Source organism: Mucilaginibacter kameinonensis, from assembly GCF_003675385.1.
Classification (GTDB): Bacteria; Bacteroidota; Bacteroidia; order Sphingobacteriales; family Sphingobacteriaceae; genus Mucilaginibacter; species Mucilaginibacter kameinonensis.
In genome coordinates this window covers 519044-634386 of sequence record NZ_RCWZ01000002.1, presented here as the reverse complement: position 1 = coordinate 634386, position 115343 = coordinate 519044, and the positions used below count along the sequence as shown (strand labels likewise).

Annotated in this window: 94 protein-coding genes (2 of these 94 running past the window's edge); 44 read left to right on the top strand and 50 right to left on the bottom strand. The window is 42.6% G+C overall.

Features of this window, described 5'->3' with window-relative positions; translation table 11 throughout:
* On the top strand, window positions 1-271 hold the 3' end of the coding sequence (locus tag EAH55_RS09685; protein WP_121809438.1) for an FGGY-family carbohydrate kinase. Its footprint begins 1115 nt before the window's first position; only the last 271 of its 1386 coding nucleotides appear in the window; the start codon falls outside the window, past its left edge; its stop codon occupies window positions 269-271.
* A 64-nt stretch (window positions 272-335) separates the two neighbouring features.
* Window positions 336-1118 (top strand): polysaccharide deacetylase family protein, encoded by a 783-nt coding sequence (locus EAH55_RS09680; RefSeq protein ID WP_121809437.1) that lies wholly within the window; start codon window positions 336-338, stop codon window positions 1116-1118.
* Here EAH55_RS09680 and EAH55_RS09675 read toward each other — a convergent pair.
* From EAH55_RS09675 to EAH55_RS09660, 4 genes are all read right to left on the bottom strand, one after another.
* Window positions 1111-1962, bottom strand: a complete 852-nt coding sequence (locus tag EAH55_RS09675) for an alpha/beta fold hydrolase (RefSeq protein WP_121809436.1) — start codon at window positions 1960-1962, stop codon at window positions 1111-1113. The genes EAH55_RS09680 and EAH55_RS09675 overlap by 8 nt on opposite strands.
* A 265-nt stretch (window positions 1963-2227) precedes the next feature.
* A complete protein-coding gene (locus tag EAH55_RS09670) occupies window positions 2228-3070 on the bottom strand; it encodes a ThuA domain-containing protein (protein WP_208644821.1) in 843 nt (280 codons plus the stop codon).
* 282 nt (window positions 3071-3352) lie between these two features.
* The gene (locus EAH55_RS09665; RefSeq protein WP_114936820.1) at window positions 3353-3727 is read right to left on the bottom strand and encodes a DUF3037 domain-containing protein; all 375 of its coding nucleotides are present in this window, start codon (window positions 3725-3727) and stop codon (window positions 3353-3355) included.
* Window positions 3714-4511, bottom strand: coding sequence for a HipA family kinase (locus EAH55_RS09660; RefSeq protein ID WP_121809435.1), 798 nt, complete (start codon window positions 4509-4511; stop codon window positions 3714-3716). The genes EAH55_RS09665 and EAH55_RS09660 overlap by 14 nt, the downstream gene beginning before the upstream one ends.
* A gap of 575 nt (window positions 4512-5086) precedes the next feature.
* On the opposite strand from EAH55_RS09660, the gene EAH55_RS09655 reads away from it, so the two are divergent.
* Window positions 5087-5584 (top strand): DinB family protein, encoded by a 498-nt coding sequence (locus EAH55_RS09655; RefSeq protein ID WP_114936818.1) that lies wholly within the window; start codon window positions 5087-5089, stop codon window positions 5582-5584.
* Between the two features lie 88 nt (window positions 5585-5672).
* On the opposite strand, the gene EAH55_RS09650 is transcribed toward EAH55_RS09655, so the two are convergent.
* From EAH55_RS09650 to EAH55_RS09605, 10 genes are all read right to left on the bottom strand, one after another.
* On the bottom strand, window positions 5673-5879 hold the full coding sequence (locus EAH55_RS09650; protein WP_090528232.1) for a hypothetical protein: 207 nt from the start codon (window positions 5877-5879) through the stop codon (window positions 5673-5675).
* Window positions 5880-6282: 403 nt separating this feature from the next.
* Window positions 6283-7113: an amidohydrolase family protein gene (locus EAH55_RS09645; RefSeq protein WP_121809434.1), complete on the bottom strand. Its 831-nt coding sequence runs from the start codon at window positions 7111-7113 to the stop codon at window positions 6283-6285.
* The gene (locus EAH55_RS09640; protein WP_121809433.1) at window positions 7100-7951 is read right to left on the bottom strand and encodes a fumarylacetoacetate hydrolase family protein; all 852 of its coding nucleotides are present in this window, start codon (window positions 7949-7951) and stop codon (window positions 7100-7102) included. Before EAH55_RS09640 ends, EAH55_RS09645 begins: the two co-directional genes overlap by 14 nt.
* Window positions 7952-7963: 12 nt before the next feature.
* Window positions 7964-9253, bottom strand: coding sequence for an alpha-L-fucosidase (locus EAH55_RS09635; RefSeq protein WP_121809432.1), 1290 nt, complete (start codon window positions 9251-9253; stop codon window positions 7964-7966).
* Between the two features lie 13 nt (window positions 9254-9266).
* Window positions 9267-10031: an SDR family NAD(P)-dependent oxidoreductase gene (locus EAH55_RS09630; protein WP_112567999.1), complete on the bottom strand. Its 765-nt coding sequence runs from the start codon at window positions 10029-10031 to the stop codon at window positions 9267-9269.
* A 246-nt stretch (window positions 10032-10277) separates the two neighbouring features.
* Complete coding sequence (locus EAH55_RS09625) at window positions 10278-11939, bottom strand: UxaA family hydrolase (protein ID WP_121809431.1); 1662 nt, start codon at window positions 11937-11939, stop codon at window positions 10278-10280.
* Window positions 11940-11987: 48 nt separating this feature from the next.
* Window positions 11988-13340 carry an alpha-L-fucosidase gene (locus tag EAH55_RS09620; protein ID WP_121809430.1) on the bottom strand — a complete coding sequence of 451 codons (1353 nt, stop codon included), beginning with the start codon at window positions 13338-13340 and terminating at the stop codon, window positions 11988-11990.
* 12 nt (window positions 13341-13352) lie between these two features.
* Window positions 13353-13685 carry an L-rhamnose mutarotase gene (locus tag EAH55_RS09615; protein WP_121809429.1) on the bottom strand — a complete coding sequence of 111 codons (333 nt, stop codon included), beginning with the start codon at window positions 13683-13685 and terminating at the stop codon, window positions 13353-13355.
* 322 nt (window positions 13686-14007) lie between these two features.
* The gene (locus EAH55_RS09610) at window positions 14008-16428 is read right to left on the bottom strand and encodes an ABC transporter permease (protein ID WP_121809428.1); all 2421 of its coding nucleotides are present in this window, start codon (window positions 16426-16428) and stop codon (window positions 14008-14010) included.
* A gap of 346 nt (window positions 16429-16774) precedes the next feature.
* Window positions 16775-17656: an AraC family transcriptional regulator gene (locus EAH55_RS09605; RefSeq protein ID WP_121809427.1), complete on the bottom strand. Its 882-nt coding sequence runs from the start codon at window positions 17654-17656 to the stop codon at window positions 16775-16777.
* Between the two features lie 133 nt (window positions 17657-17789).
* Here EAH55_RS09605 and EAH55_RS09600 point away from each other — a divergent pair, with 133 nt between their 5' ends.
* Window positions 17790-19058, top strand: coding sequence for a hypothetical protein (locus EAH55_RS09600; protein ID WP_121809426.1), 1269 nt, complete (start codon window positions 17790-17792; stop codon window positions 19056-19058).
* A gap of 308 nt (window positions 19059-19366) precedes the next feature.
* Here EAH55_RS09600 and EAH55_RS09595 read toward each other — a convergent pair whose 3' ends face one another.
* Entirely contained in the window at window positions 19367-22216 is a 2850-nt protein-coding gene (locus EAH55_RS09595) for a TonB-dependent receptor (protein WP_121809425.1), read from the bottom strand.
* 284 nt (window positions 22217-22500) lie between these two features.
* On the opposite strand from EAH55_RS09595, the gene EAH55_RS09590 reads away from it, so the two are divergent.
* The 5 genes from EAH55_RS09590 to EAH55_RS09570 all read left to right on the top strand — a co-directional run bounded on the left by EAH55_RS09590 (window position 22501) and on the right by EAH55_RS09570 (window position 28050).
* Window positions 22501-23574, top strand: a complete 1074-nt coding sequence (locus EAH55_RS09590; protein ID WP_121809424.1) for a sensor histidine kinase — start codon at window positions 22501-22503, stop codon at window positions 23572-23574.
* Window positions 23571-24317: a LytR/AlgR family response regulator transcription factor gene (locus EAH55_RS09585; RefSeq protein ID WP_121809423.1), complete on the top strand. Its 747-nt coding sequence runs from the start codon at window positions 23571-23573 to the stop codon at window positions 24315-24317. Before EAH55_RS09590 ends, EAH55_RS09585 begins: the two co-directional genes overlap by 4 nt.
* A gap of 309 nt (window positions 24318-24626) precedes the next feature.
* Window positions 24627-26045 (top strand): ATP-binding protein, encoded by a 1419-nt coding sequence (locus EAH55_RS09580; protein WP_121809422.1) that lies wholly within the window; start codon window positions 24627-24629, stop codon window positions 26043-26045.
* A gap of 53 nt (window positions 26046-26098) precedes the next feature.
* Window positions 26099-27760, top strand: coding sequence for an FAD-dependent oxidoreductase (locus EAH55_RS09575; protein WP_112567976.1), 1662 nt, complete (start codon window positions 26099-26101; stop codon window positions 27758-27760).
* Between the two features lie 23 nt (window positions 27761-27783).
* Complete coding sequence (locus EAH55_RS09570; protein ID WP_121809421.1) at window positions 27784-28050, top strand: UBP-type zinc finger domain-containing protein; 267 nt, start codon at window positions 27784-27786, stop codon at window positions 28048-28050.
* Between the two features lie 118 nt (window positions 28051-28168).
* On the opposite strand, the gene EAH55_RS09565 is transcribed toward EAH55_RS09570, so the two are convergent.
* Complete coding sequence (locus EAH55_RS09565; protein WP_121809420.1) at window positions 28169-28606, bottom strand: DoxX family protein; 438 nt, start codon at window positions 28604-28606, stop codon at window positions 28169-28171.
* Window positions 28607-28899: 293 nt separating this feature from the next.
* Window positions 28900-29883 carry a sugar phosphate isomerase/epimerase family protein gene (locus tag EAH55_RS09560; RefSeq protein WP_121809419.1) on the bottom strand — a complete coding sequence of 328 codons (984 nt, stop codon included), beginning with the start codon at window positions 29881-29883 and terminating at the stop codon, window positions 28900-28902.
* Between the two features lie 86 nt (window positions 29884-29969).
* On the opposite strand from EAH55_RS09560, the gene EAH55_RS09555 reads away from it, so the two are divergent.
* Both EAH55_RS09555 and EAH55_RS09550 read left to right on the top strand, forming a co-directional pair.
* Window positions 29970-31103 (top strand): glycosyltransferase, encoded by a 1134-nt coding sequence (locus EAH55_RS09555; protein WP_112567968.1) that lies wholly within the window; start codon window positions 29970-29972, stop codon window positions 31101-31103.
* A gap of 1 nt (window position 31104) precedes the next feature.
* On the top strand, window positions 31105-31428 hold the full coding sequence (locus EAH55_RS09550; RefSeq protein ID WP_121809418.1) for a GIY-YIG nuclease family protein: 324 nt from the start codon (window positions 31105-31107) through the stop codon (window positions 31426-31428).
* Between the two features lie 520 nt (window positions 31429-31948).
* Here the strand turns inward: EAH55_RS09550 and EAH55_RS09545 are convergent.
* The 6 genes from EAH55_RS09545 to EAH55_RS09520 all read right to left on the bottom strand — a co-directional run bounded on the left by EAH55_RS09545 (window position 31949) and on the right by EAH55_RS09520 (window position 39948).
* Window positions 31949-32437 (bottom strand): hypothetical protein, encoded by a 489-nt coding sequence (locus EAH55_RS09545; RefSeq protein ID WP_121809417.1) that lies wholly within the window; start codon window positions 32435-32437, stop codon window positions 31949-31951.
* A 27-nt stretch (window positions 32438-32464) separates the two neighbouring features.
* Window positions 32465-34669 carry a penicillin acylase family protein gene (locus EAH55_RS09540; RefSeq protein ID WP_121810029.1) on the bottom strand — a complete coding sequence of 735 codons (2205 nt, stop codon included), beginning with the start codon at window positions 34667-34669 and terminating at the stop codon, window positions 32465-32467.
* A 514-nt stretch (window positions 34670-35183) separates the two neighbouring features.
* On the bottom strand, window positions 35184-36299 hold the full coding sequence (locus EAH55_RS09535) for a DUF3810 domain-containing protein (RefSeq protein WP_121809416.1): 1116 nt from the start codon (window positions 36297-36299) through the stop codon (window positions 35184-35186).
* A 136-nt stretch (window positions 36300-36435) separates the two neighbouring features.
* Complete coding sequence (locus tag EAH55_RS09530) at window positions 36436-36951, bottom strand: DUF2911 domain-containing protein (protein ID WP_112567960.1); 516 nt, start codon at window positions 36949-36951, stop codon at window positions 36436-36438.
* 273 nt (window positions 36952-37224) lie between these two features.
* Entirely contained in the window at window positions 37225-39624 is a 2400-nt protein-coding gene (locus EAH55_RS09525; RefSeq protein WP_121809415.1) for a TonB-dependent receptor plug domain-containing protein, read from the bottom strand.
* A gap of 117 nt (window positions 39625-39741) precedes the next feature.
* Window positions 39742-39948 carry a hypothetical protein gene (locus EAH55_RS09520; protein ID WP_112567956.1) on the bottom strand — a complete coding sequence of 69 codons (207 nt, stop codon included), beginning with the start codon at window positions 39946-39948 and terminating at the stop codon, window positions 39742-39744.
* A gap of 291 nt (window positions 39949-40239) precedes the next feature.
* On the opposite strand from EAH55_RS09520, the gene EAH55_RS09515 reads away from it, so the two are divergent.
* A complete protein-coding gene (locus EAH55_RS09515; protein ID WP_121809414.1) occupies window positions 40240-40887 on the top strand; it encodes a DUF47 domain-containing protein in 648 nt (215 codons plus the stop codon).
* Window positions 40888-41010: 123 nt separating this feature from the next.
* Here EAH55_RS09515 and EAH55_RS09510 read toward each other — a convergent pair whose 3' ends face one another.
* Together EAH55_RS09510 and EAH55_RS09505 are read right to left on the bottom strand one after the other, a co-directional pair.
* Entirely contained in the window at window positions 41011-43497 is a 2487-nt protein-coding gene (locus tag EAH55_RS09510) for a TonB-dependent receptor domain-containing protein (protein ID WP_121809413.1), read from the bottom strand.
* Between the two features lie 146 nt (window positions 43498-43643).
* Window positions 43644-44057: an EamA family transporter gene (locus EAH55_RS09505; RefSeq protein ID WP_112567950.1), complete on the bottom strand. Its 414-nt coding sequence runs from the start codon at window positions 44055-44057 to the stop codon at window positions 43644-43646.
* A gap of 156 nt (window positions 44058-44213) precedes the next feature.
* Between EAH55_RS09505 and EAH55_RS09500 the strand changes: the two genes are divergently transcribed.
* The 9 genes from EAH55_RS09500 to EAH55_RS09460 all read left to right on the top strand — a co-directional run bounded on the left by EAH55_RS09500 (window position 44214) and on the right by EAH55_RS09460 (window position 55337).
* Entirely contained in the window at window positions 44214-44891 is a 678-nt protein-coding gene (locus EAH55_RS09500; RefSeq protein ID WP_121809412.1) for a response regulator transcription factor, read from the top strand.
* A 2-nt stretch (window positions 44892-44893) separates the two neighbouring features.
* Complete coding sequence (locus tag EAH55_RS09495) at window positions 44894-46141, top strand: sensor histidine kinase (RefSeq protein ID WP_121809411.1); 1248 nt, start codon at window positions 44894-44896, stop codon at window positions 46139-46141.
* Between the two features lie 77 nt (window positions 46142-46218).
* Window positions 46219-47466: a TolC family protein gene (locus tag EAH55_RS09490; RefSeq protein ID WP_121809410.1), complete on the top strand. Its 1248-nt coding sequence runs from the start codon at window positions 46219-46221 to the stop codon at window positions 47464-47466.
* A gap of 1 nt (window position 47467) precedes the next feature.
* The gene (locus EAH55_RS09485) at window positions 47468-48394 is read left to right on the top strand and encodes an efflux RND transporter periplasmic adaptor subunit (protein WP_121809409.1); all 927 of its coding nucleotides are present in this window, start codon (window positions 47468-47470) and stop codon (window positions 48392-48394) included.
* Window positions 48394-51492 carry an efflux RND transporter permease subunit gene (locus EAH55_RS09480; protein WP_121809408.1) on the top strand — a complete coding sequence of 1033 codons (3099 nt, stop codon included), beginning with the start codon at window positions 48394-48396 and terminating at the stop codon, window positions 51490-51492. Before EAH55_RS09485 ends, EAH55_RS09480 begins: the two co-directional genes overlap by 1 nt.
* Window positions 51493-51548: 56 nt before the next feature.
* Window positions 51549-52550 (top strand): YncE family protein, encoded by a 1002-nt coding sequence (locus EAH55_RS09475; RefSeq protein ID WP_121809407.1) that lies wholly within the window; start codon window positions 51549-51551, stop codon window positions 52548-52550.
* A gap of 130 nt (window positions 52551-52680) precedes the next feature.
* Complete coding sequence (locus EAH55_RS09470) at window positions 52681-53718, top strand: fatty acid desaturase (RefSeq protein WP_121809406.1); 1038 nt, start codon at window positions 52681-52683, stop codon at window positions 53716-53718.
* Between the two features lie 129 nt (window positions 53719-53847).
* Window positions 53848-54291 carry a hypothetical protein gene (locus EAH55_RS09465; RefSeq protein WP_121809405.1) on the top strand — a complete coding sequence of 148 codons (444 nt, stop codon included), beginning with the start codon at window positions 53848-53850 and terminating at the stop codon, window positions 54289-54291.
* A gap of 137 nt (window positions 54292-54428) precedes the next feature.
* Window positions 54429-55337, top strand: coding sequence for a hypothetical protein (locus tag EAH55_RS09460; protein WP_121809404.1), 909 nt, complete (start codon window positions 54429-54431; stop codon window positions 55335-55337).
* A 229-nt stretch (window positions 55338-55566) separates the two neighbouring features.
* Here EAH55_RS09460 and EAH55_RS09455 read toward each other — a convergent pair whose 3' ends face one another.
* Window positions 55567-57786: a putative Ig domain-containing protein gene (locus tag EAH55_RS09455; protein ID WP_121809403.1), complete on the bottom strand. Its 2220-nt coding sequence runs from the start codon at window positions 57784-57786 to the stop codon at window positions 55567-55569.
* 133 nt (window positions 57787-57919) lie between these two features.
* Window positions 57920-58471, bottom strand: coding sequence for a hypothetical protein (locus EAH55_RS09450; protein ID WP_162996803.1), 552 nt, complete (start codon window positions 58469-58471; stop codon window positions 57920-57922).
* A gap of 247 nt (window positions 58472-58718) precedes the next feature.
* On the opposite strand from EAH55_RS09450, the gene EAH55_RS09440 reads away from it, so the two are divergent.
* The 8 genes from EAH55_RS09440 (at window position 58719) to EAH55_RS09405 (ending at window position 65545) form a co-directional block, all read left to right on the top strand.
* A complete protein-coding gene (locus tag EAH55_RS09440; protein ID WP_162996802.1) occupies window positions 58719-59075 on the top strand; it encodes a glycoside hydrolase in 357 nt (118 codons plus the stop codon).
* 116 nt (window positions 59076-59191) lie between these two features.
* Window positions 59192-59554, top strand: coding sequence for a glycoside hydrolase (locus EAH55_RS09435; protein ID WP_121809400.1), 363 nt, complete (start codon window positions 59192-59194; stop codon window positions 59552-59554).
* Between the two features lie 235 nt (window positions 59555-59789).
* Window positions 59790-60146, top strand: coding sequence for a hypothetical protein (locus EAH55_RS09430; protein WP_112567926.1), 357 nt, complete (start codon window positions 59790-59792; stop codon window positions 60144-60146).
* Window positions 60147-60276: 130 nt separating this feature from the next.
* Window positions 60277-60648: a hypothetical protein gene (locus EAH55_RS09425; RefSeq protein ID WP_121809399.1), complete on the top strand. Its 372-nt coding sequence runs from the start codon at window positions 60277-60279 to the stop codon at window positions 60646-60648.
* Window positions 60649-60937: 289 nt separating this feature from the next.
* Window positions 60938-63295, top strand: coding sequence for a TonB-dependent receptor (locus EAH55_RS09420; RefSeq protein ID WP_121809398.1), 2358 nt, complete (start codon window positions 60938-60940; stop codon window positions 63293-63295).
* 3 nt (window positions 63296-63298) lie between these two features.
* Window positions 63299-64747 (top strand): PepSY-associated TM helix domain-containing protein, encoded by a 1449-nt coding sequence (locus EAH55_RS09415; protein WP_121809397.1) that lies wholly within the window; start codon window positions 63299-63301, stop codon window positions 64745-64747.
* Window positions 64748-64750: 3 nt separating this feature from the next.
* On the top strand, window positions 64751-64972 hold the full coding sequence (locus tag EAH55_RS09410) for a heavy metal-binding domain-containing protein (RefSeq protein ID WP_121809396.1): 222 nt from the start codon (window positions 64751-64753) through the stop codon (window positions 64970-64972).
* 279 nt (window positions 64973-65251) lie between these two features.
* Complete coding sequence (locus tag EAH55_RS09405) at window positions 65252-65545, top strand: hypothetical protein (RefSeq protein WP_121809395.1); 294 nt, start codon at window positions 65252-65254, stop codon at window positions 65543-65545.
* A gap of 12 nt (window positions 65546-65557) precedes the next feature.
* Here EAH55_RS09405 and EAH55_RS09400 read toward each other — a convergent pair whose 3' ends face one another.
* A complete protein-coding gene (locus tag EAH55_RS09400) occupies window positions 65558-66796 on the bottom strand; it encodes a DUF3179 domain-containing (seleno)protein (protein ID WP_121809394.1) in 1239 nt (412 codons plus the stop codon).
* Between the two features lie 210 nt (window positions 66797-67006).
* Here EAH55_RS09400 and EAH55_RS09395 point away from each other — a divergent pair, with 210 nt between their 5' ends.
* From EAH55_RS09395 to EAH55_RS09385, 3 genes are all read left to right on the top strand, one after another.
* The gene (locus EAH55_RS09395; RefSeq protein WP_244228144.1) at window positions 67007-67717 is read left to right on the top strand and encodes a DsbA family oxidoreductase; all 711 of its coding nucleotides are present in this window, start codon (window positions 67007-67009) and stop codon (window positions 67715-67717) included.
* A 117-nt stretch (window positions 67718-67834) separates the two neighbouring features.
* A complete protein-coding gene (locus tag EAH55_RS31145) occupies window positions 67835-68548 on the top strand; it encodes a hypothetical protein (protein ID WP_208644820.1) in 714 nt (237 codons plus the stop codon).
* A 197-nt stretch (window positions 68549-68745) separates the two neighbouring features.
* Complete coding sequence (locus EAH55_RS09385) at window positions 68746-69984, top strand: MFS transporter (RefSeq protein WP_121809392.1); 1239 nt, start codon at window positions 68746-68748, stop codon at window positions 69982-69984.
* On the opposite strand, the gene EAH55_RS09380 is transcribed toward EAH55_RS09385, so the two are convergent.
* Window positions 69947-70297 carry a hypothetical protein gene (locus EAH55_RS09380; RefSeq protein WP_121809391.1) on the bottom strand — a complete coding sequence of 117 codons (351 nt, stop codon included), beginning with the start codon at window positions 70295-70297 and terminating at the stop codon, window positions 69947-69949. The two genes, EAH55_RS09385 and EAH55_RS09380, sit on opposite strands and share 38 nt — an antisense overlap.
* A gap of 34 nt (window positions 70298-70331) precedes the next feature.
* On the opposite strand from EAH55_RS09380, the gene nhaA reads away from it, so the two are divergent.
* Entirely contained in the window at window positions 70332-71633 is a 1302-nt protein-coding gene (gene nhaA / locus EAH55_RS09375; protein WP_121809390.1) for a Na+/H+ antiporter NhaA, read from the top strand.
* A gap of 54 nt (window positions 71634-71687) precedes the next feature.
* Here nhaA and EAH55_RS09370 read toward each other — a convergent pair whose 3' ends face one another.
* The 11 genes from EAH55_RS09370 to EAH55_RS09320 all read right to left on the bottom strand — a co-directional run bounded on the left by EAH55_RS09370 (window position 71688) and on the right by EAH55_RS09320 (window position 91962).
* A complete protein-coding gene (locus EAH55_RS09370; RefSeq protein ID WP_121809389.1) occupies window positions 71688-72812 on the bottom strand; it encodes a glycoside hydrolase family 26 protein in 1125 nt (374 codons plus the stop codon).
* 75 nt (window positions 72813-72887) lie between these two features.
* On the bottom strand, window positions 72888-74645 hold the full coding sequence (locus EAH55_RS09365) for an alpha-L-arabinofuranosidase (protein WP_121809388.1): 1758 nt from the start codon (window positions 74643-74645) through the stop codon (window positions 72888-72890).
* The gene (locus EAH55_RS09360; protein WP_121809387.1) at window positions 74642-75865 is read right to left on the bottom strand and encodes an AGE family epimerase/isomerase; all 1224 of its coding nucleotides are present in this window, start codon (window positions 75863-75865) and stop codon (window positions 74642-74644) included. The genes EAH55_RS09365 and EAH55_RS09360 overlap by 4 nt, the downstream gene beginning before the upstream one ends.
* Before the next feature lie 209 nt (window positions 75866-76074).
* A complete protein-coding gene (locus EAH55_RS09355; protein ID WP_121809386.1) occupies window positions 76075-77271 on the bottom strand; it encodes a glycoside hydrolase family 130 protein in 1197 nt (398 codons plus the stop codon).
* 11 nt (window positions 77272-77282) lie between these two features.
* Window positions 77283-79115: a sodium:solute symporter family protein gene (locus EAH55_RS09350; RefSeq protein WP_121809385.1), complete on the bottom strand. Its 1833-nt coding sequence runs from the start codon at window positions 79113-79115 to the stop codon at window positions 77283-77285.
* Window positions 79116-79371: 256 nt separating this feature from the next.
* Complete coding sequence (locus tag EAH55_RS09345; RefSeq protein WP_244228142.1) at window positions 79372-80232, bottom strand: AraC family transcriptional regulator; 861 nt, start codon at window positions 80230-80232, stop codon at window positions 79372-79374.
* A 103-nt stretch (window positions 80233-80335) separates the two neighbouring features.
* Window positions 80336-80881 carry a hypothetical protein gene (locus tag EAH55_RS09340; RefSeq protein ID WP_162996801.1) on the bottom strand — a complete coding sequence of 182 codons (546 nt, stop codon included), beginning with the start codon at window positions 80879-80881 and terminating at the stop codon, window positions 80336-80338.
* 59 nt (window positions 80882-80940) lie between these two features.
* The gene (locus EAH55_RS09335; protein ID WP_162996800.1) at window positions 80941-82101 is read right to left on the bottom strand and encodes an IPT/TIG domain-containing protein; all 1161 of its coding nucleotides are present in this window, start codon (window positions 82099-82101) and stop codon (window positions 80941-80943) included.
* Window positions 82102-82108: 7 nt separating this feature from the next.
* Window positions 82109-83773, bottom strand: coding sequence for a RagB/SusD family nutrient uptake outer membrane protein (locus tag EAH55_RS09330; protein ID WP_112567886.1), 1665 nt, complete (start codon window positions 83771-83773; stop codon window positions 82109-82111).
* Between the two features lie 18 nt (window positions 83774-83791).
* Window positions 83792-86953 (bottom strand): SusC/RagA family TonB-linked outer membrane protein, encoded by a 3162-nt coding sequence (locus tag EAH55_RS09325; protein ID WP_121809383.1) that lies wholly within the window; start codon window positions 86951-86953, stop codon window positions 83792-83794.
* Between the two features lie 857 nt (window positions 86954-87810).
* Window positions 87811-91962: a hybrid sensor histidine kinase/response regulator transcription factor gene (locus EAH55_RS09320; protein ID WP_162996799.1), complete on the bottom strand. Its 4152-nt coding sequence runs from the start codon at window positions 91960-91962 to the stop codon at window positions 87811-87813.
* A gap of 472 nt (window positions 91963-92434) precedes the next feature.
* On the opposite strand from EAH55_RS09320, the gene EAH55_RS09315 reads away from it, so the two are divergent.
* From EAH55_RS09315 to EAH55_RS09305, 3 genes are read left to right on the top strand one after another with little or no spacing between them, the layout of a single operon-like run.
* Complete coding sequence (locus EAH55_RS09315; protein WP_112567880.1) at window positions 92435-93244, top strand: MlaE family ABC transporter permease; 810 nt, start codon at window positions 92435-92437, stop codon at window positions 93242-93244.
* An 11-nt stretch (window positions 93245-93255) separates the two neighbouring features.
* Window positions 93256-94029 carry an ABC transporter ATP-binding protein gene (locus tag EAH55_RS09310; protein ID WP_121809381.1) on the top strand — a complete coding sequence of 258 codons (774 nt, stop codon included), beginning with the start codon at window positions 93256-93258 and terminating at the stop codon, window positions 94027-94029.
* A gap of 30 nt (window positions 94030-94059) precedes the next feature.
* On the top strand, window positions 94060-95049 hold the full coding sequence (locus EAH55_RS09305; RefSeq protein ID WP_121809380.1) for an MlaD family protein: 990 nt from the start codon (window positions 94060-94062) through the stop codon (window positions 95047-95049).
* A gap of 451 nt (window positions 95050-95500) precedes the next feature.
* On the opposite strand, the gene EAH55_RS09300 is transcribed toward EAH55_RS09305, so the two are convergent.
* On the bottom strand, window positions 95501-96667 hold the full coding sequence (locus EAH55_RS09300) for an acyltransferase family protein (RefSeq protein ID WP_121809379.1): 1167 nt from the start codon (window positions 96665-96667) through the stop codon (window positions 95501-95503).
* Between the two features lie 256 nt (window positions 96668-96923).
* Between EAH55_RS09300 and EAH55_RS09295 the strand changes: the two genes are divergently transcribed.
* The 3 genes from EAH55_RS09295 (at window position 96924) to EAH55_RS09285 (ending at window position 98517) form a co-directional block, all read left to right on the top strand.
* Window positions 96924-97388 (top strand): sigma-70 family RNA polymerase sigma factor, encoded by a 465-nt coding sequence (locus EAH55_RS09295; RefSeq protein WP_121809378.1) that lies wholly within the window; start codon window positions 96924-96926, stop codon window positions 97386-97388.
* Window positions 97372-97869 (top strand): hypothetical protein, encoded by a 498-nt coding sequence (locus EAH55_RS09290; protein ID WP_121809377.1) that lies wholly within the window; start codon window positions 97372-97374, stop codon window positions 97867-97869. The genes EAH55_RS09295 and EAH55_RS09290 overlap by 17 nt, the downstream gene beginning before the upstream one ends.
* Before the next feature lie 93 nt (window positions 97870-97962).
* Complete coding sequence (locus EAH55_RS09285; protein ID WP_121809376.1) at window positions 97963-98517, top strand: DUF1572 family protein; 555 nt, start codon at window positions 97963-97965, stop codon at window positions 98515-98517.
* A gap of 524 nt (window positions 98518-99041) precedes the next feature.
* On the opposite strand, the gene EAH55_RS09280 is transcribed toward EAH55_RS09285, so the two are convergent.
* Window positions 99042-100931: an SPFH domain-containing protein gene (locus tag EAH55_RS09280; protein ID WP_121810028.1), complete on the bottom strand. Its 1890-nt coding sequence runs from the start codon at window positions 100929-100931 to the stop codon at window positions 99042-99044.
* A 287-nt stretch (window positions 100932-101218) separates the two neighbouring features.
* Here EAH55_RS09280 and EAH55_RS09275 point away from each other — a divergent pair, with 287 nt between their 5' ends.
* The gene (locus EAH55_RS09275) at window positions 101219-101380 is read left to right on the top strand and encodes a hypothetical protein (protein WP_162996798.1); all 162 of its coding nucleotides are present in this window, start codon (window positions 101219-101221) and stop codon (window positions 101378-101380) included.
* Between the two features lie 161 nt (window positions 101381-101541).
* Window positions 101542-101949 carry a hypothetical protein gene (locus tag EAH55_RS09270; RefSeq protein WP_121809374.1) on the top strand — a complete coding sequence of 136 codons (408 nt, stop codon included), beginning with the start codon at window positions 101542-101544 and terminating at the stop codon, window positions 101947-101949.
* Window positions 101950-102075: 126 nt separating this feature from the next.
* On the opposite strand, the gene EAH55_RS09265 is transcribed toward EAH55_RS09270, so the two are convergent.
* The 5 genes from EAH55_RS09265 to EAH55_RS09245 form a co-directional block, all read right to left on the bottom strand.
* The gene (locus tag EAH55_RS09265; protein WP_223817972.1) at window positions 102076-103314 is read right to left on the bottom strand and encodes a multidrug effflux MFS transporter; all 1239 of its coding nucleotides are present in this window, start codon (window positions 103312-103314) and stop codon (window positions 102076-102078) included.
* 129 nt (window positions 103315-103443) lie between these two features.
* A complete protein-coding gene (locus EAH55_RS09260) occupies window positions 103444-104661 on the bottom strand; it encodes a BamA/TamA family outer membrane protein (RefSeq protein WP_121809373.1) in 1218 nt (405 codons plus the stop codon).
* A gap of 144 nt (window positions 104662-104805) precedes the next feature.
* The gene (locus EAH55_RS09255) at window positions 104806-105156 is read right to left on the bottom strand and encodes a hypothetical protein (RefSeq protein WP_114936751.1); all 351 of its coding nucleotides are present in this window, start codon (window positions 105154-105156) and stop codon (window positions 104806-104808) included.
* Between the two features lie 108 nt (window positions 105157-105264).
* Window positions 105265-106077 (bottom strand): alpha/beta fold hydrolase, encoded by an 813-nt coding sequence (locus EAH55_RS09250; protein WP_121809372.1) that lies wholly within the window; start codon window positions 106075-106077, stop codon window positions 105265-105267.
* Window positions 106078-106091: 14 nt separating this feature from the next.
* Window positions 106092-107408 carry a GntT/GntP/DsdX family permease gene (locus EAH55_RS09245; RefSeq protein WP_121809371.1) on the bottom strand — a complete coding sequence of 439 codons (1317 nt, stop codon included), beginning with the start codon at window positions 107406-107408 and terminating at the stop codon, window positions 106092-106094.
* A gap of 350 nt (window positions 107409-107758) precedes the next feature.
* Here EAH55_RS09245 and EAH55_RS09240 point away from each other — a divergent pair, with 350 nt between their 5' ends.
* Both EAH55_RS09240 and EAH55_RS09235 read left to right on the top strand, forming a co-directional pair.
* Entirely contained in the window at window positions 107759-108115 is a 357-nt protein-coding gene (locus EAH55_RS09240; RefSeq protein WP_121809370.1) for a response regulator, read from the top strand.
* Window positions 108116-109126: 1011 nt separating this feature from the next.
* Entirely contained in the window at window positions 109127-109567 is a 441-nt protein-coding gene (locus EAH55_RS09235; RefSeq protein WP_244228140.1) for a response regulator, read from the top strand.
* Between the two features lie 82 nt (window positions 109568-109649).
* On the opposite strand, the gene EAH55_RS09230 is transcribed toward EAH55_RS09235, so the two are convergent.
* The 3 genes from EAH55_RS09230 to EAH55_RS09220 form a co-directional block, all read right to left on the bottom strand.
* Window positions 109650-110021, bottom strand: coding sequence for a hypothetical protein (locus EAH55_RS09230; RefSeq protein ID WP_121809369.1), 372 nt, complete (start codon window positions 110019-110021; stop codon window positions 109650-109652).
* 75 nt (window positions 110022-110096) lie between these two features.
* A complete protein-coding gene (locus EAH55_RS09225; RefSeq protein ID WP_112567846.1) occupies window positions 110097-110603 on the bottom strand; it encodes a GbsR/MarR family transcriptional regulator in 507 nt (168 codons plus the stop codon).
* Window positions 110604-110905: 302 nt separating this feature from the next.
* A complete protein-coding gene (locus EAH55_RS09220) occupies window positions 110906-111955 on the bottom strand; it encodes a DUF922 domain-containing protein (RefSeq protein WP_121809368.1) in 1050 nt (349 codons plus the stop codon).
* Window positions 111956-112277: 322 nt separating this feature from the next.
* Between EAH55_RS09220 and EAH55_RS09215 the strand changes: the two genes are divergently transcribed.
* Window positions 112278-115343, top strand: the 5' portion of a protein-coding gene (locus EAH55_RS09215; RefSeq protein ID WP_112567842.1) for a tetratricopeptide repeat protein. Its footprint extends 27 nt past the window's final position; the window shows 3066 of its 3093 coding nt (coding positions 1-3066); it begins with the start codon at window positions 112278-112280; its stop codon lies off the right edge, out of view.

Genomic DNA, 115343 nt, shown 5'->3' with positions numbered 1-115343 from the left:
TGTTGCTCAGCAAACCATATCAACCAATTATGTTTTAAATGGCTGTAAGGTAAAACGCATTTTTGTTGACGGCGGGTTTAGTAAAAACAGTGTATTTATGCACTTACTGGCGCTGGCATTCCCTCATTTGGAGGTCTACGCCGCGTCAATGGCGCAGGCAACCGCCGTTGGAACCGCACTCGCCATACATCATGCCTGGAATACCAAAACATTACCACATGACCTGATCGAATTGAAATACTACTCGGGAGTGCAGAGCGAAGTATATTAAACTTAAAAATCCGGTTATCAGCCGGATTTTTTTATTTTAGGGCAACCAATCAAAGGCCCCCCTCATGAAAAAATTAGCGCTATTTCTGTTATTGCTCAACTTTGTGTCTGTTGCCAACGCGCAACAAACTAAACGCAAAAAAGCGATTATTGTACTTACTTATGATGATGGCATCAATTCGCAGTTAAACATCGCTATTCCCCAGTTAGATTCGGCACATCTCACTGCCACATTCTTTTTAATGGGCAACATGACCGAAACTACTTTGCCCCGCTGGCGCGAGGTTGGCAAAAAAGGATATGAGCTGGCTAATCACACTTTATATCATCCTTGTCTGCTTACCAACGTAAAGGCCAACCCGGCAAATAACTCGGCTATTTATACACCGTACATGATGCTTCGCGAAATAAACGAGATGAATACCCTGCTTTTTGCTGTCGATGGAAAAACAGGCAGCCGCACCTATGCATATCCATGTACCGAGGTTGAAGTTGGAGGTATAAATTATGTTGATACGCTGCGAAAAGCAGGACTGGCAAAATATGCCCGTATCGGCGGCGGACCGGATGCCGTGATCACCGACTTTAAAAACCTCGATCCGTTAAAAGTACCTTCATGGGGTGTAACAGGTAACCCGGTAACCGGCGATGCCCTGATAGATTTTGTGAAGAAAGTTCAGCAAAGCGGAGGCCTTGGTATTTTCATGTTTCACGGCGTAGGCGGCGACTACCTGATCACCCCTGCTGATGCCCACAGGAAATTATTGGCCTACCTTGCAGCCCACCGAAACGAGATTGAAGTAACCACATTCATGAAGGCGATGGATGAAGTAATGGCTGCTAAATAATCAGTTTAACGATATCAGCTATTACCGCTTCATCTTTAATGATACGTTCATGTCCACGGCCCTCGTAGGCTTTAGTTTCGATGGACGGATACACGGCAAGGAAATCTTTCAAAAACGTGTACGGTGCAGTTTTATCATCCTCATCGTAGGCCAGCCAATGCTTTTTAATAGCGTTCTTCGGGTATAATTTATCCATCGTAAAACCTGAAGCCTTCATAGCAAAAAGGTATTCAAAATCGGCAAAGAATTTATCTTGAACCGCTGGCGCAACATCGGCGGCGTTCAAGCTTGCAACAAAGTTTTCTTTAAGGTTTATAAGCGGCGCGATGCTGATGAGCAGAGCGGGCTTGATAGCGGTTTCCTTTACAGCGATGCCATTGGCCATGGCACCTAACGAATGACCGATAATTGTATCCGGCGTACCAAAAGTATTGATCACAGCTTCCGCTGCTTTGGCAAAGAGCAATAAATTTGACAATTCTCCTTCCGAACTACCATTACCAGGTGCGTCGAAAGCGATGACCTGTGTATCTATAATATTTTTTAAAGCGACGATAAGCTCGGCAAAATCGGCAGCTTTTGAACCCCAGCCATGTGTGATCATGATCTTTCGGTTGCCTTCGCCCCAGACAAAACCATTAAACTTCAACGCTGATTTAGCAAAATGAGGATCATCAACTTCAAGTGTAAAAGGTTTAGCTTCGTCAAGCAAATGTTGCTGCTGCAGGCGTACCGGCATTTTTGGCGAATAACAGATAAGCTGCCACAGCAGGTTTACCATATCTGGCGCTTCGGCTCCGTTCAGGGATTTTACCTGGTTAAATACCGTCTTAAACTTTTTCATAAATAGATACAGGTTTCGCCTGCAAAGTAAACAAATACCTTTTAAAATATACCGAAAGGTATTTTATTTACATTTTCCCGACGAAATCCTATAAATGAGTGGATATGTAAAGGTGATAAGACGCGAAACGGGATTGAGTATAGGTGTACAATAAAACATGTCATTGCGAAGCGCGGCAACTGCACAGGAGTAAAGCCGCTCTGTAGAGCATGCGATTGCTTCGTCGTTCCTCCTCGCAATGACATGGAGTGAATAAAGCCGACGACTATTTCCCTCTCCCCAGCCAAAGCAGCGAATTGATGATCAGCTTATCTACATCATCATTGGCAAAAGTCTGCGATAGTGTTTTATTGGTGCCACCATCATAGTCCATAGCATTGTGACCAATGTTAAAGTAAACCATTTTGTATTTTTTGTTTGTCCAGGCTACAGGGTAATAGCCGCTATGCCAGATTTCGTATTGCTTTGGACCCGTACCTAAAGGAAAGCTTGTTGAGTCAACCGCCAACAGGATGTCTATATCCGGGTTCTTGCGCAGGTCATGCTCCCAGCGGTACCATTCGTTAGGCTGAGTTTTAAAAGTTTTAGGCAAACCCTTGGTAACCGGATGCATTGGATCCTCAACCCTTAATATGGCCGCGGTTGGGTGCCAGGTATTACTCACATATTGGCCTGAGCCTAAAAATTCGTTATGATACCAGTCCCAATTTTGCGGAAAATCCGAGGGCGTAAGTGCGAAAGCCGAGAAGTGGAAACCCATCCAGGCACCGCCTTTTTTCATATACTGTTCAAAAGCCGCGCGTTGTTCAGAATTATCGGCGCGGGTATCTAAAAATATCACCACCTGGTATTTGGCCAAAAACTCAGGGTTCATGTTTGCCCAGTTATTGGTGCTATCGTAAGTGAAATTATACTTCTTCGCCATTTCAGGGAACCAGCGGTTAGCCTCATGCATAAAGCTGATATGCGCCAGATCGTTCCGCCCGGTGTAAAAGGCTATTACTTTAAATTTCTTTCGCTGAGCATTAGCCGTGTTTAAACTAAAAAATGCCATACAAAGCGCAATGGCAAATACCAATGCTTTACTGAAATTGGTTTGGTTAATCATAATATATCCATGTGGTTATAATGGTGATATAAAACTAAAGCATTTAGAGGGATAGCGGTTGGAAAAGTGCGGAATGAGAGGTGATGTAGGGGTTATACATGTTGGTGATAGCGCCAATATCGGCGGAAGTGATGTTTAACTGTACTTCATAAAAAATATGTCATTGCGAAGCGTGGCGATCGCACGGTAGCATAACCGCCCTGTATAGTATGCGATTGCTTCGTGCCTCGCAATGACATGGTTTTTATCCCGCTGCCCGTGTCCCCACGGGCAACACGTACCTTATAACACCATCTGCTCAAACAACCTGTTCAATGTAGCTTCAGCATCAGCTGTCATCCCAGGATGCACTTTTGACGCCTGTACCACTGTACTACGTGTTGCCGTAAGCCAGCGGAAGCGCGATGGCTGATCCAACTGTGCGATAGGGCCAGCATCCTTCTCGCCATTACAAATACGCTCGAGCGAATTGATATTTTCCTTGAGGCAATCCAGGTCCAGGTCACCACAAAAAGCAGCCAGGCGTTCGTCATCAGGCTTGAACAGTACTTTTAAAAACTTTTGCTTAGGACAAAACAGGATCACTCCTATATTGATAAATTCTTCACGCTCCACCCTGGGTACAACGCGGATAACTGCGTACTCAAATACCTGCATATAGGGCTTGTTTTGCGGCGTTAACAAATACTTCTGAAGCGGCCAGCCGGGTTATTAAAAACTCGGCATAAATATTCCGTACTTCATCAGGGGTTTCTTCAAAATCCCGGTAAGTAATCCATTCATCAGGGATCAGCGCAACGATATCACGGATCTTTTCGGGCGTTAGTATCGTCTTAAACTCGGCGTCAACAGTATCTAACTGATTTGCACGGGCAAGCAACACATGATCTTTTACCTGCAAAAACGGACGAGTAGCCATTTCCTGCCAGTTGTTCCAGGAGTGATGAAAATACAGGGCGGCACCGTTATCAATCATCCATAGCTCCTTATGCCATATCAGCATATTGGTATTGCGCGCGGTACGGTCTACATTGGTAAGCAAGCAATCAAACCAAACAATCTGTGAAGCCAGCTTTGAATCAACCACGGTAACCGCCGGATCAAAGGTAATAGCGCCCGACAAATAGTGCAGCGCCAGGTTAAGGCCTACGCTGAATTTCAGCAGGTCCTGGATCTCTTCATCAGCTTCCGAGCGACCGAATGCTTCATCAAGATTAGCGAAAACCAATTCGGGCACTTTAAACCCAAGCAAACGGGCAATCTCGCCGCCAATCAATTCGGCAATGAGGGCTTTTACCCCCTGACCCGCTCCGCGGAATTTCAGTACATATAAAAACTCGTCGTCAGCTTCGGCAATGGCCGGTAGTGACCCGCCCTCACGCAACGGCGTTACGTAACGGATCACGTTAACGGTGCGGAGCTGTGGTGGTGTATAATTCATAGTTTTAGTTAAGCAAAAGCCAGCGTTAGGGATTGCAGCGGATACCGGCCCGAGCGTAATGCCTGCAGGCGTATGAGCGGAAAGCCCGCCCGTTAACTAACGGGAACGCCCACCCTACTAACGAGCTAATTCTAAATTAAGATCATTCGCCGCTCAATTGCCGCGGTGGCTGTTACTTTTGTCTTGATACAAAAGTAACCAAAAAATCAAGTCAGCAGAGAGGTTTCTTTGCCGCACTCGCCTTGCCCTGCAAAGCGGTCAGAACCACGGGCTGCAAAAAGTTGCCCCACTGCGTTCGCTCCATCCCACCCATCTGCAAATATTTGCTATGCCCCTACTGCCGCACCATCCACCATTGTTCTACCCGCTTTCTTCCGAAACTTATCTGCTGACGGAAAAACCCCGTTTTATATAATCATTCGTCTAAAAAAGAGAATCCGATTAATCCTCAAATCCCCAAAATCATGGTTCAGAAAAAAAAATCAGCGAAATCAAAAAAATCAGTGACACCTGCTGACATAGGGCTGTCATTAGCCTGCCGTTACTTTACATCAGAAAACAAAAACACAACACTTATGGACACTTTGAAATCATTATTGCAGGAGATGGAACAGGAAGCTCAAACCACCGAAAAAATGCTGAGCCGCATCCCCGACGATAAATACCAATGGAAACCGCACCCAAAAAGCATGACCATTGAACAACTATCTACCCACATTGCTGAATTACCTACCTGGGTAAGCCTGACCCTACATACCGATGGACTTGACTTTGCTACCGTACCCTATGAACCAAAAAAAGTAAGCGGCACAGCCGAATTGATGAAACTATTCGAAGATTCATTGGCCGATGGCTACTCCAACCTGCAAAAGGCCGATGTCAGCACTTTTGATAAGATCTGGACATTGCGCAACGGAGAACAAATTCTGAATCAACGTTCGAAGGCTGAAGTAATCAGGATGACTTACTGCCAGATAGTGCACCACAGGGCACAGTTGGGCGTTTATTTGCGTTTGCTGGATATTCCTATTCCGGGAAGTTATGGCCCGAGCGCGGATGAGCAGGGCTTTTAAAAAGACGGGAAGAAATAAGATCAGTTAATAGTTAATACAAAAGCAAAGCGGGCACAGGCAAGCTTTGCTTTTGTATTTCTTTTTGCACTCAGCTACGGTGCTTTGAGAGCTTGCCTGTATTAATTTCTTCCAGGAAGCCATTTTCGTTAATAGCATATCGGGCCTCTGAGGTATCGGTATCTATTTTGTAATTAACGGTCTTTACTTTTTTGTTCCTGATCCTTTTGCCAAAAATGAACATAGGCAAAATGAAAACCGCAAGCAGGACTACAACTTGTAACAGGGTTGTGTACATAACGTCTAACATAAAAATTTAAGTCTGATTGGTACCTATATAACGTTATCCGGAGCCAAATGGTTCACCTTTTTAGTTATATTTTGCATCAATCATGTGCAAGTATAGCTAAATGTGTGCCATACTTATATCTGACGTTGTATGTTACCTTAATATTACACTGAAGTTGATATTTAATTGATTTATAACGAAATGAACCAAACGCTACACTATCATATTGATAATAGCGCCTATCGTTTTGAAATAAATAATATACAGTACAGTTTCGTGATTTTAGTACAGTAGCGAAGTATCGTGAAAGCACGAAATTTGATGGTTTGGGAAGCGTCCGTGAGGACACGGACGCGGGGTGGATCAAGCAATTTTATTTCTCCGATCCGTGTCCCCACAGATCGACTGTTCTTTATAACCCATAAAACGCTATCGCGTTCCCGCCAAAAAACAATTCTTTTTCTGTAGCAGAAAGCCTTTCAACATATAGGTTCATCACCTCCATAGTTTTTTCATAGCCGCCAGCCAGTAAACATACCGGCCAATCAGATCCAAACATTACCCTGTTGATTCCGAAAGCGTTGAAAACAATATCGATATATGGAATAAAATCAGCAGCCGGAGTATTGTGCCAGTCGGCTTCTGTAAGTAAGGCCGATACTTTACAAGACACATTCGGATAACTTGCCAGCTTTTCAATATCCTGTTTCCAGCCATCAATTTTACCGGCTTTGATGTACGGTTTGGCCATATGGTCGAGCACAAGCTTTTGATCCGGGAATTCGGCTGCTAACTGTGCGGCATAAGGCAAGTGATTGGGAAAGACCAGGATATCATAAGTATATCCGTATTTACTCAAACTTGCAATCCCTTTTTTAAATGCGGGATTGAGCATATATTGCTCATCGGGTTCCGACTGTAAGATGTGTCTGAAACCTTTGAGCTTTTCATACTTTTTAAAATGATGCAACCTTTCGTCCAGGTCATCGGCCTTCAGATCAATCCAGCCCACTACCCCTTTAATAAAAGGATTAACGGAAGCCAGGTCGAGCAAAAATTCGGTTTCCTTTTCCGACTGATCCGCCTGAACTGCTACACAGCCGTCTATGCCGTGTTTTTGCAATACAGGTAACAGGTCTTCCGGATAAAAATCCCGACCTATTACCTGCATCTCTTCAGTAATCCAGCTGTCCCTTACCGGGTTATATTGCCAGAAATGCTGATGTGCATCAATTTTTAGCATACGCTATTAAGTTTTGCTTTGATTGGCCAAGGCCTTCAATACCCAATTCAACCACGTCGCCCGCTTTTAAATAAATTGGCGGCTTCATCCCTAAACCAACACCTGCAGGTGTACCTGTTGAAATGATATCACCTGGCAACAAGGTCATGAACTGGCTGGTATATGAGATCAGGTGCGGCAGATTAAATATAAAGTTTGATGTAGTACCATCTTGCATGGTTTCGCCGTTTACAGTTAACCAAAGGCGCAGGTTATGCGGGTCGGCAATTTCATCAGGTGTAGCCAAAAACGGACCAAGCGGTGCAAAAGTGTCGCAACCTTTACCTTTATCCCAGGTTCCGTTACGCTCTAACTGAAACTCACGTTCGCTCACGTCGTTATGCAATACGTATCCGGCAACATAGTCCATAGCTTCAGCTTCTTCAACATATGAGGCTTTTTTACCGATAACCACAGCCAATTCCACTTCCCAATCGGTTTTAACCGAATTCTTAGGGATCATGATATCATCAAACGGACCAACAATAGCTGTAGTTGATTTCATGAAGATAACCGGCTCCGGTGGCAGTGGCGCGTTGGTTTCTTTGGCGTGGTCGGCATAATTTAAACCAATACAAACCAGTTTTGAAGGGCGGGCGATAGGGCTTCCTAAGCGTACATCTTCGGCAACTTCAGGCAGCAGGTTATCTTTGATGAAATCAGCAAGGCGGCTAAGTCCATCAGTTTCAAAAAACTGCTCGGTGTAATCTTCGCCAAAGGCAGATACATCATATCTTTTATCGTTTTGTATAATTCCCGGTTTCTCTTTACCTGGCTCGCCAAATCGTATAAGTTTCATATTATCGTTGTATTAGTTAGTTGTCAGTTTAATAATAGTATCGTTAGGGTCAGTTGCAACACCACTTAGGTATACAAACACGCCCTCTGTTTGTTGTTTAAATTTCACCGCGCTGCCATCTGCCAGTAAAGCGGCTTTAGTTACCTTACCTTTTAATTGCGGAATGAAAACATATGGCTGTTGTGGCGGTGTCATCACGTGCACATAAAGGTTTTTATCTTTTTGTGTGATAACTCCCCAGGGCTGCGCAGGGATGCCGCTGCCACGGGTACCGTAAATAGCTTCACCGTTTTTTTGTACCCAGGCGCCTACAATGGCCAATGTATCGGTAAACTCAGGCTGAATTTTACCATTTGGCATTGGGCCTATGTTTAATAAAAAGTTGGCGTTTAAACCTGCCGCATTTACCAGGTAATGGATAATGCGTTTGGATGATTTAAAGCTCCTGTCGGTAATGTTAAAGCCCCAGCTATTGTTGATGGTTTCGCAGGTTTCTAAAGGCAGGATACCGATTTTTGATTTACCGCTGAAGCCAGTGGTGTTGGCTCCGGGCAGGTCTTTTTCAAACATCTGGAAATCTTCGCCTTCCTTTGGTTCAAGATGGTGGTTATTACCTACCAGTATCGCGGGGTTCAATTTATGGATCAGGCCGTAAATCTCGTCATAATGCCAGTTAACATCACGCTCCCAATGGCCATCAAACCATATGCCTTTAACACCCGGATATTTGGTAATGAGTTCGGTAAGCTGGGCTTTCATGAAATTGATATAGCTGTCCCAATCGCCGTTTACAGGTTTACCATCCGCAATCGGACTGCCATAAGCGTAATCTTTACGTCCCCAATCCAGCAGTGAATAATAAAAGTGCAGTTCGATACCTTCCTTAACGCATTCCTGTGCAAGCTCCATCAATGGGTCTTTATGGTAAGGCGTAGCATCAACAATATTATATGGCGATGCCTTGGTACCAAACATGCTAAAGCCATCGTGATGGCGCGAAGTAATGGTGATATACTTCATGCCTGCTTTTTTTGCAAACATCACCCATTCATGGGCGTTAAAAGCCTGCGGATAAAAAAAATCGGCCAGGCGTTTATAGCTATCATAAGGAATATGCTTCTCGTTCATCACCCACTCACCCGCGCCAAGCTCACTGTAAATGCCCCAGTGAATAAACAGACCGAACTTCATATCCTGGAAGTTTTTCCTTGCGGCAAGGTTATCGGCAGTTGGTGTGTAGGTTTGAGCGCCCGCGCGTACCACGCCAAGCAGCATACCCATTAATAATAGCTTTTTAATCATATCAAATCAGGTTTTAATTGTTCAGAGTGATAAAGCCGCCATCGATAGGATAATCGGTACCGGTAATGAAACCAGCTTCGTCCGAGCAGAGGTAAAGTGCCAAAGCTGCTACTTCTTCCGGTTTGCCCATCCTGCCTATCGGCTGGCTTTTTGATAGCTTTTCAAAAATCTCTTCTTCGCGGCCTGCATAGTTTTTAGCGATAAAGCCATCCACAAAAGGTGTATGAACCCTTGCCGGCGAGATACAGTTACAACGGATATTATCATGCAGATAATCACGCGCTACAGACAAAGTCATGGCGTGAATAGCGCCCTTGCTCATAGAGTAAGCAAACCTGTCGGTGATACCTACACTGGCTGCTATTGAAGCTGTGTTCAGGATTACGCCGCCACCGTTGTTTTTTAATACCGGAATAGCCGCGTATAAGCAGTTGTAAGCACCTTTAACGTTTACATTAAATACACGCTCAAAATCTTCGGTACTGGTATTATCCGCGCGACCGATGTGCGCTATACCCGCGTTATTGATCAGGATATCTATCTTACCTATTTTGGTGAAAGTATCAACTACTTGTTGTTGATTACTTACATCGCAAGCATAGCCGGTAGCCTTTCCGCCAGCCGTGGTTATTTCGGTCACGGTATCTGCCGCTGCCTGATCGTTTAATTCGATGATATGAACTTCGGCGCCTTGCTGTGCAAATAATACCGCCATAGCTTTACCTATGCCGCTGCCACCGCCGGTTACAATTACTGATTTATTGGTTAGTTTAAACATAAGCCCCCTCTAAATCTCCCCTAAAAGGAGAGAATTTTGTTTTATGGTTATTAAATATTTCGTAATTCAAAACGGTGGCCAAGTGCGATTCCCCTCTTGAGAGGGGTGTAGGGGTGTGTTTCTACGTTTATATTCTGCTCGCATAGACACACCCCTCCTAACGCTCTTTTCCATCGCGCCCCCTCTCAAGAGGGGAGCTTTTTATAGTTTGCCGTTGTTGATGTTGCCACCAACAACTTTCTTTATTTACAACGACACCCCTCTCTTCCACGGAATAAAATCGTCCTGGCCAAGCTTTACCGATTTCGGTTCTGCTTCGCCGCTGGCAACTTTTATTACGTAATCCAGGATCCGCTCACCGGCCTGCTGGATGGTTTCAGCACCTTCAATAATGGTTCCGCAATTGATATCAATAATATCGGGCATGCGCTGAAACATAGCCGTATTGGTTGATAGTTTAATAACAGGCGTAACAGGGTTACCTGTAGGCGTGCCCAAACCAGTGGTGAACAGTACGATATTGGCACCTGCACCTACCTCGGCAGTGGTACTTTCAACATCACTACCCGGAGTACATAACAGATTTAATCCTGGCTTGGTTACTTTTTCAGGATAATCTAATACCGCTGTTACCGGAGATGTGCCACCTTTTTTTGCTGCCCCTGCCGATTTAATGGCATCGGTAATTAAGCCATCACGGATATTGCCCGGCGATGGGTTGGCGTAAAAGCCGGAACCATCGGCCTCTGCACGGGCATTGTAAGTGGTCATGAGGTGCATGAAGCGGTTGGCTGTGTCTACATCGATACAGCGGTCACTCAGCTCCTGCTCTACCCCGCAAAGCTCCGGAAACTCCGACAGGATCACCGAACCGCCCATGGTAACCAGCAGATCGGATAAATAGCCCAATGCCGGGTTAGCCGAAATACCTGAAAAGCCATCAGAACCACCGCACTCCAAACCAACACACAATTTCGATAACGGCGCAGGCTGGCGTGTAGTTTCATTAGCCTTCACTAAACCGGCAAAGGTTTGCTTTAAAGCTTGTTTCAGTAGCTCACTTTCGGTACCTACTTTTTGCTGTTCCAAAACAACCAGCGGCTTGCTGAAGTTAGCATCGCGTTTGGCAATTTCATTTTGTAAAATACTTACCTGCGCGTGCTGGCAGCCCAAGCTCAATATAGTTGCACCGGCTACGTTAGGATGCGTGATATAACCAGCTATTAAACCGCAAAGCGCGTCAGAATCTTCACGCGTGCCACCGCAGCCCAAGCTGTGGCTCAGAAATTTGATGCCGTCGATATTTTTAAATAATCGTTTGGAGTTTGGCTTCTCTTCAGTACCCTGGATATCGGCATTCAGAATCTCCTCTACCGATTTACCTGCCTGATAAAGCTCCATCAGCTGCTCAACATCGCCCTCGTAGCTCTTGGCTTTTTTATAGCCCAGTTTATCAACCAATGCTTCTTTTAACACGTTGATATTCCTGTTCTCGCAGAAAACAAGCGGTACTACTATCCAATAGTTACCTGTACCAACCGAACCATCGGCACGGTGATACCCCATAAAGGTTTTGCCATCAAAATTGCCGGTATCAGGTTTGTGCCAGTTCAGTTTACGCTCGCCAAGGTGAAAACCTTCGGCAGCGTGATGTACGTTTTCGGTAGTAAGCAAACCACCCTGCGGTATAGTTGCAGAGGCCTTGCCTACCAGTACGCCATACATGTAAATTTCTTTGCCTTCGGGCAATTCATTAATAGCAAACTTGTGCTTTGCCGCTATTTTATCTACCAGTGGAAAAGTCTGTCCATCAAACGTGATAACTGTTCCCTGTGCCAAATCTTGTAAGGCTACCAGTACGTTATCATGCGGATGGATCCTTAAATATGTTTCTTTTTGTGTTGACATTATATTATATGATCGGTCCTTCTTTTTATAAGGACAATATTTTTTAGCTTATTGCTGAAGCGTAAGTTCAATTACCGGTATTTCGTAATTAGGCTTCTGCGCGGGCAGCGTTATCTCCAGATCCTCGCCGTTAGTTTCTTTATATAAAAGCTCCGAGCTGTCGTTCAAAAACTGCGCATATTTGATCTTGCCTTTGTAACCAGGCAATACCAGTTTACCCTGCGGATAGCTGAACAATTGTACATACAATTTACCGGCGGCTTTGTTATAAGTAAGTTTAGTTCCTTCGGGTACTTTATAGCTATCAGGTGCAAAAGTACAGTTGTAAATAGATTTACTGTTGGCATGCATCCAGTAAGCCAAACTATCCAGCGCATTAGTAGCACGATAATCAAATTCGCCACGCGCGGTTGGCCCAACGTTCAATATCAGGTTACCACCATTGCTTACCGAAGTAATTAAGAGGTCGAGCAATTGACGGTGGGTTTTCCATGTATGCTCATCCCTGTAGTATCCCCACGAACCTGAAAATGTTTGGCAGGTTTCCCAGGTTTTGCCGCGGTATTTAGCCAGCTCGGCGGTGCTTACCTGTTCAGGTGTTTCAAAATCTGCACCATCTTTATATTCTTCCAGGTTTAGGCGGTTATCTACAATAATACCCGGCTGTAATTTTCTGATCAGTTTAAGTAATTCAACTGATCCCCATTCGTCTTTGCCTTTACCATGACCATCTTTGCGCGGAAATGAAAAATCAAGCCAAAGGATGTCGATCTTGCCATATTTGGTTAACAGCTCGGTGATCTGATCGCGCATGTACTGGCGGTATTTAGCCATGTCTCTTCCCTTGTTCAGTTTAGCGTATGACGCATCACTTTTATCAGCAGGAGACTGTGGATGGATATCATCAATAGTATATTGTGGGTGGTGCCAGTCTAACAGCGAATAATAAAAGCCAACTTTTAAACCTTGTGCCCGGAAAGCGTTCACATATTCGCGCACCAAATCGCGTTTAGCCTTGGTATTGGGGGCTTTATAATCAGTAAATTTTGAATCGAACAGGCAAAAACCTTCGTGGTGTTTTGTGGTCAACACAGCATATTTCATCCCTGCCGCTTTGGCTTGTTTAGCCCATTTTTGTGGGTCGAACAGATCGGGGTTAAACTGGTCGAAATATTTCTGATAACCGGCATTATCAATTTTTTCGTTGTGCTTTACCCATTCGTGACGGGCCGCCTGCGAATACAGGCCCCAGTGAATGAACATACCAAAGCGGTCGTCCTTCCACCATTCCATGCGTTTCTCTTTTTGGGCATCAGTTTCGGTGCCTATCATCTTTTGCGCGAATACCGATGGAGCCATCAGTAACGCGAACATCAGTAGTAATTGTAGTTTCTTTAGCATAGCTATCCTGTTTTATAATGAGAAAACTTTATCCATTAAAACCCATTTAGCACCTACCGGCGCATTTTTTACCGGCGACTGGTAGCCCCACATCAAATCTTCCCACTCCTGTACTTTTGGATTTGCCGCATCCATTGCTGCCGATTTTTCAAAGCTGAAAGTATCATCAACCTCCATGATCATGAACATGCGGGTATCAAAACGGTAGATCTCCATATTGGTGATTCCCTTAGCAGTAATGCTTTCATGAATTTCGGGCCAAATGGCTTCGTGGTATTTTTCGTATTCGGCAATGAGTGCCGCGTCGTCTTTCAGATCGAGGGTTAAACAGTATCGTTGGCTCATAGAATAGCTCTCAAAAAAGTTTATATCGGTAATACAAAGAAATAAGGTTTACAGGTAAATAAGTATCTAAAATTGGCCAAAACGTTCAGCTTTTTTGGCATAGATCTGAACCATGATTTTTAGGATTAAAGGATTGTCAGGATTCTTATCTGCAACCGGAATTTGCCTGAATCAGAATTTTCAGAATTAGAAAATTTTCAAAATGCTAATCAATCAGCAAGCCGTGGGGACACGGCCGCAGGGGAAAGTAAAATTTGATAAATTTGTTTAATTCCAGTTTCAGAAAAATCGACGCCATCAGCGTAATCAAAATAATCAACGGTCATTCATTCCTTAACGAATTTGTAGGATTAGTAAGCGCCGCCCTGAAGGTCAAATAAAAAGTGGTTGCTACTGCAATTGTTACCAGCGCGAAAACAGGCAGTACAAACTGCCACCAGGTAAGTTGAACCCTGAAAGCGTAGCGATTAAGCCATTGATTAATGAAAATGTACGCCAGCGGGATAGCCACAAGGCTTGATATAAAGATGAGCTTTACTACATCCCAGGTAAGCAACGATATAATGTTTTGTACGGATGCGCCGAGTACTTTGCGCACGCCAATCTCTTTAGTACGACGGGCAGCTGAATAAGCCGTTAAACCGAACAAGCCAATGCAGGCGATAAATATAGCCAGTGAAGCAAACAATGTAAACACATGGCCAAACTGGGTATCCTGAGCATATTGACGATTGTAAAAATCGTCAAGGAAAAAGAAATCGAATGATGACTCGGGGAAGGTATCATTCCAGGTGGCTTTGATATGCTCAACCATCTGGCGCATGTTGTTACCGTTCACTTTTATGGAGATATAATCGGCCGGGATCCATGGTAGTTTGGGATCCATGAACATGATAACAGGCGTATAATTTTTTTGTAAGGATTGCTGGTGATAATCCTTCACTACACCAATGATCTCGTTGGGCTCTTTATCCAAGGTTTCAATCCATACCTTTTTGCCAACGGCGTCCTGTGGCGATTCAAAACCGAATTGTTTTACAGCGGCTTCGTTCATCACCAGGCCAACGGAATCTGTAGGCCGGTTTCTGTCAAACGCCCTGCCAGCTATCACCTGCAAGCCGTAAGTTTTAATAAAATCATGATCAGCGCGCAGCATTTCATAAGTACGCTCTTCCGATTTAGGGGCTCCGAAACGCCTGTCGGCTAAAAACTTACCTACTTCCTTGCCCGGTACCGCGCCTGAAAGCGTAACAGCCTTTACACCAGCAAAAGCCTGCAACGTGGTTTTAAAGCTGGCTGTTTTCTGGTTATAATTTGGCGTATTGACAGGCATTTTCACAACAATGGTTTGATCGATGTTAACGCCGGTACTCTGGCTGTTCATGTAAACTATCTGCCTGTAAACCGCGAAGGTGCCTGCAATAAGCAATACCGAAGCCATAAACTGGAACGCCACCATGCCGCGGCGCAGGAGTATCCCACTTTTTGAAAATGAAAAACGACCTTTTAATACCGCAATAGGCTTCATTCGGGCCAGTACCGTTGCCGGGTAAATCCCCGAAAGCAAGATACTGCCAATAAATACTGACCCCAATTTCAAATATAAAGCGCCATCAAACAACAAACCGTACGCCCCTTCACCATATAAATAGTTCATGACGCCATAGCGGCCCACTAATACTAATATCAACGCAACCGCCAGGGCAGCAAGGTTGATGATCACAGATTCGGCAAGAAACTGCATAATAAGTTGCGGGGCATGTGCGCCACTTACCTTGCGGATACCTACCTCCCGCGCCCTGTCCACCGATTTAGTGGTAGCCAGGTTGATGTAATTAATGCAGGCAATGAGCAAAATGATATAGGCTATGATGCTTAGAAAATCAACCGCGAAACGGTTGCCTTTTACCTCAATTTCATTGGGTTTGGCTGGATTTAAATGAATCTCGGTAAGCGGAACAAGCTTAATTGTCCACTTCAAATCTTTCAGGGAAAGACCGGTTTTATACCGTTCAGCCAGTGCCGGAAATTTGGCCTCAACCGCCGCCGGGCTGGCATGTGGCTTCAATTTCACAAAAGTGTAGCTTTCATGCAGGTACCAAAAATCCTTTTCAAACCTGGGTATGGTAGCCCATGAAACCAGGAAATTAAATTGCATAGTTGAGTTAGCGGGCAGATCTTTAAACACACCAGTAACCATGCAATGGTAGCTATCGCTCAGCGTGGTAATATCCAGAAACTTGCCCATCGGCTCGGCGTTACCAAAATATTTTTTAGCGGCAGATTCCGAAATCACTATGGAATTAACTTCATTAAGCGCGGTAAGCTTATCGCCCTTAAGTATAGGGTAAGCAAAAAAGTTAAAGAAATTGCTATCGGCAAAGCAAACATGCTCTTCCCTGAATTTAATGTTATTGTATTTCACCACCCGCTCGGCATTATGCCAGTCGATACGGGCAAATGATTCAATTTCGGGAAAGTTAGCCTTCATAGCTGTGGCGTAGCCGTTGGTACTTGTTGGCCAGCTATCACTGAGGTTATCGCCGCGGTAAAACTGGCTTTCAACCCGGTAAATGTTCGCAGCATCCGGATGCATCCGGTCAAAGCTTTTTTCAAAATTTACGTATGCAAATATCAATATGAACGCCGCCATACCTAAGGCAAGCCCGGTAACATTAATAAAAGTGTAAGTTTTGTTTTTAACAAGGTTGCGCCAGGTAACAAGCAGAATATTGCGGATCATATCGTAAAAGGTTGAGGTTTACAATATAAGGATATAATAATAAAATGTTATTGCGAGGAGCGAAACGGGAGTGAGCCAGGGCGCGACGTGGCAATCGCATGCTATACAGAACGGCCATGTCTCCGTGCAATTGCTACGCCATTGATAATGACGTAATCCTAAGCTGTTGATTATTAAATATGTTTTTGATTGGTATTATAAATATGGGCGTTGCCTGCGGCCCGTGCAATTCGCTCATACTGCACAGGCATTAGCCACAAGGCCGGTATCTGCTACTATCACTAACGCGGCCTGCGTACCACAGCTAAGATACATTTTCACTGATGGTTACTCAGAATGACAATCTTTATGCTGCACCCTTCTTCGTAAACTCCTTCTGATACATCAGCGGACTTTTACCTGTTACCTGCTTAAAATGCTTATGAAAGGTAGAGAAGTTATTAAACCCGCTGTCGTAGCAAAGCTGCTTGATATTGAGCTTGTTTTCGATGAGCAGTTTACAGGCGTAACCTACCTTTATTTCGATCACGAACTGCGAATAAGTTTTGCGGGTTTTTGATTTAAAATAACGGCAAAAAGAATTGGCACTTACCCCGGCTATATCGGCAATTTCTTCGAGATAGATCTTTTTGCGGAAGTTACGCACCGAATACTCGTAGATATTATTGAGCCTGTCACTTTCTGATTCGTTATGATCATACTTAAACCCGATAGATGTTAAATAATTAAGCGGCGAACTGCCCGCAATGGTATTCAATGCTTTGAGCAGCATGATGATCCTTTCGGCCCCATCAGTATTGAGCATAGCGGCCAAAATATTGGCTACTTGCGCTTTTGTTTCGCCTGTTATCTGTAAGCCGCGTTTGGAGCGTTCAAGCAATACTTTAATCAGCTTGTTTTCGGGAAGCTGAAGAAACTGATCGCCCCAAAAATTTTCGCAAAAATGCACTACAATAGTATCAACCGGCACTTGATCGCTATTGTGGCCAAAGTGCACATCGTCAAAGCGCCAGTAATGTGGCAGGTTTGAGCCAACCAGTACCATGTCGCCGGCTTCAAACTGCTTAATGCTATCACCTATAAACTGCGTTCCTCCACCTTTTGTGAAATAAATAAGCTCCAGTTCCGGGTGGCAATGCCAGCGGTTATTGATATCCGGCAATACATCATGCCTTACGCTAAAGGAATGCGCCGGATCGGCAGATACTTTGAGTAAAAGCGGTTTCATTCAGTTTTATTTACAAACAACGGGCTAAATGTAGTAAAAAAGTGTAAAAATTGCTCAATTTCAAAAAAGTGTAAAGCGTATCCTATTTTTTAGATTATCTTAAACTACCAATTAAACCCGAACCAATTTTATAATGAAACCTAAGTACCTTTTAATTTCCCTATTGATCCTATTTCCATTTATTTTACAAGCCCAAAGTAACTTCAAGCCTGGTTATGTTATTACTATTAACGGCCAAACCATTCAGGGCTTTATTAACGAAAAAGAGTGGGATACCAATCCTGCCATTATCACTTTTAAAACCGCCTTAAGCGGAGCCGAAGTAAAAAACTACACGCCGAACAATATCTCCTATTTTGAAATAACCAATTCGGTGGCTTATCAACGTTACAGTGGCTTTATTAGTACAGATGAAACAAATACAGCGAAGCTGTCAACCGGACGCGATTCAAGTAAAAAACAAGATGTTGTATTCCTAAAACTGCAACAAAAGGGGCCTAATGTTTCTCTTTACTCCTACAACGACGCTATTAAAATGCGGTATTTTATAACGGACAACAAAGCCGGCAAAACCGCGGAACTAATATTCAGACAGTATTTTTTACCGGAAATGAGTACAACTACCCACAGCGAAAATGAATATGTTCCGCAATTATATGATCTGGCCGCAAAATATAACCCAGGTTCGGCTGAGTTGAAGCGCCTTATAGAAAATGCACGATATAGCCTGTCTGATCTAAAAAAAGTGTCCCAACAAATTAATAATCTTTCTGTCGATAATACTCATTATGGAACCTCACCATCAATTGATTTCTTTGTCGGTGCAGGAGCTGATGCTACTACCTACACTTATTCAGGCGCAGCTCCATTTTTATATAGTATCCCAAACAAAACATCCGTAGCGCCTTTTATAACAGCTGGCCTTAACTTTTACCCTAACTATGATGCGGGCAGATTTGCATTTAGGGCTGAAATACTATACACATCAAGCTCATACGAATCTCAGGTCGACCTTTATTACGCTCAGCCCGAGAAACCAAAAGGCACATACCGACTTAAACAACACGAAATTGGCTTAGGCCCTGAAGTTTTATATTTCATATATAATACGAAAGATCTAAAAGTTTACCTCGGAGCAGGCCTTTTGATAAATTTGGCCAGCTATAGTGGCAATACTACCACAAATAATGCTGACGCTTCGCAAGTAATGGTCAATGTAATTCAGCTTGATAAAAGATGGTTATCATATCCGGTAAAAGCCGGATTACTTATAAATAAGAAGCTTGAGGTAGCTTTATCTTATGCCTTCCCATCATCAATAACAGACATCGCTTCAAACTCTCCTTATAAATATGCGCTCAAAGTAAGTAGTATTAAAGGTGGTTTAAACTATCATTTTTAACATCACTAATATTAATCCACAATTAAAGCGTATTAGTATACAAGAGCGGTATTTTTAAGCAAACACTACCATTTTATTATGTATAACCTTTATTTATTTTAATATAAATCTAAAAAACAATAAAACCCGGACGAGCAACTTAACGTATAATTAAATAAAAGGGGCGTTCCGTATCTCACCCCGAAACGCCCTGTAGTTATCAAATGATAACATCTCAACTAAATCTCAGATCATCATGCTTTGATCTGATCTCACCATCTTTCTCAGGGATGGGAAGGTTTTTAATATTTTATGAACCTTGCCGTTCTTTAAAACGGTGGCGGTCCGCCGGGGCCGCCGCCCGGAGGGGGACCACCAGGTCCGCCACGTTCAGGAGTGGGCCTTTTACCGGCAAATTTCTGTAGCTTAAGTGTAAAGGTTAGCAAATAGTAACGCCCTAACCTGTTGCTGTTGGTTTGGGTTATATAGCTACCGTTCTGCGTAGTTGTGTAGCCGGTATTTTCGTTAAATACATCCATTACCGAAAAACGCAACGTCCCCGCGTTCCCCTTCAAAAAACGGCGCTCTACGTAGGTATTCAAAATATTAGGGTTTGTAGCGCCGGTATAGCCGTAATAGATCATTTTTGAATAATCATAACTTACAGTCCAGTCTTTGAAATAGCTTTTGCCATTAACACCCAGGTTAAGGGTTTGAAAATTGCTGTTAACGTTTGCCTGCTTGATAGAATTGCTTGAGGTATTAACGCTGTATGTAGTGCTTGCTTCGGCGTCAATAACGTCGGTAATGCTTACCCTAAAGCGCGCGCCTTGAGATAGTACCAAATTTTTGGCTATATTCTTCTCGGTTGTCATGTTATAGGTAGCAGAATCGACATTACTAATATATGAGACGTTGTTATTGTACGAAATGTTACCAATCATGAACAAATTATATTTTCTTTTTTCCCAGGGCTTGGCAAACACATAAAATCCCTGTGCCGAGTAATAGCCATCTGCGTTCAGATATTGCGTTAAAATACTCCCTGCAAGCTTGCTGTTAGGCGCGTAATTTTTCGGATAAGTAATGGTATTGGCTACTATTTTATTATCCGTTTTAATGAACGACAGGTTACTGAAAAACACGTTGCCGCTTTCAAAATTGAACTTATTGTATTTTAAGGAAAGGGTATTGTTAAACTCCGGCTTCAGATCGGGGTTACCCTGTACCGGGTATGAGGCGTTGCTGAAATCGGTAACCGGTTGTAACTCGGTATATGTAGGCTGATTGCTGCTGCCGTTATAATTTAAACTAAGCGATTGACTGCGCGAAAAGTTATAAATGAACCGTGCGGTTGGCGCCCAGTTAAAAGTATTGTTATTGGTTTTAAAAGGTTGCGCGTCAACAACAGATGAGCCACGTAAAATTGTTGGCTGGGCAACTATACCTAAGGTATAATTATACTTCTTTTCGATAAAGCGATAGTTCAACCCAAACCTATTGGTAATAAAGGTTGAAGCATAATTGTTGCTCAACAGATCATACCTGTTTCTTGCTCCATCATCCGCCAGGGTATCAGTCGCCCTATCGGCAGTAGTGTAAGCGTAATGGTACGCATAGTTAAGTTCAAGATATCCTTTTTTGCTGATGGGCTCCATGTATGATACGGTAGTTCCCACACTATCGGTACGGCTATCGGTATTAATGAACTGGTTTAAAGGCGCGTTTCGGGCACCATCAATATAAGTGTAAACCGGGTTTTGATATTTATTAATGCTGTAGCTGCCAGCACCAACATTTACACTAAAGTTTCGGCCGTGGCTATTGAAGCGATGATTAAACAACACGTTAGCACCATAATTAGGCTCGGTTGACTTGCTAAGATTGGCAAGCGAATAGTTTGAAATCGTTTCCGAATTCCGGAGCAGCAAACTGGTAGCGTCAGATGTGGTATTGGTACTGGCATAAGCATACGTTGGCGTAATTTTCACATAATTTACGGTGTCCGGCTTATACTCGATATTAAAATTAACCCTATGGTTTAGCTTTTCGTCCTGCTGATTATTAGTTTGTGTATTGGTGCTCGGATTGCTCGACGAAAGGTTATTTTGAATAGTACTGCTAATAGTATTCACCGAATTATCGGCAAAGCTATAACTGCCATAAGCAGTGATCTTTTTTCCCCAGCTATCGCGATAGTTGAAACCAAAGGAACGGGCGGTAGTAATCCCGTTTGATGAGTTGCTGTTGCCTCCCGGGGGGCCACCAGGACCACCACCTCTCGGCCCGCCGCCGCCAAAAGTAAACAGGTTTGTATTGGTATTATTCAGGTTACCCAAAAAGGCAAGCTGCCTGTTACCATTAAAACTAAACACGTTTGCCGACGCTACATACCTGTTGCTCTCCTTATCGCTTGATACACCCGGAATAGCATCATGACCGCCACCTACGCTGGCCTGCCCAAAGTATCCATAGTTTTTATTTTGCTTAATGGTAATGTTCAGCACCTTATCGGGTTCGCCGGTTTTTACACCTGTAAGATTGGCCTGATCGCCGTAATCATCAATAATCTGGATATTCTGCACAATATCTGCAGGAAGATTTTTGGTAGCCGTTTTAACATCTCCTCCAAAAAAATCTTTACCGTTAACCCTTACCTTGGTTACACTTTTACCCTGGGCGGTGATATTGCCGTCTTTATCCACATCCATACCCGGCAGCTTTTTAATCACGTCCTCAACCGGGGCATTATCACGCACTTTGTAAGCATCCGCGTTAAACTCAATGGTATCTTCTTTAAGCTTCACCGGGTTCACATCCGCAATCACAACGGTTTTAAGCATGGTGGTTTCTATCTTCAGGACAACAGGAGGCAAATTGGCCGGCTTATTATCATTAGCCAACACAAACCTGCGCCTGAGCGGTTGATAACCTATCGAACTAAAAACCAAACTAAATTGGTTTACCGTTACGTTGTTAAAGGTAAAGGTACCGTCGGCACCTGTAATAACGGTAGTGCTATCGGTTCCGGTAAGCATTTTTACGCTGGTGCCGGCAACCAGGTAACCGGTTGAGTCTTTTACGACACCTTTAATTGTACGACCGGGTTCGGCTTTTGCGTTAAACGGTATTGTAAACGCTAAGGCAATGATTACTGCTAAGGAGTATAGGATTTTCATTTTATGCTGATTAACAGCCGCAAAACAATAGCATTCATTTTAGTGTAAAAAACAGAATAGACCGGTACCATATATGTATCGACGGGAATAGCTTTTTTACCTATAAATGAGGGTGGTCAACACGCCAAAAGCAGGATATACCTTTCAAAGATGGATTTAAACCCTTCGTCGGTATTTTTTGTCTGCCCGGCGATTACGCTTGCCTTTAAGCGTGGCTGGTTTGTAATATTGCTGAATTATATGTGTAGATTTATCATTCGGCGTAATGTCATAAAGTAGTTTAAATGAGCCTTAAATCAAAAAGCAATACCATTACCGCGCTTATCCATATTTTGATATGGGTTGTTTTTGGCTTGCTGCTATTCTTCTATCAGCCCCTCACCTGGAATGTTGAGTTTCCATACCAGTTTTGGGTAAAACAAGCCATCACATTTTTCCTGCTTGTTGCAGCCTATTATTTTAATAACCGGATACTTGTCCCACGTTTTTTACTGCATGACCGTACCGCGATGTACCTGGTTACGGTGGTAGTAGTGGTGATCGCTTTTTTACTGCTTAATCAATGGGCAGATAAGGCACTTCATATGCATGAGCATATGGAAGCCATATTCCATAAAGACCACCGTCCGCCCAAACCAAAGGGGCGCGGGGGAGGCTGGGATATTTTCGGCACGGTTATCATAGCTTTGGTTTTAGGTATAAGTACCAGTATTACAGCCATACAAAAGTGGCAGTCAGATATCAGGCTACGTGCGGCCCTTGAGCAGGAAAAGATAAGCTCCGAGTTATCATTCCTGAAAGCCCAGATCAACCCGCATTTCTTTTTCAATACACTTAATAACATTTACGCGCTTACCCATGTTAACGCCGAAACATCGCGCAAGGCATTGCACCAGCTATCACGCATGATGCGGTATGTGTTATATGATACGCAGCATGGTACAGCTTTATTGAGCCAGGAAATAGCTTTTATAAAAGACTATATCAGCCTGATGGAACTACGGCTTACCGAAAAAGTAACAGTTACTTTTACCCCGCCCGAACAGGCTAATGACGTAACTATTGCCCCTATGCTTTTTTTACCTTTTGTAGAAAACGCCTTTAAACATGGTATCAGTGCAACAGAACCAAGTACCATCCTGATTGCTGTCAGTCAGCATGATGAAGTGCTGGAGTTGAAAGTAGAAAACGGCATCTACAAAGACCACAACCTTAATATCGGCGAAAATAAAGGCATCGGGCTTACCAACACCATTCGCCGGCTTGACCTGCTTTATGCCGGTAAGTATAAACTGGATATTAGCGAAAATGCCGCCGCCAACACATACACTATTCATTTAACCCTTAACCTGTCATGATCATTAACTGTATAGCTGTTGACGATGAACCCCTGGCACTGGGATTGGTTTGTGCCTTTATTGAGCAAACCCCTTTTCTGAAACTGGTTGGCCGCTATAGCAGTGCTGTTGAGGCCCTTGTAGGTTTGCAGGATCAAAAAGTGGACCTTATTTTTCTTGATATCCAGATGCCTAACCTTAATGGTATGGAACTGGCGCGTGTACTTGACAGTCGCGGAGCAAACAAACCACGCATTATTTTTACCACAGCCTACAACCAGTTTGCTATTGAGGGTTACCGGGTAGATGCACTTGACTACCTGCTTAAACCTTTTAATTATGAGGAGTTTCTGCATGCCTCAAACAAGGCATTAAGCTATTTTGAATTGATAAATCGTTCAAACAGTAGTACTGTTACAGCCTCTGCTGCGCCTGCCGAAGAAGAGGAATACCTGTTTTTAAAAATCGAATATCAATTGGTACGGATAGCCCTTAACGAGATCCTTTATATTGAAGGCTTAAAGGACTATGTAAAAATTTACCTGCAGGATAAGGAGAAGCCGCTGTTGTCGCTCACCAGCTTAAAGGCATTGGAAGAGAAACTGCCTGCTAAAAGATTTATGCGCGTACACCGTTCATTCATTGTATCACTCAATAAAATCAATTCTATTACCCGCAATGCCTTGCAGATAGGCAAGGTGAATATTACTGTTGGCGATCAGTATAAAGAGGCCTTTGGCGCTTTCCTGAGCAAATGGAACTGAACCGGAATTTATAGGATTTTCATGATTCCTGGATTTTTGAATGCAGCTTGAAGATACCCAAACTCTGTGATTCCCCCGCGATCGTGTCCCCAAGATCGCCATCAGGCATGTCAACTGTTCATAATAGCAAAAGATTCGTGAGGACACGAATCAAGGGAAGAAAATCCAACTAATCCAATAATCCCCCAAATCCCGGCGCAGACAAAATCCCCGGTTCAGACAAACAAAATCACTTCCATCGCAGTTCACCTGATTGCAATTTTTTGCCTCATTTTTACATCATTAAATAATATTCCCTACTTTTAAGTTATGCAAAAGGTAAGTGAACTACAGGTAACCGTATCAGACTTAAAAGCTTTTGAAGCTTTGGCCAATATACCCGACGATCAGCTACAGTGGCTGATAGATAAAAGTGAAGTACAAACATTTGAAGATGGTGAGTACCTCATGGAACCGGGACAGGACCTTTCAGGTCCGCATTTTTTACTGGAAGGCAATATGCGCTTTTTTATGATGCAACAGGGATCGCGCCGTGATTATACCCTGGTTGAAAAAGGCAGCATCACCGGCTATATGCCCTACTCGCGCGGCCTGATAGCCAAAGGTTATGCCCAGGCTGTTGGCGAATTAACACTACTAAGCTATCCCACAGCGGATATCATGGAAATGATCCAGCACCATTTTGAGCTTACCCAGGCCCTGGTGCATATCATGACCACCCGTGTACGTGATTTTACGGCCATGCAGCAGCAAAACGATAAGATGATGGCTTTGGGTAAGTTATCCGCAGGCTTGGCCCACGAACTTAACAACCCGGCATCGGCCATTGTACGCGATTCTTTATCGTTAAGAAAGCACCTGCGTATGGTACCCTCCCATCTGAAAAACATGTTTGCTATAAGGGCCAGTGATGAACAGGTAGATGGCCTTACCGACGAACTTTTTAGAATCCTGAATAAAAAAGAATGCTATACCCGTTTAACGCTTAAACAACGCACCCAACTTGAAGATGAAATATCTGAGTGGCTGGAAGACAACGGTGTTGAAGATGCTTATGATATAGCCGAAAGTTTTGTTGATTTTAGTTTTACCACCGAAAATCTTGAAGCGTTAAAATTACACATCCCCGAACACGCCGTACCTATCATAATGGGCTGGCTTAGCAGTAAGCTTATGGGTGAAAAAATGATTGAGGATATCCAGGAGTCGGCGCGCCGCATTGCCGAGTTGGTGAGCTCAGTTAAAACATTTACCCATATGGACCGTGCACAGGATAAGCAATACGCTGATATCCACATCGGTATCCGCAATACCATTACCATGTTGGGCTACAAGATCAGGAAAGAAAACATCACTGTTATTGAAGAGTTTGATGATACCCTGCCCGAAGTTAAAGCCCTTATTGGCGAGCTTAACCAGGTGTGGACCAACTTAGTTGATAACGCCCTTGATGCTATGGAAATCAACGAAAAAGGCACGCTTATCATCCGTACTAAAAAAGATAATGAATTTGTTGAAGTGACCATTATTGATGATGGCCCTGGCATCCCGGAAGATAACATCAGCCAGATCTATGATCCCTTCTTCACAACAAAAGAAATGGGCAAAGGTACCGGTATGGGCCTTGAAGTGGTGCATCGCATAGTGAAACAGCACCGCGGTTCAATAAAAGTAAAATCAAAACCCGGCCATACTGAGTTTATAGTTTGCTTCCCGATAAATGGTTAGCAAAAACTGATTTTACCAAAAATATTAGTTAATTTGCCTGCATATTTACCCCTATGAGCCGTCCGATAATATTTTCTATAGATGATGATCCGCAGGTATTGCGGTCAATAAGCCGCGATTTAAAATCGCAGTATAGTAAAGAATATAAGATCTTAAGCACAACATCGGCAAAGGAAGCTTATGAAACCCTTATTGAGCTAAAAAACAGTTCGGAAGTGGTTGCCCTGTTTTTGTGCGACCAACGCATGCCTGAAATGGAAGGCGTTAAATTTTTAGAGAAAGCCAAAAAAGTATTCCCCGAAGCAAAACGGGTACTGCTTACCGCCTACTCCGATACCGATGCTGCTATCAAAGCGATCAACGATGTACAGCTCGATTATTACCTGATGAAGCCCTGGAACCCACCAGAAGAGAAGCTTTACCCGGTAATAAACGATTTGCTCGACGACTGGCACAGTCATTACATTCCCGAGTTTGTAGGCATGAAACTGGTAGGATACCAGTTCTCTCCGCAATCGCATGTTATCAAAGATTTCCTGGCCGGTAATCTGATCCCTTACCGTTGGTTCGATATCGAAAAAAATATCGATTCGGCGAATTTATTGACCATCAATAACCGCACTACCGACGATTTGCCAATGGTGATATTTGAGGATGGCAGTTGCTTAACCAAGCCAAGCATCAGGGATATTGCCGATAAAATGGGCAAAAACACCACCGAGCTTACCGATGTTTATGACGTAGTAATCATAGGTGCTGGCCCCGCGGGGTTAGCTGCTGCTGTTTATGGTTCGTCTGAAGGATTAAAAACCTTATTGATAGAGCGCAAAGCACCGGGCGGACAAGCCGGTACCAGTTCACGCATTGAAAACTACCTGGGTTTCCCGGCAGGCTTGAGCGGGGCCGATCTTACGCGTCGTGCTATAAGCCAGGCCATGCGTTTAGGTGCTGAGTTTTTATCGCCGCAATCTGTTAGCGATATTAAACAAAAAGATGGCTACAAAACCATTATCCTGGATGATGGCCCGGAGATCATTAGCCGCACGGTAGTAATTACCACAGGCGTCGATTACCGTAAGCTGGAAGTTAAAGGTGTTGATAATTTTACCGGTGCAGGTATTTATTACGGCGCCGCTACAACCGAAGCTTCGGCATGTACAGGTAAAGAGGTGTTTGTGATTGGCGGGGGTAACTCGGCCGGGCAGGCAGCTATGTACTTGTCTAAATTTGCAAAAAACGTGCATATCATTATCCGCAGGGATGATTTGACGGATACTATGTCGGCTTATCTTATTACTCAAATAGGTGATACGCCTAATATAAAGGTACTGCCCAACACCGAAGTAATTGAGGCCGAAGGCACTAATTGCCTTGAAAAAATTACTATACAAAACTGCAAAACCAAGGAAACTGAGGTCAAAACAGCCAATGCATTGTATATATTTATTGGCGCTAAACCCTATACCGACTGGATAAAGCTCGATATCATTAAAAACAATAAAGACTTTATTGAAACAGGTCGCGAGTTGCGCAGCTATGAAAATTTCAGCAAGGTTTGGAAGCTCAAACGCGACCCGTTCTTGTTAGAAACCAGTTGCCCGGGCATATTTGCTGCCGGCGATGTACGCGCGGGGGCTATGAATCGTGTGGCATCTGCCGTAGGCGAAGGCTCAATGGCAATAAGCTTTGTACACAAATACCTGGCTGAAGTATAAATCATCAAACATCACCTATACCTATGGAAGAAACTTGCGCCCACATTGAAGCTGTTGAAAGCATAACCGAACCGAAAGATTATATTTGTGAAGAATGCGTAAAACATCACGGAACCTGGTTACACCTGCGTACCTGCCAAACATGCGGTGTTACGTTATGCTGCGACAGTTCGCCCAATACCCACATGACCAAGCATTTTCACGCTACAGGCCACCCTGTAGTTATATCTGCCGAGCCCGGTGAACGCTGGCTTTGGTGCTATGTGGATGAAGCGGTTAAAGGATATTAATTTAAGTCTTAAGTTTTAAGTCAGGAGTCTCATAACCAGAGGTTCCTGACTTTTTTATTTCTTTTGTAAAGGGATAGTACCTAATCGCTAATCACTGACCTCTAATCTCTCCCTCCAGCTACCCTTTAAATGATAATACCTTATCTAACGACCATGGGCCGGAACCTATAATAGTAAAGAGTATAAGTAAGCCGAGCGCTGTAACCGTTGGCCACAACATAGCATTGATGGGCTCCTGAAAAATACCAATCAGAAATACCGCCCCAACCAGGATCGGAATCTGGATTATACAACCAAGGCGGGTTAAGATGCCCATAGCTATCAATATGCCACCCACCATATGGGCAAATGCCACATAATATACCAGGATCATCAGCATATCCGGCGATACATCAATAACATTTTGATCATTAATGATGCCACGCAGATAGGAGGTGTTTTCCATAAAGGTAATGCCTTTTACCAACAAAAACACACCAAGAACAATACGCACAATATCCAAAGCTTTAGGGTGATGAGTATCGCCCCAATGTTCAATTTTATGAACCAGATTCATAAAGCCCTCCTTTTAGTTTAATAATTGGTTACCAGCAGCCTGGAGTTAAACCGGAGAGGTTAAACTACCTGGGTGCCTTTACTAAATTTAGTAACAAATTTGTTATAAAACAAGTTTTTTGAAAGGAAAAAAATCGGGTGATTAGTTAGCGTAGATTAATAAAATGTCATTGCGAGGAGGAACGACGAAGCAATCTCGTAGCCATACAGATCGGACATGCATTGGCTACGAGATTGCCACGCTTCGCTCGCAATGACATGGTTTTTTATTTTTTGCACCTAAAGCTTATAGCCCTACAAATCATGCTCCGCCAGCCAGCCTCGCAGTTTAACCAGGTCTTTCTTTAATGCTGCTGAAAATTCTTCTTTACTGATGGTTAGCTTACGTGCGCCGTCTTCTGCGCCTCCTAATGGGTATTCGCAATGCAGGCTCATTGGGCCGTTGATATTGTATTGTTTTAGCAAACCGAAGTACTTTTTAAAATCAACCATCCCCTCTCCCAACGGCACACTTTTTACCTGCCATTTGTCGCCCTTCTTTTCCCAGTAAAAATCTTTTACATTAACGGTTTTGGAATAAGCTTTTAATAGGTCAAGCGTTACCGGCCAGGTGTCGGCGCCCTCGGTGGTCGCATGCCGTACATCGTACTGGCAACCGATATTTTTAGGATCAAGTCCTTCAAGGCTCAGCCACAAATCCCATTGAGACGCCCCAAACAAATCGCCGGAGTGATTTTGATAGCCACCGTGCATACCATATTTCTTGTTAAGATTGGCAAGACTGGCCAGCTGTTTATTGATAGCTTTGATGTTGGCTTGTATACTTATAGTCTTATCATAGTTAAACCAGGCCGTGCGGTAATATTTTATCCCAAGTGCCGAAGCTGTTTTCAGGATAGGTTCTGTATCCTTTTCATCTGGGGTTTTAATATTGGTTACTATGGTATATACCTTAAGTCCGGCTTTTTCAATAGCCTCAACCGCTTTGGGCAAATCATCGGCCACACGCTCTGGTAATACGTGACCGTCGGGCCTTACGGTAAGGTCGATACCATCAAAGCCGAGTTGGGCTGTTAAAGCAGCCATATCAGTATAATTAAGCCAGTGCATATGCTTTGAAAATATGCTCAGCTTTATTTTTTCGTCCGGCGATGGATTGCCTGCAAACTCCCCTGGATAAGGAGTTGCCTCTTTAGCTAAGGCACTTAATCCAAAAGGTAAACCGGCAGCGGCCAACGCGGCTGAAGCAATGAATTTTTTGCGGCTAATATTTTCCATGAGGTATAAAATTGGTAATGCAATATGTAGATTTTTGCTGTTATTATTCCTGATTTTTACTCACCTTTATCCAAACCTATTTTATCATGATACTTTTCTGGTATAGTGTAATACTGTTTGTAACAACCTTAGGTTTAAACTTTTATCTATTATGGGGTTTTAGTCAAATTAAGCAGGTAAGCCAGCAGCCGCTGATGGATAATCCGCCGTCCCTTTCCATCATTATACCGGTGCGTAACGAGGAAGAAGATCTTGAAAAAGCGTTGCAGAGTGTTTGCCACATCAACTACCCCAACCACAGAATTATTGTAATTAATGACCGCTCAACCGACCGGACTGCCGAAATCCTGGAAAGCTTTGCCTCACACTATCCACAATTACAGGTTACTACCATCAGTACTTTACCCGAGGGCTGGCTTGGTAAAAACAATGCTCTATACCAGGGGTACCTTAGCAATACAGACGAATGGATGCTTTTTGCCGATGCCGATATTGTTTTTCATCCTGATGCTATCAACAAAGCGGTTGGTTACGCGGTTAAGCAACAACTTGATCATTTAACCATATTACCCGAAGTGGTATCGCGCTCCTCGATTTTAAACAGTGTATTGGCAACCTTCGGCATTATGCTCATGATCGATATGAAACCCTGGGAAGCTAAAAATCCAAAATCAAAAGCGTCATCGGGTATAGGCGCATTTAATTTGGTCAGGCGTACAGCTTACGAAAAATTTGGCACTCATCAGCGCATTAAGCTCCGCCCGGATGACGACCTGCAGCTTGGCCGGATCATGAAGCACGATGGTTTCCGTCAGGATGTTTTGGCCGGCCTTGGATATGTTTGCCTTGAATGGTACAAAAACCTTGGCGAGTTTGGCCGCGGTGTACAGAAAAACTCGTTTGCCGTAGCCAACTATAGCCTGGCACAAGCCATTTTTAACGTGATCAATATGTTGTTGTCGGTAGCCTTGCCAATGCCTTTGATGTTCATTTTTGGCGATACAACAATCCGCATTATGGCGGGGATAATGCTACTTTTTCATATGATTTACATGATGATGGTACCGCCCAACAAGTGGTGGTACGCATTTATGATCCCCTTTTCGGGTTTCTTTTTAGCCTGGCATTTTTTAAAAGCATCAATATTGACTGTTGCCCGGGGCGGCATTTACTGGCGGGATAGTTTTTACTCGCTGAAGGTGTTGAAGGGGGAAGAGTAAGATGCGGCAGTATAATTTTTATACTTATATATTAACTAACTATACCAAAAGAGTGTTGTATACCGGTGTAACCAACAACCTTGAGCGCCGTCTGCAGGAACACTATTATGGTATTGACCAAGTGGATAGTTTTACCGCTAAGTATAAATGCTACCACTTAGTTTGGTATGAAAGGCATCAATATATTAATCACGCAATTGAACGTGAAAAAGAAGTAAAAGGATGGGTTAGAACGAAGAAAATAGCACTAATAGAGCAAGAAAACCCTGATTGGCATTTTTTGAATAAAGATATAATGGAGTGGCCACCAAAACTTAATGAATAAAGATTTGTCATCCTGAGCGATAGCGAAGGATCCTCTTCAACATACAAAGCCGCTTTACAGGGCAAAGAAGATGCTTCGTTCCTCAGCATGGCAAAAAAACTCTTTTCAACTTGTCATCCTGAGCGATAGCGAAGGATCTTCTGCGATAGGCAGAGCCGCTTTACAGGGCGAAGAAGATGCTTCGTACCTCAGCATGACAAAAAAACTCTTTTCAACTTGTCATCCTGAGCGATAGCGAAGGATCTTCTGCGATAGGCAGAGCCGCTTTACAGGGCGAAGAAGATGCTTCGTACCTCAGCATGACAAAAAAACTCTTTTCAACTTGTCATCCTGAGCGATAGCGAAGGATCTTCTGCGATAGGCAGAGCCGCTTTACAGGGCGAAGAAGATGCTTCGTACCTCAGCATGACAAAAGCTTTTTTTACTTGTCATCCTGGGCGATAGCGAAGGATCTTCTGCGATAGGCAGAGCCGCTTTACAGGGCGAAGAAGATACTTCGTACCTCAGCATGACAAAATCCTTAATCAAACCCTAAATATTCCTTCTGGTGTACTTCAACCGAGCCGGATACATTATCGTGATTGAGGAACATCACGATATGAAAAAAGTCGTTATCAAAAATGTAGATATCGTTTTTGGCATCTGCTCCCTGAAGACGCATTTTGAGCCCCATGTGCTTGGCCTGCCCTATCAGGTTAATAATATGTTGCGAGGTGGACGTAGTATAAGTAACCGTGCGCAACACCGCACCGCTGCTGAGTTTACTGCCAACACCTATTACCACAGTTTCTTCCTTATTATCAGGCCCTATTTTGTTCAGGTGTTCGATGCTGTTGCCGTCAACATCCTGGATATATTGACGTTTGAATTTTTTGCCGAGGGTAAGATAGTTATGCGCTTCGGCATTGGAAAGGTTGGAGATATTTGCCAAATCATTAACAGTTACGCTTTGGGCAAACAAATCCGCACCACAAAACAACAATAAGGCAACTAACAGGATTCTCTTCATTTTTAACTTACCAAATATACTTTTTTACTATTTAAAATAATCGCCCGGATGATAGGTGCGCTGTGCGTGTTTTAAAACATCTTTTTTATAAAACAGCACATCCTTAAACTTGCCATCTATTATACCCTGCTCCTGATCGGTAAAATTTTTTGACGCCGGATCGAAGGAACTACCTCCGTTCACAATACTTTTTGCCTTTAACCGTGTACCAAATTCTACAGCAGCGATAAAACTATTACCCGAATATCCATAACGTTTATTGGTATTCATGGTGCGACTTTGGAACGACGGCAGCTGTCCGAAGCCAGATCCGGTTAAACCAACGGGGATACTGGGCTTGTTATCATCAAAGGTAATGCCATCGTCCGGTCGTTGGTAGCAGTTCATATTCCCCCACTCTACTTTCCAGGTACCAAAACGGCTTTGCAGATTTTTGACAACATCATTCAACAAAGCCAATTGCTGTGCAGGGGGCATCGTTTTAATCAACTTTTGAAAACGACAGATAATAAACGTACCCTCCTGATCGGTTTGAGGCGGAGGCAGGGCTTTCATCATCAAGGTGCCCCATTCAATAGCAAGCGAGCTGGCTACGGAATGAATGGCAGTATTCCTGTTCCATTCCTGCAAGACCTTTATCGGCTCGGCAAGCGATTGTTTCACCGAATCCGGAGCTGCATCATAGGCTTTAAACAGTGACGGCAGCAAGTCATCAAATGCGGCAAGATAATGATCGTAACCTTTGGCTATCAGGTCATCAAGCGTAAGGTTCTTTGCATCTTTCAAGATTTTAATAGCCGTTATCGCCCTATAGTTTTCTCCATCCGGGCCCATGTAAACAGGATATTTATTTTTATCCGGGCTTGACGGGCCAGACCCGGTAAACGGCGACGAATTACAGTTCTGGATCCAACCGGTAGCAGGGTTAGCGTTAGTAATAATCTCACTCAGTTTGTGAACTCCTTGCCATTCAGTCGCAGATATGCTGCCATCAACCGGTAAACTCCAATCATATTTGGGGTTGCGCTTAGGAATATAATTTCCGTACCAAAAAATGATGTTTCCCTTATCATCAGCATAAACAGTACTGTTGGTTGCGTTTGATAACAGGTTCATGGCCTTTTTATATTCGACAAGGTTATTGGCCTTGGTTATCAACCATGATTCTACAAGCGCATTGTACGAGCGGTTATTAGCTTTAAGCGCCAGCCATTTACCGTTCCTTGCACCCAATACCGGACCATGATGCGTATAATAGCCAGTAATGGTTCGATGCTCAATCTGGTTTCCATTCTTTATATTAAGCGATAGCTCACGGGGAACCACCGGCCTTAGCTTGCCATCATATTCATAATACCATTTTCCATCCTTCTTGCTCACCTTTTCGGCGTACAGATCGGCTACGTCGGCATAAGCACTTGTATGCATCCAGCCGCAATGCTGATTAAAACCCTGGTAAATAAAAAACTGTCCCCAGGTAACCGCGCCATAAGCGTTAAGTCCTTCATTGCTCACCAATTCAACCTCGCTACGGAAATAAAACGGCACATGCGGATTAATGTACAACAAAGCATGACCGGATGCCGATCTGGATGGCGCTATAGCAAAACCGTTTGACCCGGTTTCGCGCTCATTTACCATATTGTAAATATTGTTTTCAGGTTTACCAGTCAGCATGCCCAATTTTTCGGGCCCTATGCTATAAAAATCTTTTGTTTCGCTTAGCTTAAGTCCGCCAGTTTCTGTTGCGGCAACACTGCCATCAGTAAACATTAACGCATACCATGGCTCAAAATGCTTAAATACCTGCGGTTTTACTTCGGGATGCTTGTACAGGTAATAGTTAACGCCATCGGCAAAAGCATCCAATAACTTCCGGAACCAGGGGGCGCTGGTTTTATAATCCTTAATAGCGTCTGCGCTATCGGCAATTAATTGCAGTTGTACATCGGTGTACAAATTGGCCTCACCATCAACTTCGGCCTGTTTGCCCATCTGGTAAAGGTAATTGCGTTCAATACCTTTAAAATTATCTTCACACTGGGCGTACATCAATCCAAAAACAGCAGCGACATCTGTTTTTCCATAAATGTGAGGAACTCCCCAGTTATCACGAATGATAGTTACCGACTTTGCTAATGTTTCCGCCCGTTTTATTTCTTTCTGATTAATTTTTTGAGCAAAAACCAATACCGGAAGAAACATCAAAACAATCACAAAAACAGCTTTCATAGTAACAGCAATTTTACCAAACAAATTATCCATATAAATGTGAAGTAAACGAGGCTTTTTAAAGATTTTGAGGTAAATTTGAAAATTAATTCATAATAATTACATCGCACCGCCGTTTTCATTCAAATATTTACAATCGGCTTTCTGGAGAGTAATTATTACTATACTGCTAAAACGGTATAGTTGTTTGTTATTGAATTTTCTGTACCGGTTTCTGTTCCGGTATCCGAATATAAGAGCTTGGGTACGCATTTAATATGATATCTGAGATTTAGTTGATTCAATATCATTTGAGACGTGATATTGTGTGCGTTCCGGGGTGAGATACGGAACGCATTTTTTTTGTCTGCTTCGGTCATTTCTTTGTTTGTCATTTGCTTCGCGTCATTAGGTCATTCAGTCATTTTGCTAATTGGCAAAAATTGCCATGTAGCAAACCGCCCAATGACATAAAATAGAATAATGCAAAGCAAATGACCTAATGACGCGAAGCAAATGACGAAAAGCAAATGACTTAATGACGCGAAGCAGAATGATCTGATGACGCCCACTGATCTCGGTACCACGCCATTGCCAGTAGCACCATTCTGTTATAGGTTTCTAATCCTTGCGGTTGATTATTAGCCTTCAGGAAATTGTCGTAAAAAATGCTGCTTATGGCACCCAGCTTATTTTCATAGGCAAGCCAGTAATTTCGTTCGGCAATATAGTCGCTGCGTACTTCTTTGCTGATCAAAGCTTTAAGCTCCTTGTGAGCAGCTGTATCCCGCACGCCCAGCGAGTGCATAAATTCCTGAACGGCAAGATGATAGGCCGAATAGCGCAACATCCTGTCATGCGACTTTACAGCGATAATAAAACCGGCAAAATCGGCCTCATCCTCTGCCCCATACCCCATCTGATGCGACATTTCATGGCAAACCACAAATGGCCTGGTAAAAACGGGCATCTGGTAGTTTACCTGCGCTTCAGAAGTAAAAGGATTATAATACCCCGATGTGCCGATATAGTTTAATAAAGGCGTAAGTATTGACGGTTTTATATCCGGATTATATGCCCTGAAATTAGCCGAATCTTTACTGATGGTGTAAATAGCGTGACGGGCGGTGTTATAAATATGCGTATTGCTCTGGGCCCAATCTGCAGGTGTTAACCGAGAACGGGTTATGTTGGCGCTGTCTATCAGCGTCCGGGTTACGGCTTTAAGATCGGCAGTGGTAAAAGCGGTATCACGGAGTCCAAATCGCTCGGAAGCAGGCAGCCTGAAATAATTCATCCCCCATAAAAGATAAAAAGCCACAATACCGGCCTGTACGCCTATAATTAGTCCTAAAAAAAGCCTGCCTGCTGTTTGAAACTGCTTTTTAAACAGCAAGACTATCAGCCTGATCACGGCATAAATCAAATAAAGCACTACGGCTATATATACGATATCGCCAACGCTAAACGGAAATACATTTAAAACGGAATGAAAAATCCGGCAGACAACAATGTAAAAACCATTGGCATAGTAACGTTCAACGGCGGCAGGATGATCTGCAAAGAGCATCAGCAAAAAGATAGCTAATGCCAGCGATAATATAATGATGATCCTTTTTAGTACGGGCTTTTTATTGGTTCGGCTACGCATTGTATTGGGTAAATATAGTGCTTTACCGGCAGCTTAAAAATAGCTGCGTTGTTACATGCAATAACCTTTTTCATGCAAAAGGCCCCTGTTTCCAGAGGCCTTTAAAATTGTGAAAAACAAGGTTACTGAATATCTTTTACTTTACAGAAACCGGTACTACGATTTTATCCCAGAACATGCAAAAGCTTTTTGCATCCACGGTATAAACTAATCTTTCGTGCATTGGCGCTGCTTTGGTTTTAACATCTACCCGCAGGGCATCTTTTGATTCATCATATTTAAATGCGCCCCATTGTTTAGCAACCTTGTTAAAAATAACTGTCCAGGTACCGTTTTCGTTAGGAATCAGGAAAAAGCCGTATGTGCCTGCAGCCAATGATTTACCTTCAACTTTAATATCTTTTGTTGTTGTAAACGTAGTAGCTTCGTTAGCACCTGCACGCCAAACTTTACCATAAGCTTCAAGTCCGCCCCAAATTTTACGGCCTTTTACCGAAGGGCTTCCGTAGTTAATAGTAATGGTTGAACCTGCAGCTTTACCGCTTACGCTATCGCGCGGGCTGGCTGGTTTGTTTTGAGCAAAAGTTACTGTTGATAACAATAAGGCAAAAGCGAACAGGAATGCCGCCTTTAGCTGAAATGATTTTTTCATAAGATTTCTCATAATTATTTAAGTATAAATATAGATTGAAATTTGGTTTAAAAGCAACTATTCATTCAAATACCTGTAAGAGGTGATTTCAACACATAAAACACTGAAAATAAACATGTGGTGTTTAAACTATTTGAATTTTATATTGTTTAATTAATTGAAAGATCATATTGCAGTTAGGAATAGACCGGAGGGATTCATAGCCCAAAGGTTAAACAATTGTTGTGGTTTTTTTACCCTGCCTACCATGGCAGGGTTTTTTATTTACCGCCATCATTGTACCTTGTAGGTTAATACACTACGCCCTATATTACCCGCTTCATCAATACCTTCTATCACCAAACGGTAAGTACCTTTACCATCTGCATTAAAAAAATCAAACGAAGCATTGCCATCTTTATCTGTCACCATATCAGGGTTCCAGTATATCGTGCTTCGGGCATCGGGCTTGTTAGCTGTTTGTTGCGAGCCTTCATAAACAGGCGAATAAAATGTACGTGCCTTATAAAATCCCTGTGCTGTATAATACAACAAACCTGGCAAAGCAATGTCCTTTACCATTCCTGAAGATGCTGACTTTCTCATTTTTATTATCAATACACCGTTTGCTCCCCTTATGCCATATATGGCAGCATCACTATTTTTTAACACTGTTATGCTTTCAACATCAACTGGATTGTAATTATTAACACTCGTTCCTGCAGGCATGGCGGTATCATCAGCAATGATAAGCATTGGTCCGGTTTGCATAACAGCATTTGCTTTATCTGCCAAAAAAGGCACCCCATCCCTCAGTATAACTCCAGGTAAGCGTCCTTCCAAGCCGGTAGTCAACAAACTCTGATCCCGCACGTTTTTGTCGTCCAATGTTTCTGTAGTATGTTGCCGTTCACCAGCTCTTTTATCACTATTTATAACAGCATTAAACCCTCTCTTATTTGCATCAGCTAAATAAACAGGTTGTTGCATTGTTTGATCATTTCTTGTAATATTTGAATCTTTCACCGGACTAATGATATCTTCAGTATTAATGTTTGCTAACGTTGGCTCCAGATAAACGGATATATGAGTATTATTTCCCCCTGTAGCTGTTTTAGCTTGTATCACAAAAGTGGTTTCGTCACTATATACCATGTTCCTAAAAGCAAAGTTCCCTTCATGATCGGTGTTTTGGGACAGTAAAGCTCCACCAGCCCGGGGCATTAATGTAACTATACCGCCATCAACCGGCTTTCCCGTTGTTGTTTTTACCTGCCCGGATATATCAAACCCATTTTCGGCACTGTACACTTTGGCCGGTTTTTCATTGCTCAGTAGTTGCTTCCATTCAAATCTGCTAAAGTTTCGGGTAAGCATCAGGATATCCAGGTTGGCCCGGGTATCGTTGTTAACATTAACAAAGTAGTAATTGGGCTGCTCAATTTTTCCTTTTAGATCAGAGGTTAATAAGAGGTTCGATAATATCGTATTTTCGTCATCTTCAGCGCTGGGTACTTTACCAGCATCCACTACTGTTGCCGATAGATAACTTTTAACCGCTTCTCCGTTTTTATTTTTTGTATTAATGGAAATATGCACTTTTCCTCTTTCCGAATATAAAGTCTTATCGCAGGTTGGAGCAATTGTTAGTAAATCGGGATTCTGGATAAAGGCCAGTCGCTCATTAAGCAGTTCACCTTGTGCCGAAAAAAGTGTTACCTGTACCACTCCTGTTTTAAAATCTTTTTTATTGAGATTTAAATCAAGCACCTGGTTATCAAGAACCGCCTTTACCGACCTGACATCACCAGCCGAATATATGATTACCCCTATCTCTTTGTTCTTATTTTTAAGGTAATAAGCTTTATTGGCATTTATTTCAATACCGAGCTTATCAGCACTATCATTGTTAACCATTAACGAGATCCCCTCGTTATCAGCTTTGGGCAAATCAACTGTAGCTTTAGTGCCATCGGCATAAGTTAAATTGGCCTTATATGTTTTACCGGCTTCAGGAGTAATAAATATAAGTCCCATACCAAGGTGAGTCGATTCAAATTTAGTTACTTCCGCATTGGTATTATCAACCACAACACCTTTAACATTAACGCCCAATCCATTTGTTCCGACGGCCTTAAAGGCCAATTTGGCCGGTATGCTGCTCACAAAACGTCCACCTTCCGGAAAGAATTCGACCCCGGCTTTTGCGATCCCCGCTTTATTTCCTGCAGGCGGCCCGTTATTAATGTTTATCCGCCTATCAAAAAAATTCACCTGGCCGTTATTCAGCATCCATTTGGTGTACGCCCTTATACGATAGCTCCCCCCGGGCAATGTATTGGGGAGGCTAAAATCACCTACCGCTAAACCATTAGCCAGTTGTAGCGAAATGGATTTCAAGAGAGAACCGGTGGGGCTGATAAGATCAACATGTAGTATACCGCTTAATTTTGATAACTCATGCTGTTCGCCAAGGGTAACATAAGCTTTAAAATAAAGCGTATCGCCGGCGTTATAATAAGGTTTGTCAAAATGCAGGTAAGGTTTTTCAATTGCTTTATCTGCAGACAAAGTTTGCAGGCGCGATACGGCTGTATCCAAAGAGATAACAGGTGATAACCGTTGGCTATTTTGCGATAAAACAGGCACAGAAAAGCACAATGCCGCTAACAGCAGTAATATTATTTTTTTCATAACAAGGAATAATGATAGGTTTAAACTGGTTATATAAGAGTAATTAAATGTAGGTATTTATTTCCAAATAAAGTACTTATTTAAAACCAGTTATATTTCAAACCTATAACCTTACTGCTATTGCGTCAGCTCGGCGTCCTGTTTCATTTCCTCCCAGTAAAGTGTTTCAAGATAAATACCGTTTTGAATAGCTACGCGTGCACGTATTTTTTCTAATTCAGCCTTTACTTCTTCATTGCTGAGCTCCCGGCCCAGCGAATGGTAATAAATAGCGTAACCGGTTTTGCTGTTTACGCATTTAAAATGTTTATCCCCGGCTTTCATAATCGGATTAACTAATATAATCACAAGTAGCAAGCGCCGGGATTTGTTTTAATTAAACTTAAATGTTACACAATTTTCTTCGTACTACCAATGGGTTTCTTTTTACTTTAAATCAGCTATTTACATCGATATTATGACTACTTTATTACATTGGCTTAACCATTCTTAACATTAACTTAACAATTAGCATTGTATTAATGGTTACTTTTACATGCTGAATAATTTATAGTGACATATTTTAAAACCCGCTTAATATAACTACTGTAAATTCACGACTGATAAAACAGATCAATGAAGAGCACTAACTCAAAATCGATATTTCCGAATTCTAACCAGCTTTTTTACGATTTATTCAACACAGCTGTAGCTAATGTTACCGAAATGGCCAGACTGTTAGATGAAGCCGTAAATTCCCCAACTTCATATGAGCAAAAATTCAATTTTGCCCATATCGATAAGCTGAAATTTAAAAGCTACGAGATAACGCACAGGGTGTTTTCAGAATCGGGCCGCATGCTGATATCACCGTTTAACCGCAAGGATATGTGCGATCTGGCATCGGCAATTGATGATGTGGCCGACAGGATCACCATGGCTGCCCGCAGGATAAACCTGTATAACGTACCTGTTATTACACAGCCAATGATAGAGCTGGCCGCGCTGATCCTGCAAACCAGTACCGAGCTTGAAAAAGCAGTAAACGCAATGAATGATCTTAGCAAGTCTGCTATCATCTTTGAGCTTTGCAGCAACATAAAAAAACTGGAAGCCCAGGCCGATTCAGTTCATAATAAAGCTTTTGCCGATCTGCTTAACAACGAAAAAGATCCTATTGAGTTAATTAAATACACTGATGTTTTTGCAGCTATGGAAACAGCTACAGACAGCTGTGAAGATACTACGCTGATCATTGAAAGTATTTTGATCAAGAACGGGTAAACCTCACCCAATCCTCTCCAAAGGAGAGGGCTTTATAATAAACGGTATAAAACAAAAAAAGCGATGAGTGTCATCGCTTTTTTGTTTTAAAGCCCTCTCCTTTGGAGAGGATTGGGTGAGGTGTTATTTTCCTTTTTCGGATTGAGGGCCATTATCTCCGCCGCCATTATCCTGGTCATTGTTTTTATCTTTCTCCCTGTCTTTCTTAAACTCAAGTTTACCAAACTTATAGCTCAGGCTTATACCGAACGATTGTACCGGTACCAACCTTACGTTAGTTTGGTAAAAATTGCTGCCAAATGTTGATGAGCTTTGGCTAACATATTTCGCGAATGGATTGGTAGCAGTAAGACCAATGCTTGCCTTTTTATTCCAGAACATTTTGCGCATAGCAAAGTTGTAGAACACAAATTTTGGATTCGTTCCCTGGATACCTTTTTGCGATGAGTTATAGTTACCAAAAAACTCAGCACTCAGGTCATGGCCAAAGCTATATTGTGCGTTAAGATTAAGGCGATAAGCAAAAGCGCTTACATTGGCAAAACCAGGGTTGGTACTGCGCCTGTCGCTGAAAATCATGTTAGTACGCAGGCTCAGTTTACTGGTTACCGGTATCGAACCATAAAGGTTGATGCCGATACGCTCTTCCGAACCAATATTATAACGCTGGGTTAACGAAACATCGGTATAAGTGGTGCCATTTGCATCAAACGTAGAGTAAAATGTAGTGAACTGCTGGATATCATCGGTGTTGCGACGATAGAAAGCGGCTATATTGATATTAGCACCTTTGTCATATGATTTGTTGTAGCCTAACTCGAAGTTATCGCCTTTTTCGGGCCTTAAATTGGGGTTACCTGTGTTGATGTTGTGCGGATCGCTGATATTCAGGAAAGGGTTCAAATCGCCATAATCCGGACGCTGGATGCGGCGGGTATAGCTTAATTTAAGTGATTCGCTGCCATCACCAAACTTGTGCGAAAACACCAGTGACGGCGCAAGGATATTATATGACGGAATGCTTACGCCCTGAAAATCGGCTTTGGTGGTAGTATACTCGTCGCGCAAACCGGCCTTTATATCTAAAAACTTGTTAAATACCGATGCTGAGGCCGAAACATAGTAGGCATACACCTTACGGTCATAAGTAAAACCATACGTTTGATTAGGGTTAGGCACAAACGCGTTACCACCAAAAAGGGTATCGGTTATTACATTATTATTGATATGGTTAAATACAAGTTTACCGCCAGTTTCAAGTGTAAAGTTTTTGCTTACAGGTTGTGTATAATCAACAGAAATGTCGGTTTCCCTATCTTTGCCCGGGTTATTGTTAGAGATACCTGATGAAGTTATACCCGATTCATAATCCTGGCGCTGGAATGAGCTGAATGAGTTACTGCCAAAACTTGATGAATATAATACATCAAGCTCCTGCCCTTCTTTGGCGAAGGTCTTTTTATAGTTCAAATTTACGTCGGTTGAGGTACCGTTGAATTTACTGCTTGAGTTACGGATGCTCCTTATATCAGATACCGGGTTACCGGCTGCATCAACCTCGCTTTGATCCTGGTTGGTGATACCGTTACCATGGTTGCCAAAGTGGTTAAAACCAACCCCGGCAGTAAGCTGATCCTTAGGGGTAATATCCCATGAAAAATTAATGCCCGATTCATAACCGTTCCGCCTGAAGTTATTGCTACCCTGTTGAAAAAGGGTAGTTTGATTTCCCTGATCATCGGTTGATACACGGTTACGGGTATTTGGCGCATTGGTATTGATCTGGGCATTGCCGCTAAAAAATGCGTTCACCCCAAAATTGCCTTTACGGGCATTCAGGTTAAAAGAGCCATTTTCACGGCGGGTACCTGCCGATAGATTGACGCTACCATTAACACCCTGCACTTTACTATCCTTCAAAATAATGTTTACGATACCTCCTGTACCGGCTGCATCATACTTTGCGCCCGGACTGGTAATAACCTCAATACTTTTGATCTGGCTGGCAGGAATACTGGCCAAAGCATCAGCAAGGCTGGCGCCAAAAATGCTTGATGGTTTTCCGTTGATCAGGAAGCGGATATTGGCATTTCCCTGCAATTCCACATTGCCATCAATATCAACGGTAATTTGCGGAACCTTCTTCAAAACGTCGATAGCAACTCCGCCTTGTGCACTTAAATCGTTTTGAGGGTTATAAACCATTTTATCAATCCGGTTTTCAACGGTTGGCACTTTGGCGGTTATAGTTACTCCCTTTAATTCATTAGCGGTGGGAGCCAGTTTGATCTCGCCCAATGACACAGCGCCATCTTTAACTATCACATGCTCGATAATTGCTTTTTGATAGCCTAAAAATTCGGCGGTTATTTTATACTCCCCGGCAGGGATATTGTTAATAGAAAAATTTCCTTTAGGATCGGTACTGATACCATTAAACGGCGAAGCGGCACCTTGTTTAAATACAGAAACGGTAGCATAATCTACCGGTTGTTTCGTGGTAGCATCGGTTACTTTACCTGTGATTTTCCCCTTAGCTCCGGGGGCTGTTTGGGCGTGTAAGGCGGTTATAAAAACAAAAGAAAATAATATCAAAAAAACAGACTTCATTATATGATGTGGGTATTTGAACCACAAATTTTATAAGAAAGATTGGATTAAATCTGAATTATGTGGTATTGAAGTGTATTTGTTACAATATGATTTTGCTATGTATACATGCTTGTTACATTGTATATGAGCCCGTTACAAAAAAATTAGAAAATTAATACAATTGTGCCCCCTATAATAAGCAAAGCGCCTATGGCGTTTTTCAAGGTTAAAGGTTCGCCCAGGAAGATAACAGAGAGCGCGATGGCTAAAGCCACACTCAGTTTATCAACCGGGGCAACCTGGCTTACCTTGCCCAGTTGCAGTGCCCGGAAATAACAAATCCATGAAAGCCCTGTAGCGCAGCCCGACAAGATTAAAAATGTCCAGTTGGTTTTAGTGAGGCTGCCAATACCAGCATGCCCGCCTTTAAAAAGCGCTATGCCCCAGGCCAGTATCAGGATAACCACTGTACGAATGGCTGTCGCCAAATCCGTATCAACCCCTTTAATACCTATTTTGGCAAAAATTGCGGTAAGCGCCGCAAACAGTGCCGAAAGTAAAGCGTAGATCCACCACATAATGATCAGATTTTGTATTTAACTTGCAACAAGCTAAAGGCAAATTTGCTTACGTATTCTGTATAAAATCTGTGAGCATAATTTCGTGAAGCTAACCACTAACCAAAAAATCCAAAATCCGTACAAATTCACCATATACCTTTACTCAAAAAAGATTTGAAATTACTGATCATTGAAGATGAAGAAGGCCTGCGCGAAAGTATTGAAGAATACTTTACCGAAGCCGGCAATATCTGCGAAACTGCGGCCAGCTATACTGCTGCCCTTGCCAAGGTTGAACTGTACAGATACGATTGCATCCTGCTGGATATTACCTTGCCCGGCGGCAATGGTATAGATTTATTGAAAGTACTTAAAAACAATAATTATACGGATGGTGTACTCATCATCTCGGCCAAAAACTCATTAGATGACCGCCTTCAGGGCCTTGACCTGGGTGCCGACGACTATTTAGTAAAACCCTTTCACCTTTCCGAACTTAAGGCAAGGGTGTCGGCCATCATCAGGCGTAAAATGTTTAATGGCAGCAACGTGCTTAACTTTAACGAGCTCAGCATCGATCTGATGGCTAAAACCGTAGCTGTAAACGGAATACCTGTAAAATTTACCCGTAAGGAGTTTGCCCTGCTTATCTATTTCATATCTAATAAAGGCAAAGTAATCTCCAAAAACGCCATTGCCGAGCATTTATGGGGCGATGGCATCGACCTGGCCAATAATTTCGACTTTATTTATTCGCACATCAAAAACATCCGAAAAAAAATAATGGAAGCCGGCGGTAAGGACTATATTTATGCAGCCTATGGTATGGGCTACAAATTCGCCGATCAATAATAATGAAACTTTCCGAAAGGTATAACCGGGTAAACTTAATAGCCACCATTGTTATCATGCTGATAACAGGCGCTATTTATTACCAGGCTATCAGCCTTATTCTTACCAACCAAAAGGACAAATCGCTTGAGGTTGAAGAGCAGGAGGTTTTTGATTATGTGAAGCTCAATCATCACTTGCCCCAGGTTTTTGAATCAAAAGATCAGCAGATCACTTTTGTTTCGGCCGAACCGAACTCCGTTAAACGTGAGTTTTTCAACACTACCTATTATCGCGAAAAAGATGAACCGGAATCCGGCAGGGGCCTGGTTAGTTCGGTAAGCGTTGGCGGCAGGTACTATAAGATCCTGATAGTTGAATCGAAAGTGGAGACTGAAGATCTGATCCAGATCATCTTCGCTATCACCATTGGTGTTATTCTATTATTATTACTGGTGTTGGTGATCACCAACCGCCTTATCCTGGGTAGGCTTTGGCAACCTTTTTATAGCATACTTAGCGAACTAAAGCTATTCAACGTTACCGATAACCGGGAAATGCTCTCACCTAACTCGTCTATCGACGAATTTAATGAGTTGCAGGCCGAAGTAACTGCAATGGCCGAAAGGGTAAAAAAAGACTACAAAGATCTTAAAACATTTACCGAGAACGCCTCGCATGAACTGCTTACCCCTATCGCTGTTATCAATTCTAAATTGGACACTTTAATCCAGACAGAAAACTTCAGCGAACATCAAAGTAAACTACTTAACGACCTTTACAGTGCAGTATCGCGGTTGAGCAGGCTCAACCAATCGTTATTATTACTGGTTAAAATAGAAAACAAACTATTAAACGACCGCCAGCACCTGGATTTGAATGAACTGATAGAAGAATTATTGTATCAACTGGAGGATATTTTTAGCGATAAAGAAATAACCGTCACTTCAATCCTCGGCGAAAAGGAGGTGGAGGCTGGGGCTTATTTGATTGATATTTTACTCAATAACCTGATCATTAATGCCGTTAGGCACAATATTGAAGGCGGAGAGATCATCATCAATCTCACAGCCGAAAGCCTAACCATTAAAAACACAGGGGAAAACATTGCCCTCAATCCTGAAAATATCTTTACACGCTTCCATAAATCATCACATTCCGAGGGCAGTGGACTTGGGCTTACCATCTCCAAACAAATCTGCGAAAGCCTGGGTTACCAGCTCATTTACAGTTATGAAGCACCGTACCATACTTTCACGGTTAACTTTTAATTTGTTACAATGGCAGTCCCAATTTTTTCCAGAATTATCCTGTAGCTTAGCTATTATTTAACACAACATATATTATTTTGACCATCCGGATAAAATGGGTTTTCGGCTTTTTATTTTGCCTGCTTAGTGCTGTTACACAGGCACAAACCTACAATCTCGAACATTATTTGGAGCTTGCCAAAAGCAATAGTCCGCTATTAAAAGATCTCCAAAACCAGATAGCCTCTGGTCAGTTAGATAGCCTCCGTATCAAAGCCGGTTACAGGCCTCAGGTAAGCGCCAACAGCACCGGGCTCTACGCTCCTGTTGCAGGCGGTTACGGCTATGCTCCTGCTATTACCAATGAACATACACTTGCGGCCTTACTGGGTATCAATCAGTCGCTGGATAGCAAAAAAAATATCGCCGCGCAGATAGACGCGGTAAAACTGCAATCGCAATCGGTGCTCAATACCTCCAAAATATCCGAGCAGGATTTGAGAAAGGCTGTTACCGCGCAATACATAGCCGCTTTTGGTAGCTTGCAGCAGGTAAAATTTAACCAAGAGGTTATTTCCCTGCTCAACCGCGAAGAAGAACTGCTTAAAAAACTAACCCGCACCAACGTTTATCGTCAAAGCGATTACCTTACCTTTTTAGTTACCCTTAAGCAGCAAGAACTTACGTTATCGCAAGCACGCTTACAGTATAAAAACGACTATACCACACTCAACTATTTAACCGGCATTGCAGATACCAGCTATATTGAGCTTCAGGACCCCGGCATTCAAAAAAACATGCGGGCAGATATCAGTAACAGCATCTTTTTCAGCCAGTATAAAACGGATAGTCTTAAACTGGTAAACAGCCGCACACTGCTTGATTTTAGTTACAAACCTAAGATAAACCTGATGGCCGACGGCGGTTACAACTCCGACTTTTTGAGCGGACCGGCCTACAAAAACTTTGGTGTAAGTGTTGGATTCAGTTTCACGCTTCCATTATATGATGGTGGTCAGCGCAAAATCCAGTACCGCAAACTTTCGTTAGAAGAAGATACCCGGCGTAATTACAAAGCTTTTTTTGATACACAATACCGCCAGCAGCTTGCCCAGTTAAATCAACAGATAGATGGCTCTGAAAAGCTGATTGCGCAGATAGACGAGCAAATGAAATATACCGAAAGTCTTATAAAGGTTGATACCCAATTACTGCAAACCGGCGACGTACGCATGGCTGACCTCGTATTGGCTATTAACAATTATCTTGCTATAAAAAACCTTAAAACACAAACCACTATTAATAAGCTGCAACTTATTAATCAGCTCAATTACTGGAATAAATAACATGAAATTTAAACACATATACCTGGCTGCCGGGATTTTAACACTGCTGTATAGCTGCAAAGGCAATACCCAACCGGCTGATGATGCAGGCGACGGCGGTGCTGCCCAAACACCGGTAACCGTAACCACAGTTGCCGATAGTGCCATGGTTGATTATATTGACCTGAGCGCCACATCTGTATTTCAGCAAAAAAACATTGTTAAGGCCAATGCCAATGGCTATATCCAAAAGGTAAATATCCTGCCCGGGCACTTTGTAAACAGGGGCGAATTTTTATTCAGCATCAAAACAAAAGAAGCGCAAAGCATTGGTAACAGCATCAATGTGCTGGATACTACCTTTAAGTTTTCGGGCATTAACAAAATAAAGGCCGCCGGTAATGGCTATGTTACCCAGCTAAACCATCAGCAAGGCGATTATGTACAGGACGGTGAGCAACTTGCCGTAATCAGCGACCGCTCAAGCTTTGTATTTGTAATGCAGTTGCCTTACGAGCTTCGCTCCTATCTAAAAAACAATCAGGATGTACAATTAACACTTCCCGGAGGAGAAAAACTAACAGCACAGGTAAGTTCAACAATGCCCGCTGTTGATTCGTTGTCGCAAACACAGGGCATTGTACTTAAAGTAAACAGCACCAATCCTATCCCCGAAAACCTTGTAGCCAGAGCGCGCATCATTAAATCGGTAAGGCCGCATACGGTATCGTTGCCCAAATCGGCCATATTGAGTAACGAAACCCAAACCGAGTTTTGGGTAATGAAACTCATTAACCCTACAACCGCGGTAAAAACACCGGTAACAAAGGGTATTGAGGCGGGTAACAGGATAGAGATCTTAACACCAAAATTCTCGCCGGGCGATAAGATTGTAGCAACGGGTAATTACGGACTTGCAGATACGGCTAAAGTTAAAATTACGGAGTAATGAAGGAAAACCAGCGTAAAAATTACTTCATAACCCATCGCAAGCCCTTAGGCCTTGTGCTGGCCCTTTTTATTATGGGCGGTTTGTTTGCCTATTCTAAATTGCAAACCTCCCTATTCCCGGAAATCACTTTCCCTAAAATAAAGATCATTGCCGATCAAGGCCTGCAGCCGGTAAACAAAATGATGGTTACGGTTACCAAACCGTTAGAGAACGCCATTAAACAAGTACCCGACCTGCAACTGGTACGCAGTACCACAAGCCGTGGCAGTTGCGAAATTTCTGCATTGTTTAACTGGAATGCCGATATCGATCTGAGTCAGCAACGCATCCAATCAAGTATTGACCAGATCAAAAACGATCTGCCACCAGATGTAAATATCAGCGTGGCTAAGATGAACCCATCCATTTTACCGGTGAGTGGTTACACGCTGGAAAGCCATAACCTGTCGCCTATTGAGTTAAGGCAATTGGCTACTTACACGGTAAAACCATTCCTCTCGCAGGTTGACGGGGTATCTGAGATTAGGGTAATTGGCGGTAAGCTGAAGGAATACTGGCTCACGCTTGATCAGCAGAAAATGACTTCATTGGGACTAACGCCTGATATTATCAGTACCACGCTTGCTACCACCAACTTTGTAAAATCAGAAGGCTACCTGTCTGATTATAAGCGCATGTACCTTACCGTTACCGATGCCACCATTAATGCCAAAGATCAGCTGGAACAATTGGTGATAAGCAATAACCGAAAAAGGATAGTGCGCCTTAAGGATTTTGCAAGCATACAGGTTAATGAAGGTATCGAGTATACCCGCATTAACGCCAACGGGCACGACGGGGTACTTATTGCTGTTATAAAACAACCCAACGCCAATCTGATATCGGTGAGTAATGACATGGCCGATAAGGTTGATGCGTTAAAAAAACTACTTCCGCACGGCGTAACGATCAGGCCGTACTATGTACAGGCCGATTTTGTGAACGATTCGGTAAAGAGTGTAAGCGACAGCCTTTGGATAGGTCTGCTGCTGGCCATTATCGTAGCGGTGATCTTTTTAAGATCGTTTAAAGCAAGTATCACCATATTAATCACCATCCCGGTTACGCTTGGGCTTACCCTGCTTATACTATACTGGCTTGGCTATACCTTCAATATCATGACCCTTGGCGCTATTGCGGCATCCATAGGCTTAATTATTGACGATGCCATAGTAGTTGTTGAGCAGATTCACCGGGTACACGAAGAACACCCCGATGAGCTAAGCAGCCATTTGGTTAGGAAAGCCATTGATTACCTTTTCCCGGCAATGGTGGGCTCATCTATTAGTACCATCGTAATCTTTATTCCTTTTGTGCTGATGACCGGTGTGGCCGGGGCATATTTCAAGGTACTTACCGATACTATGATCATTACCTTGCTAAGTTCATTCTTTGTAACTTGGATCGGTCTGCCGGTAATTTACCTGCTGGTTACCCCTAAGCCTAAATTAAATGCCGCAGCAAAAACTAAAAAAGAGGAAGTACATACAGTAAGACGACAAAAATGGGTAAGCTTCTTTATCCTCAGGCCATATGTAAGTATTATCATTATTGCCGCATTAGCAGCGGTTATTGTGATAGTACCGCCAATGCTTGAAACCGGCTTCCTGCCTGATATGGACGAGGGCGCTATCGTGCTTGATTACAAATCCCCTCCCGGAACCTCACTGGAAGAAACCGACCGCATGTTGCGCCAAATTGAAAAGCAAATCGTAAAACATCCCGATGTAACTGCGTACTCGCGCCGCACGGGCACACAAATGGGCTTTTTCATCACAGAACCTAACAGCGGCGATTATCTTATCCAGCTTAAAAAAGATCGTACCAAAAGCACAGAAGAGGTAATAAGCGACCTGCGCAAAATTGTTGAAGAAACTCAACCGGCGCTGGAGGTAGAATTTGGCCAGGTGATAACCGATATGCTTGGCGACCTTACCACATCGGCCGAGCCTATCGAAATCAAGGTATTTGGCGATAACCAGCAAACACTGCAAAACCTGTCCCGCCAAATAGCCGGACTGGTTGAAAAGGTTAAAGGTGCAGCCGACGTACTACCAGGCATCATCATTGCCGGTCCTACGGTAAGTATCCAACCGCATTACAGCAAAATTGCACAGTACGGAATTACCGCCGCAGATCTGCAAATGCAGATTCAAACCGCGCTGGAAGGTAATGTGATAGGCAATTTATTGGAGAAAGAACAGCTATCCCCTATCCGCATGGTTTACCCGGGCAATCGCTCGCTTAACGTAAATGATATCCATAACCTGCATATATTTTTACCAAACGGAAAGCTTATCCCGATAACTGAACTTGCCTCGGTTGAGCTAAGGCCCGGCGACGCCGAAATAAACCGCGAAAACCTGCAAAGCATGAACGTGGTAAGTGCCAGGCTGGAAGGCAGCGACCTGGGTACTGTGATAACCGCCATTCAGAAAACCATACATGATAACGTAAACTTGCCAACCGGTTATCATGTGGAATATGGCGGTGCTTATGCTCAGCAGCAGCAGTCGTTTAAAGAGTTACTTATTATCCTGGTAACTGCTTGCCTGCTGGTTTTTGGGGTGATATTATTCCTGTTCAGGCAATTCAGGATAGCACTGCTTATTTTAGTGATAGGCATTTTGGGAATTGCCGGCAGTTTTCTGGCTTTATTTATTACAGGAACGCCGCTTAACGTGGGCAGCTATACCGGGCTAATTATGATTGTAGGCATAATTGGCGAAAATGCCATTTTTACTTTTCTCCAGTTTAAAGAAAGCGCCATCGAAAATGGAAACAAAAACATTGATGAGGCCATAACTTTTGCTATCAGTACCCGTTTAAGACCTAAACTAATGACTGCCCTGGGTGCTATTATAGCGTTGATGCCGCTTGCTTTAGGTATAGGCGCAGGGGCACAATTGCATCAACCGTTGGCCATTGCAGTTATTGGAGGTTTTTTAGCGGCATTGCCATTATTACTTATTGTTTTACCGGCTATGCTGCGTATATTGTACCGCAAAGGGTTTACAACCCATTTAAATGAACTTAATGAAAGCCACAACGGTTAACACAGCATTTTTACAGATTCGGGATTTAATTTCATGGCAATAAACAATCCCGAGAAATGAAAAAACAAATTTTGGCTGTGGCTATGCTTATTGCTGGCTTGGCTCCTTTTAAGTTGACCGCGCAAACCTATGTAGCCGATAAAACTATCGCGCTTCCGGGCGATGGCGGTTATGACTATTTATCTATTGATAAGGTTAACCGCAATCTTTATGTATCTCACGGCACTGCTGTAAATGTCATTAACCTGGATACCGAAAAACCGGTTGGCGCTATCGAGAACATGAAAGGCGTGCACGGCATAGCTATAGTAAATAAGGTTAACCGTGGTTTTATTAGCGATGGCAAAGCAAACGCCGTAGTAGTTTTCGATTTGAAAACGTTTAAAACCATCACTACCATTGCTCTTACGGGCGCTAACGGGCCGGATGCTATTATGTATGATCCCTCTGCCGATCGCGTGTTTACTTTTAATGGCGAGAGCAACAATTCGTCGGTAATTAACCCGTCTGCACTTAAACAAGTTGGTTCAGTAGCCCTGAGCGGCGCACCTGAATTTGCAGTATCCGACGGAAAAGGAAAGATATACAACAATCTTGAAGATAAAAGCAGTCTTGATGTTATCGATAGCAAAAGCCTTAAAGTAATTAAAAACTATCCCCTTGCCCCTTGCGGCGGGCCTACAGGCTTAGCGCTTGATGCCGTTAATCAAAAACTGTTTACTGTTTGCCGTGAAAATAAAGGCGTAAGCGTTTTCGATATCAAAACAGGTAAAGTAACCACAACCCTGCCAATTGGCGCCGGCGTTGACGCGGTAGCTTATGATCCGGAAACTAAACTGATTTTTTGCTCATGCGGCGATGGTGTTACAACTATCATCAAACAAAAATCGGCAGATGCCTATGAGGTGATCCAAACCTTAAAAACAGCTGAAAGAGCCAGAACAATGGCCCTGGACGCTAAAACGCATAAAATTTATTTAAGCGTAGCACAATTTGAACCCGGCACACGTAAAACCATCCCTAATACCTTTAAAGTAATTGTTTTCAAACAAAATTAACGTAAATTCTATATAAAATTTACATGAAACAATCGTGAAGATTCTACGTATTCCTGATATTGCTAATTAATTTTTACAAAAAAATGAAGTTTTGCGCACGTTATCGCTATATTTAACGTTTTAACACTATATGATTAAAAAGACTGATTTTGTTTATTCCCAGGAGTCTGAACCTCATCGAATCCGTACAAAAAAAATCTTGAAAGAGTTTCCGCAACTGCGTAAGCTTATCGGTAAAAATCCAAAAACCATATGGGCCATTATTGGATTAGTAGCTTTCCAGGTAGTTTTAGCCTGGTTTGTACGCGATCAATCATGGTGGATAGTTTTCGGAGCTGCTTATTTACTTGGCGCTTTTGCCGATCATGCATTGTTTGTAATGATACACGAATGTACACACCAGTTGCTTTTTAAAAACCGTAACGCCAACCGCTGGGCCTCTATGTTTGCCAATTTGCCGCAAATATTGCCAAGCGCTATTTCATTCGAAAAGTATCATATCAAACACCATTCTTTTCAGGGTGTACACGAGCTTGATGCCGATTTGCCAAACCGCTGGGAAGCAAAATTGATCAGCAATTCGTTTTTTGGTAAAGCACTATGGTTGTTGTTTTTCCCGGTATTTCAGTTATTCCGCTTATCGCGTTTAAGGGAAATTCACCCATTTGATGGCTGGATCCTGACTAACTGGTTATTACAGGCCGCATTTACAACTGCAATAGCCTACTTTATGGGATGGCATGCTGTTGCCTTTTTATTGTTAAGCTTTTCATTTTCAGTTGGTCTTCACCCACTGGGTGCCCGCTGGATCCAGGAGCACTACCTTACTGTTACCGAAGAGCAGGAAACATACAGCTATTACGGTAATTTCAACGCGGTAGCCTTCAACGTAGGCTTCCACAATGAGCACCACGATTTTCCATCTATCCCATGGAACAAACTTCCTGAGATCAGGAAAACCGCTCCTGAGTACTACGATACTTTACACTATCATACCTCATGGACTAAACTGTTTTTCCAGTTTCTGTTCGATAGGGAGATCTCGCTGTTTAATCGTATCCTGCGTAAGGATCGCGGTCGTGTAGCGTTAACAGACATTTCAAAACCAGATATCGACCTCACTAAAGCCGAGCCAACAAAGTCGGAACTTGTGGAAGTTGAAAAATAAGAAAATCAAAAAGGGCCTCAAAAGGGCCCTTTTTTGTTAACATAGGTTTACATAAAAACTATATTTCGTTTCAAATAATTCTTGTATTTCATCAACTAAATTCCGTATTTTGCTAATAAAATTAGCAAAATGAAACATATAAGCATAGCCGATCAACTCCTGATTTTTAGCCGTTATATTGGTCAGCAGGTTGTAATCATTAGTTTATTAAATAACAGCGACGTTAATATCGGTACGCTTATAGGTGTAAAACATAATGCCATAGCTGTTAATATTGATGATGTGATACGCTGGATCCCGCTTTATGATAATTTCAAGCTTTGCGAAATTAAACTGCTTCTGAAGCCATTAAAGAAATTAACGCCCGAAGTTGTTTCTGCTGCCAATGATCTCCCGGTAAAAGCATTCATCACCCCGTATTACCAGCAACAGGGTTATGACATGCCTGTTTTTATTGAACCCGGACACCCCTACAATTGCAAATATGTTCAGGAAATTGAACTGGCAGACTACCGTAGCCCGACAGAAATATTCCGGCAAAACGCCTTATTACATGCTTTTGAATCGGCATAAATGCTTCATGGTACGAATATTGCTCATTTTGCCTGTTGTCGACCGTTAAATTTTCATATAGTCGTAACAAAATCAAATAATTAATGTCAACTTCATACTAATGCGCTTTATTTGCGTTATTGTTTGCAAGAAACAGAATGAGCCGATCAAAAAAATTAAATATATTACTACCCATCATATCCCTGCTTTTTATGGGGGCCTTTGCCAAGCACAGGCTACTCGACAAGCAGGATATTACGGGCACCCTCAATAACAAGGAGATGGATGAAACTTCGGGCATTGCGGCCTCATCCATCAACCCGGATACCTACTATGTACATAACGACAGCGGCGATACCAGCCGTTTTTTTGCAATAAGTTCAGCAGGTAAGCTAAAATCAACTATCTATTTTAAAGGTGATAGTATCCACCAACTTGGCGTACAAGATTGCGAAGACATAGACGTTGGCCCGGGCCCCGAAAAAGGCAGAAGCTACGTTTACATTGGCGATATAGGCGATAATGCGCAAAACAGGCCATTCATTACGATTTACCGTGCGATCGAAAAAAAATCGTGGGCTAAAGACAATACTGCAAATGTAAATACCCCGGTTGCGAGCGCAAACTTTACATACCCCGATGGCCCTAAAGATGCTGAAACCATGATGATTGACCCTATTGATAAGCAATTGATCATTGTAAGTAAAAGAGGTGATACCGTTGGAGTTTATACTACCCCCTTAAATTATAAGGCCAATACAACAACCGTATTAACCAAACGCTGCAAACTGTTCTTTTCTGGTTTTAAGCCTTTCAAATGGATCACAGCCGGTGATATCTCCAAAGACGGGCAACAGATCCTGCTGAAAAGCTACGACAAGGTTTACTACTGGCGTCGCCAGCATAACGAGCCTATTTGGGACACCATGGTTCGTCAGCCACGCGAATTGGAATACAAAGTTGAAAAGCAGGGAGAAGCTATAGGCTTTCAGCCAGATGGTAAAGGCTATTACACTACCAGCGAGGGCGTTTTTGCGCCGATATATCATTATGACATACCGAATTGATCGGCAGCAGTTACAACATAGCAAAAAAGGCCTTTATCTATCCGATAAAGGCTTTTTTTGCTATTAATAAAACGTAAACGTCATTGCGAGGTACGAAGCAATCCCCAAACTATACAGGGCGAACCTGCTTATTGGGGATTGCTTCGTACCTAGCAATGACGCGTGTCCATAGTTGTTTCTTTTCAATTTGCATCCTATCAGGGTCTCTCATAGACTCCCTGAGGTATATTTACATAACCCGGATAAGCTTAACGCCATGCGGAGGTATTTTGAAAGTATATTTATGGTTCACTGCTATCAGGTATTTCTGCTCCCAGGCGTCACGCGCTTTGGTAAAGCCTTTTAACAGCTTATCGTTAGCATCAAGGTTAACAGTTTGGTATTTGTCAGATGTATTGAAGAAACCTATAGCCTTTTCGCCTTTGGTAAGTTCTTTCACCCAAATCTGCTGTTCATCCGTTTTAGAAACCTGCCTTGCACCTTTACCTAAAGCATCCTGATCTATGGCCAGCACTTCATCATTGGTTAATAAGCTAAGTGTAAACCTGTCCAGGTGTCCCATATCGCAACCAATTAATAAAGGTGCCGATAGCAAACTCCATAAACTGATATGGGTATATTGCTCATCATAAGTTAAACGGCTGTTGTGCAGGCTTGGGCCCCATCCTACTTTACCCACCACCAGCATATCCGGATCATTAAAGTGTCCCGGGCCCGCATAAGGTGAAGCTGGATCTTGTCCAAAACCAATATCGCTCATACTTCTCCAGGTATCCTGTATGTCGCCAGTAGTACGCCAGCTGTTACCGCCGGTTTCGGCACCCCATTTCCAAACATCGCCCCAGCCATACTGACAAAAGCTAAACATGATATCACGGTTTACCTTGTTTAAAGACGAGCGCATCAGCTCATAAGGTTTTTTAAGTGCAGGCAGGTCAGGGTGCGGCGGCGTAACTTCTGAATAAGAGCACCAGTCATATTTCAAATAGTCAAATCCCCAATCGGCATAGGTTTTGGCATCCTGATCTTCGTGTTGCCAACTGCCTAAAAAACCACCGCATGTACGAGGGCCCGGCGATGAATAAATACCGGTATGCAAACCAAGGCTATGTACATAATCCGTTAAACCTTTCATATCCGGAAATTTGCTGTTGGCTACAATAGCCCCATCGGCAGCACGATTTTCCGCTTCCCATCCATCATCAATATTAATATAGTTCCACCCGTAAGCGCCCAGTTTGTCTGACATTTCTTTGGCCGAAATCTTTACTTTTTCATCATTCACGCTTAATCCCCAGGCGTTCCAGCTGTTCCATCCCAAAGCCGGAGTAAGACCAATTTTATCGCCAATGCTAATTGTAAGCACTTTGGTTTTACTACCCAATTTATTGGTAACAGTAAGGGTTACCGGGTAGTCACCTTTTTGGTTTACCACACCGGTAATAATGCCAGTCGTGGCGTCAAGTTTTAAACCGTCCGGCAATCCATCCGCTTTATAACTAAGCGGTTTTTTACCGGTAGCCGGAATTAAATACAAGAACGGGTTTCCGGGCCTCGCGCCGTAAACATCGGGGCCGTTAATTTTTGGTTTGGCCGATGGATAAGGCGTAAGTACATAAGGAGTTGTTTCGGTTCTGACAATCTCCTTAGCCGATTTTTGATCGTTGAATGTATACGTAATGGTATATGATTTTTTAGCTAAACGGGCTATCACGAATGAATACGTGAATGGTTTGCCAGCAGTAAAGTTTGCAGGATTTGTTTTTTCGTAAATCACAGCGCCGTTTTCCGGATCAGTAACTTTAAAGGCCAAAGTACCCTGGTATTGATACTTATTGGTAGTGACCAATTTAACCGATTTTGCCAGGCTGTTATTTTCGCCGAACGTGAAATCACCATCGGTATTTACCGCTACGTGATCCATTACATCGGCCATTCCAATGCTAAAATTATCGCCATAAATACCGCCATCGCCACCGGTATCATAAATACGGATAGCTAATACATTCTCTTTATCCCACAAAATTGCCGGATCAGAAGCTGAAATATTATAGATACGCGGACCATAATTACCATCTTTTATAGTTCCGTTTCTACCGCCATACTTAGCGATCAGCTTTCCGTTCAAATATAGCTCGTCATTATCATCAACACTGGCCAGGTTTAACCTCAAACTATCCTTTAAATAAGCCTTTTCTTTGAGTGATGAAGGGATCACCACATGAATGCGATACCAGCCGAAACCATCATAATTTGGATGCCCCTGTGGCTCCCAGGAATGGGCGACATCAATATTCTGCCAGTTTTGATCGTTAAACGTTGGCGACGACCATTGGGTAGAGTCGCCAACGGCAAATTTCCAGCCCTTGTTAAGCTGAACGTCCTGTGCCGAAGCGGCCAGGCAACTACCGCCCAGCAAAAGCAGCGCGGTAAAAATCTTTTTTATCATTATAGGTTGTTTAATAGTGTATAGCGAAACAGGATTTCGCCAGGTTAGTGTATGCTTTTTAAAGGTACAATCATTTTGAATAATTAGAAATGTATTGTTAACATTTATCTTCAAAAACCGGTGTATAAAAAAATTAATCTTGCTGTCTTTCGGCCTGTAATTGTTTAAACGCCCGGGTCACTTGTTTACACCGCATGTAATTGATAAAAGCACAGAACAAGGAAGGTTCATCATGGCGGTCGAGAGAGCTTATGTTAAGGTAAACCCTATCTTCGGTATACAAACAGGTGATAAGGCGTTTTTGAGACGAATAATCATAAGGGTATTGAATGTATCTTGTTAAACGATCTCCATTTGTATCCAAAATTTCCAGGCGCCCTTCGTCCAAAGACTTGCGTATATCTTGCCTGCTGCTCTGCACACTGATACCTTTAACAACCAGTAACTTGTTAAACAGCAACAAATTCGCAATCATCCAGCTATCAAAAACCAATGCAAATGCAAACATCGGTGGCGATGATAAAGAGCTAATATATTGATTAACGCTCCAATTTGGGGCGAATGGCAATACCATTAATACAAAAGCAAAGAAGTAGTTAAAGAGATAATTCATTCTTGTGTTATCACCTGTATTACACACCAATCTTCCGGCATCTACACTTTTCTGAAAGTCAATTCTGTCCAAATCATTTTATTATTTATGATGCTAATATAGCATTCGGAATGAATGGTTTGCGGCATCGTTACTATAAAACCTACGCAAAAGCACCTAAAATTTCAACTGCATGTAAAAAAAGTGCAAGAGCTGATCATCAAGCTTTTGTAGTACAGTTTTTGCCATGTAATTATCAAAGACACCGACTGTAAACTTAATGTACAGTTTACGTTCTGGTTTAATATCGATTATACATTTACCATTGAAAACAACAGCTATGAAAAAGACTTTTTTAACCTTAGCCCTTGTAACAGTTTGTTTTGTGGCATGCTTTGCAGCCATTGCCGGAATGGCGGGTAAATGGGAAGGTAAACTTGAAACAGAAACCGGCGAGGTTTATCCGTTGCTTTATAATTTTCAGATAGATGGCAATAAGCTTACCGGCACTGCCAAAACCCCTAAAGGTGATATGCCTATCGAAGATGGCAAAATAACAGGTGATAGTCTTAAATTTACAGTTAGTATCGAAAATATTCATATCGCCCACACCGGTAAATTTTATGGCGATTCTGTTGGTGTGGATATCGAAGCTAACGGTTCAAAAGCCCATAGCACTTTAAAAAGAGCTCAATAGCCTTAATTTCTCCAATTTCAAGGATTAAATGCTATTTAAATCGCACAAAATATCATGTAATCATTTCATCCTATAAATCAAGGTTCTTATATTTATCTCAACCAAAATTCAATTTTATGAAAAAGATTTTTACTACTACTTTATTGGTAAGTTGCTTTATGATTTGCCTTGCGGCAATAGCTGATTTAAACGGCAAATGGTCAGGTAAACTGACTACAAGCGATGGCCAAGAATATCCATTATTATATAACTTTAAAGTTGACGGCGATAAATTAACCGGAACAGCTTTAACCCCGGAAGGAGATGTTGACATTAAAGAAGGTAAAACCAACGGCACCGATTTTTCCTTTACTGTAGCTACCAGCGGTATCGTGATCCCTCACAAAGGTAAATTTATGGGCGATTCGATCAGTGTTGAACTTGATATCAATGGCTCAAAAAGCAGCTCAGTATTAAAAAGGCCGGTTGAGAAGAAGTAAGCTTCAAAGATGATCGTCATGCCGAACTTGTTTCGGCACCCCACTTGCTAAGTTGTACCACCAGGTTGACCTACTCTTGGGATCCTGAAACAAGTTCAGGGTGACCTCTCTCTGATAAAAAGAAAAACCTTACCCAACCGGTAAGGTTTTTCTTTTTTATTTAAACTTAAAGGCAACAAAATTGTATATAGTTTAATATTACTGCATATAGGCATCTGCTTAAACTGTATCAACAATGAAAAAGGAGTTCCTGGCGATTAGTGCGTTTGTTATTATTACCGTTTTTAGTTTTATTTCAATGGCCGATATCAACGGCAAATGGATAGGTTCATTAAAGCTTCCCGGCGATGACCATTTTCCCTTAAGTTATACTTTTAAGATAGATAGCGGCAAACTTACGGGTACAGCCCATGCCCCGCAAGGCGATGTTGCCATTACCGATGGCATGATCAACGGCGACAATTTTTCGTTCAGTATCCCGGTACCGGGCGGCAGTTCGCCCCATACCGGTAAAGTTTACCAGGACTCTATCGGTATGAACCTGGTTTACAAAGGCCAGCATATGCATGCTACGTTGAAACGGGGGCAATAAAGTCTTAGGTTCAAAGTCGGAAGTCAGTTTCGAATGGAGAATTTGGACTTCAGACTTTTGACTTAGAACTTAAGCCTACCGACTTTTAACTAAAGTTGCGTATTAAGATTGCAGGGGTTACCTTTGCGCCATGCTGCAACGTATTACAGCCTATTTACTCATCTTTTCGCTGATCACGGTCAATTTCTCGCGGTTATTCATTTTCGCGGGTTTTGAAATGAACAGGAACTACATTGCCACCAAGCTTTGCGAAAACAGGAACAGACCCTGGCTGCATTGCGATGGTAAATGTTACTTCGCGAAAAAGATCAAACAGGCAGAGGACAAGCAGGCCAGCGACGAAAGGCAGTCGCAAAAGAGCCTCTTTCAGGAGGTTTATGTCATCAGCTCAACTGATGTTAAATTCCACTCCAGCCTGTTGCAGGTTATTTCAACCCCTTACACCCCAACCGTACCGGCCGACCGCCCGGTTACGATATTTCAGCCTCCCCAGTTAGGATAATCATTTCATTTTTATTGGTTTTTGATTGATGGTACAGGATAGTTATATCTGCTGTATAACTACAACTAAGTTGTTGCTATAGGTGCATGCCAATTGCGCACACGTATAGCATATACTCATTCCCTAAATCAAAAAACAATTGTCATTGGATTTGAAAAATGACAATCGCGTCCCTGTAGACTGAATCTGCATAGTTCGCGATTGCTTCGTCGTTCCTCCTCGCAATGACATATAGTACCCTACTCTACCCATTTTTTACACCGGGAGGCAACTCCTGTAATACTATATAATGAAACGATATTTAATCCTACTTATAACTTTTATACTTACTAAAACACTGGCTTACGGCCAAACAACACTCCAGGGTACCGTTACAGATGCCATTACTCACGAAGCCATAGCGGGTGCATCTATCTGTAAAGCTGATGCTAAAACAGGCGAAAAACTGGGCATGACCAATGCCAAGGGTCATTATAGCATCAACGTGCAAGGCATCTCCCAAATCAAATTTGCCATGGTGGGATACAGTGCCCGCATTGTTGAAGTATCTGCCATAAAAGGCTCAAAACTTGACGTAGCATTAGAGCCATCAACCGTGGATTTGCAACCTGTTGTAGTAACAGCCAGCCGCGAAGGCCAGGCAAGGCAAGACGCTCCTATTGCCATCAGCAAAATTAATTCAACCCAGATCAAGGATACCAAAGCAACAGCACTTTATCAGTTGCTGAACAAAGTAGCCGGCGTTTACATGGTGAACCTGGGCAACGAGCAACATACCATGGCTATTCGCCAGCCTATTACTTATAATGCGCTTTACTTGTATATGGAAGATGGTGTACCTATTCGCCCTACGGGAATCTTTAACCATAACTCGCTTTATGAGATCAACATGTCGGGGGTTAAAGATATCGAAGTGATCAAAGGCCCTGCATCATCGCTTTATGGCAGTAACTCCATTGGCGGCGCGGTTAACTTTATTACCCAGGGACCGCCTACAGGTTATGCAGGTAATGTGTCTGTTCAGGGTGATAATTACCATTACCGTCGTGTAGATGCTGATGGAGGGTTTACGCAAGGTAAATTTGGCTTGTATGTAGGCGGATATGTAGCCCACCAGGCCGATAGCTGGCAGGATTATTCTGATTTTGATAAATATTCGGCCAACTTCAAAACTACTTATGATTTCAGCGCCAAAACCAAGCTCACCACTTCGGCAGCGTATAACTATCTTAATACCCAAACCCCGGGTAGTTTAGATAGCGCCCGTTTTTATGACCGCAGCTACGGGTCAAATCAACGCTTTACCTATCGTAAGGTAAAATCGTTCCGTGCCAGCACACGTTTAGACCATCAGTGGGACGATAAGAACAGCACTTTTGTAACCCTGTTTCTCCGTGGCAATTCAACCGCGCAATTGCCAAGTTATTTTATATCGGACGTTCGCGATGCAAACGGCGTTTACAAAAGCAGTAATGGACAAGTGAACGATCAAAAATTTAACAGCTACGGCTTACTGGCGCAACACCGGGTTGATTTTGATTTCCTGCATTCGAGGTTGATTGGTGGTGTTTATATGGATGACAGCCCAAGCTCATACTATGCCCAATATCTTGACATCACCAAAGATGTAGCCAACAACTATTACACCAGCTTCACCAACACCGGCAGGTATATCGATAACTACAAGATCAAGTTATTCAACACAGCGGCTTATGTTCAATACGAGATCAAGCCAGTAGAAGCTTTGCGTATAGTAGGCGGTTTACGTTACGATAGGGTTCATTATAATTTTGACAATGAAATCCCGGCAGGGCAAACCAAATACAAGCAGCAGGAAACCAACAATTTTAATATCGTGGCCCCTAAACTGGGCATCACCTATAACTTTGGCAACAACAAAGGTATTTATGCCAACTACAGTGTAGGCTTTCAACCACCAGAAACCGGCGATTTGTACAGCTCGCGCCAGCTAACACAACTTAAACAAGCCACTTTTGATAATTACGAAGCAGGCGGCTGGTTTTCGGCATTTAATAAAAAACTATACTTTGAGCTGAGCATATTTGATTTGGAAGGTCATAACGAGATTATTAACCAGTTACTGCCCGATAACACCACGCAAAACCAAAACGCCGGTGCTACACGTCACCGCGGCATCGAATACTCGCTTACCGTAGCCCCGGTTAAAGAGCTAACCTTTAGGTTTAGCGGTACCAATGCCAAACATACCTACGTTGAGTACAGCGAAGTAACCACCAATTACACAACCGGCACCAACACGGTAACCAACTATGATGGCAAACGCATGAACAACGCTCCGGCCTGGATAGCAAACTCCGAGCTTACCTACAAGCCACAATACCTGCCCGGTTTTAGGATAGCAACAGAGTGGCAGCACATTAACCAATATTTTACCAACCCAGCCAATACCAAAACTTATTCGGGTTATGATATCTATAATCTGCGTTTAGGTTATGACGTAAAAAGCAGCGTATTGAAAGGTGCGGGCATCTGGTTCAACGTATTGAACTTAACCAATAAGCTTTACGCCACAACGGTAACCAGCAGCCAGTACGGCGATACTTATAACGCCGCGCCGCCGCGTACATATACCCTTGGCATCAGTTATTCATTTTCAAAATATTGATCAATGGCATCAGCAGCAGTAAAAAGCAAGTTTTATAAATGGCACCGGGTGTTGGGCTTAATAGCCCTCATCCCGGTGATATTCTGGACATTGAGCGGGCTTTCACACCCGTTCATGTCCAATTGGTTCAGACCGTCTATCGCGGAGGAGGTATTTAAACCGGTGCCGCAAAGCCAAATGAAACCAGTGCTCAGCATTCAGCAGGTGATGGACAAAAACAGCATTACAGCTATCCGGAATTTTGGCCTGGTTAATTTTAACCATAACACCTATTACCAGGTGTTGGATAAGGATAGTGTGTACAATTATTACTCGGCCAACGATGCCATATTGTTAAAAGATGGCGACAGGTTATATGCGACTTACCTCGCCCGTTATTTTACACAGGATTCAACATCCAAAATCAAAAATATAGATTACCAAACAACCTTTGATGGGCAATACCAGCCTATCAATCATCTTTTGCCTGTTTGGAAAATCAGTTTTGACCGCCCGGATGGGATGGATATTTACATTGAGACCTCGCAGAGCCGCATGGGCACGTTCAATAATAATACCCGTAAGGTTTTCCTGTGGCTGTTTGAGCAGTTTCATACCTGGCAGTTTTTGGCCGATATTGGCGGCGATACTTTCCGGAATGTAGTGTTGCTCATCATCATGACAGTGATGTTATTTGCCTTGATTAGCGGCCTTACTGTTTATGGTTTAATGTGGAAGAAGTTTAAATCCATTACCCAAAAGCGTAAAGAAAATGGTAGCGAGGATAAACGGATCGTTCATCGTTATCACCGGCAAATTGGGATCATCGTTTCCTTTGTGATGTTTACGTTTGTGATCAGCGGTGCATTTCACCTTGCGGTAAAGCTGCACAATACCGAAACACCCAAGCCCGATTACGGGCAGGTGATAGACAGGAAACAGTTAGCGATATCAAATTTGCAACTGCCTATTGCCGATAGCCTTGCCAAAAGAGTTGCCACAGTTAGTTTTAGCGGTAATACTTACTACCAGGTAACCGATAACAAAAAGCGGATCTCCTATTTCAATACCTTAACTGGTAAAGAACAAATTAATGGCGATGAGGATTATGCCCGCTTTCTGAGTACCTATTATCATACCGTCCAGGATCCTGATAAGTTTTACGGCCGGGTAAAAGTTAGCCAGGTAAAGCAGTTTGATAACGAGTATGGATTCATCAACAAACGACTGCCAGTTGAGCGGGTGAGCTATGCCGATGGCAGCAATTGGTACATTGAAACAACTTCATCAAAACTGGCTACAAAAGTTGCAGGTATTGACAGGGCCGAAGGGCTTTCTTTTATATTTTTACACAAGTATTTCGGCATGACCTGGGCGGGTAAAAATATCCGCGACATAGTGAGTATGCTGGCTGCCTTAGGCGTGCTGGTAGTATCACTGTTCGGCCTTGCCTCATTCGTCAAAAATAAATAATCAATGAAAAAAAGCTTTATCATTTTGGCCTTGGCGAGCCTTGCACTTGGCGCCTGCAGCAGTTCGGTTAAAAGCACCAGCAAAACCGACAGCACCGCCACCGTAAAGAAAAAAGGTAAGTACACCTGTACCATGCACCCCGATCTTACTTTTGATAAACCCGGTACCTGCCCTAAGTGCGGCATGGCTTTAGTTGAAAGGGATACTACAGAGGATAAGAAATAATAACAGAAAAATGTCATTGCTGTAAGGAGCGGCGCAGGCAACGTGCCTTGGGGCGACGTGGCAATCTCGTAGCTATGCAGCTCAGGCATGCATTGGCTACGAGATTGCTTCGTGCCTCGCAATGACATGGTTCTAAATTTATCACAATTGCGCACATTAAAAACGTGCGCAATTTTTGCTCGTAACAATCACGCGGTTTAGCCGTCTCATTCCTACAAACAAATCAACTTATCCGCGGTTATACCCCTTGTTACAAATAAATCATTAATTTTGGCGCTGATGAAAAAGGTGGAAGTATTAAAACTTATTGACTTGGTTGAAGAGATCAAGAAACTTGATGAACTCATACAACAAAGTCGCAGTAAGAAAACTTCTGATTTCGTGATCAATCAATACGAGGCTAAAAAGCTTAAGCTCATCGGCTCAACCATCACCGAACTGGCCTCCGCCCCTATTCAATCTATTGAAAGCTATCAACTTATTCAAAAAATCCTGAATAAGTATTACCCTAATGTATCAGAAGACAGCCTGCTTAGCAACGATGATATCAGTAAAATAGCGACAGCTATTTAATAAAGCTGTTTATTAAAATGGTGGGTAAATAGATGCCGTTTGCTCCAGCGATTCGTCGCCCTTCCAGAAAGTAGTGGCGGGATGGAAATGTTTCCATGAATGCCAGTACTCCTGATAGGCCTGTATTTTGGCAAGGCGCTGCCCTTTTTGCGAACCGGTTAGGCACAAACCGTCCCAATCCCAAACCGAAGCTGTTTCTTCATCGGTAAGCATACCTTTATCGTCCAATTTAAAATGAAGCGTTTTGCCGTTTACCGAAGTATTCCAGGCGTGATAGCTTAGGCTATCCTTTTCAATACCAATAAGTAGCGAGCTTTTGTTTAATTCGTCGTTAAGCAGGCGTTTGGCATACATGTGGCGCCAGTCGTAGGCTTTCGCTTTTCCGTTGATGATCACCCCGATAATCCAGCTTTTGCGCATCAGGGAATCTTTATTTTTTAAAGTGCTGTCGCGATCAACAAACTGTACACGGTCATAGTTTTTTAAGTCGGCATAATCGGCAGTATATAACCTGTCAGGCTGCAGAATAAGCGTTTCGGGATGTTTCTGTAACCACGAAGCAAGCGTCATTTGCTCATAGGGTAATTCGGTTAATTGCTGCCCTTTAAGCTTACCAACAGCGGCGTTACCAGTAGCCTGATACCACCATGTTTTTGTGCTTTCGTCCTCAATAATAGCGTTATAATGCCTTGCCCCCACCAGTCTGAAGTTTTGCCTCACTCCGTTGATAAGCGGACTGTAAACCCTGCCGGTACGGCACATTGTACAGTAGGTAACCAATACAGGTTTATTACCCACCTCATCCTGTAACTTATGATGATAACCGAGATAAATGAGTGGGTAAGCCTTTGCCACGCCGTTATTTACCACACCAACCACCAGATAGTTTAGTGGCACATGGTTGCTCAAACCGTTTGTAAAAACAGCTTTTTCTGTTTCTTTAAACATGGTTTCGGCTTTATACATATAATCGGTGATGTAAAAGCTGCCTAAACAAAGTACAAAAACAGCGGCTTTAACGGCCTTTTGTTTAAAGGTATTTTTATTGTAGAATTTAAACAGATACCAAACAATAAACAGCATGCCGATCAGGCGCAGGGGCATAACTATTTTTTCGAGATAATAACAAACAGTTATGGCATTTAGGTCCTGACTGCCGGGAAAAGGCATTAACAGGTAAGCATGAATAAGACCCGGCACTACCAGCAGGATAATGCCTATCCAGAATATTTTAGCACTGTTCCATCTCATGCTTGTTCAATAAATCTTGAGCAATGGGCTTAATCTCAATAAGTTTATAATCGGTTTATAATTTCCTAATTTATAAAAATTTACAAATACAAAAAACTATCGTTCAAATAAAAAAACAATTAGATGTTAAGGGGAGGCTTTTAAATTTTACTTTGCCCTTACGGGGATAGCAACTGTAGCTATTAAATTTGTTTAAACACTAAATAAGAAATGATGAAAGTAGAAATATGGTCGGACGTGATGTGCCCGTTTTGTTATATAGGCAAACGCAGGTTTGAAGAAGCACTTGCCGGGTTGGATGGGAAAGATCAAATTGAGATTGAATGGAAAAGCTTCCAGCTCAATCCCGATCTTAAAACCAACCCCGACATCAGCATTAATCAATACCTGGCAGATATAAAAGGCTGGACACTCGATCATGCCGAACAGATGAATAATCATGTTACCCAAATGGCGGCACAGGCCGGACTTACCTATGATTTCAGCAAATCGGTTGTGGCCAACAGTTTTAACGCGCACAGGCTGGCTCATCTGGCCAAAAAACATGGCCTGGGCGATGCAGCCGAAGAAGCTTTGTTTAAGGCATATTTTACTGAAGGCCGTAATATTGATGATAATCAAACCCTTATTGAACTGGGTACAGCCATAGGCCTCAACGCCGATGAAATTAAACTAACGCTTGAAACCGACAGCTATGCCGATGATGTAAAACATGACATTGCCGAGGCTCAATACTTAGGCGTACGAGGCGTGCCGTTTTTTGTAATGAACCGTAAATATGCGGTTTCCGGCGCGCAGGAAGTGGCGATTTTTAAAGATACGCTTGCTAAAGCTTTCGCCGGTTGGCAACTGGAAAACCCCAAACCGGCATTTGATATTATCGAAGGAGAATCATGCAGCCCGGATGGAGACTGTGAATAATTGAAAAGGTTGTAAACTTTTCTTAACAATATTTGTATCAAATATTTTCAAATACACGTACAAAGGGCTAAACTATTTATATTTAAGGCATTAAAACTATTGCTTAGCCCTTTGTATATGAAAAAAATCTACTATAAAGTATTTACCCTGCTTTTAATAACCGCTTCTGTAAGCAGCTGCAAACTCGATCCCCCTCTTGGACCCGACAAAGAAACCAAGGCTATTGATGTAAGTCCTACTACAAATACAGGGACTGGTACTGGCACGGGAACTGGTACAGGTACTGGTACTGGTACTGGAACTGGAACTGGAACTGGAACTGGCACAGGTACTGGAACTGGAACTGGAACCGGTACAGGAACAGGAACAGGAACTGGCACAGGTACAGGAACTGGTACCGGGACAGGCACGGGAACTGGCACAGGAACCAGTACTGCCGACGATGGTTCTGATTACCCGGCTGCTGCGCAGGGAACAATTTCTTACCGGGTTGATGGCGGTGCCACAGTTGTTAAAAATGGCCCTATGCTCACGTCTATCGATCAAAGTCCGATATCTACTACCGGAACTACTATGATTTCATACATTAATGGCAATGGCTCAGATATATTTCAAATAGGTGCCAACACATTATCTGCCGGAACCTTCGACATTACAGCTATAAATGCCGATGCGCCGGGAACTTTTTGGGGCGGTAAAATTAAATTCACTACGCTAAACCATTCAAGCCCTACAAAAGGGAATGCAGTGGGCACGTTTAAAGCTGAATTTAAGGATCTGGGTACTGGTGATATGCATACCATTGTTGGTTCATTTAACATAAAAGGCTAAAATAAACCGAGGCTATATTATCTGGAGGCGGTCATTTATCCCTAAAACGGTTAAAATGACCGCTTTTGCTTTTAACAGGGTGCTTAACTCACCTAAAAGTAAAAAACGATTTAGCTTAGTAAAAAGTATAATTAATTACCTTATATTTGTGCAGCCTATTCATAGTGTCATTTTGACACTATGAATACTATTTTAACATGAGCAACTTACCCGATTCAAAAGATACCATCAACAAACTTACGCTGCGCATTGCCGTGGGGGCCATGTTTTTTATGGCGGGATTAAGTTTTTCAAGCTGGGCATCGCGCATTGCTACCGTTCAGCAAAATATGGGCTTATCCGAAGCTGGTTTGGGCGCTGTATTATTCGCGTTGCCGGTTGGGTTAATGTGTTCCCTGCCCTTCTCAGGTTGGATCATTACCAAAATAGGTAGTAAAAAACTGGTTATTGGTGCTCTACTTGTTTATGCTATAGCACTGGTAACCTTAGGCCTGGCGCAAAATACCTTTCAGCTTATTATATGCTTGCTGTGCTTTGGTTTTGCAAGTAACTCTGTAAACATAGCCGTAAATACGCAGGCTGTAGCTACCGAGCAGCTTTACCAACGGCCTATCATGGCATTTTTTCACGGCTTGTGGAGTCTGGCCGGTTTTACAGGTGCCGGCATAGGCACTTTTATGATAGCAAAGGGGATTGCCCCATTTCATCATTTTTCACTAATGCTGGTAGTGATTGGCATTGGTGTTGCAGTAGCAGCCCGTTACCTGAAAGATGATAAAGTGACCGATGCAGGCCCCGTATTTGTAATGCCCGATAAATCACTTATCAAATTAGGTATTATCGCATTTTGTTCGATGATTTGTGAAGGCGCCATGTTTGACTGGAGTGTGATTTACTTTAAAAAAGTTGTACTTGCTCCGCAGGCATTGGTTGGTATAGGATTTACCACCTTTATGTTCACCATGGCGGGCGGTCGCTTTGTTGCCGACTGGTTCGCGCATAAATTTGGCTTGAAACGCACCTTGCAGGTCAGTGGTTCGTTAACTGCTACAGGGTTGTTGATAGCAGTCGCTTTCCCTCATGTTTATACTGCCATGGCGGGTTTTTTACTGGTTGGCGCTGGTGTATCATCAGTAGTACCAATGGTTTACAGCGCGGCCGGCAAATCAAAAACTATGCTGCCGGGAGTAGCTTTGGCAGCGGTATCGACCATTGGTTTCATGGGCTTTTTAGTTGGCCCGCCGGTTATTGGTTTTATAGCAGGTATCGCCACACTTAGGGCTTCGTTTATCCTGATTGCCTGTATGGGAATCTCGGTAGTTGTGGTATCAACCATGGCTAAAATCGATTCGGATAAAACCCAGGAAAAATTGCCCGACGAAACTGCAACCGTTGATTTTAGCCCTCCCGTTCCAGATCCTCAGCAGCAGGATTAAGCAGGTATTCAAACTGCTCGTATCCATTGTGAAAAATAAATTTCAGCCTTTCCTTTGGTAAATTAATATCCAAAGCCATCAGCGCCAGGGTTTCGGGCAGGTTATCCCTGATCAGTTTCAGATCGGTAACGTGGGGCATCTCTACAAAAATATCATCTCCCTGTGCCTTTATTTCCCAACCGTGTATATGGGCGTTTTGCAATGTATTTATCCATTTTTGCTGATAGTTGTTCATAGCTGATATTTTATTGGTAAATACTTTATTGCCGCTTTTTGTTTTACCCGGATCATAACCGAAAGGCCATTTCGCCAAAAAATCAAACTTAATTCCTTACTTTAGGTCATCTATGAAACAAAGCTACCCCATTGATAAAATTACGCAGCCGGTAAGCAAGTTCATACACCAGGAACATACCGGCGGTATAGTACTTTTTATCAGCGTCATTATAGCCATCATATGGGTGAACTCGCCTTTTCAGCATAGTTATCATGAGCTTTGGGATCTCAAACTGTCCTTAGGTTTTGATAAATATGCTTTAGACCATCCATTGCACCTATGGATCAACGATGGCCTCATGGCTTTGTTCTTTTTCGTGATTGGCCTCGAACTGAAACGTGAGTTTATGGCCGGCGAATTATCCTCAGTAAAAAAAGCATCGCTCCCCATGTTCGCCGCTTTAGGCGGAATGCTGGTACCTGCTTTGATCTTTTTCCTTTTCAACGCAGATAAACCATCGGCCCATGGCTGGGGTATCCCGATGGCTACCGATATTGCTTTCGCATTGGCCCTATTATCTATGGCTGGCAAACATATTCCTTCATCAGTAAAAGTTTTCTTGTCTGCATTAGCAGTTGCTGATGACCTTGGGGCCGTTTTAGTTATCGCCCTGTTTTATAGCAGCCATATAGCACTTATGCCGCTTACTGTTGGAGTTTGGTTATTGGTGCTGCTGCTTATTGGCAATAAAATAGGGATCAGAAGTACGGCCTTTTACCTTATCATAGGCTTTGCAGTTTGGATAGCCTTTTTACTTTCGGGCATTCATGCAACTATTGCTGGTGTACTGGTGGCCTTTACAATACCGGCACGCACGCGGATCAATGAGGCGGGCTACGCTCAATCGGTAAAACAATACCTGACCGATTTCGAAAAAGAAATACCCAATAACAGCACCCTTATTACTCCCGAGCAGCACCATCTTATTGATAACATAAAGAAGCTTAGTCTTGACGCTGAAACACCTCTTCAAAAAATTGAGCATGCCCTACACCCCTGGGTAGCTTTTATTATTATGCCGCTTTTCGCACTGGCAAATGCGGGGATTGTTATCGGTCATGATTTTTTCTCGTCACTTATTAATCCGGTGAGCATGGGTGTAACCATTGGCTTGCTGGCCGGGAAGTTTACCGGCGTATTGTTATTTACCTGGCTCATGGTAAAATTTGGCGCTCAACTCCCCGCAGGTTCAACCTGGAAACAAATGACCGGCGTGGCTTTATTGGCCGGCGTTGGGTTTACTATGTCCCTATTTATCTCGGCCCTGGCCTTTGATCAGGCCGAAATGATTGATCAGGCTAAATATGGAATCTTGTTAGCTTCATTATTGGCGGGAATATCGGGATTGGTTGTTCTAAAGCAGAAAGCTTAAGGCTAAAAGCAAAACGCCTTCTTTTTGCTATGAACTATCATCATGAACCATGAACTACTGTTTCCAGTTCGGCTTACCGTAAATGCCCAGCGGAGCTATGCGGTTTTGAAAAATGGTTTGCGGACTGTTATAAAACTTTATAAAATCATCGGCACTGGTTTGGCCGGGATAGGACACATAATAATGATGATCGTTTCCGTTACGCCAGGCCATTACATATGAAACTTTATGTTTAGCGAGGGTTTTCAGTAACACATCTGTCCACCAGTTAGCCATGGGAATACCTTCATAGCCGGTTTCGGGCAGGCATGATATTTTACGATGCTTAGCAGCAATGGCATCAATAATACCCAGGCGTTTATCCAGTTTAGTTTGGTAACCATCTACACTTTGTGTGCAATAATTATCGAAACCTATAAAATCGGCATAAGCATCGCCCGGATAGCGTTCCAGAAACTCATCTTCCGATTCAAAATCAGCTGCCGAAAACACAATGAGCAGGTTGTGTAATTTCCTTTTATCCCGCAAATAATCGATGGTAAAGCGCCACAGCGTTTTAAACTCTTCGGGGGTGCTGGTATTTTTGCACCACCAAAACCAATTGCCCGTAAGCTCGTGAAAGGGGCGGAACAATATCGGGATTGCTTCGCCCTCAGAACCTTTCATATCGGCCAGGTAATTTGCAGCCCGATCCAGATAAGCAACATAAACACTATTAAACGCACCACCAGGAATCAAATCTTTAACCGTATGCTGCGTTGTATCCCAGGCCGTTTTACCATTGGCAGGGTTATCCATGTGCCAACAGAAAGTATTGATACCTCCACGCGCATAAACATCTTTTACAAACTGCTTTTGCTGTTTAAAAGCAATACCGTTAATATCGTAAATACTATCATGCTCAATCCGGGCCAGGTCCCAGCCATACATGGCCGGGTATGATCCGGTAACGCTTTTCACATCTGAGCGTCCAGGCTCATCGCGCCAGCCAACACCATAAGCCAAATCATCATGATGACCGAATATTACGCCCACATTTAACAAACGCTGCATACTATAGAAAAGCTGCCGGGTTTCGGCAGTGGCTTTTTTATCAGCAGGTTCAAATAGTTGCGCATTGACAGTTGAACTACTAACCAGCATGCATAAAATAATTATTCCTTTAAAAAAACTATTCATTGGCACTTATCTTCTTGTTAATGCTTATGATTCAGCATTTGAAATTAAAGTTTTCCGGCTAAACTTCTGCCCGTATTATTTCTTATCGGCTACCAAGAACACCACTCCCCTTGCCGGCACATTTACTTTGATACCACCACTGGTAGCAGTCGAGCTTGCTGCAATGGCTTTATAATTTGAAGGGCCTCCGTACGCAATGGCCGGGCCATTATCATTCACCAACACCTTAGTCGAAAACTCGCCGTTATCTGTACCTCCTTTTAGGGTGTAGTAATAGTAATTACTGCCTGTATAATAGTTTTTAAAGCTGATATTCACCACCTGGTCGGCCGTGCTTTTATTGACCAGCACCACACCTGCTTCGCCCGAATTAAATGACGAGGCATAGCTTACAATATCCGAACTTCCGCTTACCGACGAACTGATCATCCTGTCGCCGAAGAACTTTTGAAAGTAATACATATAATAAAACGCCGGGCGTGGTGTAAAAGCCGGCGCATCGGGCTGTCCGTAGCTAAACAGGCCATGATCGTCACCAACAGGCGTGGTGCTCCAGCCGTTTGCCAGGTCCCATCTGCTGGCCTGCCCGTATTGATCTTTAATAATTTCGCCTAAAACCATTACAGCATGTACACCCGCAATGTTGGAAATCTGTTGCTTTGAGCCCGACGAAAATATATTCCATTCGGTAAGCGCGATAGGTTTCTGTGCTACCCCTGCCGTTTGTATGGCCCCTTTAACATAATCCATCATTGTTTTTGATGATGCCGGAGCAGTATTAAGTATAGTTAAGGCGTTTGAGTTTTCATTATAGTTGGTGTAGTAGTTATGAACTATAAAAAAGTCGGCCTTGTCTCCTATCTGCCCCAACACACCGGGATTCCAGTTAGCTACAATAGTTGGATTTGAATTATCGGCACTTTCATGCAGCACAGCGCCAATTTTTATGGCTGTGCCAATATCAGCGGCAGCTTTACGCATCGAGTCGGCAAAAACTTTAAAATGCTTCCCGTACAAATCGCCGGTAATAATCGCCGGTTGCCCGTCCTTGTTTTTGCTTACATCAATACGGTAACAGGCTTCCCAATTGCCATAACACTCATTGCCAACCTCCCAATATTTTGTTTTACCCTTATCATAACGCACCCACTGCGCAGCAAGATGCGCCGCGGTAGCAACAGGATCATCGCTGGTACCATACCTTGCATAGGCATAATTTACCGTGATAATACCGGTAGTATTTGTTTTTTGAAGCAGATTGTAATAATTGCTTAAACTCAACGACCAGCTATCATTCACATTACCACTCCAATAACCTGTTCCGCTATCAACCGAACCATCCGCTTTCAAAGGATGATCGGGCACATCGGCAGGTTTAGCGGAAGCAGGTAAATCCCAGAAATAGATATCAGAGATACTTCCTCCCGGTGCGCGGATAATGTTTGGCGAAAGGTTGGTGATATTAGTTACAGTGCCGGCATCAGTGTATTGGCCTGTGAAAGGATTAATATTATTACCAAACAGGTATTTAGATACTTTTGATACTACCTGGCTAAAATCGGCAGTCACGGTTATTGATGTACTGGCCGTTGGCTTCGCGGCATCAACAGTAGCCGATTTAATGAAGGTTTTACCCTGCCAGTCGTCAAGGAAAAAGCCTTGTGTTGCAGCTACTGAAGGATCAGTTGGCGCTGTGATAGGCCCCGTCGCGCCACCATTACCCTGATCAACAACAACCGGAGTTGGATCAGGCGCGGGCTTGCTGCCTTTTTTACAAGCCATCATCACGAGGGCAAAAGGCAAAACCGCTATGAACACTTTTATTAATTTCATTTCAATGTTTTTATTCGTTTAATAATTTCTATACACGCCCGGCTGTTATGATACGGGCATTTCCAGAGGCCAGCCTTATCTTCGCCCGACATAATGCTGCCATCTGCTTTAATCCCCCAAAACCATTCGCCGTTTTGTTTATCTATTATTTTATCTTTTACAAAAGCCCAATTATTGAGGGCAAGCTGAAGGTATTTTTCATTACCGCTCACCTGCCATGCATTGTAAAAACCAACTATAGCTTCGGCCTGTACCCACCAATGTTTTTCTTTGATTAGATGACCTTCTGCCGGCTCATACTCATACCATAAGCCACCATCAATATCTAAGCCCTGTATAGTGGCTTCTGCTATCGCGATGCAAACGTTATTGATCTTTGCTATCATTTCATTGTTACCGATAACTTCGGCAGCCTCCAGCAAAAGCCAGGTGGCTTCAATGTCATGTCCGTACGATACGGTGTCCGACCGCCGGTTCCAGTCCTCATCAAAAAACAGTACAAGGTGCCCCGTTTCAGCATCAATAAAATGGTCAAAGAAGTTATTAATCAGGGTTTCTATCTGCGCTTTAAGTCCGCCATCAGGCCAGATGCGGTACAGGTTGGTATAAGCTTCAAGTACGTGCAGGTGGGTGTTCATGGTCTTTTTTTCGTTGGCATCCTTGGCGCTCAGCCGCAAATCACCAAGCGGTTGCCAATCGCGAGTGAAAGCTTCGAGGTATCCGGTTTTATCCTGATCATAACTTTTGGCTACCAAAAGATGATAAAGACCAATAGCCTCTTCCTTTACAGTTTCAAGCTTTGAGGCGATATAGTATTCACTTAGCGCATAAATAACAAAGGCATTGGCATATACCTGTTTCTTAGTGTCAAGCTTACCACCCTTATAATCAACCGACCAATAAACACCACCAAACTCATTGTCAACAAAACACGTTTTGATATAATCATACGCCCTGCCGGCTGCCCGCAGGTAAGCCTCATCCGGGTTTTGATTATAAGTAGCCGAAAAACTCCACAGGATCCTCGCGTTTAGCACCGAGCCCTTGATCGCGTATGCTGTAACCCGATTATCATTATCAATCTTGCCCCAAAAGCCGCCGTTTACTTCATCAACTGTATAGCTGAGCCAATAGCTAAGGATGTTTTTTAATTCATCTGTTAGCTCGATGCTAAAGGCATGAAGCTGATCTTCTGAAATGATGTTTAATGATTGAGCCATATTATTTATCGTAGTTTACAGGCATACGCCTCCCATAACAGCATTTAACACGCTGTTGAATGGTGTATGGTTTTAGATGTTTAGTAATTAGTTAGGTGTTGGTAAGGATGTATTCCTTAAACAAAGAACACACCCCTACACTCTCTCAAGAGGGGAATCGCACCACCCCTGCTTAAAAGACGAAGAACATATAATCAGAGGCTAAGAGTTCAAGCGCTGGCTTCCTGTAACTGACCCAAACCTTTGTTTTTATCAATGATGTTGTACACCGCCTGTACCGACGAGGCCGAACGCAAGCCATCGGCCGGAGTATTCATTACATAGTCTATCAGTTTATCAACCGTGGTAGTAGCAACATGCATACGGGTATCTGATGATGCATAATAAACGTATACAGTACCGTCCTCATCGGTGATCCAACCATTGCAAAACACCACGTTCGATACATCGCCTACGCGCTCGTCACCAACCGGGGCCAAAAAGTATCCTGCAGGCTGGTAAATTACTTTAGTGAGGTCGTGCAGATCGGTCATAAACAGATACAGTACATAACGCAAGCCTGCAGCCGTATTCCGTACACCATGTGCAAGATGTAACCAACCTTTTTCCGTTTTGATTGGCGCAGGCCCCTGCCCGTTCTTGGCTTCATAAACGGTATGGTAACTTTTGTTATGGATAATGGTTTCTGTATCAACTACTGCGTTCTCCATAGTATCACACAAGCCAAAACCTATGCCACCACCGGTACCGGCGCTTATAAATCCGTCCTGCGGACGCGTATACAAAGCATATTTACCGTCGACAAATTCAGGGTGTAAAACCACATTACGCTGCTGGGGCGAATTGGTTTTCAGATCGGGCAGGCGCTCCCATTTTACCAGGTCTTTTGTGCGCGCAATACCACAGGCTGCAACCGCCATCGACTGATCATGTGACGGCGCTTCAGGGTCACGACGCTCGGTACAAAAAAGCCCGTAGATCCAGCCATCCTCATGCAGGGTAAGACGCATATCGTATACGTTAGTATCCGGATCTTCAGTTTGAGGCAACTCAATAGGATAATCCCAGAATTTAAAACCATTGACACCATCTTCACTTTCGGCTACGGCAAAAAATGATTTACGATCGGCTCCTTCAACGCGGGCTACCATAAGGTATTTGCCGTTGAACTTTATAGCACCCGCATTAAAAACGGCGTTAATACCAAAGCGTTCCATTAAATGCGGATTGGTTTTGGCATCAAGATCATACCGCCACTCCAGCGGGGTATGGGCGGCTGTAAGCACAGGATATTTAAACCGGCTGAAAATACCGTTGCCAGTTTCCTCAACCTGATTTTTCCGGTTAATTAATTGCTCTTGTTCGGCTTGTAATTGGCTTAGTCTTTGGTTAAATTCCTGAGTCATATAATTTTCTATCAATAGTCTTTTAATTTATCCCACCATGTTTTTTTCAGTATGGTTATGGTAACCACCAATATGGCTACGGTAACTATGAGGGATGTTTTTTGTGCCAGTATCAGGTACATGGGCAATATGGTAAGGCAGCATTGTGTTATAGTGCCGATAACCACGTTGAACATATTCAGCTTAAAGTTTTTATTAGGCGCAAAGGAGGGATCACTTTCCAGCACCATAGCCTTAACAGGCCCCCAGAAACCCCATGGCCTCACCGTTGTATAAAACGACCGCAGCACGGCCACATCTGTTGGTGCTGTAGCATAAGAGCCGATAATTGAACCCGCCAGCGAAATAGCAAACAGCACCGGGAACCAGTACAACAGCTCAACAGACGGGATAATGAGCGAGAAGATCATAGCCGATAAGATCCCCGAAAGCATCCCATAAAAGAACCCGTTGGCATTAAAGCGCCACCAATGCCATTTAAGCACATTACTCGCTATGTAACCGCCATAAAGCGCCGATACTATCCATTGCAGCACACTGTTCACATCCTTTACAAAAAAGCCGAGGATTACCCCTACCGCTACCACAAAAACACCTACAAGGTAATTGGCCGTAATGATTTTTTTTGTAGAGGCCTTAGGATTAATGTATTTAAGGTAGATATCGTTCACGATATAAGCCTGTGCCGCGTTCATAGTGCCGCTGAAAGTGCTCATGAAAGCGCCCAGCAAACCGGCCAGCAATAGGCCAACTAAACCGACAGGTAAAAAGTTATTGATCACGGCCGGCAGAATGCGTTCAAAATCAATAGCGCCATGGGCATCTTTCAAATCCATCTGGTGATAAAACAGCAGCCCCAGTATGGTTAAGCTCACAATAAGCGAATAGCGGATAGGCAGCAATATGATATTTACAAAGCCGCTCATTTTGCTGGCCTCTTCAGGCGAACGTGTAGAGAGGATCTTTTGCATATCATAATTGGGTGCAGGCCCGGCCACTGCCGCGAAGAAGCCTTTAAAGGTCATCATCATAAAAAACAAACCAAACAATGAATAACCATCTGCTTTGATCTTATTATTTACCTCGTCGATAATCCCTGTCCAGCTTAAGCCAAGGTTTTTACCAAAGAAGGGGCTATACCAGCCATCAGGCACATTGAGGTGGCTCCCATTAAGTTTACCGGCAGCTATAAAACCAATCCACACGCAGGCTACTGTCATGATGCCGTATTTGATCATATCGCCAAGCACAATACTGTGCATACCGCCTATGATAGAGTAAAACATGGCGAACAGTGTAAATATGATACCGTATACATGCGGCACATACTGAGGCGCAACGCTGAAAGGCACGTAAACTTTAACCAAATCCCAGGGAATAAATATTTCAATAAACTTGCCTAAACCAATAAATCCGTAAGCCAAAAAACCGAAACAGCTTAACAGCGCGAACGCGATAACCACCACATTTGAGCCTGTTACGCCCGGCCCTGTTTTGCCAAAGCGCGTTTCCAGCCATTCGGCACCGGTAGCCGCGTTTGACCGGCGAAGCCAGCGCGACAGGTACATCATTAAAAACACCTGGTTAAATACGGGCCAAAGCCATGGGATCCAGATGCTTTTCATGCCGTAGACAAAGCACAGGCTCACCATCCACATGGTGCCGCTGATGTCGAACATATCGGAGGCATCACTTAAACCCAGCTTATACCAGGGTAAAGATTTGCCGCCAAGCATATAGCTTTCCTTGTTTTCGCGGGCTTTTTTACGGTACCATAAGCCAATAAAAATGGTGCTTAACAGGTATAAAACTATAATGGCAACATCAAGCAGGTGTAACTTCATCTTGTCTGAATTTGTTTGAACCGGATTTTTTTGAATTAAATAATTGTCAGAATATTAATCCTGGTTTAAAAATGGTCAAATACAATAAATTCGACGAATTCATAAATTCCAAAAATTCGAGTTCAGACACCTTAATTGGCCTTACCCAAAAATGAATTTATTATCAGCAATTTTATAATACTTTTTTAACCTTATATTTAACTTTATCGACCGGATGATATATTTTTAACCAACTACCCGGCCAAATAAATACCAGTTAAATAAATACTCGGTTCCCAGTGTAGGTTTCCCTGAATTCTTTGGGGATACACATCTTTTTGCGCTTAAAGATCCTGTTGAAATTTGAGATATTATTAAAACCGCATTTGTAAGCTATTTCGGCCACAGTAGTAGTTGAATCAATAAGCATCCTGGAGGCGTGACCAAGCCTGATCTCGTTTAAACTATCGATAAAGGTTTTACCAGTGCGTTTTTTTATAAACCTGCTAAACGAAGCTTCGGGCATATTCGCGATTTTAGCTACCTCAGCAAGTGTTATTTGCTTATTGTAGTTGAGGTTCATATGCTCAAATACCTTCTCAATACGACGACTATTGTAATAAAACTTTTCGTTGGTAAAGCTTGGATCCGACAGCATTTTCATGTTACGGGAGATAGACAGATCATGCAGGATAGACAATAGCTCCAATACCGAATCGAACCCTGTTTTTTTATCCAACTGCGTTATCCTGTCCTTAAGCGCGTAGATAGTCTCTGCCGAAAAAGAAATCCCCCGCTGTGAGCGCTCAAGCATACTTTTTACAAAACTCAACTGATTGCGCTTCAGAAACTTTTCGTCAAACAGATCTTTATGAAACTGAATGGTAACCTCAGTTATATCCTCGCTCTGGCATTGGTGCGTAAACCACGCATGATATAAATTAGGACCAATCAACGCCAGCTCCACTTCTTCAATTACCTCAATATGACCACCTACTACCCTTTTGGCGCCCTTGGCATTGATAATTAAGTTAAGCTCATACTCGTCATGATAATGAAGCGGAAAGTCGAATTTCTTTTTTACCCTCGAAAAAATAGTAAAACAATCACTTGGAGTTAGCGGAGTTATCTCTCGCATTACATTACTTGTCATCATAAAATCCCACTAAAATAAGTTTGCTAATTGATGATACTAATTTAACACTTTTATACTTACAAAATGTCAATCACACAATTAAATATTAATTTTTTGTTACCGGATCGCTCATTATCGCCTTCACGGCAACATCATCAATCAAAAATGTACCCGTAGCATACCCCATCGCCATAAGCAATTTAAAACGCACGGCTCCGGCCGGGATTAAAACCTCTTTCGAAGCCAGCTCCCAGGCATGGTCGCCGGTTAGTGTAACTATATTTATACCCTCGCCTACCTTTTTATCTGCTTTATCTAAAAACTCAACACTAAAAACCGCGCCATTCCAATCATCCTTGCCTTTTACTACGTTGATGGTTTTAAGCCATGCGCTTACTTCCAGCTTACCAACCTTTTTAGGAATCACCACCAGCTGATCAATCCCCAACCAGTTTGCAGCATTAGTAGCGATGATAGCGCAACTGTTTTTCCCTGTTTTCACATCCCATGGAGTAAGTTTAACACCGCCATCATTCCAACCATACATTTCATCTTCAAAGCCACCGTTGGTAATCAGGTTCTTTTGAGCCTGCACTTTGCCCGCCGCCAGCAGCAATAGTAACATACAGGCTATTGAGCTATAAACTTTCATACTGTTAAATTTTGAAAGTAAGGGTCGCCGTTGTTTGCACGCCGGCGACCCGATAGAATTTAAATAAATCCAAGATCATCAACATAGAAAGTTGCTGGTGCCGCAACGCCTAATGTTTGAAAAGTAATTTCGGATATGGTTGATGGATTGCCTAAGCTGCTTAACGGGATTGTAAAATCCGTATAAGCGCCTGGTACAATAGTAAGCGGTACGGCCTTATCATAACCGCCATTTACAACCAACTGCACCCTATCGCCGGTTTTGAAGTTGGCACCTCCATAAATTGATACTTTTATTGAGGTTAAGCCCGATGCCGCGACGTTTAAGGTAGCACCACCATAACCCAACTGCAATGCGCCGTAGCCGTTATCAACATTAACTGCAATAGCATGTGTACCACGTTTTACATGGGCTGTGCTGGCATAGTCGCGGGTACTTCCGTATCCGTCATAACCGCCGCCATTGCCACCCCAATACAGCGTAAGATCATCGCCATAAATCAAATACTTAAAGCCAAACGAAGCTGCAGATTTTGTTGTGCCACCTGCCGTGGTTACGTATACATAAGCCTGAACAATACCCGCGGGCACTTTAACCTTTATTTCGGTAGCGGTTGGCGTGCCTACAATTTCGGCCGGGGTATCATCAAACTTAACACTGATAACATCGTTGAAAACGCTGCCGGTTATAGTCACAATATCACCCGCGCCGGCTGCAAGAGGCGCAAAAGTGGTAATTACCGGAGGTGGCTGCGCTATGCTGAAATCATAATCAACCTTACCTTGTGTAGTTACAACTGTAAGCTTGTTTGACTGGCTTGGTCCGAATGGCACATTTGAGCCTATGGTAACAATAATGGTTTTATCGCTTACCAGGGCAGGGTTAAAATAAACCTCGGTACCGTTAAAGTACACATGCGTGGTGTTCAGCAGGTTTTCGCCAATAATAGCATATTGGGTATTTAAACGACCCTGCGTCACTGTCGAATCAAACTTAACCAGCTTGATATCGTCATAAACATTGGCCGAATCAAGGTTTACCGGGTGCGATACATTTTTAATGGTATCAGTTTTGCTGATATACCTTACCCTGGTAATTTTAGGTGCGCCGGTGCCACCGGTACCCCTATCGTTATATTTACGGCACGAGGCCATACCAAATACCATCAAAACCGACAGCATCCAGTAATATGTTTTGGATTGTTGAAATATCTTTTTCATGGTTTGATTATTTAAATACATAAGGTACCGGTGCGTCTTTTAACTTAGGGTTTGATGCTACTTCGGTAGCCGGGTACGCCAACCGGAAATTAGCATCCGTAACAGTCGAATTATATTCGTTGCCATAACGCTGCGGTGGTGTGCTGTTATCAGATGTTCCCCTATCCTGATTTTTGATAATGCTGATAGCTATCGGGTGCGAGGTTACGTTATACCCATCCAGGCGGCCCAGATCAAACCAAAAATCATTTTCAAAAGCAAACTCGCGCCTTCTTTCATCCAGGATATCATCACGATAAAGCTCTTTAGGTGTATTGGCCGGTGCTCCGGCGAGTTTAAGCGCCGGGTTTGGCAAATAATACCCGCGTTTGATAGTAGTAAGATTACCTAAACCGGCCCTGTTCCTGATTTTGTTGATGGCCGCCAAAGCTTCCGGATCACTGCTGGTTTTAGCACCGGCCATAATGGCTTCGGCCTTGATCAGGAAAACTTCGGCGTAACGCATCATGTAGGTATTGTTCGCGGCAGATTGTGCTGCGCCCAAACCTCCGTTATCTGCAGGGGTACCAACTACATATTTTTTAACCTGAGCATGCGTTCCTTGCGAGTTCGCGTTATCGGGCAAGGTGTAACCTCCCGCAGCCTGGTTTATTTCGGGATAATGATCGCCAGGGAGCATAATGGTAGCTTTTCTGCGCAGATCGCCCGATTCATACATATCCTGCAGATCGAAAGTTGGCGCCAATACGCCGTAACCATCGCCTGTACCGGTTATGATTGAATTGTACGCGAATGAGGCCTGTTGCGGATTACCCTTTCCATAACCGCCGGTTGCCGACCATTGCAATTGGATAATTGACTCTTCGTTGTTGTTATTCGCGGTTAAGTACAAATCGGCAAAAGTCTTACCGGCAACATCAACACCGTATAGCTTAAACTCACCACTGCTGATCACTTTATTGGCTTCGGCAAGCGAGTTTTGATAATCCTGCATATACAGGTAAACTTTGGCAAGCAATGCCGATGCAGATCCGCTTGAAACACGGCCGGATGATTTACCACTGCGTGGCCCCATCTTGGTCAGGTTATCCTCGGCAAACTTCAGATCGTTCACAATAAACTTATACACATCCGGGATTGGGTTGGTATTGATCTGGTAGTTTGACACATAGTCCAAACTATTTTCAATAATAGGCACAGGCCCCCAGGTGCGCACCAAATGAAAGTAAGCCAGCGCGCGGAACAGGTGTGCTTCGCCGAGGGCATTATTAATTACAGCTTTATCAACCCCGGCGCCTACTTTTACCGGCAGGTTATTGATCAATGCATTGGCCTGGGCCACTACAATGTACAATGAGTTCCATGCGCCGCCCAATTCAAAGTTGGCATCGGTAACCGAGAAATTTTCAAAATTCACAACGTCCGATGAGTAGGTACGACCGTTGCCACCCATCAGCTCGGTTATTGACCATCCGGCTTTACCGCACCAGCCAAACCAAACAGCGCTGTACAGATCATTAGTACTGGCAACCACCTGGTCGTTAGTTTTATAGTAGTTATCCAATGTAATGGCACTTTGCGGCGGACGATTAAAGAAGTCCTTTTTACAGCTACTTGTAGTAACGCCTGTTACAACCGTTAGCCCTAATAAATATTTTATATATCTTTTCATATCAGGTTCATCCAAAAATTAAAATTCAGCGTTAAGTCCAAATGTGATGGTACGTGGCGAAGGATACCTGCCGATATCAACACCATTCAAAAACGCGTCCTGGTTTATTGATCCAATTTCCGGGTCGAGGCCTTTGTATGGGGTAAATACATACAGATTTTGACCGCTCACATAAACTTTAAGGCGGTTAAGCTTGATATGCCTGATCCACGACAAAGGCAGATTATAGCCAAGACTTACATTCTGCACCCGCAGAAATGATCCGCTTTCGATAAACCTGTCAGAATTTTTCAGGTTAGGATTATCACCACCGCGTGGTGCCGGGATATTTGAGTTAGCGTTTTGAGGTGTCCAGAAATTGGCTACTGAAGCCAGTTGATTTTGGTACAAGCCTGATAACCCGCTGATAGAGTAGTTAAGCACATTAAAGATCTTAGCACCGTATGATCCGTTAAGGAAGAAAGACAAATCGAACGATTTATAGCTGAACGAGTTGGTAATGCCATAAGTAAACTTAGGGTTACCGCTACCTAAACTGGTTTGATCGGCCTCATCAATTTTACCATCGTGGTTCAGGTCCTTGTATTGAACATCGCCAAGCCAGGTGCCTGCCGAGTTATTAGCTACAGGGCGGCCAAACTGAATTGGCGCGTTACGTAGCTGATCGGCAGTTTTGAAAATGCCCTGAACTTCGTAACCATAAAACTCACCCACCGGGCCACCTGCTACCGTACGGGTAACCGGCAATGAAAGGAAGCTTACACCTACACTCCTGTTAATAAACGGCACGCCATTGGCAAGCGACACCACTTTGTTTTTATATTTTGAGAAGATGAGCGTAGTATTCCACCTGAAATTTGTTGTGGCAATATTCCTTGAATTGATGGTGAATTCAACACCGCGGTTATACAATTTACCGCCATTAACATACGGCGGCGCAATTACACCTGTGCCCGAGTACTCAGCACTCTGCCCCAACAGAAACGCTGGTAACGAAGCCTGGAACAAGAAGTTTTTTGATGTTTTGTCGAAGTAATCAACACTGGCATCAATCCTTCCGAATAAAGAGAAATCGATACCAATATCGGTTTGAATTGCAGTTTCCCAGGTTAAATTAGGGTTTGCTACTTTATCAATGGTAAAACCTGTACCTAAGCCGGTAGTTAACGAGTTTAAGGCCGAACCATACAGGTAATTTGGCACAGCCTGGTTACCAACCTGGCCATAGCCTACCCTTAGCTTCACGTTATCGGCAAAAGTTTTTATCCCCGAAAAGAAAGGCTCTTCAGACAATCGCCATGATACCGCGAATGATGGGAAATAACCTACCTGATGCCCCTCGGCAAACTTGGATGATTTATCGCGGCGAATAGTAGCAGTTATGCTATACCTGTTGTTGTACGTATAAATAGCCCGCGCAAACTGCGATTCGAGTGCCTGACCATCTTTATACTCACCGTTGGTAGCTGTTTTGGCATCACCAAGGTTCAATGTTTTAAGATCGTTGCCTAAAAAGTTCTGAACACCGGCATCAACACCACCCCAGGTAGATTCATTAACCTCATAACCCAGTAAGCCTACAACATTATGTTTTTTACCAAAAGTGTGGTTGTAGTTTAAATACTCCTGCCAGCCCCAGTAAACGGTATTGGCAATGTATTCGTTAAGTTTTGCGGTTGGGTTAACAAACAGCGGCCCGTAAGTATACGATGGCTGGAAGATCTTGGCGTTTGACCAGTTGAAATCGCCGTTTACCTGGCTTCTTAATGACAGGTCGCGGGTAAATTTCATTTCGGCATAAACACCGCCATTAAAATTACTGCGTACCAGGTTATTGTAAATATCCAAGGCCTGTGCTACGGGATTGATTTGTCCGCCTTGCTGGTTAGCCTGTGGCAACGGACCAGAAAATGATCCATCCGCGTTACGTACGGACTGATCCGGAGCGCTTAACAAAGCTCCATAGATAACCCCATTGTTATCGCCGATTGAAACATTTTGATTGGTGCGGCTGCCAGAAATAGTTGTACCAACTTTCAGCCAGTCCTTTACCTGCGAGTTAATGTTGGTGCGGATAGTGTAACGCGTAAAGTCGTTACCCAGAATGGTACCCAATTGCCTCAAATAACCACCTGAGATGTAATAATCTGTACCATCTTTACCACCCGAAATAGAAACCTGGTGGCTTTGCATCGGCGCGTTCCTGAAAATTTCGTGCTGCCAGTTGGTACCGTTACCCAGCAAACTCGGATCGGCAAATTCACCACGTTTTTGAGTACCTATTACATCGGCCATGGCGTTTTGCAGCGTTGCATACTGCTGCAGGTTCATCATTTTTAAAAATTTTCCCTGCTCCTGGTAACCTACATAACCATCGTAATTAACACGGGCGCTACCATTTTTACCACGTTTGGTGGTAATGATAATTACGCCGTTTGATGCCCGGCTACCGTAAATCGCTGTCGCCGATGCGTCCTTCAACACGTCGATAGATTCGATATCGCTTGGATTGATAAGTGCAAGCGGACTTACCGCATTCTCATCATTATTAGTAGTTAACTGAGGCGAACGGCCACTTGTTGATTTATTGGTAGCATCGCCCGAAATCGGCACACCATCAATTACATAAAGCGGCTCGTTTGATAAACTTAAAGACGTTACGCCGCGCACCCTAACCGAGGTTGAGCTGCCTGGGGCACCCGAGTTTTGGGTAATGGTTAAACCCGCAGCTTTACCTTGCAGTAACTGATCAATGCTCGGCTGCGGAATATTCGCAATATCTGCAGCTTTTACTGATGATATGGCACCGTTAACATCCTGCCGCCTTTGCGAGCCGTAACCAATTGCTACCACATTGACATCAGTAAGTGCCGTAGTGGTTGATTTAAGGGTGATGATAAATGTTGTTTTGCCACCTATGGCAACTTCCTGCTTTTCGGCACCAATGAAGGTAAAAACAAGCATTTTGGCATTGGCCGGTAAGGTTAGGCGAAATTTACCGTCAACATCGGTAATAACAGTTGCCTTACTATCTTTAACAGCAACTGTAACGCCTGGCAGGGTAACGCCCTTTTCGTCTGAAACCGTTCCCTGCACCACCGTTCCCTGGTTTTGTGCCATCCCCTGGATGCACACAAACATGAAGGAGAACAGCAAGGCTATTCGTAGAATTTTTCCCATAATTGATTGTTAGTTAGTATTTGATTTTATTTAGATTTTCAGCGTTTATATATACAGACCGGAAATACCGCTTATCCCCTTGCCGATACCTCAGGCACAGAAAATAATTCATCTGCGCCTCTGAAAGCATCTGTTCCATCAATCAACCCCGAGGGTTTATCCTGTCCTATAAATTGGTTTGTTATCTTTTAGGCTTATATCAACCCTTGCCTCAGCAAATGTTTATGGTTAATATTTATCATAACGATGGTAAAATTATATGCAAGCAACTGCCCGGTTGTGGATAAATGGGGGCACAAATGTCAACCTGAATCAAAAACCTCATTATCAAATATTTAATATAAAATATTGATATAAAAAGGCACTAATAGTTACAAATGTGTACCTGTTAAGATAGCTTATGAAGACATTTTGATGCGATAATAGTATCACCGTAGATGGTATTTTGGGAGACAAAAGGAGATAATTTAAAAATGAGGAAAGTAAAGTTCACAGGGGTGGTGATGTAACTACAAATACATAACACAAGCGAGGATGCCTGCCGTAGCCAGAGTTTAGAAAATGAAATTATCTTTTTTAAAATAAAAATGTCATTGCGAGCGTAGCGCGGCAATCTCGTAGCCAAAGCATGTTCAATCTGCATAGCTACGAGATTGCTTCGTCGTCCCTCCTCGCAATGACATGTCTTCTTAATCAACATTCCCAGGAACTTACCCATATTCAGTTCTAAGGCTGGAAGCTTTAGTCATGCACTACCGCGGGTTACGCTATCGCTAAACCAGCGGTAGTGAACAGCTAAGTGAAGAAGTAGCCAAAACTCCCTTAATCAGAATAATCCCTCAAATCCCGGTTCAGGTCTACTCCTGGTTCATGGCCTCCAGGTACTTGGATGGGATGCTGTTAAACTCAGCTTTAAAAGTGCGCACAAAATATTTCTGGCTTTTAAAACCTACTTTATGACAGATTTGGGATATGGTAAGGTGACCGGTTTCGAGCAACTGCGCAGCACGTTTAAGACGCATAGACCGCACAAGTTCATTTGGTGTTTTACCGGTCATTTGAAGGATTTTTTTATACAGGGTATACCGGCTTACAAACATCTCGCTGCTCAACTCCTCTACCGAGAAATTAGGGTTAGCGATATTGGCATCTATCAACATCAACACTTTTTTAATAAACAGCTCCTCCGGCGAATCAACCTGGAGTTCTGTTGGCGTAACGTCAACCTGTTTTTGATAGGTTTTACGCATTTTTTCCTGCTGACTGAGGATATTTTTGATTTTAGAGTGAAGGATTTCGAAGTTGAAAGGCTTGGTCATGTAATCGGTAGCACCGGTTTCCAGTCCTTTAATCTGTTGTTCTTCTCCTGTTTGGGCGGTAAGTAATATCACCGGTATATGTGACGTACGCGAATCACCCTTAATTTTACGGCATAGGTCGATGCCATTCATCTCGGGCATGCTGATATCGCTTACTACCAGGTTAGGATGCTGGGCCAATGCCTTTTGCCAGCCTTTTTTGCCATTTTCGGCCTCGATAATATTAAAGGCATCTTTCAGGTTATCCTTGATATAAAACCTGAAGTCCTCATTATCCTCTACCAACAGTACTGTTGGCTTCTTGATATCACGGGTTTCTTTGGGCTGAGCAGGCTTTGTCAAATCACTATCCACCATAAACTCTGTATCATGCTGCAGGTGATGTTCTGTATCGGTAAACAATGCTTCATCAAGCTTTTGCAATGGCAGTATCACTGTAAAGCAACTCCCCTGATTATGCTCACTCTCTACAAAAATTTCTCCCTTGTGTAGTTTTACAAACTCCTTGGTAATGGCAAGCCCTATCCCGCTGCCCTGGTTTAACATAGAACCCGGGATATCATGCTGAAAGAAAGGATCGAAGATCCGCTCTCTTTTTGCAGCTGGGATGCCTATACCTGTATCAACCACCCTGATCTCCAGCAGATATTTATCCTCTTCATCGCCCTGCTTCAGACTAAGCAGAACACTTACTTGTCCGCCCTCATGCGTAAACTTATAAGCGTTTGAAAGCAGATTGAACAGGATCCGCTCAATTTTATCATGATCAAAGCTGGTAACAAACTCATCAACATCGGTATCAAAAACAAACCTGATATGCTTTTGATCGGCAATATCGGTAAACGACCATGACAGTTCCTTAATAAAGCTGATGATATTTCCTGATCGTTTATAGAGCTTGAGCTCCTGGTATTCCATTTTCCTGAAATCCATCAGCTGATTAACCAAATTCAACAAACGTTTGGCATTACGGGTGATCATGGTAAGCTGCCGCCGGGTTTCGGGATCACTTACCTGTTTCAGGATCTTATCAACCGGGGCCATGATCAGCGATAGCGGGGTTCGGAATTCATGGCTTACATTGGTAAAAAATTTGATCTTCATCAGGTCGAGCTCATGCATGCGCTGGGCCTCTTCACGTTCCTTTTCGATAGAAAACTGTACCCTTAGCTTTTTAATGCCCCTTTGCCTGAAATAAAATAACGCGCCAATACCCAGCAAAGCATAAAACACATAAGCCCACGTAGTTTTCCAGAATGGAGGCAGGATCCGGATATGCAGCGAGATTTCCTTCCCGTTCCAGAACTCATTGTTAGTTGCCCGTACTTTAAAGGTATAATTGCCTGGCTCAAGGTTATAGGTAGCTTTGCGAAGCTTGTTATCAACCGAGATCCAGCCATCGTAGAAACCCTCCATGGCATATTGCAGCTTTACCTTATCTGGATTAAAGAATGTAAGCGCCGCAAACTCAATCGAAAACACATTCTGATCATAGTTAAGCACTATTTCCTTAAGCTGGGAAATAGATTCGGGTAATATTACCCGTCCATTAACCTTTTCGCCTACCGCCAGACTCTTATCAAACAGTTGAAAATCGGTAAACAACAATGCCGAGCTACTTTTATTGAAATGCAGGGCCGAAGGTTTAAAAATATTAAAGCCGTTACCACCACCAAAAATCAGCTCACCTTCGCGGGTTTTCACCGATGAATTTTCGGCAAACTCGCGCCCCTGCAGGCCGTCGGCTTCGTTATAGTTTATGAAATGGAATTGTAGTTGAGGTTTACTCCTGTCAACCACAATATTTGACAATCCGTTAGGTGTACTAACCCAAATATTATGGCTTTCATCCTCTCTGATATCAATCGTAGTATTATCGGGCAGGCCATCCTGTTTGGTAAGCGCCGTAAACTTCTTGGTACCCGGATCAAAAATATTGAGCCCCTCACGGGTACTGATCCAGATCAGCCCCTGGCTATCCTCCAAAATATTATTGGTATTATTATTTACGAGGCTATTGGGATCTTTATCGTCATGCAAGTAATGGGTAAACCTGTTCGTTTTTTGATTTAACATATCTACACCATAGGCAGTTACCACCCATATGTTTTTTCGCCTGTCCTCAAGCAGGGCACTTACATAGTTTGAATGAATGGTGTTTTTGGTGATATCGCCATCAAACTTGTAACTGGTTACCACCTGCCGATTCCGGTCAAGCTTATTTAAACCGGCGGACAATGTGCCTACCCAAAGGTTTTGGCCGCTATCTTCCATAATGGAGCAGATCCGGTTTTCAGAAATGCTGTTTGTAGCGCCGTCGATGTGCTTATAGTGTTTAAACGTTTTGCCGTCGTAACAATCGAGTCCACCGTAATAAGTGCCTATCCACAGTTTTTGCTCATGATCGATGAACAGGCAAACTATCACATTGTTGGTGAGACTATTACTATCACCCACGTTATGCAGATATTGCTTAAAGCTGCCTGCTTTACGATCCCAATAAATAAGTCCGCCGCCGTTAGTACCTATCCAGATATTACCCAGCTTATCCTCGGCAAAGTTATTTACATCACTGAAAGGCAGGCTGTTTTGATCGCTTAGATGATGGGTATACCCCGCGAATTTGATAATACTGGGATGATAATAGCTAAGTCCCCTTTTGTAGGTACCGCACCACATAATACCCGAATAATCGCGGTAAACACAGGTTACGCTATTTTGCCCAACCGTTTTATTATCATCCTCCCGATTAAGCAGGTAGCTTAATTTAAAGCTTCGCTTATCCAGCAGGTTTATACCGCCATGGTCTGTGGCTATCCACATCCTGTTTTGATCATCCTCTGCCAGGTCTGATACCACATCAGTATTTAAGCCGGTACCTGCCGGGCCTTTGCCAATATGTTTAAATACGCCTTTTTGCATATTGAGGTAAAACACCCCTGATGAGTAGCTCGGCACAAACACCCAGATATCATCCTGCCTGTCGATATATATTTTGTATGATGAGCTCAAGCCAGGCGGCAGCTCGCCCAGCGGTTTGCGATAATTAACTTTGTAAGTAACCGGATCAAGCCTTTCCAAAACACCGGTGTTGGATACCAGCCAGATCCCTTTTTTCGAATCGACTGAAAGATCAGTGACCATGTTGGTGAAAATGGATTTGTCATCATTATCCTTATGCACCAAATTGGTAAGCAGTTTTGTTTTAGGATCATACTTGTACACCCCCTGATTTTTGTTGCGGTGCAAAAACCAGAAGTTCCCAAACCTGTCATTCTTAATAGCTGCGATATAAGGATCGTACAGCTTTATTTTGTAAAGGAAATCTTTATAATTACGGGTAAATTTTTCGGTAGCAGGATCATAGATGTTGAAGCCCGTCCGGGTTTCGATCCATAGTTTATTTTCGGGACCGGGATTTATGCTAACAATGTAATCGTCATCTAAAGTGGTAGTATCATTGCTGGCATGCTTAAAAGTTTTGATCTTGTAACCATCATATTTATTAAGCCCGGATAGGGTGCCAAACCACATAAAGCCTTTATCATCCTTATAAACACAGTTAACCTGGTTATGCGATAATCCGCTGTTAATATCAAGCCTTGAAAACTGGAATGAATTTGACTGCGCCCTCAATGATGCTGATAAACACAGCATAAAAAGGCAACATATCAAAATTTTACACTTCATTAACGATTTTTTAGGGGCTATACTACGCTATATAAATTTTAACTTTTAGGTTTGCAGGCAAATAAGTTTAAACATTTAACCCAAATGGTCAAAAGGATTTAATTAGCTGTAATTTAATCTGCCATTAACACTGTATTTGATAATTTGCCCGCTTAAAACCGGTGTGTGTTTTGGCCGGGGTTTTGCTACAGCATTTATAATTGGTTTATTATCAAATTTACTTTTTATACCGAGGTAAGATATAATACTTTTTTTACAATATTTAGTTTTAAATTAACAAAAACATTTAAAATCACTGTTAATAGCATCAAAATACAGCACTGATATATAATACTTTTATTTCATTTTGCTTATCAAGCAAAAGTTTTTAAAATGATTTAAAAAGTATTTTAATCAAATAAAACGCTTACGGCAAACAAACTCCGGTCGGGTTTTGTAGAAGTAACCGTATATTAATACAAGTACCTATTGAATGGACAATACGCAAAGCATACCAAAGCACACAAACAAAAGATTAGCGAAGCTTAAACAAAGCCTGAGCGACTTTTTTTTGACGCTTTATAATATTAATAAATTTATTCTTCGCTTTTTTAGAGAGGCCTTTGTACCGCCTTTTGAACTTAAAGAAGTGGTACGCCAATGCTACGAGGTCGGTGTACGTTCATTTACACTGATATCTGTTACAGGCTTTATTGTTGGTGTGATTTTCACCAAGCAATCAAGGCCATCGCTATCGCAATTTGGAGCCGAATCATGGCTGCCTTCGCTGGTATCTATTGCCATTATGCGCGCGCTTGCTCCATTGGTTACCGCGCTTATTGCCTCCGGAAAAGTAGGTTCAAGCATTGGTGCCGAATTAGGTTCTATGAGGGTAACCGAGCAGATAGACGCTATGGAGGTATCGGGTACAAAACCTTTTAAATACTTGGTATGTACCCGCGTTTTGGCTACCACGCTTACCATTCCAATTTTATCAACATATACCGGCTTTGTAGCGTTGTTTGGCGGCTACTTAAACGTTACTCAAAACGAGGGCACCACCTGGACTACCTTTATACAGGAAGTTTTTGAACCATTAACTTTTACCGATTTTGTGGCATCGCTCATCAAATCAATTGTATTTGGTTTTACTATTGGTATTGTTGGATGCTATCAGGGTTACAACTCAAATAAGGGTACCGAAGGTGTGGGCAAAGCCGCAAACGGCGCGGTAATTACCGCGATGTTCCTGGTATTTATTGAAGAAGTTATTATTGTACAGATAACTGGCTGGTTCCGCTAATTAACTGAGATATGAAAAAAGTAGCAGTACAGGCAGATCAAAATAACCCGGTTATCAGCATCAGGGGCTTAAAAAAAGCGTTCCAGGATTACGCCGTACTTCGCGGTATAGATCTTGACCTTTACCAGGGTGAGAACCTGGTTGTGCTTGGTCGTTCGGGTACTGGAAAATCAGTATTGATCAAGATCATATCGGGCCTGCTGAAGCCCGACGAAGGCATGGTAAAAGTGTTTGGACAGGATATCGCCCACGTTACCGAGGATGATCTACAGAAGCTCCGCATCAGGATAGGCTTTTCATTCCAGAACAGTGCCTTATACGATAGTATGACCGTACGTAAAAACCTGGAGTTTCCGCTGGTACGTAACAAACGTAACCTTACCCGCGGAGAGATTAACACTTCGGTTGAAACTGTACTTGACGCTGTAGGGCTTTCGCAAACTATTAACCAGATGCCGTCTGAGTTATCCGGTGGTCAGCGTAAACGTATTGGTATTGCCCGTACACTGATATTGAACCCTGAAATTATGCTGTATGATGAACCGACTGCGGGTCTTGATCCTATTACCTGTATCGAAATTAACGATCTCATCAACGAGGTACAGCAGCGTTACAATACATCGTCCATTATTATCACACACGACCTTACCTGCGCAAAACAAACCGGCGACAGGATTGCTATGCTCTTAGACGGGCAGTTTCAGCGTACCGGTACTTTTGAAGAGGTATTTAATACCACCGATAGCCGGGTGAAACCTTTTTACGACTACAACTTTATTGAATAACAACATTTAGATAAGATATATACCATTAATATGGATCCAGCAGAAAACAGAAAATCAATTATAGTAGGCATATTCCTGGCACTCGGCCTTATATTGTTCATATTGGGCGTATTTACCCTGGGTGGTCAGCAAAAGGCCTTTGTTAAAAATATAAAGCTAAGCGCCATATTTACCGATGTTGCCGGTTTAAAAAAAGGTAACGCCATCTGGTTTTCGGGCGTTAAGGTGGGCACCATCAGTGCTATCAAATTCATTGGCCCATCAAAGGTTGAGGTTAATATGAATGTTGACGAGGCAACCCAACAATACATCCGCCGTAACGCGATGGCCAAAATTGGTTCAGATGGTTTAATAGGTAATAAACTCATCGTAATAGAAGGCGGCACTGCACAAGCCCCGGTAATTGAAGATGGCGATGTACTGCAATCAGAAAAAATGCTCTCGACCGATGATATGCTTAAAACCCTGCAGGATAACAACCAAAACCTGTTGGCCATCACCAACGATTTTAAATCATTAAGTCGCAACATATTGCAAGGCAAAGGCACTGTGGGTGCATTATTAGCTGATAGCACTATGGCTATACAGCTACGTGGCGCTATGCGTAACCTGCAGGCTACTACCCAAAGCGCTGCTTTAATGGCGGTACAACTCGATCAGTTTAGCCGTAAAATGAATACCAAAGGTGGCCTTGCCGATAAAATGCTAACAGACACCGCTACTTTCGGCCAGATCAAACAGGCGGTAACACAGCTACAGCAAACGGCCACTAATGCTGCAACACTTACAAATAATCTTACTAAGGCAAGTAACAAGCTTAACAGTACTGATAATGCCCTTGGCGTGTTGTTGAACGACCCGAAAGCTGCGGTACAAACACAATCGGCCATTAATAACCTGCAAGCGGCATCTATCAAATTAAATGATGATCTTGAGGCTGCTCAGCATAACTTTTTGCTGCGTGGCTTTTTCAAGAAGCGAGATAAAGCAAAGGCTGATAGTTTGAAAGGGAAGCAGTAATTCCTTACTATTTCTCTTTTCTTTGCCAATCGTTGTTTGTATACAGCCTTATAAAAATGTCATTTCGATAGAGCATAGTTGGGGTCGGAGTGGCGGGGCGAAAGAGAAATCTTATACGCCCTGTCGAACAAGCATGTTGAGTCTGCCAAACGCATAAGATTTCTCACTCGTACCTCGTTCGAAATGACAAACTGTTTTTACTTGAATAGTGCGATACTTTCAGATCTCGCATTTGAAGTCTAAAAAACAAAATGCGTTCCGTATCTCACCCCGGAACGCAATCTCGACAACATCTCACTGATATCGATCAACTAAATCAGGTAAATCTCACCCTGTATCTTACTATACACGCATATCGTGCCATTGTTTTAAATAATTAAAAATCAACCAATTAAACAAAGAACAACTTCTTAAAATGTCCGATTACGCACATACATTGTCCAATATCGGATCATATAACTTTGTTTACTCCGGGTATCTTCACCAGCACCGCCGATAACAGAAAACTACCGGCAACTGCCAGCGGACCAACAATCAACAATTTATAGCCCGGATCTATTGGCCAGCCTATAGCAATAACTGATAAAGAGATCAGCACTAACGGGTGAAAAATATATACTCCAAATGCAGCCCGTGACATGCTTTTGCCCGTTGCTGATTGCCTTGCCCACCTGTGCTTTGCAATAATCAATAACCCCGCCATAATAAACACACCTGTAAACTGTTCCCAGCAGGCATACATTAACGACTGCCAGTGCCCTTCTCCGCTCAAGGTAGCGATGGAACTGTGGGTAATTTCCTTCACAAAATAAAGCGCAGGAAACATGATTAAAATCATAAAAGCCGCCAGCCAGGCAAATACCCAGCCTGTTTTTAGATTAAAACTGCTGAGCCAGTTGCTTCGTGACGCCATTATCCCCATACAAAACATGGCCATGTATTGCGGAAAATGCCCTAACTGGAAGCCAACAGGCTTGAGCACCCATCCTATTGGGAAAACCATGCGTACTATGTAGGAGACGATCCCTAATCCACCGGCAAATAATATGATAGTAAAAGCTGACGGCGCTTTTTTTGACTGGTGCCTTTGATGTTTGGTAATCGCATTAATAAATACAAAAATCAAACTGAATAATAATAGTGCCGCTACAAACCAAAGCACTCCAAAATCTATCCAACCATCAAAACCACTCAGGTATTGAAAATAGGTGATGTGATGGCCATCGGCAAAACGATAAACAATATAACTCAACACCGGCGACAGGATAAATGAATAGAATAACAGCGGAATTCCTAAACGTTTTAACCTATCGGCAGTAAAACGCGCGGCACCTTTCTTTTCTAATGACGACGCTGTAAAATAGGCCGAAATAAAAAAGAAGAACCCCATGAAAAACGACTGATTAACAGCAACAAACAACGTCATAGGGATAAGTGCCGCTGTATGCGTGGTTTTATCGGCAAAGTACCAGCCACCAGGGGCACCATAAGTGATAAAAGCATGATGCAATACTACCAGGATAGTTAGCGCGATTTTTAAATTATCTATATAAAGCAACTTTGATGTTGCCTCATATTTAACGGTATTCTTAGCAGATGGCGTGTTGCTTAATTGCATTGATTGATTTGGGATGATTTTTCGATCAATAAGACAGCATAATTTTTTTCATGTTACACTCCAATCAACATCGTAGTCAATTATTATGCAACCAGATACAACATACGGGAATGTGAAATACAGTATACCACTTCACACATTTTGCACAATTTTACTTTAATTTGTAACATAATTTTTATATATTTCGTTGAATACTAAAAATATACCATTTTAATTGACCCCTGATTTGAACTCGCAGTTACCAATATCTGCATCCATGGCCCAGAGCAAGTCGGTGGCCGTACGAAACTTATATAACAGTTTCGCTGCGAAGCTTTTGGGATATATTCATGAGGTAGTACAAGATAAACAGGTAGCAGAGCAATACTTGCAAGCCGTTTTTAATGATGTTCCAAACGAAATTGAGGAGCTTTCAAAAACCGGTGTAAATGCGCTTTGTCGCTTGCAGGTTATGGCGCGACAGAAACTGGCTGATTTTTTTGAAACCTTTGATAATGAAACAGACAGGCGGGCCTGGCAAAATATGTCATGGGTGAACAATAAACATATCGCATTGATGACACCACTGCAACAGCAGGTTTTTCTTGGTGTTTATTATCAATGCAAAACAACATCACATATTGCCAAAGAGCTCAATAATTCGGAAGAGCAAATAAGAAAAACGTTAAAAGAGTGTTTTACCATTATCAGAAACGAGCGAAACAATGAAAGAGTACATTGATAGTGGCATACTGGAGGTTTTTGTAATGGGCGCAGCTACCGACGAGGAAGTGAGGGAGCTGATGTACATGAAAGCGAAATACCCTGAAGTAGATGAAGCCCTGAAGCAATTGGAAACAGATATGGAGAGAATTGCCGGCAATATGGCCATTGCTCCTCCTCCGGGAATTTGGGATAAGATTGAAAACGAAATTGATGATCTTATTCGCCGGGATACCTACACAGCACAGCCTGTAAAATTCCGGACAGATCATGGACATAATGGCTATGAAAGATCGGTCCCACCAGATCAGTTCATCTCTATTGAATCTGAATCAAACCACATGCGCCTGCATAAATCATGGCGCTGGGTATTTGCCGCGGTGTTTGTATTAGGAAAGATCTTCTTAGGCTTCGCGATATATTTTTACCTCGAAAACCGTCAAACTCAACAACAATTGCAGGAATTAAAAACCGAGATCAGGGAGTTGAAAAAGAAATAGAGATCAAAGATTAGATTTCCATCCCTTTGTTTAAATATTGAAGGCATCCAGAAGGGTGCCTTTTTTATTACCTATTAACGCTAACTTTAACTTATGGAAAACGATTATATAACCAGCGTAAAAAAGCAGTTCGCCTATTACCAATCACTGGGCGAAAAAACGTTTGAACAACTTACCGACGAGCAATTGAGCTGGCAGTACAACCCTGAATCGAACAGTATTGCCATGATCGTGAACCACCTGTCGGGCAACATGATTTCCCGTTGGACGGATATTTTCACCACCGACGGAGAAAAGCCAACCCGTAACCGCGATGCCGAATTTGCACCCAGTACTCCTACCCGGGAGGCAATTTTAGATGCCTGGAACCAGGGCTGGAAATGCCTTTTTGATACACTTAATACCTTAACTGCCGAAGATCTCGACAAGATCATCTATATCCGCAACCAAGGGCATACCGTTATGGAAGCCATTAACCGCCAGTTAGCGCACTACCCCTACCACGTTGGGCAGATCGTTTTTTTAGGGAAAATGCTCTGCAAACAAAACTGGCATTCGTTATCAATACCCAGAGGCCAATCTGAAAATTATAACGCCGATAAATTTGCCCAGGAAAAACGGAAGGTGCATTTTACGGATGAGAAGTAACAGCTAAAAATTGTCATTTCGAAACGAGGAACGAGTGAGAAATCTTATACGATAAGCCATTCCAACAAGCATGGCTGCCTACCAAGGCGTATAAGATTTCTCCTCGCCTTTCTTTTTACCCCACGCTTCGCTCGTCGGAAATGACAACGCCTGTTACCATAAAACACAAAAGGCATTCCCTCGCGGAATGCCTTTGTCAATTGATCGGTTTAGGTTAAAAGCCTCGTCAATTTATCAGCACGGTTAGCTCGTGAAACCAGATGCTATCGCAGCCGCTAATCCCCGAATCTCCAACCCCTGATGTCTTTAAATAAGGTTTAGGTATAAAGAACGCGTTATCTTGATTTGGAGATGGCTACTACGCGCCAATCTCCAACTTCTGATCTCTTTTCAACAAAAGGTTTAGGATTTGAAATTATATGTACTCTTCCTCAAAAATCTCCAATCACAAACCTTAGCCATGATGCATAATCTGCAAGGATTACATAACCCGATTACAATTTTTATGCAACAGGATCTTTCAATTATTCGCCTTTAGTGGTGGCGTCGCTTTTGCCCTGGTTTTCGATCTGCAATTTTTTCAGCATTTCGGTGCCTATAAGGGCATCTATCATACCGCCACTACCGCTGTCTTTACCACTTACCAGTATTTCAGGTACCAACCTGATGCCCGCAGCGGCCAAAGCTTCGGCTACACGTACTATAGCATATTGTTCGGTACCCATGGCTTCGGTTTTTTGTTTGGTAACCTCTGCTTCTGATAAACCTATGGCTTTGATTTTAGCACCTTCGGCCAAACCGTTAACCTCTGTAGCATTAGCATCAGCCTTGGCGTTCACAGTTTTAGCTTCGGCATCAGCCTTTGCTATGGTGATCCTTACTTCGGCATCAGCTTTAGCGTTGATGGTTTTAGCTTCGGCCTCACCTTTGGAGGCGGCAACCCTTGAAGCGGCCATCTGGGTATTGATCTCAACCTGGCGGGTTGATTTTACTACCTCTGGCTGCATATCGGCACCGGCACGGGCGCTTTCAAATTCCTTACGTTCAATTTGCGCATGCCGCTGTATCTCGTAAGTAACCTTTTCCTCTTCGGCCAACTTACGGTCGGTAAGGGTTTTCATTAGCGCTGCAGGTGGCACTATGTCGCCTATCAGGGTATCTACACCAATTACGTTATAGGTTTCCAGCACACGACCAATGTGTTCGCGGGCATCTGTTTGCCTTTGGATACGGTTGGCCAGGAAGCCGATCACATCACTTTTTTGGGCCGAGTTACGGAAATAGTTGGCAATGGTTGGTTCCAACACCTGCGATACCAGGTTTTTCATTTTACCAAACCTTGCAATCACTTTTGGTGCTTCGTTACGTGGCACGTGGATAATTTGTGACACATCAAGGTTGAAGGTAAAACCATCGCTTGACCTTACGGTAATGGTACAAAGGTTTTTATCCAACTCGTGCGATTCGGTACGGCTATCGGCCCAGTTCAATACGATATTGGTTGTCGGCACAATCTCAACCGCGTGGGTGTAAATATTAACCGGGTGCTTACCGGGGTCAAGCGGCTCATCCCAAACACCTTTTTCGTTGCGTTTAACAATGTTACCGTGCTTAAAATTATCGCCGCTGGTATCCTTACCTTCCGGACCAACGAATGAGTTCACAACGCCCACATAACCAATAGGTATATAGATCATATCTACCTGTTCAACACTCACAAACCATGGGTTAAGGTAATAGGTACCGGCCAATATCACATCCTCCTGCAAACCTTTTCGGCCTCCCGCATTAATGAAAGCTATAGGATCCTGGTAGTTTTTATGCCCATGTACCGATTCGCCGGCTATTTCACCTTTATTCAGCGGCTCACCATCAAGGGTAGTAATAATACCCACTTTGTTTTCATGGATCTGGGTAATAGGCACCATCTCGATTTCAAACAAAAAGGCATTGATACGGTAGCTACCCGGGGTAAGAAAAGCTGCCTGCGGCCCTTTCTGACCATTATTATCCAAAAAGGCTATAGCATCCTGAAACTTATCGCACTCAACCGGCTTACCCAACACACGGCCGGTATCAAACGGTGCACCGTCTTTAGCTTTCACCAGGCCCAGTTTACCCTGCTCAATGATGGTAAAAGGTTGCATTACTATGGTATACTGCCATGGCCACATCTTCCAGTAAAGGCCCGGAGCAAGCGCTTTGGCCTGCATACCGGCTTCCCCTTGTGTAGCAATGATACGGCCATCTGGCAATCGGCTGTTACCTGTTAAGGCAAACTTTTTGATAACCAAGCCAATACGGTCGTCAGGAACGATGACCATGCCGCAAAATACGCGCAAAACAAATTTGTACATCAGCACTAACACTATGACAGGTATAACCCACCACAGACTAACAATTAGATTGTCCATTTTTTTAAAGATTGTTTTTGATTTTTTTAACGGAACCCTTAAGGTGCGGGCCCTCACAATACTTATAGCTTACCTGGAAGAGTACCTTGGCTATATAGTGTCATTAAGACAGTTGCAATTATACTTTGTTACGAAAAAAATTAAAAATATTTTACGGGGCACGTCAAATCCATGTAATTAATTGATACACAGAAAGTAAATTTTAGACCGATTTTTATAAAAACATTTAACAGTACGCATAGTTAAACAAATACAGGTTGTTTAATATAAACTTAACTTATAAAGCCATGAACACCGCTGATGACATCAAAAAAGAAGGTAGCAAGGCAGATACTACTAAAACCGGGGCACAAAAATCAAAAGAGCTTAAAACCGAAGGCCCATTAAGTGAAAAAGATGAAGTGAAACAAGCTGAAGAGCGTACTAAAAAAGGGGTTAAGAATAAATAGTATAAAGTCATTCGTTCTGAGTTGGAAGGCGCAAGCTCAGTTTTCATTTCCTGATATCTGAACCATGTGGCTTTTGAAAGAGTAAATTTCAATCTCACTCCCATGGTTTATGCTTCCAATTTTAAAAGCAATTGTATAGTTTTATCCAAACATTTTCTGTTATGATAAAACAAGGCTTTTTATTGTTTGCGGCCATAGTGTTATTCCTGACATCATGCAAACCAACAGTTTCGGTTACTACACTTACCGGCAAATGGAAGTACGTAAAAATTGAACATCCAAATGCCAGTCCGCCGGATACTGTGAAGAAAGCCGAGTTAGACGAAAACGTGCCCTATATCCAGTTTACTCCCGAAATGAAGTTCCTGATAGTTTGGGGCGGCAAATTCCTTTCGCACGGAACGTTTACCCTTGATGGCAGTAACATGAACGTAACCGAGAAACTGCCCGATGGCAAAACCCGCAACTTTGTTTTTACCATATCTGAGTTAACCGAAAACAAAATAATATTTGAAAGCACCGGCCCGGAAGGATCAAAAGTTACAGCGTTAAGGGCAAGCAAGTTTTAAGCGAAATCAGGGAATCAACATACATGGCGTAAATTCTGCATGCAGGCCACAAGGCACAGCCTTGCGGCAGCGTTTGCAAGTAATTTTTAATTCATGTGTATCCTGTAATCAAGAAAATCAAGGTTCTCAATGCGCCACCATAACATCACCGCTCGCTTCAACCTTGTGTTTAATAAACCGTTTGCCAATAAATACAATTAAAAGTGCCAGAATTGACGAGCAAATCATAACAGCCGCCATAGGCAGCGAGCTATGTTGTTTTATTACCGAGATACCAATAGATGACAGCGCCCCAACAGCCATCTGCGAAGCACCTAATATTGCCGAAGCCGAACCGGCATTTTTTGTGAACGGAGCAAGTGATAACGCGGAAGTATTTGGTGCGGCTATACCTATACAGCATAACACGCCGAATATCATAGCGATAGTGCCAGCTATCCCAAACCAGTGATTTAATGAGCCTATAAAAAACACAGCTGAGATTATTACCATTAAAATCAGTGCTGCGCCAATCATTTGTTCGCTTTTGTATTTTTTAATCAGCACGCTGTTTAGCTGACTTGAGCCGATAAAACCAACCGAAAGCCCGGCGAAGATCCATCCAAACTGAGTTCCGCTCACTTTAAAACCATCGATAAACACAATAGGCGATGCCGAAACGTAGGCAAACAGCCCGGCAAACGCGAACGCCCCACCTATGGCATACGTTACAAACTGTGCATCTTTTAAAACAGTTATAAAATGCCCTATTATCGGCCCGGGCTTTAAGGAATACGAAGGATCAGGCTGATAGCTTTCGGGGAGCCAGAATATTACTGATACCAATATCAACACGGCTATAATCGTTAGCACCAGGAAAATGATTTGCCATTCAAAAGCGGCGGCAATATAACTGCCAGCCGTAGGGGCCAACATGGGCGATGCGCCAAGTACCAGTATCAGCAATGAAAATACTTTGGCATTATCCTCAACGGGAAACAGATCGCGCACCATAGCCATGGCTGCCACACTTGCCGCACAGCTGCCTACCGCCTGAAAAAAGCGAAGCACAATAAGCATTTCAAGCGATGTTGAGAAGAAACACCCCATCGATGATACGATATAGAGGCCAAGCCCCCAGTACAATGGATTTTTGCGACCAAACCTATCGAGCAAAGGTCCGTAAAGCAATTGCCCGGCAGCTATGCCAACGAAATAACTTGATAACGATAGCGCTACCTCATCAGTACTGGTATGCATATATTTAGCAATAGCCGTGAACCCCGGCAGGTACATATCGATAGAAAAAGGCCCAAGGGCTGTGAGCGACCCTAATATCAGGATCAGCACAGTATATTTTTGTTTGGTCATGCGTGTTTGGTTCATAGTTAATGGTTCATAGATTATAGTCCATGAATCATCGAAATGTTAGATTATAGTTTGTAGTGATTTTTAACGTTCAGGCAATCGTTCATAGGTTTCTTACTATGAACTATGATCCATGAACTAAAGCCGCTAAAATGCCTCGCCTAAATTAAGACTTATTGACGAGAAGTTTTTACTTACTCCGTAATCGAGACTAATATTGGTGCCTGCTTTTTTATTAAACTTAAAACGTAAACCTGTACCGCCGGCAGGGTGCCAATATACAAAAGCGTGATTTTCAGGCTCGGTAACCGAGTTCACGTTTGCGAATAACACGAAGCCAAGTAAGCCGTTTCGAGTAATGTCCCTCCTGTATTCAGTTTCAAAATAAACAAGCCTATCGCCACGGTAGCGACTTTGCGGAAATCCCCTACCCGACCGTTGATAAGGCTCCCAGCCAAGACTGGGCAGGTTGAGATATGGTGTTCGGGGAGTAAGTGTTGTCCAGAAAAAAGCCCAGAAAGCCAGTACATTTTTAGGGCCGGAGTTGGTTAATTGCAGGTACTTACGTGTATCGATGTACAACGATCTCCAATCGGTATGGCTGCCAAAAGCTTTGGCGTTAACACGGTAAACTACATTGGCGTAAGCTCCGGGTAATGGATTAATTGAATTTCTGCGCGAATCATACAGTAAATTGAGCGTAATGCCCGACGAAAAAGCATCCTGATCAGCAGCTGTACCATACCTATAACCGGTAAACTTTCGCAAATTCTGATCGCCGTTACTTTCAATATCTATATAATAGTCAAGATTATAGCCTAAACCAGCATAGAAATAAGGCTTGATCTGTTTCAAAACACTTTGATAAAAGCGGAAATAATTATAGTTCACTAAAAATTTATCTTCCGCTCCCTGCTTACCACCCAAGCCCCAGGTATATTGCGGGTAAACCATCAGCCGCGTATCGCCCTGTATATTCCACTCATTATTATTGAGCCAGATATTTGAGCGGATAGGTAAGCCATATCTGCCTTTTAAATTAAAATAAGGGGTGAAGGTAAAACTTGATAAATTGGTAGTAGCAGCATCACCAAGATAAAAACCTGCCGTTGTTGACGTAAACAGCGCCTTGCCACCGCTGCGTCCATCCGTTGTTGAGGTAGGGAAAACAGAAAAGTAGATCTTTTTTCTTTCGGTGGTTTGCTGCCGGGGCTTAATTTTAAAAAGCGAACGCACAATATCAATTACATCCCGCTGCGGTACTGTATCTTTTTTAGTACTAATAACGGTATCTGTAACCGTCTCCTGCGCCAGCAACATAGCCGGAATTAAGCATAAAACAATTACAAATAATCCTTTCCCCATCGTATTACTAAACCTGCTGTTTGATCGTTAATAATGTTAATAACGGATAAAACATCCCAATCGCTTCAATTTAGCTAAATTTTAATTTAAATAAAAAGGCCTGTAACTATTAAAAATTACAGGCCTTTTTTACAAGCAGTTAAATTAATGGTAAGTTGTAGTTTTAGTTACCGTTGTTTTGGTTGTGGTATAATGATGGTGAGGATGCGCCCTGCGCCATGCAATACGGGCAGCACGTTGTCTCTTTTCCTCGCGCCTGCGGGCTTCATTACCAATAATGTAACCGCCACCGGCGCCAAGCGCACCACCAACCAAAGCGCCACCGGCACTATGTGTAATTAGTCCGCCCGCAATGGCACCACCGGCACCGCCAATAATAGCACCCTTACCTTGTTTGCTGATCCCTTTTTTTTGAGTTGTTTGTGCACCGGCATTAATACTGATAGTTAGCATCAGGCCAATTAAAAAGCACATATATATCATTAACTTTTTCATTGTGGTATGTATTTAATAAGCGTTAACAAATACACTTATGCAAATAGCAGGCCGTTATTGAAAATAGCTATTTAAAAATCCAACAAACTGATAGTTAGCTGACAAAGATTATTTCAGAAAATCCAACACCGCTTTTGAAAATTCGGCGGTACGACTGGCGCTGTTATGATCGCCGGGAACGTGAACCAGTTTTGAGCCCGGGATGAGCTTATTAAGAGCAACCTCGTCGCCATTATCATGATCTTCGGTTCCGTCAATCAGCAGCACCGGAATTTTAACTTTGGCCAATTCCTGTTTACTGGTAGATGGTTGCCATTTTTGTTGGTAGGCTAAAGCAAGTTCATCAAAAGGATTACTGCGAATGTATTTGATCATCCCGTCAACGTCATGAAAGCTGGTATCGCCCATTAAAGCCTTATAGGCATGGATCCTTCGCGGCCATTCGGGATTAGTATAGGCATCACCCATGCCACCCATTACAGCCTTTTTTACGCGCTTATCCAGTACAAATACCCGCGAAGTAATGATAGACCCACGTGAGTATCCAACTATATCATATTGCTTCAAACCCAGGCTGGTGGCCAGGCCCATAATGTCTTTAGCTTCGGCATCATTGGCATAACCGGCATCGGTGTGCGGTTTATCCGAGTGCCCGTTACCACGTTGATCTAATATGATCACTTTGTAGCCTGCTGTCAACAGATCATTGTAAAGCTGTCCTTTTTTCCAGCCTTCGCCGGTCCCGGAAAAGCCATGCACCAATATCACCGGGAAACCATCGCCCTTTACTTCATAATAGACTTTAACGCCATCAATCGAATTATAGTAGCTACCGGCCGAAGCAACCTGCTGCGCCCTAACAAAGTTGCCGATGATCAACATCAAAATAAACAGGTATAAACCTGCCGATGACTTTTTCATAACAAGTACAGTTTTTATTTAACAAACAGGTTAATGATCATGACGCCTGCAAGCCCAATAACAGAAACAAGTGATTCCATTACCGACCAGGATTTGATAGTATCTTTAATACTCAAATTAAAATACTCTTTAAATAACCAAAACCCAGAATCATTTACGTGCGAGAATGCAAGGCTACCTGCGCCAATAGATAACACCATTAAATTAGGATTAACATGGTTTTGTAAAACCAGCGGCGCTACAATACCGGCAGCCGTTAAGCCGGCCACTGTAGCCGAACCCAGGCTAATACGGATGATAGCAGCTATTACCCACCCAAGAAGCAACGGAGGTAAATTAAGAGCTTCCAATTGCGATGCTATTTGACTGCTTACACCACTGGCAGTTAAAACTTCTTTAAACGCGCCCGAGCCGGCTATGATCAATAATATCAGCGCCACGTCTTTTACAGCGTCGGTAAAGCTGCCTGCAAGCTGCCCCATACTTTTGCCTTGTTTTACACCTAAGGTATAAGTAGCCACCAAAAGGGCTATCAGCATAACTATTGAAGGATCGCCAAGAAAAGTAACGATTTTTGACATACCAGGATCTTTAATATTAAGGTATGGGAAGAACGCGGTAAGCATCAGAAGCAAAACCGGCAGCAGAGCAGTAAAAAAGCTATTGAACGCACCGGGAAGTTTTTCGGCAGGTAATTCCTCGGCCCGGAAGGTGGCCAGCGGCTCTGAGGGGATCTTTTTGAGAAACTGGGCAAACACCGGACCAGCCAATAAAATGGCCGGAATTGCAATCGCGAGGCCGTAAATAAAGGTAGTTGCCATATTAGCATGAAACAGCGCCACTAACGCGGATGGCGAAGGGTGCGGGGGCAAAAATCCATGAGTTACAGATAACGAGGCCAGCATAGGTAAGCCGATGTAAACCGCGGGCAGTTTGTATTTGTAAACCACCGAAAATATGAGCGGAACCATAAGCACAAACCCAATGCCGTAAAATAGCGGAATGCCTATAATAAACCCGGCAACAACCAACGCCCATTGAATATATTTTTCGCCTACGGCATGAACAAGCACCCCGGCTATTTTTTGCGCAGCCCCGCTTACTGCCACAAGTTTCCCGAGCATGGCGCCCAGGCAAATAATGATAAGCAATTGCCCCATAATATCGCCCATGCCTTTCTGTACAGAGGCGGTTACTTTATTAATAGGGATACCCAGCAATAAACCTGCAATTATGGATACAATCAGGAACGCGATAAATGGGTTTACCTTAATAAGGCTCACCAGCAAAACCAATAGGATGATACAAAAAAGGATAGTTAACAATACCATTAAGTTATATATTAGGTTAGGGCTTTACACCACAACGCGCGGTTCTGGTGCCAACTAAAGTAATAACAAAATTTGGGTTTAAGACCTTAATTGGTAAATGCTTTTAACTATAGCGATATTAACTGTAATACTGGTGCTTTTTAGTCATTATCCATCTAAAAATCAGATAATAGGATAAGAACCACAACATGTTTTTATCAGCTTCATATAATTATATAAAAAATAGTTTTAATTTTGCATTAAAGTTTTATCCGATTAAGATTTAAGCCCAAACCATTATTTACAGAATTCTGTATTTTTAACGAGCATACTTTAATACCTTTTCGGCATTTATTTCTTTAATTTTTATTATGGTAAAGCGTATTTTAGTATTGGATGACAATCAGGACATCCTTGATATTGTTCATGAAACCCTTACTTACGAGCAATTTGAAGTTAAAAGTACATCTATAAGTACCGATGTGCTACCCTTACTCGAAAGCTTTGAGCCTGATTTGGTTATTCTGGACTATCGGGTTGCCGGCACAAACGGCGGCGAAATCTGCCGCAACATTAAAGTTCATCCCAGGTTTGGCAATACTCCGGTAATTATCTTTTCGGCTTATGTAAGTAACGATAGCGAATTAATTAGCTATGGTTGTGATGCAATAATCAACAAACCTTTTGATTTAATCGAACTTGTCGAAAAGGTTAATAGCCTGCTTTAAAACCGAGTCCAGCTTCTCAATTTCAGGCGTCAGGCCACCTTATTTTCTTCTTTGTGTTAATAATTTTTAACTTTCATTACCTGCTTTCTAAGCCCGTTTCTTAATTGTAATTATTAAAAAAATAAAAAAAAAGGAAAAAAGAGCCAAAGGTTGTAAATAAGATGATTTTCTGGGCTATTATTTAAACTTTTATCAATATTTCACCAAGCTGATTAGAATATTGACAATTATCTTAACTTTGATATATAAGTTAATATTAAACAATTAGTTAAATACAATAACCCCTGATTGTATTATGGTATTGTCGATACATGAACAAGAAAAAACGGAACTAAAAAAGGCTCCGTTATGTCCAAGATGTAAATCAGAACTCGACAATCGGGTTCCGAGAGGATTTCTTGTCAAAAATTTACTATTTTTCCTTCCTTTAAAAAGATATATGTGCTACAGATGTCAGCGCAAACGGTATGTATTGCGATAGTTAGTTTAATAAATTTCAAAAAAAGAAACTTTTACCTACTTAAAAGTATTTTTCTATATTTTCCTATCCTCTAATAATACGGATATTGTATTTTGCATCCGTCTTATTAAAAATTTGTGGAAGAAAGCGAAGTTACCTCGAGAAAAAGATACTACTGTTCAAAGTGCGGACAACCTTATCATTTCCAGATGAAAAGGAGTTGGTTTTTGAAAAATGTGTTATTTTTTATACCAGTCAGTAAATATTTTTGTGCTAAATGCAAAAAGTCAGCACACATTTTCATAAACAAAAGCTAATCTATAAATTCCCCTTCATGCCTCCTCCGTCCCTATCTTTTAAGCAACAAGAGGCATTGCCTGTGCGTGACCAATTATTCTGCTTTTTTTGACACCGACCTTATTTGTGTACAATAAACTGTATAGTTGTTTTTACCGCTAAGAGGACGCTATAGTTATAAAGCGTATAAATATCTGTAATAAAATTCAAGCTGTTAATAAATAACGCTTGGTATAAAATTTGCTTACAAATAATTGTTAGTTATTGAAAAGACGCAATATCTTACTGAAGATCAAACTTTTTTTGCTGAACCATTTTATTTTTTACATATGCGACGGATATTAGCGGTGGACGACGATAAAGATATTTTAGAGATAATAAAATACATACTTGAAGACTCAGGCTATGAGGTTGACACCTTGACTGAAGGTAAAAGCTTATTCGACCGCATAAAACAACATGAACCAGATTTAATTTTACTTGACATCATGCTTGGCAACGTAGATGGGCGCGAACTTTGCAAAACCCTTAAAAGCCAACAGGAAACTAAAAATATACCTGTCATTTTAATTTCGGCCAGCCATAATCCCGGCAGCCCCGGCCAAACCGGATCACCTGATGACTTCATAGCCAAGCCTTTTGATATTGATGTGTTACTAAATAGTGTAAGCAGACAATTAAAAAGTGCCGCCTGAGATATCATTTAGCTTGACAAAAAACGGGGCAGGTAAATACTCGCCCACCCCGTCAAATCAAATCAAAACAAAAAACTAAAAATTAAACATTTATATCAAATGCCTTTTCCCGTTTAGCGCGGTTACGCAGCTTAAAGAAAATGACAAGGTTTAGGAAATGCATACCGCCCAATATTAAAATTATCCAGCCTACTTTATAGCTTAGTACTTCGACCACTACCTGCATACTACCAACCGTACCGTACTCCTTAAGTGCCAGGCTCATGTAGCCTATGTTTATCAGATAAAAGCCAACAACCAGCAGCTTATTTACAGAATCGGCCAACTCGTTGTTGCCGTGAAAAATATCCACCAAAAATATCCGGCCGTTTTTAAACAGCACCCGGGCAACCCATACTGTTAATGCAATGCTTACCAATAAGTAAATCACATAAGTTAAAATAAAGTAGTTCATGACATTTTAAGATTTAGTTATTATTATTAATTTAGAATTTTCAGTAAAAATTGAAATTTATATTTAAAAAAAAACTTATTTAAACACTTTGAGTATCGAGCCAAAAAACCAGTTCTCTTCAGCCTTAAGCATAGTATCCAATGTTTTGTTCACATTGTTTGCCAACTTGTTGATATCAGTAACTGTTGTTTTAAAGGTTTTATAAGCCGGATCTTTTGCATCACCTTCAACTGCTCCTAACTGATCAAGTATTTTAATAATAGGTGTAAGCTCACGCTTTTTACGCTCCTCTGCTACACGGCGGGCAATAGTCCAAACATCTTTTTCGGCATAAAAAAACTCTTTACGTTCGCCTGTTTTGTGTTGTTTTTCAACAAGTCCCCAGTCAATCAAATCACGCAGGGTCATGTTGGCGTTCCCGCGTGAGATGCTTAGCTCAGCCATTACCTCTTCTGTAGTCAAAGCTTCCGGCGAAATCATCAGCAAGGCATGCACCTGGGCCATGGTGCGGTTAATCCCCCACTCTGATCCCAGCTTACCCCAGGCTTCAATAAATTTCAGCTTTGCCTCTGCCAATTCCATGTACAAATATAGATAAGTTTTTAAACTTTCAAAAAAAAATGAAAATTTAGGTTAGAGGTTAGAGGTTAGAGGTTAGAGGTTAGAGGTTAGAGGTTAGAGGTTAGAGGTTAGAGGTTAGAGGTTAGAGGTTAAAGGTTAAAGGCTAAAGGTTAAAGGTTAAAGGTTAAAGGTTAAAGGTTAAACAACCCACTGCTTACGGGGTTTCAAAATATTTTCAACAACAAAATCACTTCGTTGCCTGCGCCTCTCCTCACTGCAAAACCTAATCTCTAACCTCCACCCTCTAATCTCTTAAAATTAAATTAATCACTCCTTAACCACCCATCTATCTTCCTGTTCCACTCCTGCTGGTAATATTGGTTCGCGCCGTGGGTGGTTTCTGCGTCATATTGATCCTGCAATTGGTTCATTTCCCGGTACGAATCGAGGTATTGTACATTAATATAACCATCATAATTACCAACCGGGAGTTTCATATCCATAAGTGCCTGTTTAAAATGCTGGGCAACCACTTTCACAATATCAAAATGACGCTGCTCGTGATTTAGCGCGTAACTTGTTCGGCCTTCCGGCTTAACCCAGGCGGCACTTTTAGGTAAAAACACACGCATATTTATCCGCACAACAACTATCGATTTTATTACTTCTACTTGCTCAGTGTAACCAAGACTGGGCAGCACTTCGGCAATATACTTTTCACTACGTGGCTTATCCTTAAAATCATCCCAGGTTAGCGGCCGCTTTGCCGAGTAATAGATAGTATCGCCTTCGGACTGTTCCGAGTAGTCACTGAAGATCAGCTTCACTCCTTTAGCAAGTTTAATATTAGTATCCGCTTCGCGATTTATCCATTTATTAAAAAACTCAAGGCCAGCTTCAAGCGAGCGGCTTATCAATTGACCGGTATCGTACTGTTGCGCTGCATTACGATAATAGGTTGTGGCGGCGGGATAATCAATCAAATGCACATTTCCCTCATCCTTTTTCAATTCAAACCATAACTGTATTTCCAGCCGCCTTTCTACACGGCCATCTGCCATAACAGTTTCGTTGAGCCTCAATTTTTTAACGCGGATAACAACCGGGCGCAAAGTTTTATTAGCGGGAATGGCATAATCGGCAAATTGCTTAATAACGGCAGCGGCCCCATCCCGAAAATCAACTTTATATTTCTGAATCTGCGAATTACCGGTGATGGGCAACAGCCAGGCAACAGCACTTCGGTCGGGCCTGTCATCAATAACGTTGGCCACATAAAACTGTGTTACCTTTTCATTTAAAGCCCTGTTTGTTAAAACAATTTCGGCGTTTGTTTTTTGTGCATTTGAATTTAACGGACAAAATACAAGCATGCACAAAATCACCGGCAACCACAGTCCCACCCTGTTAAAAACGCCATTCATAACTCATAAAAATAAAAAATTGGGAGCATTACCTCTAAGGTACTATAATGCTCAAAATACAAATAAATTGCACCATTTAACGCTTAATCATTACCTTTGATTATCCGCTGCCGGTGCCACGGCAATACTCAACAATTTTAAAGTTTTCCACACGGATATTATCTTTAGTATTACCTTCGTTAAAAGAAGTGTTATCCACAATTGTTAATTTCTAATGTGAAAAGCCTCTTTTTGCTTTAGCTATTTTCGCACTATCGTTAGTACGCGCTTTATGATCAAAACAAGATACATCACCCTGCTCATTCCCGTATTTTTAGTTTCAACAGCACGAGCCCAGCAAAATCCTTCTACTCAAATCTACCGCACTTATCATGCGGCTTTGGATCTGATGGACAAAGGAAAATTTTCTTCGGCTGCCGAACAATTCCGCCTCGTTGAAGCTTACAAAATTAAAACAAGTACCCAACCTCAGTTTGAAACCGAGCTATCGCTCACCAAAGAAAACTGCCAGTATTACGAAGCCTATTGTGCCCTTAATCTGGGTAATGATGATGCCGAAAGCATGTTCCTTCGGTTTATAAAAGAACATCCCGAAAACCCGCTTACTAAACAGGCTTTTTTCCAGATAGGTAAATCATATTTTAAACAAGGTAAGTATGAAGATGCTATCAGGTGGTTTAATAAGGTTGAAGCAGGTGAGCTTAACGGGCACGACAATACCGAGTATAAATTCCGTAAAGGCTACGCTTACTTTGAGTTAAAAGATTACAAAAACGCCCAGTTACTTTTTGGCGAAGTTAAAAATAAGCGCACCGAATTTACCGAAGACGCTACTTACTACTTTGCCTATATCGCTTACCTGAATAAGGATTACCACCTTGCCCTGGTAAACTTTGAAAAGCTTAAAAACTCTAAAAAATACGAAAACAGCTATCCTTATTATATTTCGGCCGTTTACTTTTTAGATAAACGATATGACGATGTGATCAACTACGCGGTGCCTATCGTGAACAGCACACATCAGCAAAACGAAACTGAGATGCTGCGCATCATAGCTGCATCATACTTTGCCAAGGCCGATTATGATAACGCCGTTAAATACTATGGCCGCTTTGAAGACCGCGACCAGGGCCGTACTCAAAACACGCAGGACAGCTACCAAATGGGTTACACCTATTTTAAGGTAGGTAACTATGCCAAAGCAGCCAGCGAACTGGAAAAACTGGTTGAGCAACATGACGTTTACAGCCAAAGTGGTAACTATACATTGGGCGATGTGTTCCTGAAAATGAACAATAAACAAAGTGCCCGTAACGCGTTCCTTAATGCATCAAAATTGGATTATGACAAGCAATTACAGGAAGACGCGCTTTATGAATACGCCAAACTATCATACGAGCTTGACTTTAACCTGCAGGCCTTAGGTGCTACAAGGTTATACCTGGCTACTTATCCGCGTTCAAAACGTATTGACGAAGTTAAGGTATTATTAGGCGAAGAGTTATTGAACTCGCGCAGCTACAAAGAAGCGGTGGAGATATTGGAACCTATCCCTAACAAAAACCAAAGTGCCCGTTTAGCTTATCAAAAAGTTACTTATTATCGCGGTTTGGAATTTTACAATGAGCGTGCCTTTGAAAACGCGATAGGTATTTTCCTGCGTTCGTTAAAAGATCCGGTTGATAGTAAAACAGAAGCATTAACTAATTACTGGATGGCAGAGGCTATGTTTGAGGTTCGTAAATACGGCGAATCTGTTGAAACCTTTGAGAAGTTCCTAAGCATGCCAGAGGCCAAAGAAACCGATGTGTCTAATTATGCAAATTACGCTTTAGCTTATGCTGCCTTTGGCGATGAACAGTATAAAAAAGCGGCTACCTATTTCGAGAAGTTTTTACAGGGTGATGTAAAAGACGCGAACACCCAAAACGACGCCATAACCCGCCTGGCCGATAGCTATTTTGTAATGAAAAGCTACGGTAATGCCATGACCTATTATAACCGCATTATAGCCATGCACAACCAGGGCGAAGATTACGCCTTATTTCAGCGCGGTATGATCCAGGGCTTACAGGGTTCGTTAGATACCAAGATCAGTACTTTGAACGATGTACTGAATAAATTCCCTAACTCTGATTATGCTGATGACGCGTCGTTCGAGATTGCTTACACCTACTTCCTGAAAACCGACGGAGAGAAAGCAAAGACCGACCTACAGGCTATGATCCAGAAATATCCGAACAGTAGCTACGTACCACGTGCATTGGTTACTATTGGCTTGATTGATTACAATGCAGGCAATGATGACCTGGCAGTTGAATCATTTAAAAAAGTAGTTCAGGATTATTCATCAACCGATGAGGCTAAACAATCTTTAAAACAGATCGAAAAGATCTATACCGATAAAGGCGATGCCCAAACGTTTATTAATTATGCAGGCACTACTCCTATCGGTAACTATACCACATCTGATCAGGAAAGCATCATGATCACTGCAGCCAATAACCTTTACCTTAAAGGCGACTGGCAAGGTACTGTAAGTGCCGTTAATGCTTACTTTGATAAATTCCCGGGCAAACAGATCTACGAAAAACAAGCCCGTTTTATCCGTGCGCAAGGTTTAGCCGCTTTAGGCCGTACAGACGAGGCTGTTGTTGATTACAACGTGATCCTGAACGACTGGACCAGCGCTTACAGCGAAAAAGCGTTGATCAGCATGGCTAAACTATACATGCAGCAAAAGAAATACAATGAAGCCGTTGTGTTCCTGAAACGTTTGGAAACCAATGCCGAATACAAGGCCGATTATACGTTCGCCATCACCAACCTGATGTATTGCTACTCGGAAATGTTGATGACCGACGATGCCATCAAGTACGCCGAATTGGTGAAAACTAACGATAAAACATCGCAGGAAGATAAATTTAAAACCGGTTTGTATGAAGGTAAAGCCTACCTGGCAACCGGTGATACCGCTATTGCTGTTAAGCAATTTACTTATACCGCTACAAACACTAAAACTGTTGCCGCTGCCGAAGCCCGTTATAACCTTGCCCTTATTGAGTATGAAAAGGGCCGTTATAAAACAGCGCAAAAAATGTGTTTTGACCTGGCCAAGGAAATGCCTAACTACGATTACTGGGTTGCCAAAACATACATTTTGTTATCAGATACCTATGTGGGCTTAAAAGATAGCTTCCAGGCAAAAGCAACCCTGCAAAGTATCATTGATAACTATAAAGCCGATGACGACATATTACCTACTGCTAAAGAAAAGCTGGATAAACTGAGTGGCCGCAAAACCAAGGCACCTGCTGCAAGTACCAAAGAAACTACC

What these genes read in the sequence shown, in the direction of transcription:
- EAH55_RS09680 (WP_121809437.1), top strand. Translation starts at nt 336, where the DNA reads ATGAAAAAATTAGCGCTATTTCTGTTATTGCTCAACTTTGTGTCTGTT.
- EAH55_RS09675 (WP_121809436.1), bottom strand. Translation starts at nt 1,962, where the DNA reads ATGAAAAAGTTTAAGACGGTATTTAACCAGGTAAAATCCCTGAACGGA.
- EAH55_RS09670 (WP_208644821.1), bottom strand. Translation starts at nt 3,070, where the DNA reads ATGATTAACCAAACCAATTTCAGTAAAGCATTGGTATTTGCCATTGCG.
- EAH55_RS09665 (WP_114936820.1), bottom strand. Translation starts at nt 3,727, where the DNA reads ATGCAGGTATTTGAGTACGCAGTTATCCGCGTTGTACCCAGGGTGGAG.
- EAH55_RS09660 (WP_121809435.1), bottom strand. Translation starts at nt 4,511, where the DNA reads ATGAATTATACACCACCACAGCTCCGCACCGTTAACGTGATCCGTTAC.
- EAH55_RS09655 (WP_114936818.1), top strand. Translation starts at nt 5,087, where the DNA reads ATGGACACTTTGAAATCATTATTGCAGGAGATGGAACAGGAAGCTCAA.
- EAH55_RS09650 (WP_090528232.1), bottom strand. Translation starts at nt 5,879, where the DNA reads ATGTACACAACCCTGTTACAAGTTGTAGTCCTGCTTGCGGTTTTCATT.
- EAH55_RS09645 (WP_121809434.1), bottom strand. Translation starts at nt 7,113, where the DNA reads ATGCTAAAAATTGATGCACATCAGCATTTCTGGCAATATAACCCGGTA.
- EAH55_RS09640 (WP_121809433.1), bottom strand. Translation starts at nt 7,951, where the DNA reads ATGAAACTTATACGATTTGGCGAGCCAGGTAAAGAGAAACCGGGAATT.
- EAH55_RS09635 (WP_121809432.1), bottom strand. Translation starts at nt 9,253, where the DNA reads ATGATTAAAAAGCTATTATTAATGGGTATGCTGCTTGGCGTGGTACGC.
- EAH55_RS09630 (WP_112567999.1), bottom strand. Translation starts at nt 10,031, where the DNA reads ATGTTTAAACTAACCAATAAATCAGTAATTGTAACCGGCGGTGGCAGC.
- EAH55_RS09625 (WP_121809431.1), bottom strand. Translation starts at nt 11,939, where the DNA reads ATGTCAACACAAAAAGAAACATATTTAAGGATCCATCCGCATGATAAC.
- EAH55_RS09620 (WP_121809430.1), bottom strand. Translation starts at nt 13,340, where the DNA reads ATGCTAAAGAAACTACAATTACTACTGATGTTCGCGTTACTGATGGCT.
- EAH55_RS09615 (WP_121809429.1), bottom strand. Translation starts at nt 13,685, where the DNA reads ATGAGCCAACGATACTGTTTAACCCTCGATCTGAAAGACGACGCGGCA.
- EAH55_RS09610 (WP_121809428.1), bottom strand. Translation starts at nt 16,428, where the DNA reads ATGATCCGCAATATTCTGCTTGTTACCTGGCGCAACCTTGTTAAAAAC.
- EAH55_RS09605 (WP_121809427.1), bottom strand. Translation starts at nt 17,656, where the DNA reads ATGAAACCGCTTTTACTCAAAGTATCTGCCGATCCGGCGCATTCCTTT.
- EAH55_RS09600 (WP_121809426.1), top strand. Translation starts at nt 17,790, where the DNA reads ATGAAACCTAAGTACCTTTTAATTTCCCTATTGATCCTATTTCCATTT.
- EAH55_RS09595 (WP_121809425.1), bottom strand. Translation starts at nt 22,216, where the DNA reads ATGAAAATCCTATACTCCTTAGCAGTAATCATTGCCTTAGCGTTTACA.
- EAH55_RS09590 (WP_121809424.1), top strand. Translation starts at nt 22,501, where the DNA reads ATGAGCCTTAAATCAAAAAGCAATACCATTACCGCGCTTATCCATATT.
- EAH55_RS09585 (WP_121809423.1), top strand. Translation starts at nt 23,571, where the DNA reads ATGATCATTAACTGTATAGCTGTTGACGATGAACCCCTGGCACTGGGA.
- EAH55_RS09580 (WP_121809422.1), top strand. Translation starts at nt 24,627, where the DNA reads ATGCAAAAGGTAAGTGAACTACAGGTAACCGTATCAGACTTAAAAGCT.
- EAH55_RS09575 (WP_112567976.1), top strand. Translation starts at nt 26,099, where the DNA reads ATGAGCCGTCCGATAATATTTTCTATAGATGATGATCCGCAGGTATTG.
- EAH55_RS09570 (WP_121809421.1), top strand. Translation starts at nt 27,784, where the DNA reads ATGGAAGAAACTTGCGCCCACATTGAAGCTGTTGAAAGCATAACCGAA.
- EAH55_RS09565 (WP_121809420.1), bottom strand. Translation starts at nt 28,606, where the DNA reads ATGAATCTGGTTCATAAAATTGAACATTGGGGCGATACTCATCACCCT.
- EAH55_RS09560 (WP_121809419.1), bottom strand. Translation starts at nt 29,883, where the DNA reads ATGGAAAATATTAGCCGCAAAAAATTCATTGCTTCAGCCGCGTTGGCC.
- EAH55_RS09555 (WP_112567968.1), top strand. Translation starts at nt 29,970, where the DNA reads ATGATACTTTTCTGGTATAGTGTAATACTGTTTGTAACAACCTTAGGT.
- EAH55_RS09550 (WP_121809418.1), top strand. Translation starts at nt 31,105, where the DNA reads ATGCGGCAGTATAATTTTTATACTTATATATTAACTAACTATACCAAA.
- EAH55_RS09545 (WP_121809417.1), bottom strand. Translation starts at nt 32,437, where the DNA reads ATGAAGAGAATCCTGTTAGTTGCCTTATTGTTGTTTTGTGGTGCGGAT.
- EAH55_RS09540 (WP_121810029.1), bottom strand. Translation starts at nt 34,669, where the DNA reads ATGAAAGCTGTTTTTGTGATTGTTTTGATGTTTCTTCCGGTATTGGTT.
- EAH55_RS09535 (WP_121809416.1), bottom strand. Translation starts at nt 36,299, where the DNA reads ATGCGTAGCCGAACCAATAAAAAGCCCGTACTAAAAAGGATCATCATT.
- EAH55_RS09530 (WP_112567960.1), bottom strand. Translation starts at nt 36,951, where the DNA reads ATGAAAAAATCATTTCAGCTAAAGGCGGCATTCCTGTTCGCTTTTGCC.
- EAH55_RS09525 (WP_121809415.1), bottom strand. Translation starts at nt 39,624, where the DNA reads ATGAAAAAAATAATATTACTGCTGTTAGCGGCATTGTGCTTTTCTGTG.
- EAH55_RS09520 (WP_112567956.1), bottom strand. Translation starts at nt 39,948, where the DNA reads ATGAAAGCCGGGGATAAACATTTTAAATGCGTAAACAGCAAAACCGGT.
- EAH55_RS09515 (WP_121809414.1), top strand. Translation starts at nt 40,240, where the DNA reads ATGAAGAGCACTAACTCAAAATCGATATTTCCGAATTCTAACCAGCTT.
- EAH55_RS09510 (WP_121809413.1), bottom strand. Translation starts at nt 43,497, where the DNA reads ATGAAGTCTGTTTTTTTGATATTATTTTCTTTTGTTTTTATAACCGCC.
- EAH55_RS09505 (WP_112567950.1), bottom strand. Translation starts at nt 44,057, where the DNA reads ATGTGGTGGATCTACGCTTTACTTTCGGCACTGTTTGCGGCGCTTACC.
- EAH55_RS09495 (WP_121809411.1), top strand. Translation starts at nt 44,894, where the DNA reads ATGAAACTTTCCGAAAGGTATAACCGGGTAAACTTAATAGCCACCATT.
- EAH55_RS09485 (WP_121809409.1), top strand. Translation starts at nt 47,468, where the DNA reads ATGAAATTTAAACACATATACCTGGCTGCCGGGATTTTAACACTGCTG.
- EAH55_RS09480 (WP_121809408.1), top strand. Translation starts at nt 48,394, where the DNA reads ATGAAGGAAAACCAGCGTAAAAATTACTTCATAACCCATCGCAAGCCC.
- EAH55_RS09475 (WP_121809407.1), top strand. Translation starts at nt 51,549, where the DNA reads ATGAAAAAACAAATTTTGGCTGTGGCTATGCTTATTGCTGGCTTGGCT.
- EAH55_RS09470 (WP_121809406.1), top strand. Translation starts at nt 52,681, where the DNA reads ATGATTAAAAAGACTGATTTTGTTTATTCCCAGGAGTCTGAACCTCAT.
- EAH55_RS09465 (WP_121809405.1), top strand. Translation starts at nt 53,848, where the DNA reads ATGAAACATATAAGCATAGCCGATCAACTCCTGATTTTTAGCCGTTAT.
- EAH55_RS09460 (WP_121809404.1), top strand. Translation starts at nt 54,429, where the DNA reads ATGAGCCGATCAAAAAAATTAAATATATTACTACCCATCATATCCCTG.
- EAH55_RS09455 (WP_121809403.1), bottom strand. Translation starts at nt 57,786, where the DNA reads ATGATAAAAAAGATTTTTACCGCGCTGCTTTTGCTGGGCGGTAGTTGC.
- EAH55_RS09440 (WP_162996802.1), top strand. Translation starts at nt 58,719, where the DNA reads ATGAAAAAGACTTTTTTAACCTTAGCCCTTGTAACAGTTTGTTTTGTG.
- EAH55_RS09435 (WP_121809400.1), top strand. Translation starts at nt 59,192, where the DNA reads ATGAAAAAGATTTTTACTACTACTTTATTGGTAAGTTGCTTTATGATT.
- EAH55_RS09430 (WP_112567926.1), top strand. Translation starts at nt 59,790, where the DNA reads ATGAAAAAGGAGTTCCTGGCGATTAGTGCGTTTGTTATTATTACCGTT.
- EAH55_RS09425 (WP_121809399.1), top strand. Translation starts at nt 60,277, where the DNA reads ATGCTGCAACGTATTACAGCCTATTTACTCATCTTTTCGCTGATCACG.
- EAH55_RS09420 (WP_121809398.1), top strand. Translation starts at nt 60,938, where the DNA reads ATGAAACGATATTTAATCCTACTTATAACTTTTATACTTACTAAAACA.
- EAH55_RS09415 (WP_121809397.1), top strand. Translation starts at nt 63,299, where the DNA reads ATGGCATCAGCAGCAGTAAAAAGCAAGTTTTATAAATGGCACCGGGTG.
- EAH55_RS09410 (WP_121809396.1), top strand. Translation starts at nt 64,751, where the DNA reads ATGAAAAAAAGCTTTATCATTTTGGCCTTGGCGAGCCTTGCACTTGGC.
- EAH55_RS09405 (WP_121809395.1), top strand. Translation starts at nt 65,252, where the DNA reads ATGAAAAAGGTGGAAGTATTAAAACTTATTGACTTGGTTGAAGAGATC.
- EAH55_RS09400 (WP_121809394.1), bottom strand. Translation starts at nt 66,796, where the DNA reads ATGAGATGGAACAGTGCTAAAATATTCTGGATAGGCATTATCCTGCTG.
- EAH55_RS09395 (WP_244228144.1), top strand. Translation starts at nt 67,007, where the DNA reads ATGATGAAAGTAGAAATATGGTCGGACGTGATGTGCCCGTTTTGTTAT.
- EAH55_RS31145 (WP_208644820.1), top strand. Translation starts at nt 67,835, where the DNA reads ATGAAAAAAATCTACTATAAAGTATTTACCCTGCTTTTAATAACCGCT.
- EAH55_RS09385 (WP_121809392.1), top strand. Translation starts at nt 68,746, where the DNA reads ATGAGCAACTTACCCGATTCAAAAGATACCATCAACAAACTTACGCTG.
- nhaA (WP_121809390.1), top strand. Translation starts at nt 70,332, where the DNA reads ATGAAACAAAGCTACCCCATTGATAAAATTACGCAGCCGGTAAGCAAG.
- EAH55_RS09370 (WP_121809389.1), bottom strand. Translation starts at nt 72,812, where the DNA reads ATGAATAGTTTTTTTAAAGGAATAATTATTTTATGCATGCTGGTTAGT.
- EAH55_RS09365 (WP_121809388.1), bottom strand. Translation starts at nt 74,645, where the DNA reads ATGAAATTAATAAAAGTGTTCATAGCGGTTTTGCCTTTTGCCCTCGTG.
- EAH55_RS09360 (WP_121809387.1), bottom strand. Translation starts at nt 75,865, where the DNA reads ATGGCTCAATCATTAAACATCATTTCAGAAGATCAGCTTCATGCCTTT.
- EAH55_RS09355 (WP_121809386.1), bottom strand. Translation starts at nt 77,271, where the DNA reads ATGACTCAGGAATTTAACCAAAGACTAAGCCAATTACAAGCCGAACAA.
- EAH55_RS09350 (WP_121809385.1), bottom strand. Translation starts at nt 79,115, where the DNA reads ATGAAGTTACACCTGCTTGATGTTGCCATTATAGTTTTATACCTGTTA.
- EAH55_RS09345 (WP_244228142.1), bottom strand. Translation starts at nt 80,232, where the DNA reads ATGCGAGAGATAACTCCGCTAACTCCAAGTGATTGTTTTACTATTTTT.
- EAH55_RS09340 (WP_162996801.1), bottom strand. Translation starts at nt 80,881, where the DNA reads ATGAAAGTTTATAGCTCAATAGCCTGTATGTTACTATTGCTGCTGGCG.
- EAH55_RS09335 (WP_162996800.1), bottom strand. Translation starts at nt 82,101, where the DNA reads ATGAAAAAGATATTTCAACAATCCAAAACATATTACTGGATGCTGTCG.
- EAH55_RS09330 (WP_112567886.1), bottom strand. Translation starts at nt 83,773, where the DNA reads ATGAAAAGATATATAAAATATTTATTAGGGCTAACGGTTGTAACAGGC.
- EAH55_RS09325 (WP_121809383.1), bottom strand. Translation starts at nt 86,953, where the DNA reads ATGGGAAAAATTCTACGAATAGCCTTGCTGTTCTCCTTCATGTTTGTG.
- EAH55_RS09320 (WP_162996799.1), bottom strand. Translation starts at nt 91,962, where the DNA reads ATGAAGTGTAAAATTTTGATATGTTGCCTTTTTATGCTGTGTTTATCA.
- EAH55_RS09315 (WP_112567880.1), top strand. Translation starts at nt 92,435, where the DNA reads ATGGACAATACGCAAAGCATACCAAAGCACACAAACAAAAGATTAGCG.
- EAH55_RS09310 (WP_121809381.1), top strand. Translation starts at nt 93,256, where the DNA reads ATGAAAAAAGTAGCAGTACAGGCAGATCAAAATAACCCGGTTATCAGC.
- EAH55_RS09305 (WP_121809380.1), top strand. Translation starts at nt 94,060, where the DNA reads ATGGATCCAGCAGAAAACAGAAAATCAATTATAGTAGGCATATTCCTG.
- EAH55_RS09300 (WP_121809379.1), bottom strand. Translation starts at nt 96,667, where the DNA reads ATGCAATTAAGCAACACGCCATCTGCTAAGAATACCGTTAAATATGAG.
- EAH55_RS09295 (WP_121809378.1), top strand. Translation starts at nt 96,924, where the DNA reads ATGGCCCAGAGCAAGTCGGTGGCCGTACGAAACTTATATAACAGTTTC.
- EAH55_RS09290 (WP_121809377.1), top strand. Translation starts at nt 97,372, where the DNA reads ATGAAAGAGTACATTGATAGTGGCATACTGGAGGTTTTTGTAATGGGC.
- EAH55_RS09285 (WP_121809376.1), top strand. Translation starts at nt 97,963, where the DNA reads ATGGAAAACGATTATATAACCAGCGTAAAAAAGCAGTTCGCCTATTAC.
- EAH55_RS09280 (WP_121810028.1), bottom strand. Translation starts at nt 100,931, where the DNA reads ATGGACAATCTAATTGTTAGTCTGTGGTGGGTTATACCTGTCATAGTG.
- EAH55_RS09275 (WP_162996798.1), top strand. Translation starts at nt 101,219, where the DNA reads ATGAACACCGCTGATGACATCAAAAAAGAAGGTAGCAAGGCAGATACT.
- EAH55_RS09270 (WP_121809374.1), top strand. Translation starts at nt 101,542, where the DNA reads ATGATAAAACAAGGCTTTTTATTGTTTGCGGCCATAGTGTTATTCCTG.
- EAH55_RS09265 (WP_223817972.1), bottom strand. Translation starts at nt 103,314, where the DNA reads ATGAACCAAACACGCATGACCAAACAAAAATATACTGTGCTGATCCTG.
- EAH55_RS09260 (WP_121809373.1), bottom strand. Translation starts at nt 104,661, where the DNA reads ATGGGGAAAGGATTATTTGTAATTGTTTTATGCTTAATTCCGGCTATG.
- EAH55_RS09255 (WP_114936751.1), bottom strand. Translation starts at nt 105,156, where the DNA reads ATGAAAAAGTTAATGATATATATGTGCTTTTTAATTGGCCTGATGCTA.
- EAH55_RS09250 (WP_121809372.1), bottom strand. Translation starts at nt 106,077, where the DNA reads ATGAAAAAGTCATCGGCAGGTTTATACCTGTTTATTTTGATGTTGATC.
- EAH55_RS09245 (WP_121809371.1), bottom strand. Translation starts at nt 107,408, where the DNA reads ATGGTATTGTTAACTATCCTTTTTTGTATCATCCTATTGGTTTTGCTG.
- EAH55_RS09240 (WP_121809370.1), top strand. Translation starts at nt 107,759, where the DNA reads ATGGTAAAGCGTATTTTAGTATTGGATGACAATCAGGACATCCTTGAT.
- EAH55_RS09230 (WP_121809369.1), bottom strand. Translation starts at nt 110,021, where the DNA reads ATGAACTACTTTATTTTAACTTATGTGATTTACTTATTGGTAAGCATT.
- EAH55_RS09225 (WP_112567846.1), bottom strand. Translation starts at nt 110,603, where the DNA reads ATGGAATTGGCAGAGGCAAAGCTGAAATTTATTGAAGCCTGGGGTAAG.
- EAH55_RS09220 (WP_121809368.1), bottom strand. Translation starts at nt 111,955, where the DNA reads ATGCTTGTATTTTGTCCGTTAAATTCAAATGCACAAAAAACAAACGCC.